75 protein-coding genes and 1 tRNA gene are annotated in these 83870 nt (G+C 66.6%); 42 read left to right on the plus strand and 34 right to left on the minus strand.

The window, feature by feature from the left end:
- The first annotated feature begins 159 nt into the window (after positions 1-159).
- Both ACFWVD_RS25545 and ACFWVD_RS25550 read left to right on the plus strand, forming a co-directional pair.
- Positions 160-1599, plus strand: a complete 1440-nt coding sequence (locus ACFWVD_RS25545; RefSeq protein WP_379247053.1) for an FAD-binding oxidoreductase — start codon at positions 160-162, stop codon at positions 1597-1599.
- The gene (locus tag ACFWVD_RS25550) at positions 1596-2921 is read left to right on the plus strand and encodes a class I SAM-dependent methyltransferase (protein WP_379246925.1); all 1326 of its coding nucleotides are present in this window, start codon (positions 1596-1598) and stop codon (positions 2919-2921) included. Before ACFWVD_RS25545 ends, ACFWVD_RS25550 begins: the two co-directional genes overlap by 4 nt.
- 35 nt (positions 2922-2956) lie before the next feature.
- On the opposite strand, the gene ACFWVD_RS25555 is transcribed toward ACFWVD_RS25550, so the two are convergent.
- The gene (locus tag ACFWVD_RS25555; protein ID WP_379246927.1) at positions 2957-6496 is read right to left on the minus strand and encodes a protein kinase; all 3540 of its coding nucleotides are present in this window, start codon (positions 6494-6496) and stop codon (positions 2957-2959) included.
- A 359-nt stretch (positions 6497-6855) separates the two neighbouring features.
- Between ACFWVD_RS25555 and ACFWVD_RS25560 the strand changes: the two genes are divergently transcribed.
- Both ACFWVD_RS25560 and recR read left to right on the plus strand, forming a co-directional pair.
- On the plus strand, positions 6856-7173 hold the full coding sequence (locus ACFWVD_RS25560) for a YbaB/EbfC family nucleoid-associated protein (RefSeq protein ID WP_379247055.1): 318 nt from the start codon (positions 6856-6858) through the stop codon (positions 7171-7173).
- On the plus strand, positions 7173-7781 hold the full coding sequence (gene recR / locus ACFWVD_RS25565; RefSeq protein WP_379246929.1) for a recombination mediator RecR: 609 nt from the start codon (positions 7173-7175) through the stop codon (positions 7779-7781). The genes ACFWVD_RS25560 and recR overlap by 1 nt, the downstream gene beginning before the upstream one ends.
- A gap of 3 nt (positions 7782-7784) precedes the next feature.
- Here the strand turns inward: recR and ACFWVD_RS25570 are convergent, their stop codons facing one another.
- The gene (locus tag ACFWVD_RS25570; protein WP_379246931.1) at positions 7785-8426 is read right to left on the minus strand and encodes a hypothetical protein; all 642 of its coding nucleotides are present in this window, start codon (positions 8424-8426) and stop codon (positions 7785-7787) included.
- A gap of 150 nt (positions 8427-8576) precedes the next feature.
- Here ACFWVD_RS25570 and ACFWVD_RS25575 point away from each other — a divergent pair, with 150 nt between their 5' ends.
- From ACFWVD_RS25575 to ACFWVD_RS25595, 5 genes are all read left to right on the plus strand, one after another.
- A complete protein-coding gene (locus tag ACFWVD_RS25575) occupies positions 8577-12920 on the plus strand; it encodes a transglutaminase family protein (protein WP_379246933.1) in 4344 nt (1447 codons plus the stop codon).
- Positions 12921-13004: 84 nt separating this feature from the next.
- A complete protein-coding gene (locus tag ACFWVD_RS25580; protein ID WP_379246935.1) occupies positions 13005-16214 on the plus strand; it encodes a circularly permuted type 2 ATP-grasp protein in 3210 nt (1069 codons plus the stop codon).
- Positions 16211-17107 carry a transglutaminase N-terminal domain-containing protein gene (locus ACFWVD_RS25585; RefSeq protein ID WP_379246937.1) on the plus strand — a complete coding sequence of 299 codons (897 nt, stop codon included), beginning with the start codon at positions 16211-16213 and terminating at the stop codon, positions 17105-17107. Before ACFWVD_RS25580 ends, ACFWVD_RS25585 begins: the two co-directional genes overlap by 4 nt.
- Positions 17108-17110: 3 nt before the next feature.
- Complete coding sequence (locus ACFWVD_RS25590) at positions 17111-18178, plus strand: putative zinc-binding metallopeptidase (RefSeq protein ID WP_379246939.1); 1068 nt, start codon at positions 17111-17113, stop codon at positions 18176-18178.
- A 132-nt stretch (positions 18179-18310) separates the two neighbouring features.
- A complete protein-coding gene (locus ACFWVD_RS25595) occupies positions 18311-19186 on the plus strand; it encodes a bile acid:sodium symporter family protein (protein WP_379246941.1) in 876 nt (291 codons plus the stop codon).
- Here ACFWVD_RS25595 and ACFWVD_RS25600 read toward each other — a convergent pair whose 3' ends face one another.
- From ACFWVD_RS25600 to ACFWVD_RS25630, 7 genes are all read right to left on the minus strand, one after another.
- A complete protein-coding gene (locus tag ACFWVD_RS25600) occupies positions 19187-19915 on the minus strand; it encodes an ABC transporter ATP-binding protein (RefSeq protein ID WP_379246943.1) in 729 nt (242 codons plus the stop codon).
- Between the two features lie 38 nt (positions 19916-19953).
- Entirely contained in the window at positions 19954-21012 is a 1059-nt protein-coding gene (locus tag ACFWVD_RS25605; RefSeq protein WP_379246945.1) for a glycine betaine ABC transporter substrate-binding protein, read from the minus strand.
- Positions 21009-21881 (minus strand): ABC transporter permease, encoded by an 873-nt coding sequence (locus ACFWVD_RS25610; protein WP_379246946.1) that lies wholly within the window; start codon positions 21879-21881, stop codon positions 21009-21011. Before ACFWVD_RS25610 ends, ACFWVD_RS25605 begins: the two co-directional genes overlap by 4 nt.
- 101 nt (positions 21882-21982) lie before the next feature.
- Entirely contained in the window at positions 21983-22699 is a 717-nt protein-coding gene (locus ACFWVD_RS25615; protein ID WP_379246948.1) for a type 1 glutamine amidotransferase, read from the minus strand.
- Positions 22696-23931 carry a MurT ligase domain-containing protein gene (locus ACFWVD_RS25620; protein ID WP_379246950.1) on the minus strand — a complete coding sequence of 412 codons (1236 nt, stop codon included), beginning with the start codon at positions 23929-23931 and terminating at the stop codon, positions 22696-22698. Before ACFWVD_RS25620 ends, ACFWVD_RS25615 begins: the two co-directional genes overlap by 4 nt.
- Before the next feature lie 153 nt (positions 23932-24084).
- A complete protein-coding gene (locus ACFWVD_RS25625; protein WP_379246952.1) occupies positions 24085-25830 on the minus strand; it encodes an FAD-dependent oxidoreductase in 1746 nt (581 codons plus the stop codon).
- Between the two features lie 173 nt (positions 25831-26003).
- On the minus strand, positions 26004-26951 hold the full coding sequence (locus ACFWVD_RS25630) for an EamA family transporter (RefSeq protein ID WP_379246954.1): 948 nt from the start codon (positions 26949-26951) through the stop codon (positions 26004-26006).
- A 72-nt stretch (positions 26952-27023) separates the two neighbouring features.
- Between ACFWVD_RS25630 and ACFWVD_RS25635 the strand changes: the two genes are divergently transcribed.
- Positions 27024-27923, plus strand: a complete 900-nt coding sequence (locus ACFWVD_RS25635) for a LysR family transcriptional regulator (RefSeq protein ID WP_379246956.1) — start codon at positions 27024-27026, stop codon at positions 27921-27923.
- A gap of 93 nt (positions 27924-28016) precedes the next feature.
- Here ACFWVD_RS25635 and ACFWVD_RS25640 read toward each other — a convergent pair whose 3' ends face one another.
- Positions 28017-29510 carry an AAA family ATPase gene (locus ACFWVD_RS25640; protein WP_379247057.1) on the minus strand — a complete coding sequence of 498 codons (1494 nt, stop codon included), beginning with the start codon at positions 29508-29510 and terminating at the stop codon, positions 28017-28019.
- A gap of 640 nt (positions 29511-30150) precedes the next feature.
- Positions 30151-31947: a 2-isopropylmalate synthase gene (gene leuA / locus ACFWVD_RS25645; RefSeq protein WP_379246958.1), complete on the minus strand. Its 1797-nt coding sequence runs from the start codon at positions 31945-31947 to the stop codon at positions 30151-30153.
- A 285-nt stretch (positions 31948-32232) separates the two neighbouring features.
- Between leuA and ACFWVD_RS25650 the strand changes: the two genes are divergently transcribed.
- The 3 genes from ACFWVD_RS25650 to ACFWVD_RS25660 all read left to right on the plus strand — a co-directional run bounded on the left by ACFWVD_RS25650 (position 32233) and on the right by ACFWVD_RS25660 (position 35719).
- Positions 32233-33000, plus strand: a complete 768-nt coding sequence (locus tag ACFWVD_RS25650) for a sulfite exporter TauE/SafE family protein (RefSeq protein ID WP_379246960.1) — start codon at positions 32233-32235, stop codon at positions 32998-33000.
- 119 nt (positions 33001-33119) lie between these two features.
- Positions 33120-34730: a GMC oxidoreductase gene (locus ACFWVD_RS25655; RefSeq protein WP_379246962.1), complete on the plus strand. Its 1611-nt coding sequence runs from the start codon at positions 33120-33122 to the stop codon at positions 34728-34730.
- Positions 34731-34885: 155 nt separating this feature from the next.
- On the plus strand, positions 34886-35719 hold the full coding sequence (locus ACFWVD_RS25660) for an ion transporter (RefSeq protein ID WP_379246964.1): 834 nt from the start codon (positions 34886-34888) through the stop codon (positions 35717-35719).
- Here ACFWVD_RS25660 and ACFWVD_RS25665 read toward each other — a convergent pair.
- From ACFWVD_RS25665 to ACFWVD_RS25675, 3 genes are all read right to left on the minus strand, one after another.
- Positions 35706-36908 (minus strand): low temperature requirement protein A, encoded by a 1203-nt coding sequence (locus ACFWVD_RS25665; protein WP_379246966.1) that lies wholly within the window; start codon positions 36906-36908, stop codon positions 35706-35708. The genes ACFWVD_RS25660 and ACFWVD_RS25665 overlap by 14 nt on opposite strands.
- Before the next feature lie 66 nt (positions 36909-36974).
- The gene (locus ACFWVD_RS25670) at positions 36975-37433 is read right to left on the minus strand and encodes an SRPBCC family protein (protein WP_379246968.1); all 459 of its coding nucleotides are present in this window, start codon (positions 37431-37433) and stop codon (positions 36975-36977) included.
- A gap of 97 nt (positions 37434-37530) precedes the next feature.
- Entirely contained in the window at positions 37531-38103 is a 573-nt protein-coding gene (locus ACFWVD_RS25675; protein WP_379246970.1) for a TetR/AcrR family transcriptional regulator, read from the minus strand.
- 73 nt (positions 38104-38176) lie between these two features.
- Here ACFWVD_RS25675 and ACFWVD_RS25680 point away from each other — a divergent pair, with 73 nt between their 5' ends.
- The 3 genes from ACFWVD_RS25680 (at position 38177) to ACFWVD_RS25690 (ending at position 41184) form a co-directional block, all read left to right on the plus strand.
- Positions 38177-38746, plus strand: a complete 570-nt coding sequence (locus ACFWVD_RS25680; RefSeq protein ID WP_379246972.1) for a dihydrofolate reductase family protein — start codon at positions 38177-38179, stop codon at positions 38744-38746.
- 134 nt (positions 38747-38880) lie between these two features.
- Complete coding sequence (locus tag ACFWVD_RS25685; protein ID WP_378609935.1) at positions 38881-40146, plus strand: aspartate kinase; 1266 nt, start codon at positions 38881-38883, stop codon at positions 40144-40146.
- 3 nt (positions 40147-40149) lie between these two features.
- A complete protein-coding gene (locus ACFWVD_RS25690) occupies positions 40150-41184 on the plus strand; it encodes an aspartate-semialdehyde dehydrogenase (RefSeq protein WP_379246974.1) in 1035 nt (344 codons plus the stop codon).
- 53 nt (positions 41185-41237) lie between these two features.
- Here ACFWVD_RS25690 and ACFWVD_RS25695 read toward each other — a convergent pair whose 3' ends face one another.
- From ACFWVD_RS25695 to ACFWVD_RS25710, 4 genes are all read right to left on the minus strand, one after another.
- Positions 41238-42590, minus strand: coding sequence for a serine hydrolase domain-containing protein (locus ACFWVD_RS25695; protein WP_379246976.1), 1353 nt, complete (start codon positions 42588-42590; stop codon positions 41238-41240).
- A gap of 59 nt (positions 42591-42649) precedes the next feature.
- Complete coding sequence (locus tag ACFWVD_RS25700; RefSeq protein ID WP_379246978.1) at positions 42650-43894, minus strand: APC family permease; 1245 nt, start codon at positions 43892-43894, stop codon at positions 42650-42652.
- A gap of 280 nt (positions 43895-44174) precedes the next feature.
- The gene (locus ACFWVD_RS25705; RefSeq protein ID WP_379246980.1) at positions 44175-44441 is read right to left on the minus strand and encodes a hypothetical protein; all 267 of its coding nucleotides are present in this window, start codon (positions 44439-44441) and stop codon (positions 44175-44177) included.
- On the minus strand, positions 44441-44791 hold the full coding sequence (locus ACFWVD_RS25710) for a hypothetical protein (RefSeq protein ID WP_379246982.1): 351 nt from the start codon (positions 44789-44791) through the stop codon (positions 44441-44443). Before ACFWVD_RS25710 ends, ACFWVD_RS25705 begins: the two co-directional genes overlap by 1 nt.
- A 214-nt stretch (positions 44792-45005) precedes the next feature.
- Between ACFWVD_RS25710 and ACFWVD_RS25715 the strand changes: the two genes are divergently transcribed.
- Positions 45006-47867: a tetratricopeptide repeat protein gene (locus ACFWVD_RS25715; protein WP_379246984.1), complete on the plus strand. Its 2862-nt coding sequence runs from the start codon at positions 45006-45008 to the stop codon at positions 47865-47867.
- On the opposite strand, the gene ACFWVD_RS25720 is transcribed toward ACFWVD_RS25715, so the two are convergent.
- The gene (locus ACFWVD_RS25720) at positions 47864-49090 is read right to left on the minus strand and encodes a M20 family metallopeptidase (RefSeq protein WP_379246986.1); all 1227 of its coding nucleotides are present in this window, start codon (positions 49088-49090) and stop codon (positions 47864-47866) included. The two genes, ACFWVD_RS25715 and ACFWVD_RS25720, sit on opposite strands and share 4 nt — an antisense overlap.
- A complete protein-coding gene (locus ACFWVD_RS25725; protein ID WP_379246988.1) occupies positions 49087-49971 on the minus strand; it encodes a 2OG-Fe dioxygenase family protein in 885 nt (294 codons plus the stop codon). Before ACFWVD_RS25725 ends, ACFWVD_RS25720 begins: the two co-directional genes overlap by 4 nt.
- Positions 49972-50433: 462 nt before the next feature.
- Here ACFWVD_RS25725 and ACFWVD_RS25730 point away from each other — a divergent pair, with 462 nt between their 5' ends.
- Positions 50434-51093, plus strand: a complete 660-nt coding sequence (locus ACFWVD_RS25730) for an arsenate reductase ArsC (RefSeq protein WP_379246990.1) — start codon at positions 50434-50436, stop codon at positions 51091-51093.
- On the opposite strand, the gene atzF is transcribed toward ACFWVD_RS25730, so the two are convergent.
- Together atzF and ACFWVD_RS25740 are read right to left on the minus strand one after the other, a co-directional pair.
- Entirely contained in the window at positions 51059-52759 is a 1701-nt protein-coding gene (gene atzF, locus ACFWVD_RS25735; protein ID WP_379246992.1) for an allophanate hydrolase, read from the minus strand. The genes ACFWVD_RS25730 and atzF overlap by 35 nt on opposite strands.
- A gap of 11 nt (positions 52760-52770) precedes the next feature.
- Complete coding sequence (locus tag ACFWVD_RS25740; protein WP_379246994.1) at positions 52771-53475, minus strand: GntR family transcriptional regulator; 705 nt, start codon at positions 53473-53475, stop codon at positions 52771-52773.
- 226 nt (positions 53476-53701) lie between these two features.
- On the opposite strand from ACFWVD_RS25740, the gene ACFWVD_RS25745 reads away from it, so the two are divergent.
- The 3 genes from ACFWVD_RS25745 to ACFWVD_RS25755 all read left to right on the plus strand — a co-directional run bounded on the left by ACFWVD_RS25745 (position 53702) and on the right by ACFWVD_RS25755 (position 56665).
- Positions 53702-53893 carry a hypothetical protein gene (locus ACFWVD_RS25745; RefSeq protein WP_379246996.1) on the plus strand — a complete coding sequence of 64 codons (192 nt, stop codon included), beginning with the start codon at positions 53702-53704 and terminating at the stop codon, positions 53891-53893.
- Positions 53894-53998: 105 nt separating this feature from the next.
- Entirely contained in the window at positions 53999-54703 is a 705-nt protein-coding gene (locus tag ACFWVD_RS25750; protein ID WP_379246998.1) for a DUF3800 domain-containing protein, read from the plus strand.
- 1131 nt (positions 54704-55834) lie between these two features.
- Positions 55835-56665, plus strand: a complete 831-nt coding sequence (locus tag ACFWVD_RS25755; RefSeq protein ID WP_379247000.1) for a hypothetical protein — start codon at positions 55835-55837, stop codon at positions 56663-56665.
- Between the two features lie 66 nt (positions 56666-56731).
- Here ACFWVD_RS25755 and ACFWVD_RS25760 read toward each other — a convergent pair whose 3' ends face one another.
- Complete coding sequence (locus ACFWVD_RS25760; protein WP_379247002.1) at positions 56732-57430, minus strand: GntR family transcriptional regulator; 699 nt, start codon at positions 57428-57430, stop codon at positions 56732-56734.
- Positions 57431-57656: 226 nt separating this feature from the next.
- Here ACFWVD_RS25760 and ACFWVD_RS25765 point away from each other — a divergent pair, with 226 nt between their 5' ends.
- Genes ACFWVD_RS25765 through ACFWVD_RS25820 form a run of 12 tightly spaced genes read left to right on the plus strand, consistent with a single transcriptional unit; the run spans position 57657 to position 65075 of the window.
- A complete protein-coding gene (locus ACFWVD_RS25765) occupies positions 57657-58106 on the plus strand; it encodes a hypothetical protein (protein ID WP_379247004.1) in 450 nt (149 codons plus the stop codon).
- A gap of 44 nt (positions 58107-58150) precedes the next feature.
- Entirely contained in the window at positions 58151-58390 is a 240-nt protein-coding gene (locus ACFWVD_RS25770) for a hypothetical protein (RefSeq protein WP_379247006.1), read from the plus strand.
- Between the two features lie 2 nt (positions 58391-58392).
- Positions 58393-58986: a DUF2637 domain-containing protein gene (locus tag ACFWVD_RS25775; RefSeq protein ID WP_379247008.1), complete on the plus strand. Its 594-nt coding sequence runs from the start codon at positions 58393-58395 to the stop codon at positions 58984-58986.
- Between the two features lies 1 nt (position 58987).
- Positions 58988-59212 (plus strand): hypothetical protein, encoded by a 225-nt coding sequence (locus ACFWVD_RS25780; RefSeq protein WP_379247010.1) that lies wholly within the window; start codon positions 58988-58990, stop codon positions 59210-59212.
- Positions 59212-60516 carry an FtsK/SpoIIIE domain-containing protein gene (locus ACFWVD_RS25785; RefSeq protein WP_379247012.1) on the plus strand — a complete coding sequence of 435 codons (1305 nt, stop codon included), beginning with the start codon at positions 59212-59214 and terminating at the stop codon, positions 60514-60516. The genes ACFWVD_RS25780 and ACFWVD_RS25785 overlap by 1 nt, the downstream gene beginning before the upstream one ends.
- Positions 60513-60833, plus strand: coding sequence for a hypothetical protein (locus tag ACFWVD_RS25790; protein WP_379247014.1), 321 nt, complete (start codon positions 60513-60515; stop codon positions 60831-60833). Before ACFWVD_RS25785 ends, ACFWVD_RS25790 begins: the two co-directional genes overlap by 4 nt.
- 2 nt (positions 60834-60835) lie before the next feature.
- On the plus strand, positions 60836-61018 hold the full coding sequence (locus ACFWVD_RS25795) for a hypothetical protein (protein WP_379247016.1): 183 nt from the start codon (positions 60836-60838) through the stop codon (positions 61016-61018).
- Complete coding sequence (locus ACFWVD_RS25800; protein ID WP_379247018.1) at positions 61015-61239, plus strand: hypothetical protein; 225 nt, start codon at positions 61015-61017, stop codon at positions 61237-61239. The genes ACFWVD_RS25795 and ACFWVD_RS25800 overlap by 4 nt, the downstream gene beginning before the upstream one ends.
- The gene (locus ACFWVD_RS25805; protein WP_379247020.1) at positions 61236-61883 is read left to right on the plus strand and encodes a hypothetical protein; all 648 of its coding nucleotides are present in this window, start codon (positions 61236-61238) and stop codon (positions 61881-61883) included. The genes ACFWVD_RS25800 and ACFWVD_RS25805 overlap by 4 nt, the downstream gene beginning before the upstream one ends.
- A 38-nt stretch (positions 61884-61921) precedes the next feature.
- Positions 61922-63652, plus strand: a complete 1731-nt coding sequence (locus ACFWVD_RS25810; RefSeq protein ID WP_379247022.1) for a replication initiator — start codon at positions 61922-61924, stop codon at positions 63650-63652.
- A 12-nt stretch (positions 63653-63664) separates the two neighbouring features.
- Positions 63665-63877, plus strand: coding sequence for a helix-turn-helix domain-containing protein (locus ACFWVD_RS25815; RefSeq protein WP_379247024.1), 213 nt, complete (start codon positions 63665-63667; stop codon positions 63875-63877).
- A 4-nt stretch (positions 63878-63881) separates the two neighbouring features.
- Positions 63882-65075 (plus strand): tyrosine-type recombinase/integrase, encoded by a 1194-nt coding sequence (locus ACFWVD_RS25820; protein WP_379247026.1) that lies wholly within the window; start codon positions 63882-63884, stop codon positions 65073-65075.
- A 121-nt stretch (positions 65076-65196) separates the two neighbouring features.
- On the opposite strand, the gene ACFWVD_RS25825 is transcribed toward ACFWVD_RS25820, so the two are convergent.
- Both ACFWVD_RS25825 and ACFWVD_RS25830 read right to left on the minus strand, forming a co-directional pair.
- Positions 65197-65270: transfer RNA gene (locus ACFWVD_RS25825), tRNA-Pro, on the minus strand.
- 64 nt (positions 65271-65334) lie between these two features.
- Positions 65335-66297 (minus strand): metallophosphoesterase, encoded by a 963-nt coding sequence (locus tag ACFWVD_RS25830; RefSeq protein WP_379247027.1) that lies wholly within the window; start codon positions 66295-66297, stop codon positions 65335-65337.
- Between the two features lie 122 nt (positions 66298-66419).
- On the opposite strand from ACFWVD_RS25830, the gene ACFWVD_RS25835 reads away from it, so the two are divergent.
- Entirely contained in the window at positions 66420-66884 is a 465-nt protein-coding gene (locus ACFWVD_RS25835; RefSeq protein ID WP_379247028.1) for a GatB/YqeY domain-containing protein, read from the plus strand.
- 70 nt (positions 66885-66954) lie between these two features.
- Here the strand turns inward: ACFWVD_RS25835 and ACFWVD_RS25840 are convergent, their stop codons facing one another.
- A complete protein-coding gene (locus tag ACFWVD_RS25840; protein WP_379247029.1) occupies positions 66955-69324 on the minus strand; it encodes a penicillin-binding protein in 2370 nt (789 codons plus the stop codon).
- Positions 69325-69696: 372 nt separating this feature from the next.
- On the opposite strand from ACFWVD_RS25840, the gene ACFWVD_RS25845 reads away from it, so the two are divergent.
- On the plus strand, positions 69697-70020 hold the full coding sequence (locus ACFWVD_RS25845) for a WhiB family transcriptional regulator (RefSeq protein WP_379238653.1): 324 nt from the start codon (positions 69697-69699) through the stop codon (positions 70018-70020).
- A 134-nt stretch (positions 70021-70154) separates the two neighbouring features.
- Here ACFWVD_RS25845 and ACFWVD_RS25850 read toward each other — a convergent pair whose 3' ends face one another.
- Positions 70155-71288, minus strand: coding sequence for an ArsA family ATPase (locus tag ACFWVD_RS25850; RefSeq protein ID WP_379247030.1), 1134 nt, complete (start codon positions 71286-71288; stop codon positions 70155-70157).
- The gene (locus tag ACFWVD_RS25855) at positions 71285-72322 is read right to left on the minus strand and encodes an ArsA family ATPase (RefSeq protein WP_379247031.1); all 1038 of its coding nucleotides are present in this window, start codon (positions 72320-72322) and stop codon (positions 71285-71287) included. The genes ACFWVD_RS25850 and ACFWVD_RS25855 overlap by 4 nt, the downstream gene beginning before the upstream one ends.
- 59 nt (positions 72323-72381) lie before the next feature.
- Between ACFWVD_RS25855 and ACFWVD_RS25860 the strand changes: the two genes are divergently transcribed.
- The 3 genes from ACFWVD_RS25860 to ACFWVD_RS25870 are packed head-to-tail and all read left to right on the plus strand — an operon-like array spanning position 72382 to position 73811.
- A complete protein-coding gene (locus tag ACFWVD_RS25860; RefSeq protein WP_101464811.1) occupies positions 72382-72543 on the plus strand; it encodes a DUF4177 domain-containing protein in 162 nt (53 codons plus the stop codon).
- Positions 72544-72545: 2 nt separating this feature from the next.
- The gene (locus ACFWVD_RS25865; RefSeq protein WP_379247033.1) at positions 72546-73007 is read left to right on the plus strand and encodes a RidA family protein; all 462 of its coding nucleotides are present in this window, start codon (positions 72546-72548) and stop codon (positions 73005-73007) included.
- A gap of 9 nt (positions 73008-73016) precedes the next feature.
- On the plus strand, positions 73017-73811 hold the full coding sequence (locus ACFWVD_RS25870; RefSeq protein ID WP_379247035.1) for an MBL fold metallo-hydrolase: 795 nt from the start codon (positions 73017-73019) through the stop codon (positions 73809-73811).
- A 159-nt stretch (positions 73812-73970) separates the two neighbouring features.
- Here ACFWVD_RS25870 and ACFWVD_RS25875 read toward each other — a convergent pair whose 3' ends face one another.
- Together ACFWVD_RS25875 and ACFWVD_RS25880 are read right to left on the minus strand one after the other, a co-directional pair.
- A complete protein-coding gene (locus ACFWVD_RS25875) occupies positions 73971-74645 on the minus strand; it encodes a Crp/Fnr family transcriptional regulator (protein ID WP_040703546.1) in 675 nt (224 codons plus the stop codon).
- Positions 74646-74790: 145 nt separating this feature from the next.
- A complete protein-coding gene (locus ACFWVD_RS25880; RefSeq protein WP_379247037.1) occupies positions 74791-75033 on the minus strand; it encodes a hypothetical protein in 243 nt (80 codons plus the stop codon).
- Positions 75034-75188: 155 nt separating this feature from the next.
- On the opposite strand from ACFWVD_RS25880, the gene nth reads away from it, so the two are divergent.
- The 4 genes from nth to ACFWVD_RS25900 are packed head-to-tail and all read left to right on the plus strand — an operon-like array spanning position 75189 to position 78622.
- The gene (nth, locus tag ACFWVD_RS25885; protein WP_379247059.1) at positions 75189-75947 is read left to right on the plus strand and encodes an endonuclease III; all 759 of its coding nucleotides are present in this window, start codon (positions 75189-75191) and stop codon (positions 75945-75947) included.
- Entirely contained in the window at positions 75944-76663 is a 720-nt protein-coding gene (locus ACFWVD_RS25890) for a TlpA family protein disulfide reductase (protein WP_379247039.1), read from the plus strand. Before nth ends, ACFWVD_RS25890 begins: the two co-directional genes overlap by 4 nt.
- Positions 76664-76703: 40 nt before the next feature.
- A complete protein-coding gene (locus tag ACFWVD_RS25895; RefSeq protein WP_379247041.1) occupies positions 76704-77432 on the plus strand; it encodes an NUDIX hydrolase in 729 nt (242 codons plus the stop codon).
- On the plus strand, positions 77429-78622 hold the full coding sequence (locus tag ACFWVD_RS25900; protein ID WP_379247043.1) for a MarP family serine protease: 1194 nt from the start codon (positions 77429-77431) through the stop codon (positions 78620-78622). The genes ACFWVD_RS25895 and ACFWVD_RS25900 overlap by 4 nt, the downstream gene beginning before the upstream one ends.
- A gap of 164 nt (positions 78623-78786) precedes the next feature.
- Here ACFWVD_RS25900 and ACFWVD_RS25905 read toward each other — a convergent pair whose 3' ends face one another.
- From ACFWVD_RS25905 to acs, 4 genes are all read right to left on the minus strand, one after another.
- The gene (locus ACFWVD_RS25905) at positions 78787-79764 is read right to left on the minus strand and encodes an alpha/beta fold hydrolase (RefSeq protein ID WP_379247045.1); all 978 of its coding nucleotides are present in this window, start codon (positions 79762-79764) and stop codon (positions 78787-78789) included.
- A gap of 55 nt (positions 79765-79819) precedes the next feature.
- On the minus strand, positions 79820-80320 hold the full coding sequence (locus ACFWVD_RS25910) for a phage holin family protein (RefSeq protein WP_379247047.1): 501 nt from the start codon (positions 80318-80320) through the stop codon (positions 79820-79822).
- A complete protein-coding gene (gene nhaA, locus ACFWVD_RS25915; protein WP_379247049.1) occupies positions 80317-81546 on the minus strand; it encodes a Na+/H+ antiporter NhaA in 1230 nt (409 codons plus the stop codon). Before nhaA ends, ACFWVD_RS25910 begins: the two co-directional genes overlap by 4 nt.
- A 153-nt stretch (positions 81547-81699) precedes the next feature.
- Entirely contained in the window at positions 81700-83643 is a 1944-nt protein-coding gene (acs, locus tag ACFWVD_RS25920; protein ID WP_379247051.1) for an acetate--CoA ligase, read from the minus strand.
- Positions 83644-83870 lie beyond the last annotated feature (227 nt).

Consider the following 83870-nt stretch of genomic DNA (forward strand, 5'->3'; position numbering starts at 1 on the left):
GGACGATATATCTCGACCGGGTTACATCCTGCCCTGTGCCAGTGCGGATCACCCGGCCAGGTTGCGGCGGCGGAGAAACATGTGCGTGACATTTTGTCGCGGCGCGCAAGTAACCGGTGGCCCAGCGGTCAGGCTCGTACTAGCGTCGAGGGGGTGGCAGTGAGTCTTTTGGGTAGGGCTGGTCACGAACCGGCCGCGCGCGAGTCCGGATATGCCGCGCATCGAGCGGGGGTGAAGCGACTGCTGGACAGCTATCGCGCCATCCCTTCCGGTGCCGTCGTCCGACTGGCGAAGAAGACGTCGAACTTGTTCCGAGCCAGGGCGGCATCCACCGCGCCCGGGCTGGACGTGTCGGGCCTGGGGCAGGTGATCGCGGTAGACCCCGAAGCGCGCACGGCCGATGTGGCGGGCATGACCACCTATGAGGACCTGGTGGCGGCCACCCTCCCGTACGGGTTGGCGCCGCTGGTGGTGCCCCAGCTCAAAACCATCACCCTGGGCGGCGCGGTGACCGGCCTCGGCATCGAATCGACCTCGTTCCGCAACGGTCTACCCCACGAATCCGTGCTGGAAATGGACATTCTGACCGGCGCGGGCGAGATCATCACCGCGACCCCGACCGGCGAGAACGCCGACCTGTTCCACGGGTTCCCCAACTCCTACGGAACCCTCGGCTATGCCGTCCGCCTGAAGATCGAGCTCGAACCGGTCTTGCCGTTCGTCGAACTGCGGCACGTGCGTTTCCACAACCTGCGCGACATGGAAGCCGCGCTCGCCCGCATCGTCGAGGAACGTCGGTACGACAACGAGGATGTCGACTACCTCGACGGCGTGGTGTTCAGCGCCGGCGAAAGCTACCTGACGCTGGGTCGCAAGACCGACGAACCGGGCCCGGTCTCCGACTACACCGGCATGGACATCTTCTACCGCTCTCTGCAGCACGCCGACGGCGTGAAACGCGACCGACTGACCATCGCCGACTACCTGTGGCGCTGGGACACCGACTGGTTCTGGTGTTCGCGCGCCTTCGGGGCGCAGAACCCGAAGATCCGTAGGCTCTGGCCGAAGTCGCACCGTCGCAGCAGTTTCTACTGGAAATTGGTCGCGCTGGACCGCAAGCACCACATCGGCGACCGCCTGGAGGCCCGCAAAGGCAACCCCCCGCAGGAACGCGTCGTGCAGGACATCGAGGTCCCTGTGCAACACACCGCCGACTTCGTCGAGTGGTTCCTGCGGGAAATACCGATCGAGCCGATCTGGTTGTGCCCATTGCGGTTACGTGCCGTCGATGACCCCGCTACGGAGAACGTGCGTCCGTGGCCGCTGTACCCGCTCGAACCGCAACGCACGTACGTCAATGTCGGATTCTGGTCGGCGGTGCCGACCAAGCGAGGTCAACCGGAAGGGGCGGCCAACCGCGCGATCGAGAAGATCGTGTCCGCGTTCGACGGACACAAGTCGCTGTACTCGGACTCCTACTACGACGAGGCCGAGTTCGCCCAGCTGTACGGCGGCGACACCTACACCGAACTCAAGAACCGTTACGACCCGGACCAACGACTGCTGAATCTGTATTCGAAGGCGGTGCAACGCAAGTGACGACATTCAAGGACCGAACTGACAAGGCCGTCGGCCTATCCGAACTGGGGACCCGGCTCACGATCGCGGAGGTATTCGAAACCCTCGTGAACGGCGATGTCCCGGTCCGCCTGACCGCCTACGACGGCAGCGCGACCGGACCGCAGGACGCGCCCTACACCCTCGAGATCAAAACCCCGCGCGGCATCAACTACCTGGCGGGTGCCCCCGGCGACCTCGGCATGGCGCGCGCCTACATCGCCGGCGACATGGTCGCCGACGGCGTGCACCCCGGCGACCCGTATGACCTGCTGAAAGCCATGCAGGGCATGAAGTTCCATCGCCCGTCGGCCCTGTCATTGGTGACGATCGCGCGCTCGCTGGGCTGGGAACGGCTCAAACCGATCGCGCCGCCGCCGCAGGAGACGCTGCCGCGCTGGCGCCGGATCGCGCTGGAAGGCTTACGCCACTCCAAGACTCGCGATGCCGAGGCGATCCACCACCACTACGACGTGTCCAACAAGTTCTACGAGTACGTGCTCGGCCCGTCGATGACCTACACCTGCGCGGTCTACGGCGACGAGAACTGGACGCTCGAGCAGGCACAGGAGAACAAGTACCGGCTGATCTTCGACAAGCTGCGCCTGAAAGAAGGCGACCGACTGCTCGACATCGGCTGCGGCTGGGGCGGCATGGTCCGGTACGCGGCACGACGCGGCGTGCACGTGATCGGGGCGACACTGTCGGCCGAGCAGGCCGCGTGGGCGCAGCAGAAAATCGCTGAGGAAGGCCTGAGCGAGCTGGCGCAGGTCCGGCACAGCGACTACCGCGACCTCCCCGAGGGTGAATTCGACGCGGTGTCCTCGATCGGCCTCACCGAGCACATCGGCGTGCACAACTACCCGTACTACTTCGGCTTCATCAAGGACAAGCTGCGCGACGGCGGCCTGTTCCTGAACCACTGCATCACCCGCCACGACAACACCCGCACCACCAAAGCCGGCGACTTCATCGACCGCTACGTCTTCCCCGACGGCGAACTGATCGGCTCCGGCCGCATCGTCTCCGAGGCCCAGAACATCGGCCTCGAGGTACTGCACGAGGAGAACCTGCGCGAGCACTACGCCCTCACGCTGCACGAATGGTGCAAGAACCTGGTCGAAAACTGGGACGCCTGCGTCGACGAGGTCGGTGAGGGCACCGCGAAGGTGTGGGGCCTGTACATGGCGGGCTGCCGACTGGGCTTCCAACGCAACGTGGTGCAGCTGCATCACGTGCTCGGCGTGAAGTTGGGTCCGGACGGAACCTGGGATGTGCCGTTGCGACCTTGGTGGACGCCTTAGCTTGTTGCCGAGAACCGCGGCGCCAGCCGCAAAAATTACAGCAGTTGGTCGAGGAAGTGACCGGGTAAGGCCTGCAGGATCGGGTGGTCCTGCCCGTCATGGGATTGCGTGCGCAACACGTGGAGCAGGCCCACGACCCCCGGGCCCGCGTCCAACAGCGGTCTGGTCCAGCCGAGTTCGGCGCAGGTGCGCAGGACCGGCAGCACCAGCCCGGTGGCTTCCCCGACCCATCCCGCCGACGCCAGGCACTCGGCCAGCAGCAGGGTCGCGTCCAATTCCGCACGGGGGCGGTTCTGTTCGAGTGTCTGCGCGTAGATCACCCTGGCGTGCCGGGCCGCGCGATCGTCGGCGCGTAGGCGCTGCTCGGACAGCAGTACCCGGATGTCGGCGATGGCGCGCGCCTCGGTGATCAGCGCGGGGGCGCCCTTCTTGCTACGACGCACGCCATTGCCGGACGTGTCCGGTGCGAAGTTGTCGGGACCGGTGGGCAGCCCGAGTCGGGACCGCTCGGCGCGGACATGGGCGTCCAGGCGGGCCAGGTTGTTCTCCGCGGCCACCCGCGCGCCTTCGTCGAGCCGGGCCGAGGCCGTGTACTGGTCGCCGAGCGCGGCCTTCACCCTGGCCCCGATCACGAACGTCGCGATCAGGAAGTCGACCGGCCCGACCCTGGTCACCAGCTCGTGACTCTCATCGAGTAGTCGATCAGCCGCCGCCAGATCACCGCGGCGATAGGCCAACTCGCCCAGTAGAGCGGCTGCGACACGGGCGGCGTCCGAATGCGGGCCGGCTCGCTGCCGCGCGGTTTCGTAGGCCTGCTCGAAACAGTCGGTGGCAGTAGCGATATCGAGCTGCTCGTAGGCAGAATCGCCCAGCGCGCAGAGGCCGAACACCGGACCGAGCGGGTCCTTCGACTGTGCGTGATAGTCCGCCGCCCAGTCCTGCAACTGCGTCACCGCGGCGAAATCGAACTCGCACAGTCGAACGAACGACATCAAGTTCGCGGCAGTGGAAACCGTCCAGACGGGCAGGTCGTTCGGCTGCGCCACCAGGGAGGCGAGCCGGTCGGCCACCTCGGCGGTGTCATCATGCGCCACCCGATCCGCCGCATCCAACACCGTTGCCGCAGACCGCTGTTCGGACGCCTCCGGCCCGTCTGGCGAGCTGCGCGCCAGCAGGTTCGACAACCGACCCAGCGCACTGCGCGCCGACCCCGTTTGCTGCATGTTCATATTCGCCCGAGCCACCGCCATCAACAGCTTCGACCGCGAAGTCACCTGTTGCACAGGCAGTTTCGACACGCTGCTGAGCAGGGTAGCCAGCCGCGACCCATCGATCAGATCCATGCCACCGCTTTCGAGCAGATCGGCGGCCAGCTTGAGATCGGTCGCCGCCAGCGCGTGATCCACCGACTTCCGCAACGACTGATGCTCGGCATACCAACGAGCCGCCCTGCGGTGCAACACTTTCGAACGCCCCGGATGCTCGCGTTCCAGCCGCGCACGCAGATGCTCGGCGAACAACGGCTGCATCCGATACCACTCCGGATCATGCTGAACCCGATGCAGAAATAGCTCCCGTTGCTCGGACTGTTCCAGCATCGCCGCGCCGTCGGGCACATCGGCGAGCAGCCCGGCCAGCGAACCGTTCACCCGCTCGACCACCGAGATCGCCATCAGGAACTCCAACTGCTGCGGCGCCAACGCGTCGAGCACGTTCTCCGCCAGATACTCCCGCATCCCGTGCCCGCCTTCGGCCAGCGAACTGAGCAGCTGCGCCGGGTCGGCCTTTCCGCGCAGCGTCAGGCTCACCAGTTGGATCGCGGCGGGCCAGCCGTCGGTGGCGGTGTGGATCTGCTCGATCTGCTCGTCGGTGAGCGCGAAACCGTTGCGCTCCACCAGGATCTGCCGGGTTTCCGATTCGGTGAGGCGCAACGCGGCGGCATCCAACTCGACCAGTTCGTCGCGCACCCGCAACCGGCTGATCGGCAGACCGGCCTGATCACGGCTCGTGATGACGAAACGCACATGGTGACAACCGTTGTCGAGCAACGCCGCCATCGCCCGATGCACGCCGGGGTCGCGCACGCGATGCCAGTCGTCCACCACGATCACCACCGGTTCGCCGCTGGCGTGGATCTCGTCGATCAGTTTCGCGATCACGTAGGCGACCGCGTCGGCGGGACGTTCCTCCAGCACCTGCTCGAGGCCCGCGCCGACATCGGGGCGCACGCGGCGGATGGCTTCGATGAGGTGCGCCAGGAACCAGATCTCGCTGTCGTCGTCCTGGTCGACACCGAGCCAGGCGACCGGAATGTCGCGAGTGGACAGGTCAGCGCGCCATTGGGTGGCGACGGTGCTCTTACCGAATCCGGCGGGGGCGTGGATCAGGGCGAGGCGGCGCTGACCTCCGTCGCGCAGGACGTCGAGCAGGCGTTGCCGGGGGAACGGTTCACGGGCAGGGGTCGGCGGGCGGAATTTGGTGGCGGCCGTGGGCGGCAGGGTGCCGGTGGTGGTGCTGGGCATGGGCACCGAGGCGCCCGCCGGTTGCAGCGTCAACGGCCAACTGCGATGGCCGGTCACCGATTTCAGCGCGTGAGGCACCTCGTCGGTGGTGTCCGTGGAGTCCAGCAGTGCCATTTCGTCGGGCATCTGCCCGTGCGCGCGCTGGACCTCGCGCAACAGTTCGCCGAATTCGTAGGCCGAGGCGGGACGGTCCGCCGGATCAGGGGACATGGCCCGTTCGATCACCGCGGCCACGTCGCCGGGGATGTCCTGGGCGCGTAAGTCGGGGACGTGCTGGGTGGTGATGCGCAGGAACTGGGCGACCACCTTCTCGCCGGTGTGGCGTTCGAACGCGGCGTGGCCGGTGAGCAGGGCGAACAGGGTCGCGCCCAGCCCGTAGACATCAGACCGCACGGTCGGTTCATAACCTTTGAGAACCTCCGGCGCGGTGAACGCGGGCGACCCGGTGATCAGACTGCTCGACGTCTGGAACCCGCCGGGAATCCGTGCGATGCCGAAGTCGGTGAGCTGCGGTTCGCCGTAACCGCTGATCAGCACGTTCGCCGGTTTCACATCCCGGTGCAGGATCCCCGCGCGATGCGCCGACTCGATCGCCGCGGCCAACTTCACCCCCGCGCGCAGGGTATCCGCCCAGGTCAGCGGTCCGCGATCGTGGATGAGCCGTTCCAGCGAGCCGCGCGAGCAGTACGGCATCACGATCAGCGGCAGCCCCGTCTCGGTCACGTCGACCTGCAGGATGTCGACGATATTCGGGTGCCCCGACAGCCTGCCCATCGCCTGTTCCTCGCGCAGAAACCGCTCCCGGCTCTCCACATCGATCTCCGAGGACAGCACCTTCACCGCGACGGCCCGATCCAGCGCCGGTTGTAAAGCCCGGTACACAACCCCGAACCCGCCCCGCCCGATCTCCTTGGCCCCCGTCAACCCCATGACGTCGAGTTCCGCGATCACCGCCTCGTCCGGCTCCCCCGGAGCCACCGTCCGCTGCGTGTTCAATCCCCCGGCCGCCGCCTCGGAGTGCCCGCGCTGCAACCGCGTCGGCTCCGGATCCATGTGACCACCTCTCGACAATCGGTGTCACCGGCGTTTCAGTCGGTATGCGGCGGCCGAAACCGACCATGCCGCACATATCCAAGCTAGCGCGATCGAGCATCTATCGGGTGGAGATTCGACGCTGTGGCGGCAACGGTTATCCCAACCGCCGCACCCGACGCCTACGACTAAACTGACAACACAACGCGCCCATCCCCGTTCCCACGGTTTTCGGCCGCCTCGCACCCGAGGGGCGAGACGGAACGTCGAAGGCGCAGTATCGTCCCTCGGGTGTGAGGCCCTCAGGGCCGAAAACCCCCGCGGCCCCGGCCGCCAGATAACACAGGAGTGTTGTGCAACCCGGTGATGGTCAGTTCGATATGCAGGCACTGCTGGCTCAGGCTCAGCAGATGCAGCAGGCAGTGATGCAGGCGCAGGCCGAGCTCTCCGAGACCTCGGTGTCGGGTCAGGCCGGTGGCGGTCTGGTGCAGGCCACGATCAAGGTCAGTGGCGAGGTGACCGCGCTGACGATCGATCCGAAGGTGGTCGATCCCGCCGATGTCGACGGTCTGCAGGACCTGGTCATCGGGGCGATCAACGATGCGATGGCCAATGCGCAGCAGCTCGCGGCCGAGCGTCTCGGTCCGCTGTCGCAGGGACTCGGTGGCGGTTCGATGCCCGGTCTGCCCGACTTCTGATGTATGAGGGGCCGGTACAGGATCTGATCGACGAGCTGGGCAAGCTGCCCGGCGTCGGTCCGAAGAGCGCACAGCGCATCGCTTTTCATCTGCTGCAGGTGGAGCCGCCGGAGATCGACCGGTTGCAGGCCGCCTTGCAGAAGGTGCGCGACGGCGTGCAGTTCTGCGCGTCGTGCGGGACGGTCGCCGACGGTGAGCTGTGCCGGATCTGTGCCGACCCGCGCCGCGACCGCACGATGATCTGTGTGGTCGAGGAGCCAAAGGATGTGCAGGCGATCGAGCGCACCCGCGAGTTCCGTGGTCGGTACCACGTGCTCGGCGGTGCGCTCGATCCGCTCAGCGGTGTCGGGCCCGACCAGTTGCGGATTCGGGAGTTGTTGACCCGCATCGGCAATCAGGAGGACGGCATCGATGTGAGCGAGGTGATCATCGCGACCGACCCCAATACCGAGGGCGAGGCCACCGCCACCTACCTGGTGCGGATGTTGCGCGATTTCCCCGGACTCACCGTGACGCGGTTGGCGTCGGGTCTGCCGATGGGTGGCGATCTGGAATTCGCCGACGAACTGACATTGGGTCGCGCGCTGTCGGGTCGACGGACGCTGTAGGGACTAGATCTCCACGCGCGACCAGGTCACGTCGCTGCCCATGTCGGGTTTGCCGTTGGCCCAGTCCCAGATGATGCTCGCGACCTGCGCCGGATCGTCCAGGGTGGTGCCGAAATGCCGGTCGGGGGCGCCGTCGCGGTATTCCAGGGTGTACGGGCCGCTGGGGTCGCGGTAGGTCTGGATGTAGCGCTGCTCGCCCTGCTCGACGATCAGGTACGGGTTGGGGGCGGCCAGGCCCGCGACCCAGCGGTGCGCCAATTCCTCGGTGAGATAGGGGAATTCGCCCGCGCCGCCGTGCGTGACGTTGATCGGGATGTGTCCGGCCGGGTCGATCAGCCAGGTCAGCTGCGGGTCGTAGACGGCGTATCCGAGGGGCGTGGCCAGGTCGAACAGCAGGTTGCGTACGAAGCCGATGGCGTCGTACGGCGAGGGGACGTAGAGCGTGTCGCCGCTGGGGCCGCCCACCGTCGCGATGCTGAGGAACGAGTCCTCCTCGGGCAGTTCGGCATTGCGCGCGTTCAGTTCGGCGGCGATCCGCGCGATCGGCTCGGACTCGGGTAGGCCCTCCTGGGCGGCCAGGTACGCGTCGATTTCGTCGACGGAGCTGGCGACGCCGGACGGCAGCAGGATGTGGTCGTAGCTCACCTGCTTCACCCTACGGGCAGCGGGTTCGCCCGCCATCTATGCGGGTCCGCGGCTCGCGCTATTACCAGCGTGTTTCGAAACGGGTGCCCGTCGGGAAACTCAGGTTTCGTCAGCCCGCGCCGTGTCGGTGGTGTGTGGTCCACTGGGTGAATGGGCATCAAGGTGTCACTCGAGCACCGCACGGCATACTCGTTCGATCGTCTCGTCGAGGTGCATCCGCATGAAGTGCGGTTGCGTCCTGCGCCGCATTCGCGGACACCGATCGAGGCGTATTCGTTAGAGGTGTCGCCTGCGGACCACTTCGTCAACTGGCAGCAGGACGCGTTCGGCAATTTCGTTGCGCGGCTGGTGTTTCCGACGCCGACCAAGGAGTTGTCGATCACCGTCGGGTTGATCGCGGACCTCGAGGTGGTGAACCCGTTCGACTTCTTCATCGAGGATTACGCGGAGTTCATCCCGTTCGAGTACGACGCGGCCCTGGCCGAGGATCTCGCGCCCTATCTGCGGCGTGTCGACGAGGACGGGCCGGGCAGTGGGCCGGGGGAGTTGCTGCAGGACTGGGCGCGGGTGCACCGGCCGCAGGGGCGTATCCGGGCCATCGACTATCTGGTCGAACTGAACTACGCGCTGCGCAACAGCGTGGATTACACCGTGCGCATGGAAGCCGGTGTGCAGACGCCGGATCACACGTTGCGCACCGCGCTGGGGTCGTGCCGTGATTCGGCGTGGTTGCTGGTGGGGGTGTTGCGCGAGCTGGGGTTGGCGGCGCGGTTCGTTTCCGGGTATCTGGTGCAGTTGACGTCGGATGTGCCGTCGCTGGACGGGCCTTCGGGGCCGACCGCGGACTTCACCGATCTGCACGCTTGGACCGAGGTGTATCTGCCCGGTGCGGGGTGGGTCGGGATGGATCCCACGTCCGGTCTGTTCGCGGGTGAGGGGCATATTCCGCTCGCGGCGACCCCGCATCCCGGCGCCGCTGCTCCGATTACGGGCGCGACCGGGATCACCGAGGCGACACTGGATTTCAGTAATGTGGTGCGGCGGATTCATGAGGACCCGCGAGTCACGTTGCCGTACACCGAGTCTCAATGGGAACGGATCGTCGCCTCCGGTGCCGCGATCGATGCGCGGATGGCCGCGGCCGATGTGGGGCTGACGATGGGTGGCGAGCCGACGTTCGTGTCCGTCGACGACCAGGTCAGCGCGCAGTGGACCACCGATGCCGACGGTGCGCACAAGCGTGAGCGTGCGGTCGACCTCAGCGACCGGTTGCGGTCGATCTACGCGCCGACCGGGATCGTGCAGTATCGCCAGGGCAAGTGGTATCCGGGAGAACCGTTGCCGCGCTGGGAGATCGCGATCGCGTGGCGCGCCGATGGGGAGCCGATCTGGACGCGGCAGGATTTGCTCGCTGATCCGTGGACGCCGGTTGCGCGCAGCGTGGCGCGTTCGAACGGGTACGCGCCTGCGGGGGCCGAGGTCGCGTCGGCTGTTGTCGCGTTGGGGTTGGCTGATGACGGCGATGATTCCGTCGATGAGCAGCGGTGGGCGTCGGATTCGGTGTCGGTGCTCGATGCGCCTCGTACGGCCGTGGCCGACAGGGTTTCCGCCGGTCCGGTCGATATGGTCGCGGTGTTCGATGCGCGGCGTCGCGTCGGTGGGGGTGAGGTCGCTGCCGCGGTCGTCGCGTTGGGGCTTGCCGATGATGGGGAGACACAGGGGGTCGGTGGCGATGTGCTCGAGATGGTCGATCCGGGCGGAGTGGGTGATGTCGCCGGGGCGGTGATCGCGCTCGGTCTCGCGGGTGGGGCGGATGCGCCGGGTGAGATGTTCGGGACGGTCGCGCCGACGCCGCCGGATCGGGGTGCGGTGGCTGCCGCGGTGGTCACGATGGGCTTGGCCGATGAGGCGGACTCCGATGCGCGTGACCGCGATGCGAGTGACCGCGATGCGCGTGACCGCGATGCGCATGACCGCGATGCGGGCGACCAACCTGCGAGCGGGCTTACTGCCGACCTCGGCGATCGCCTAGCTGCCGATGTCGGCGATCACGCGGTCGCGGCGGAGTCGGCGGTCGAGGCGGGTTACATCCCCGATTCGGACGTCCAGTCGGTGGAGTTCGAGGACGGGCCGGTGTTGATCGACGAGCCTGTCGGTCTGGTCGAGGCCGAACATCGTCGGCCGACGGAGGCGCAGCAGGCGTGTGCTGATGCCGGTGGTTCTGTTCGCCCGGCGAAGAAGGCCAAGGTGTCGGAGAAGGCCGACAAGAAGGCCAAGTCCGCCGCACGGAAGGGGCTAGGGAAGAAGAAGTTGCGGGGGAAGAAGGCGAAGGCCGCGGCGAAAGAGGCTGCGGCGAAGGGGATTCGCGCTACGGAGTCGCCGCAGCAGAACTCGGCTGCGGGGGTGATTCCGGATCGGGCGCCTGCCGCAGATATCGATGCGGCCAGGGCGCTGATCGCGGAGATCGCCGGCACGCTCGGGCTGCCGGAGGGGCAGGTGCGGCCCGCCTTCGAGGATCCGTTGGCGCGGTTGGCGGCGACGGTGAGTGCGCCTTATGGGGATCCGCCTGTTGCCGATATCGATCCCACGGAGGACTCGCCCGAGGTTCGGCGGGTGTTGCTCGAGACGTTGGAGGAGTCGGTGGACCGGCCTTCGGCGTATGTGTTGCCGATTCACCGGCGCGCCGACGGGGCGGGTTGGGCCAGTGCTGATTGGCAGTTGCGGCGTGGGCGCAGTGAGGACGGGACGGGGCGGATTGTCCTCGCGGATGGGGATTCGCCTGCGGGACTGCGGCTTCCGATCGGGTCGGTATCGTGGCACGCGCCGCCGGTGCTGCCCGACAGCGATCCGTTGTATCAGAAACCGTTGTCCGGCAAGCGGTCCGAGCCGCCTGCCGCGGTGGAGCCGGCTGATTTCACGCCGACGACCGCGCTGGTGGCCGAGGTCAGGCAGGGGCGGTTGCATGTGTTCCTGCCGCCGGTTACCGAGCTGGACGATTTCCTCGATCTGATCGCCAAGGTCGAGGCTGCGGCGGTGGCGATCGGGCAGCCGGTGGTGTTGGAAGGATACGCACCGCCCAGTGACGCACGGCTGCACACCTTTTCGGTGACGCCGGACCCTGGCGTGATCGAGGTGAACATCATGCCGACCAGCTCGTTCGCCGAGCAGGCGCAGGTGTTGAACACCCTGTACGAGCAGGCCAGGCTGGCGCGGTTGAGCACCGAGTCGTTCGATGTGGACGGCACGCACGGCGGCACCGGCGGCGGTAACCACATCACCCTGGGTGGGGTCACGCCCGCGCGTTCGCCGATGTTGCGTCGTCCGGATCTGCTGGTGTCGATGCTCACCTATTGGCAGCGACACCCCGCGCTGTCGTACCTGTTCTCCGGGCGTTTCATCGGACCGACCTCGCAGGCACCCCGCGCCGACGAGGGTCGCGAAGACGCGCTGTACGAACTCGAGATCGCCTTCGCCGAGGTCGCGCGATTGTCCGCCGAGCAGTCCGACGGTTCAACGCCCTCGGAAATCCGTTCGGCGCCTTGGCATATCGACCGGGCGCTGCGGCATCTGCTCACCGACCTCACCGGCAACACCCACCGTGCCGAGTTCTGCATCGACAAGCTGTACAGCCCCGATTCCGCGCGGGGCCGGCTCGGGCTGCTGGAACTGCGCGGTTTCGAGATGCCGCCGCATTTCCAGATGGCGATGGTGCAGTCGTTGCTGGTGCGTGGTCTGGTCGCCATGTTCTGGGACAAGCCGTTGCGCGCGCCGCTGATCCGGCACGGTGCCAACCTGCACGGGCGCTATCTGCTGCCGCACTTCCTGATGAACGACATCGCGGAAGTGGCCGCCGACCTGCGCGCGGCAGGCGTGGACTTCGATACCGCGTGGCTGGACCCGTTCACCGAGTTCCGGTTCCCGCGCATCGGCACCGCGATGATCGGCGAGGCGGAACTGGAACTGCGCGGCGCGATCGAGCCGTGGCTGACGCTGGGTGAACAGACCACCGGACAGGGCACCGCCCGGTACGTCGACTCGTCGGTGGAACGCCTGCAGGTGCGACTGGTCGGCGCCGATCGCGGCCGGTACGTGCTGACCTGCAACGGCATGCCCGTCCCGCTGCTGGCCACCGACAAATCCGACGTCCAGGTGGCGGGCGTGCGGTACCGCGCCTGGCAGCCGCCGAACTCGCTGCACCCGACGATCACCGTCGACGCGCCGCTGGTATTCGACCTGGTAGACGTGGCAACGGGCATCTCCCGCGGCGGCGCCACCTATCACGTCGTGCACCCCGGCGGCCGCGCCTACGACGACGCTCCCGTCAACGCCGTGGCCGCGCAGTCGCGCCGCAACCGCCGGTTCGAGGCGGCCGGACATACGGTGAATCCGATGGATCCCGCCGAACTCCGTGCGAAGATCGCGGCGCAGTCGACCGATGTCGGCGCACCAGGCATCCTGGACCTACGCCGCGCGCGAACCGTGTGGGGCCGCTAGGCGAGAGATTTCGGGTGAGTGCGCGGGCCCTCCACGGGTAGGCGGTCTTTGTCGGGTTGGCCGCGAAAATTACAGGAGGCTCGGGTGGTGCGCGACGAAGCGCTGGGGGACGGGTCGACGACGGGCGTGCGCGCAGCGGTGGCTGAGCAGTTCGCGCGGTATCGGGCCGAGAGCAAGACGCAGGCCCGGTTCGACGAGTGCGGGCGGCCGACCACGGGCTACTACGACGAGTTGGTCGACGGTCGTGGCCGGGTGCGGTCGATGTGGTCGGAGCTGTCGGCGGACTTCGTCGACCAGGGAATCGGCGGCATCGACCGGATCGACCATCGGGTGCGCAGGCAGATCGAGGACGACGGTGTCACCTACACCGAGGTCGGTCTCGGTGGCGACGACGACACCGCCATCCCGCAGCCGTGGCGCCTGGACCCGATTCCGTTGCTGGTGTCCGCGGAGGACTGGACCCGCCTGGAAACCGGGCTCGTCCAGCGTTCGCGGGTGCTCGACGAGGTGCTCACCGATGTGTACGGCCCGCGCAGGCTGCTGAATTCCGGTCTGCTGCCGCCGGAGGTGGTGTTCGGCAGTACCGGGTACGTGCGGGCCGCGCACGGCATCACCATTCCCGGCAACCATCAGCTGTTCCTGCACGCCTGCGACATCAGCCGCTGGAGCGACGGGCAGTTCCGGGTGCTGGCCGACTGGGCGCAGGCGCCGTCGGGGGCCGGGTATGCCCTGGCCGATCGGCGGGTGGTGGCCGCGGCCATTCCCGAAGCGTTCGAGCACGCGGGTCCGCGTCCGCTGACGCCGTTCGCGCGGGCGATGCGGTTGATGCTCGAGGAGGCGGCGCCGGAACTGGCCGACGGGGAAGAGCCCGTCGTGGTCGTGCTCAGCCCCGGCTCGCACTCCGAAACCGCGTTCGACCAGGCCTATCTCGCGCAGATGCTCGGTTTCCCGCTGGTCGAGAGCGCTGATCTGGTGGTGCGCGACGGCGCGCTGTGGATGCGGTCGCTGGGCAGTTTGGAGCGGGTCGATGTGGTGTTGCGGCGCGTGGACGCCGAGTTCTCCGACCCGCTAGATCTGCGGCCGGATTCCCGGCTCGGGGTGGTCGGGCTGGTGGAAGTGCTGCGCCGCGGTGCGGTGACCGTGGTCAATACGCTGGGTAGTGGGCTGTTGGAGTCGCCCGCGCTGAGCCCGTTCCTGCCGCGCATCGCCCGCTCGGTACTGGGGGAGGAGCTGCTGCTCGAAGCCACCCCGAGCTACTGGGGCGGCGACGACACCGAACGTTCGCATCTGGTCTCGCACGTCGGTGACCTGGTGATCCGCTCCGCGGTGGACGGTTCGACGATCTTCGGGCCGAGTCTGTCCGCGGCGGAACGTACCGATCTCGCCGCGCGGATCGAGGTCGAGAAGTGGAAGTGGATCGGGCAGGAACCCGCCGAGTTCTCGGTCGCGCCCGCGGTCGACGGTCCGGCCGGGTTGGCGCCCGCGCCGGTGGGGATGCGGTTGTTCTCACTGGCCAGGCGTGGTGGTTACACGGCGATGTCGGGCGGGCTCGGCCAGCAGCGGATGCGGTTGGAACCCACCCGCAGCGTGATCAAGGTGGCCGCCAAGGATGTGTGGGTGCGCGCGGCCCCGGCCACGGTGCCTGCTGTGAGTTCCGAAGCGCCGCACGAGGAACGGTTGCGCAGGGCGGTGCCGGTCGTCGAGGCGATCAGTTCGCCGCGTGTGCTGAACGACCTGTTCTGGATGGGGCGGTACAGCGAACGGGCTGAGTCGGTGGTTCGCCTGCTGGCGGCTACGCACGACGTCTATCAGGATTACCGCTATCGGCCGTGGCTGGATGGTGCGGAGGCGTTGCCGATTCTCATGCGGGCGTTGTCGATCACGACCGGGACGGTCGCGCCGCAGTCGGTGCTGCCGAACGGAATCGGCAATGTCGGGCTAGCCCCGGTGCGCTCATCCTCTGACGATGTCGACTTGTTCGAGGCCGATGAGGTCGCATCCGAAGATGAAGTCGAACAACACGATTCGACGCTGGTGGCTGATTCGAGCGGGTCGTCCTCACGGCAAACTTCGTCGGCACACGCCGATGCTGAACCTGATGCCGTGCGACAGGAGTCGCCAGCGGCCCCGCCGCCGCTGCAGTCCGCTGGACAAAGTCAATCCACAGGGCAAGGTCAGTCCGCGGGGCAGAGCCAGTCCGCGGGGCAGAGCCAGTCCGCAGGGCAGAGCCAGTCCGCGGGGCAGAGCCAGTCCGCGTCGAGGTCCGAGCGGGACGCCGGAGAGGATGAGGCCGAGGCGCCGTGGGAGCGGGCGGGGACGAGTGCGCTCGCGCGTGCCCTGCGCACCACAGGTGTCACTGCTGAGCGGGGCGTCGAGCCGGAACCGGAGCCAGTCGTCACTCGGTCGCGGCAGACGCAGGGTCAATTCACCCATCGCGCAATGGATTCCAGCGGTCAGGACGGTGTGGCCGCGCGCAGGGCCGTCGCGGGTGCTTCCGCGGAAGGTTTCCAGTACCTTGCCTCGCTGACCGGCAACCGCGAACTACCAGGGTCGCTGTCATACGCGGTCGATCACTACGGGTCCGCCGCGCGTGCGGTCCGTGATCAGCTGTCAGGTGACACCTGGATGATCGTCGGCGCGGTCGACCGTGCGCTGGCTGAATTCCGCAGCGCCAGTACGGAACAGGAGACCGCGCTGTCGGCCGTGCATTCACTGACACTGGCCGCACTACTGTCCCTGTCCGGCATCGGCGCCGAGTCGCTGGTGCGCGACACCGGCTGGTACGTCATGGATATCGGCAAGCGCATCGAACGCGGCCTGGCCGTGACAGCGCTGATCAATGCCACGCTCGGCCGGGAGAGTTCGCCCGAGGCGCAGGGTGTGGTCGCGGAAGCCGTACTCACCGCGACCGAATCGGCGGTGAGTTACCGTCGCCGCCACCGTGGTTCGGCACACGTGGCCGCGCTGGCTGGCCTGCTGCTGTTCGACGCGGGCAACCCTCGTTCGCTGATCTACCAGCTCGACCGTCTCGAAGCCGACTTCCAAGCTCTCCCAGGCGGTTCCGGCGCATCCCGCTCACACCGACTGCTCGCCGACGCCCAGCGGATGTTGCGTCGCGTGGACCCGGCCGACCTGGAACACACCGACGACGGCGGCGTCCGGACCGAACTGGTGGAACTCCTAGAAGGTGTGCACTTGCGACTACGCAAGCTGGCCGAATCGTTCGAGACCACCAAACTGGCTGTGCCACTGGGTATTCAACCGCTGTGGGGTAACACCAGGATGGTCGGATGACCCGCCGATACATGGTGGTGCACCGCACCACCTACAGCTACTCCGACGAGGTGACCAGTTCCTACGGCCGCGCCTATCTCACCCCGCGTGAATACCCCGGCCAGCGCCTGCTCGAACACGAGATCTACATCGACCCGGTGCCTTCGGACCGCTCGATCGGCACCGACGTCTACGGCAACACCACCACGTATTTCCATGTGACATCGGAACATCGGAACCTCGAGGTCACGGGCGAATCCCTGGTCGATGTCGACGGCGAACATCCGTCGAACATGCCAGGTGCCGATATGCCTTGGGAGGCAGCACGACCCACTATCGCCACCGGCCCACTCGCCATCGAGTTCACTCTCGATCTTCTCCCGCCCGAGATCACTCCTGACGTAATTGCCTACGCCGCAGAGAGTTTCCCGCCGGGCAGACCGCTGCTGGAAGCCGTCACCGAGCTGAACACGCGCATCCACCACGACTTCCAGTACCGCTCGGGCTCGACAACGGTGAGCACCAGCGTCGCCGACGTGTTCGCCGCCCGCGAAGGCGTCTGCCAGGACTTCGCCCGCATCGGCGCCGCCTGTCTGCGCTCGCTGGGTCTGGCCGCCCGCTACGTCTCCGGCTACCTCGCCACCGACCCGCCGCCGGGCAAGGAACGCATGGTGGGCGTGGATGCCACGCACGCCTGGGCGGCGGTGTGGTTGCCCGGCCTCGACGAGACCGACCGCACCGGTCGCTGGATCGCCTTCGACCCCACCAACGACCAATTCGCCGACGAGCGCTACGTGACCGTGGCCTGGGGGCGCGATTACCAAGATGTTCCGCCGCTGCGTGGCATCATCTACACCGACGCTAAGCAGTCCACGATCAAGGTCTCAGTCGATGTAGCCCCGGTGGAGGTGTAGTCCGTGCGTGATTTCGTCTGCCCGAATTGCGGTCAGCAGTTGGCCTTCGAGAACTCTGTGTGCCTATCGTGCCGCAGCGCACTAGGTTTCAGCGTGAGCGAGCGGGCGCTGGTGGTGATCGGCGACCCGCCCGGCGACGACGCGATCGATCACGCGGCGGGTGTCGTGGATGCCGACCGATTCCGGTTGTGCGACAACTTGCATGTAGCGCAATGCAATTGGCTCGTCGATGGTCACGTCGATGGCCCGGCACTGTGCCTGTCGTGCAGGCTCACCAGAACCAGACCCAACGATTCCGACAAAGAAGGACTGGTCGCCTTCGCCGAAGCGGAAACGGCCAAGCGGCGGTTGATCTTCGAACTGGTCGAACTCGGACTGCCGATCGTGGGCCGCGACGAAGATCCCCAGCACGGACTGGCGTTCGATCTGCTGTCCAGCCGCACCGACGGCGTGCTCACCGGGCACGTCGACGGCGTGGTCACCCTGGACCTGGCCGAGGCCGACGACCCGCATCGCGAGCAGTTGCGCATCGAGATGGCCGAGCCGTACCGCACCCTGCTCGGTCACTTCCGGCACGAGACCGGGCACTACTACTTCCCGGTGCTCGTCTCCGATGACACTGCGCTGCAACGCTTCCGCGATCTGTTCGGCGACCCTTTCGCCGACTATCAGGCGGCGCTGGACCGCCACTACTCCCAGGGTGCGCCCGCGGGCTGGAAACGCAACTACGTCTCCTCCTACGCGACCATGCACGCCGCCGAGGACTGGGCCGAGACCTTCGCCCACTACCTGCACATCCGCGACACCCTCGACACCGCCGCCGCCTTCGGTCTCGCCCCGGCGGGTGCGACGCTGGATCGCCCGCAGGTCGGCCGGGCGGGCTTCGACAAGATCATCGAACTGTGGCTGCCGCTGGCCTGGCAGCTGAACATGGTGAACCGTTCGATGGGCCGCGACGACCTGTATCCGTTCGTGCTGCCCGAGCCGGTGCTCGAGAAGATGCGCTTCGTGCACGACCTGTGCACCGGCAGTCATGCGCCCGCGCCGGAGGTCGTCGCCTCCGCGCAGTAACACATCGTCGGGCAGTAATGCGTCGCTGATTTTCCTGCGACCGGGCTCACAGTCAGCTACCCTCCGATATTGAGACCATCGCGTCTCAATTCGGGTCGGCTCCTCGGCTCGGACTGCTCGACGAGGATGGCTATGAACTCTCCCCTGGTATCGGTCGGTCTACCGTTGGCGCTGGCGGTGATCATGTTCGGGCTCGGCCTGTCGCTGACCACCGCCGACTTCACCCGCATCGCGAAAACCCCGCGCATCGTCGCCATCGCGCTGGTCTGTCAGCTACTCGTGCTGCCGGTGGTCGCCTTCGGCCTGGTGCTGCTGTTCGATCTGACGCCGATTCTGGCCGTGGGCATGATGCTGCTGGCGGCCTCGCCCGGCGGCACCACCGCCAACCTGTTCAGTCACCTGTTCCGCGGTGACGTGGCACTGAACGTGTCGCTGACCGCGGTCAACTCCATCATCGCCGTGGTCACGGTGCCCGTGGTGACCAACTTCGCCATCGGCTACTTCCAGCCCGCGGGCGAGGACGGCTCGGTCGGCCTGCAGCTGACCAAGGTGATCCAGGTGTTCGCCATCGTGCTGGTGCCGGTAGGCCTTGGCATGCTGGTGCGGCGCTGGTCGGCGGCGTTCGCGGACCGGATGGACAAGCCGGTACGCATCGGTTCGGCGATCACGCTGCTGCTGGTGATCCTGGGCACCATCGCCAGCGAGCGCGAGGCGCTGGCCAACGACATCGCCGAGGTCGGCGGCATCACCGTGGTGTTCTGCCTGCTCAGCCTGACCGCCGGGTACTACCTGCCGCGCCTGCTCGGAGTGGCCGACCGTCAGTCGATCGCTTGCTCGTTCGAGGTCGGCATCCACAACAGCACGATCGCCATCACCATCGCGATCAGCGTGCTCGGCAGCACCGAAATGGCCGTTCCAGCAGCGATTTACGGTGTGTTGATGTTCCCGATTGCAGCTGTGTTCGGCTATGTCATCTCGCGCAAAAAGGAACCCGTTGCGGCCCAGTAGTTATCGATGCGCCGCGTAGATGTGACGAGCCAATTCGTCACGTAGCGCACTGAATTCGGGATGGGCGCGCAGTGCCGCGAATTCCGCCCCGGCTTTGAAGGTGGGCGTCACGTCGTGCACGATGCGTCCCGGCTCGGTACCCATCACCAGAATGCGGGTACCGAGCAGGATCGCTTCGTCGATGCCGTGCGTGACGAACAGGACGGTGTTGCGGCGTTCGCGCCACAGGGCGACCAGTTCGCGCTGCAGGCGTTCCCTGGTCAGCGCGTCGAGGGCGCCGAAGGGCTCGTCCATGAGGACGATGCTCGGGTCGTTGATCAACACGCGAGCGATCTGGGCACGCTGCTGCTGGCCGCCGGACAGTTCATAGGGTTTACGGTCGCCGAGCTGGTCCAGACCGACCAGCTCGAGCAACCGCTGCGCTTCGGTGCGACGCGTATTCTTCGGTACCCCAAGAACTTTGGGCCCGAACTCGACATTGCCGCGAACGGATAGCCACGGGTAGAGGTTCGCCTGCTGGAACACCACCCCGCGATCGTGGTCGGGCCCGTCGATCACCCGATCGCCGATGCGCACCTCGCCCGAAGTCGGTGGCAGGAATCCGGCGAGGATATTCAGCAGGGTGGACTTGCCGCAGCCGGAAGGGCCGATGACACAGACGAATTCGCCGGGTTGGATGATCAGATCGGTCGGCGCGAGCACCTCGATCTCGCCATAGCTCTTGCTCACCCCACTCAGTGTCACCCGTTCGGTCACCGGCCCGGCGGTCACGAGCTCGCGCCTGCGGCGGGCGTGGCGGTGATGCCGTCGCGGTACTGCTGCTCGGTGCCCACGGCGGCAATTCCGCCCTGGCTCAACAGGAATCGCGCGGTGCCGGTGAGGTCCGCGCTGAAACCGCCACCTAGGTATTTCGGTCCGGCCTGCTCGGCGGCGGGCAGGTACTGGTAACCCGCCAGCTGTAGGACCACCTTATCGGGGGCGATGCCCAGCTGCGCGCCGATCGACACCGCGGCTGCCGCCTGGTCTGTCTTCAACTGGCCGACCGCGTAGTCCTGCACCTTGGCCCATGTCTTGGCGAAGGCGGCGTTGTCGGCGAGGAACTTCTTGTCGGCGATCGCCAGGTCATAGGTGGGGGCGCCGGCCGCGGCGGTGTCGGCACTGCTGGTGAGCACCGTGCCGCCGACCTCGGTGAGCTTGGACAACGTCGGGTCCCAGACCCACGCGGCATCGATCTGATTGCCTTGCCACGCACCGGGGATCGCGTCCGGCTGCAGGTTGATCAGGTCCACCTTGCCGGTGAGTCCGGCTTTGTCCAGTGCGGCCAGCAGGCTGTAGTGCGAGGTGGAACCGAACGGCGTGGCCACCTTCTTCCCGACCAACCCGGTCAGCGCCGTGATCGACTTGTCCCGCACCACAAGCGATTCCGACGTACCGATCACATCGTGGATCCACACCACCTGCACGGGCAGGTTCAACGGCGCCGACAGTGCCTTGGTCGCCGGGCTCGAGCCCAATGTGCCGATGTCGAGACTGCCCGCGCCGAACGCCTGCACCACATCGCCGCCGGAGGCGAACTGACTCCAGGTGATCTTCGCGTTGGGCAGGCACGCCTGCAGCAGGTTGCGGTCCTTCACCAGCAGGTCACCGTTGGGAATGGCCTGGAAGCCGAGGCGCACGGTGCTGGTGACACTGGGGTCCGCGGCGAACGGGCAGCTCGCGGCGGCGCCGGTGTCCTCGCGTCCCGATTCCACGCAACCGGCGGTGACCGCGAGCACGGCGGACAGGGCGGCCGAGGTCGCGACGACCTTGCGCAGGGCGATATTCATGATTTGCCTTTCCACGGAACAGCTTTGGTGCCCACGAACGCGATGGCCGCGTCCAGCAGCATGGCCGCCACGCCGATCACGATGATGCAGGCGATGGTCAGCGGGGTATTCAGTTGCGTGCCTGCGATATACGCCAGGCCGCCGATGCCGGGGATGCCGTTGTTGAGTTCGGCCGCCACGACCGTTGTCCAGGCGAAAGCCGTCGCGATCCGAATGCCGTTGATGACATTCGGGAGGGTCGCGGGCAGCACGACCAGCGAAATGACCTGTGCGCGACTGGCTCCCAGCGAGCGGGCGGCATTCAGATAGTCCTGTTTGACGCTGGTGACGCCGTCGAGCGTCGCGATGACGATCGGCGGGAACGCGGCAAGGAACAGCAGCCAGATCTTGGAGGTGTCGCCGATGCCGAACCACACGATCAGCAGGCCGATATAGCCCAGTGGCGGCAGGGCGCGCAGAAAGTTCAGGATCGGTTCGGTCAGCCAGCGCACCGGCGCGACCATCCCCATCACGAACCCCACCGGCGGCCCGAGCAACACCGCCGCGCCCACGCCGATCGCGATCCGCTGCAGGCTCGCCAGCAGGTGTTCCCACAGGTAATAGTTCTGCTCGCCGACCACGAAGCGGTCCACGCCGTCGGCGATGCGATGGGTGGAGTTGGCGCGCACGAACGCGTCCCACACCGCGCGCGGCGACGGCAGATACAGCGGATCGACCAGCCCGACCGCGGTCACCACGGTCCAGCCCAGCAGCACCAGGGCCAGCGCGGCCAACCCGGCCACGACCGGCCCGCCGCGCCGCGGTGACTTCGCCGCCGCGGGCTTCGAACGGGTCGCGTCAGCGGCGGTGGCCGATACCACTGCGGTCACCCCAGCACTCCTCACCTAGCAGTGCCACGGCGGCACTGTGAGGCGAACGCTATCGGCGCAGGTAGTAGTCGCGGGAGGGTAAAAGTCGGCTTGAGCCGAACTCAGGCGCGCAGACGTTCCTTGCGCAGCTGGGTCACCTCGGGCAGGTCGAGGGGGGCCAGGTCGGTGGCGGGGATGCCCAGCGCCATGGCGATGAGCAGGTCGGCCAGTTCCGGGTTGCGGGCCAGGGCCGGGCCGTGCAGGTAGGTGCCGAAGACCGAGCCCTGGACTACGCCTTCTGTGCCGTCGCCTACGCCGTTGCCCACACCACGGGTGACTCGGGCTAGCGGAGCGGCATCGGGTCCGAGAGTGGTTCCGCCACGGTGGTTTTCGAAACCGGTCAGTGGTGCGGTGAGGCCGGCGACCAAGGGCGTGGTGGTGACTTCGCCGATGGAGCGGACCTTCTGAGGTGCGGTGGTGACGTCGAAAAGACTGACGCCGTCGACCTTTTCGCCCGCCGAAGTCTCGTACCAGTTGCCCAGCACCTGGATGGCGGCGCAAATGGCAAGCACGGGTGCACCTTTGGCGGCTGCCTGCTGGAGGCCGGGGTACTTCTGCAGGTGGCGGGTGGCCAGCCGTTGCGCGGAGTCCTCGGCGCCACCGAGGGTGTAGATGTCGAAGGAATCGGGCACCGGGTCGGCCAGGGTGATGTCGATGATCTCGGCGTCGTAGCCGCGCATCCGCAGCCGTTGCCGCAGGACCAACGCGTTGCCGCCGTCGCCGTAGGTGCCCATCACGTCGGGCAGCACGAGGCCGATACGAATGGTTGACTCGCTCACCGGCGGGCCTCCAAATCACGATTCAGATCACGGAACGCGGTGTAGTTGGCCAGCACCTCGACGTGGCCGGCGGGACAGGAAGCGATGGCGCGCACCGGATCCGGGATCAACGTGTGCTCCACACCGGCGTAGGTCAGGCGCACGGCCAGATCGGTCGCGCGTTCGCCCGAGGCGACCACCTGCACGCCTTCGAAATGCTCGAACCGCACGTCCCACAGCCAGGACAGATCCTCGCCGTCGGGCACCTGACCGTTCACCGCGATCACCAGACCCGCCGACGACGGCTCGATCATCGACAGTGCTTCCTGCCAGCCGGCCGGATTCTTGGCCAGCAGCAGGCGCGCGTCGTGCTCGCCGACGGTGACGGTGCGGTACCGGCCCGCGATCTCGCGCACGGTGCCGGTGGCATCGGTGGCCTTCGCGGGCTCGGCGCCCATCGCCACCGCCGCGGCCACGGCCTGCGCCGCATTGCCGCGGTTCGCCCGACCCGGCAGGGCCAGGTGCAGCGGCGACCGGAAACCGTCAGGGCCGCACAGGTCTTCGCCGTCGAGCCACCAAACAGGTTGCGGGCGATGGAAATCCGCGCCGGTCGAGCGCCAGTTCTCGCCCTCCCAGACGATCGGCTCGCCACTGCGCGGGCAGCTGGTCGCGTCCACGGCCCAGCCGCTGCCCGCCGACACCCACACCACATTCGGGTGGTCGTAGGCGATCGAGGCGACCAGCACGTCGTCACAGTTGGCGATCACGACCGTGTCGGGATGCCGGGCCAGGCCCGCACGCAGCTTGCGTTCGATCATGTTGATCTCGCCGACGCGGTCGAGCTGATCGCGGCTCAGGTTCAACAGCACCACGGCTTCGGGGTTCAGCGCGTCGGCCACGTGCGGCAGATGCAGCTCGTCGACCTCGATCGCGGCCAGCTTCACCCCCTGGTGCAGGCTCAGCGCGGCCACGATGCCCGCGTCCATGTTGGCGCCGTCGGCCTGGGTGGCGACCTCGCCGAGCGTGCCCAGCGCCGCGGTCGTCATCCGGGTGGTCGTCGATTTGCCGTTGGTGCCGGTGATCAGCACCGTTCGCCGTTCGCGACCGAGCTGCGTCATGATCGACGGGTCGATCTGCAACGCGATCAGGCCGCCGATCATCGAACCCTTGCCGCGTCCCGCCTTCTGCGAAGCCCACGACGCTGCCGCCGCCGCTCGCAGGGCCAAGCGCCCACGCACCGAGATGTCTGCCACGCCGCGAGTCTATGTGCGTCGCGCGCGGCGGTGCGGGCGGGAGCGGTTCGGCGTGCGTGAGGACCGTGTTAATTCCTCCGGGCGACCAGGTGCGGACCACGTCGGAGGTGACCGTGGGCACATTCCTGCGCACCCGTTCGGTATCGACCGGTGTCAGGTCGGGGTGTCGAAAAGGTTCGGCAGACCCTGGGCGTAACGGCCGGCGTCGACCGCGCGTAGCGGCTCCAACTCGGGAGTGCGGCGCAGTTTGAAACCGGTGCAGCGCTGGGCATTCGAACCGGACACGTCCAGTAGCGCGTTCACCGCGGCACGCGCGGACTCGTTGGCACCCTCCATGGTCGCCAAGTCGACGTCGGTGCGCACGTAATCGCCTGCCAGGAAAAGGTTTTCGATCGATCCGTGCGCGTTCGGTCGCGCGTCCCACGAGCCCGCCGTATTGATGAGCAGCGGGTCGGCATTCGCGTTCTGTGCGCCCTGCCAGGTGATTCCCGGATCGAGAAACCAGGAATGCACGTCGGCGGGGCGCAGCAGTTGGTCGCGGTCGTTGAGATGGCTGCTCAACTGGGCCCAGACTTCGCGGAAGATTTCCTCGTGCGTGCACTCGGTGGCGGGCTTGCCGTAGAGCATGCCCACCGAATGCCAATCGGAGATGTCGACCGAGAGGCAGTCGGCCACCGAACCGTCGCCGAAAGACGGGAGCTTGTGGGTCCACAACTGATTCTGGCTGATCGACGTCAGTGACCACGGTGTATCGACATAGGCCGTGTGGCCGCGTGAAATACGCAGTGGCACACGGAAATAGATCTGTATTCCGTTCATCCAATCGACGAAGAGACGATCCATCGCCGACAGTTCGGGAGCAACGGCCAACACTTCTGACGACCACAGTTTCCTGGCCTGCTCCACCGGCAGCGCGACCACGAAATAGTCGGCGTCGACAGTGCGTGCGTCGGCGAGGCGAGCGGACTGGATTCGCTTGTCGCGCACCACGAGTTCGGACACGCGTGCGTCGAGTTCGAACCGCACGCCCAGGGTGCGCAGGTGCTGGACCCACGGGTCGATCCAGGCGGTGTTGGTGGTGTTGTTCAGCACGCGGTCCAGGCCGCCGTCGTTGCCGTGGCCCAGCGGGTTGCCCAGGAACTGTTCGCCCATGCTGCCGATGGTGCGGGTGCTGGCCAGATTCTCCTTGGCGGCGACCATGATCGACGTCAGCGACCGGGAGATGAGCGCGCGGAACTCGTGCGAGCGCTGGTTCCCGCGCACGAAATCGTGCCAGGACGTGTACTCCCACTGGCCGAAGCGACGCGCCTCGCAGCTGGTGTTGAACACCATCAGCCGGTTGGCGAAATACGCGCCCTCCGCGGGCGGCATCTTGGTCGCGGTGGTGATGGTGGCGGCCAGAGATTCTCGGATCGAGTCCGGGGTGACCTGGATCGCGGTGAGGCTGTCGGGCAGGGCCAGCAGGATGTCGTCCCCGTCGCGGCGGGAGAACCTGGCCTCGGGGACGGCGAGCAGATTGCTCCACACGCCATCGACATTGCCCGGCACCGGAATTCGACGCATCGTGTCGGGCAGGTTCTGATAGAAGCCGGGGAAGAAACGAAACCCGTGCTCACCGGGCAGATCGGGCCTACCGCCACGCCCGGTGCCCGCCACGCCCACACTGCGCGCCTTCCCGCCCAACGCCCGCGCCTCGTACACCGTCACCTCGAAGCCGCGCTCGGCCAGCTCGTGCGCCGCGGTCAGCCCCGCGACACCGCCGCCGAGCACCGCGACCCGACGCCCCGGTGGCGCCGCGAAACCTGGCGCACCCGCTACGGCCCCCGCCGATATCGCCCCCGCTGCGACCGTGCCGCGAAGGAAGGTTCTTCGCGAAACGGACCACCGCTGTTCCGCCATACGCTGTTCAGCTGCCTTGCTCGAGTATTGCCTGGGATTTGCTACCACTCTAGAGCGCGGCGAAGACCTGGCTATATCGACCTGTGCGTCGTTCGCCCGAGTTGAGAACGGTCACATGCTAGCCATACCCCAGGCAACCGTGGGGCCGAATCAGCCCAACAGCCCTCGGTTGATCAAGCCGGTGCCGGCTCACGAACCGGTACCAGCTCACGAACCGGCTCCACAGCCTCCTTGACCTTCTTGACTCCACCGCCGGTCGTAGCCGCGAACGCTCCCGCGATCACCACCGCTCCACCCAGCAGCGCGAACATCGACGGCTGTTCGTCCAGTACTGCCCACGCCGCGGCGATGCCAACAACCGGAACCAGCAGCGACAACGGTGCCACGGTGCCCGCCGGATACCGGCTCATCAGGTAGGTCCACAGGCCTGAACCGCATACCGTCGCCAGGATCGCGATGTAGGCGACGGCGCCCAGTGCGGGCAGGCCCTCGGCCGAGAACGCCGCCCCCAGCGCACGGAAACCGGTACCGGGCCCCTCGACGGCCATCGACAGTGCCAGCATCGGCAGCACCGGCACGACCGACATCCACAACGTCAGGTGCAGCGGGTTGAAGCCGGGGGAGTCTGCGCCGGCCTGGCGGGCACCGATATTGCCGAACGCCCAACCCAAGCCACCCGCCAACGTCAGCAGGACCGGCAGCAGGGTCGCTGTCGCCATTCGATCGGCGCCGATGATGACCATGCCCAACACCGCCACCGCCAGACCGGCCATCTGCACCGGCCGCAGCCGCTCGCGCAGCAGCACCGCGCCCAGCACCACGGTGAACGGGGCCGAGGACTGCAGCACCAGCGACGCGAGGCCGGTCGGCATGCCGGTGCGCATGGCCGTGAACAGGAAGGCGAACTGCAGGATGCCGAAGCCGGTGCCGTAGAGCAGCAGCCACCGGGTTTTGACCGCGGGGCGCGGGATGAAGATCAGCACGGGGATCGCGATCACCGCGAAACGCAGCGCGACGAAGAAGAAGGGCGGGAAGTGGTCGAGGCCGATGCGAATGGCCAGGAAGTTCAGGCCCCAGAGCACAACGACGGTCAGTCCGAGCATGCGGTCACGAGTGGTCACGGGTTTAATGGTGCGGCCCGCTAAAGATCAGCACAATCGAATAAATGTGGATCAATAACGTAGATTTACTTCATGTTCTCCATCGAGCGGTTGCGGATTCTGCGCGAGCTGGCCGACCGGGGCACCGTCGCCGCGGTGGCCGAGGTGCTGTCGATGACGCCGTCGGCGGTGTCGCAGCAGCTGAAAGTGCTGGCGCGGGAGGCCGGGGTGGCGCTGCTCGAGCCGGACGGGCGGCGGGTGCGGCTCACCGATGCTGGGCAGGCGCTGGTGTTGCGGGCCGACGATGTGCTCGTGGCGATGGAACGGGCCATCGCCGAGATGGCGCACTATCGGGGCTCGCCGCGCGGTCAGGTGCGGGTGGCTTCGTTTCCGTCGGGGGCGGCGTTGCTGTTGCCGCCGGTGCTGGCCGCGTTGGCGTCCAGTGGCGTCGAGTTGGTTGCGGGGGATGAGGATCTGCCGCCCAGTGAGGTGTCGAAGTTGTTGGCGGACTACGACATCGTGCTCACACATCGCGACGAGCGGGCGCCGTCGGTGTCCGGGCCGCGGCTGGCGGCGCGCGTGTTGATGCGTGAACCCATCGATGTTGTTGTGGCGCCTGATCATCCGCTGTCGGGTCGGACTTCGGTGCGGCCCGAGGAGCTCGCCGAGGAAACGTGGGTGAGTGTGCGCGGTGGGTTTCCCGTTGATGACGTGCTCGAATCCATCGCCACTGTCACCGGGGTGCGGCCGCGTATTGCTCAGCGGCTGAATGAGTTTCGTGTGATCGAAACGCTGGTTGTCTCCGGCTACGGTGTGGCGCTGATGCCGCGCTATGCCGTGGCCCACCCCGACCTGTCTGTGCTGCGGTTGGACGGCGTGCGAGCGGCGCGAGTGTACGAGATCGTCACCCGTCCACAAGCCCACCGCAGCCCGGCCATCGCGACCGTGCTGGATGCGTTCGACAGTGCGGCACGGGCGATCATCGCGCGATGAACGGATCGACCCTCGTCACCGGATGACGCTGCGGCGACGGCGACGGGGTCGTCGGCCTGAGGCCCCGACCCGCGTCGACCGTCGTTGTCTACGTCAGACTTGGCCCGGATACTGCTGGCCCGGGAACTGCTGACCCTGGTACGGCTGGCCCGGGTAAGGCTGGCCGGGCTGGTAGGGGTGCTGCTGGAACTGTTGCTGCTGACCGTGGTAGCCGAAATCGTCGGCGACCATGGCGGCCAGTTCGAGCAGGGCGCGCCTGGTCGGCTTGCTCACCAGTTCGAGGTCGATCTCGGCGCCCTCGGCCAGGTGATCGTCGAAGGGGACGATCTGCACGGCGCGGGTGCGGTCGAGGAACAGCTTGCGCAGCTGATCCAGGTCGACCGTGGAAGCGCCACGGCGCGAAGCGTTCACGACCACGACCGTGCGTTCGACCAGCTTGCTGTAGCCGTGGTGGTCCAGCCAGTCCAGCGTCGCCGAGGCGCTGCGCGCACCGTCGATCGCGGGGGAGGTGACCAGCACCAGCGAGCTCGCCATGTCCAGCACGCCCGACATCGCCGAGTGCATCAGACCGGTGCCGCAGTCGGTGAGGATGATGTTGTAGAACGACTGCAGGATGCCGATCGCCTTGCGGTAATCGGCCTCGCTGAAGGCCTCCGACACGGCCGGATCCTGTTCGGAGGCAAGCACTTCCAAGCGGCTGGGAGCCTGCGAGGTGTGTGCGCGTACGTCCGAGTAGCGGGTGATCTGCTGATCTTCGAGCAGGTTGCGCACCGTGGAACGGGTCTGGCGAGGCACCCGGTGGGCCAGGGTGCCGAGGTCGGGGTTGGCGTCGATGGCGATCACGCGGTCACCACGCTGGGACGCGAAGGTGGAGCCGAGACCGACCGTGGTGGTGGTCTTGCCGACGCCGCCCTTGAGCGACAGGATCGCGATCCGGTAGTCGCCACGCACGGGCTGGTTGACGCGCTCGCCCAGATCGCGGAACACCACGTCGGCCGCGGACTCGCCGGGGTTGATCGCGCCGCCGGACACCTTGTGCACGGCCTTGCGCCACCCGCTGCGGGGCGATTTGCGCGCGCGCTTGAGCAGGTTCAGGTCGTTGACCGAATGGCCGGGCTGACCGGGCTGCTGCATGTGCTGCGGCTGGAACGGTTGCTGCTGCGGCGGGGCGCCCCACTGCTGGCCGGACGGCGGACCCGCAGGGCCAGGCTGGCCGGGGAACTGGCTCGGCTGATCGGGCTGCTGGCCCGGGAACTGGCCGAACTGTTCGGGCTGCTGACCAGGGAACTGCCCCGGCTGACCGGGGAACTGGCCGGGCATCTCAGGCTGACCCGGCGCCATTCCGCCCTGCATGGGCGGTGCGAACATCGGCGGCGGCGGCGCCCAGCTGTAGATGGGCTCGGACTGCTGCCCCTGTTCCGAGAACTGCTGCTGCTGTTCAGGACCGGGGTAGGGCTGCCCCTCAGCACCCGGATACTGCGGCGCACCCTCGGCGCCGGGGTACTGCGGCGGCACGCCCGGATACGGCTGCTCACCGGTCGCGTGCGGACCGGGGTACGGCTGCTCGGCACCCGGCTGACCCGGCATCCACGGCTCGCCCTGCGGCTGACCCGGCCACGGCTGCTCGCCCGGCTGACCCGGCCACGGCTGCTGCTCCGGCCCGTTCGCCACATTGCCCTGATACGGATCGGGCATCGAATACGGCGCGCCCTGCGCGAACTGAGCGGGCGGCGCGAAACCGCCGGGCTGATACACGGTCTGGTCGGCGAGACCGGGCTCGGCGATGGGCTGCTCGCCGGTCGACGGATCGCTGACCTCGCCGGACGGCTCGGCCGCGGTCTCGGCGGGCTCGAGCTCGTCGTCGACGGTCGCGGTCTGCACTCCGGAGGGACCGGACGCAGCGTCGGACTCGTCAGCCGACGGACTCTGCAGCCACGGCGGCGAGGTCGGATTATGGTCGTTGTTGGTCACAGTGTCCCCCACTTGCTCGCTGAACGAGCAGGAAAGCTCGGCGCTGAATGTGCGTTAAAACGCTAACACGGAGGCAATTTTCGTGCGTCGGGGGCAGGGCGTCGCGCGCATCGAAGCGATGTCGAATGCGCCCAGCTCAACCGGCATATCCGACGCGAAGTCGACCAGCCGGACCTGACTTATCCACAGGCTCTGGAATCTATCCACAGGGACGAAAGCGGCCGGGACCACCAGGTCCCGGCCGCCATAGAGCGAACTACTGGGCCGCGCGGTTCACTGCGGAGACGACTGCGCGGAGGGAGGCGGTGGTGATCGAGGTGGCTATGCCTACGCCCCAGACGATCTTGTCGCCGATGGCTACCTCGACGTAGGCGGCGGCTTGGGCGTCGTCGCCTGCGGACATGGCGTGTTCGCTGTAGTCCAGGACTCGTACGTCGAAGCCGACGGTGGCGATCGCGTCGACGAACGCGGCCAGCGGGCCGTTGCCGGAACCGGTGATCTCCTGCTCGACGCCTTCGACCTTCACGGTCGCGGTGATCGAGTCCACGCCGCCGTCGGTTTCGGCGGCGGTGACCTTCTGCTTGATCCGCTCGAGCGGCAGGATCGGGTTCAGGTACTCGTCGGCGAAGACGTCCCACATCTCCTTGGGCGTCACCTCGCCGCCCTCGCCGTCGGTGATCGCCTGGATGGCCTGCGAGAACTCGATCTGCAGGCGGCGCGGCAGCACCAGGCCGTGATCGGTCTTCATGATGTAGGCGACGCCGCCCTTGCCGGACTGCGAGTTCACCCGGATCACGGCCTCGTAGGTACGGCCGACGTCCTTGGGGTCGATCGGCAGGTACGGGACCTCCCAGACGATGTCGGCCACATCGGCGCCCTGCGCGTCGGCGGCGGCCTTCATCGCGTCCAAGCCCTTGTTGATGGCGTCCTGGTGGCTGCCGGAGAACGCGGTGTAGACCAGGTCGCCGCCGTAGGGGTGACGTTCCGCGACGGCCAGCTGGTTGCAGTACTCGACGGTGCGACGGACCTCGTCGATGTCGGAGAAGTTGATCTGCGGGTCGATGCCGCGCGAGAACATGTTCATGCCCAGGGTGACCAGGCAGACGTTGCCGGTGCGCTCGCCGTTGCCGAACAGGCAGCCCTCGATGCGGTCGGCGCCTGCCTGGTAGCCCAGTTCGGCGGCCGCGACGGCGGTGCCACGGTCGTTGTGCGGGTGCAGCGACAGCACGATCGAATCGCGACGGGCCAGGTTGCGGTGCATCCACTCGATGGAGTCGGCGTACACGTTCGGCGTGGCCATCTCGACCGTGGCCGGCAGGTTGATGATCAGCGGCTTCGCGGGCGTGGGCGCGATGATCTCGGAGACCGCGTCGCACACCTCACGGGCGTAATCCAGCTCGGTGCCGGTGTAGGACTCCGGGCTGTACTCGTAGCGCCACTCGGTGTCGGGGTAGCGCTTCTCGATCTCCAGGCACAGCTTGGCCGCGTCGGTGGCGATCTTCTTCACCGCGTCGCGCTCGGCGCGGAAGACCACGCGGCGCTGCAGGATCGAGGTGGAGTTGTAGAAGTGCACGATCACGTTCGGTGCGCCGTTGCAGGCCTCGAACGTGCGCTCGATCAGCTCGGGGCGGCACTGGGTGAGCACCTGGATGGTGACGTCGGCGGGCACGGCGCCGTCTTCGATGATCTCGCGGACGAAGTCGAAGTCGGTCTGGCTCGCGGCCGGGAACCCGACCTCGATCTCCTTGTAGCCCATGCGGACCAGCAGGTCGAACATGCGGCGCTTGCGCGCGGGGCTCATCGGGTCGATCAGCGCCTGGTTGCCGTCGCGCAGGTCGACGGCGCACCACGCGGGGGCGCGATCGATGATCTTGTCCGGCCAGGTGCGGTCGGCCACGGCGATCGGCTCGACCTCTTCGGCGAAGGGGCGATACCGGAACGAGGGCATCGAGGAGTTCTTCTGGGTGTTCCACGCGGGCTGGTCGGCCGGGGCCGGTTTGCCGGGGGCCGCGATGGTGCGCGAAGCGGATACGAATGCGTCAGCCGAGGACATGCAAGTTTCTCCGTGAGTGTGAAGGATTCCCTGATGGGAGCGGGTCGACCGGCGCGTTGGAACCCCGCGACGGGAGCCGGTCCTTGTCAGAACCCGTCGCGGCGGCCGAGAAGAAGTGCCCGCTGCAGCATGATCCTTCGAGCTTACCGCGCGCGCACCCCCGCCCGTAAGCGGCCCGGTGAATCAACCTCCCCGAATCAGCTGTCCGGTTGACCAGTACGGTTTCCCCCATAACGCACGCTTGTACGGACCACGCGTCCGACGAGACGTACCAAAGGAATTCGCATGACTTGGTTGCAGCAGGTGGCCATCCTCGCGGCGGGTATCGCGGCGGGTGGCATCAATACGATCGTCGGATCGGGCACGCTGATCACCTTTCCCACGCTGCTGGCGTTCGGGTTGCCGCCGGTGACGGCGAATGTGTCGAACACGATCGGGCTGGTGCCTGGCTCGATCAGCGGGGTGATCGGGTATCGGCGTGAGCTCGCCGGGCAGCAGAAGCGGCTGGTGCAGCTGGGCAGTGCGTCGCTGCTGGGCAGCATCGTGGGCGCGATCGTGCTGATGACGATGCCCGAGTCGGCGTTCAAGGCGATCGTGCCGGTGTTGATCATCGTGGCGCTGATCCTGGTGGTGGTGCAGCCGCGGCTGGCCGCCTGGGTGAAAAAGCGTCGCGAGGGCGGTGAATCGGCCGCGCCCGAACACGGCGGGCCGATCCTGCTGGTCGCGGTGTTCGCCACGGGTATCTACGGCGGGTATTTCGGGGCGGCGCAGGGCGTGCTGCTGCTGGGCCTGCTCGGGGTGTTCGTGCACGAGGACATCCAGCGGCTCAACGGTGTGAAGAACGTGCTGGCGTTGATCGTGAACGCGGTGTCGGCGGCGATCTTCATCGTGATCGCCGACGTGGACTGGCGGGTGGTGGCGTTGATCGCGGTGGGCTCGATCATCGGCGGGCAACTGGGCGCGAAAGTGGGTCGGAAGTTGTCGCCGAACGTGCTGCGCGCGGTGATCGTGGTGGTGGGCACGATCGCGGTGATCCGCCTGCTCACCAGCTGAGTTCTCGCCCGCGCCACCCACCGGTCGTGACTTGCGACAAATGTGGGTACTAGCGGGCGGTTTCCGCTTGTTGCGGGGTATTCTTCGCGTCGGCCATGCGTGATGAGGGAGGTGGCCTGGTGCACAGACGTGCCTTTTTCAAGGCGACGGGACTGGCGGCTGTTGCTGGTGCCGTGGGAACGACGCTGAGCAACGCGCCCGCTTCGGCGGATCCGCGCGCCGCGATGTTCCAGTCCTGGGTGCCGGAGATCTTCGCCCCGATCCCGGACGCGCCCGCGCATTCGCCCGCGATCGTGATCGGATCCGGCTTCGGAGCGGCGGTAACCGCGTTGCGGCTGGCCGAGGCCGGCATCGCCAACACCGTGCTCGAACGCGGTTCGCTGTGGCCCAACGACCCGTGGCGGGAGATCTTCACCGGCGACGACCTGCCCGACGGTCGCGGGTTCTGGCATCGCACCAGCTTCACCGGCGTCACCAAGGTGCCGATGAGCTTCAGCGCCTTCGGCGGCGTGCTGGATGTGACCCAGTATTCCGGGATCGACGTGTGGCGTGCGGCCGCGGTCGGCGGCGGTTCGGTGATCTTCACCGGCGCGATGGTGGCCCCCGAACGCAAGCTGTTCGACCAGGTCTTCGGCGGCGTCGTCGACTTCGGTGAGCTGGAACGCGTGTACTACCCGCGCGTGCGGCAGATGCTGCGCCTGGACGCGATGCCCGCCGACATCTACAACTCCTCGCCGTTCGCGCACTCGCGCGCCTGGGACGCGCAGGTCCGCGCGGCCGGCTACCAGCCGCTGGCCAACGACTCGATCTTCAACTGGGACGTGCTGCGCAGCGAACTGGCGGGCACCTCGCGCGCCTCGGCCACCACCGCGCGCTCCAACCTGGGCAACTCCAACGGTGCCAAGTTCGACCTCAACCAGAACTACCTGCGCTACGCCCGCGAGACCGGCAAGTCGCAGGTCTTCGCAGGTCATCGCGTCGACGCCATCGCGCAGGAGGCCGGCGGCAAGTTCGTGGTCGCGGTGACGAAACTGTCCCCGACCGGCCAGGTGCTGAGCACCCGAAACTTGACCTGCGACAAGCTGTTCCTCGGCGCCGGATCCGTGGGAACTTCGGAACTGCTGGTTCGCGCCCAGGCCACCGGCACCCTGCCCAACCTCAACGAGCACATCGGCGACGGCTTCGGCACCAACGGTGACGTGGTCCTGGCCCGTGGCGCGAGCCAGGTCGCGGGCCACGGCCAGGGCGTGCCCAGCGCCAGCCGCATCTACGACGAATCCAGCGTCCCGCTGACCCTGGAGAACTGGTACATCCCCGGTATCCCGTTCGAAACCGGCGCGCTGGCTTCGCTGGGCATGGTCCTGGACCCGACCCGCGCGCGGTTCGGCTATCAGGCGGCCACGGGCGGCGTCGGCCTGAACTGGTCGACGGCCACTCAGCACGCCGTGGCCGGTGCCGCGCGCGCGGTCGATCACCGGATCGCCGAACGTGCCGGTGCGGTCGCCGAATACGGCGTGCTGGGCTATGACGCCAACGCCCAGTTCACCGCGCACCCGCTGGGTGGCGCGGTGCTGGGCAAAGCCACCGACGGCTACGGTCGCGTGCACGGCCACCCCGGCCTGTACGTGATGGACGGCGCGGCGATTCCCGGCAGCACCGCCACGGTCAACCCGTCGCTGACCATCACCGCACTGGCCGAACGCAATATCGAGGCCGTGCTGCGCGGCTGAACACGCGCCCGACCGGCGTTCGCAAGTCCGCTCGCGGCGCCGGTCGACCAATTAGCGTGGCAAGCGAAGTCGAGGCCGACAGTCGACCTCGAACAGGCCGTTCGGGTCACGGGCTCGAACACGCGGTGTCAGCCGCCGACAGCACAGGAGCATCAGTGGCTTCACCGGGGATCGAACGGGTCGAGGCACTGCCGGACGTGCGCGCCAAAACGCCCACGCTGCGCACCGACCTGTTCATGCTCGCCCTGGCGATCGTGTCGGTGGTGCTGGTCGTGTGGATCACGTTCTTCCACGTCAGCGGGCCGACCTATCACGCGATCGTCATCGTCGACACGTCGATCTGCGCGATCTTCGCCGTGGAATTCCTGTGGCGCTGGCGGCGCGCGGGCTGGCCGTGGACGTTCCCGTTCGTCTACTGGTACGAAGTGCTCGGCATGATCCCGGTGACCAGCCCGCTGTTCCGCGGGTTCCGGCTGTTCCGGATCGTGGTGATCTTGATCCGGCTCGGCCGGGTCGCTGATCGCGCGCTGGGGGAGCGGGTCACCGCCACGATCGTGAACCGGTTCGTCGGCACGATCGTGGACATCATCAAACGTCCGATGACGGTCGCGGTGCTGGACGAGGTCTCCAATGTGCTGCGCGCCGGGCACTACACCCAGAACATCGCCAACGCGCTCGAAGAGAATCACGCCGAGATCGACAACCTGATCATGGACCTGATCAAGAACGATCCGCAGACCGGCAAGCTGCGCTACCTCCCGTTCCACGACGACATCATCCGGCTGGTCGCCGACACGGTCTACCGCATGCTGCGGCAACTGCTGGACGACCCGCGCACCGACGAACTCGTGGCCGACATGCTGCGCGAGAACCTCGATCAGATCAACGACGCCGTGCGCAAAGGGGTGAAGGTGCCACCGTCCAAGTTCGGCGCGTCACATCCCGAACATGGTGTGCGGCACCAGCTTTCTCAGGTCAAGCGTGCCTGATCCGGTCGCGCGGCTGAGCGAAACGGACCGTCTCCGCGACCACCAGTGCGGCCAGTAGCGCGCACAACAGCGTCAGCGAGGCCAGCGCGGGCAGGTGCGCGGCGACCGGGATCAGCGCGAACAGCAATACCGCCACCACCACGCGTTCGATCGAAACAGATTGTGTCGCATAGTATTTCGCGAACGCGATGCCGAGCAGGAACAGCGCAGGGCCACCGTAGAGCGCCCCGAGCGGAATCCCGTACAGCGGATCGGTGAGCGTGTGATGCGAGGAATCGCCGACGTAGTACAGCACCTTCTTCAAGCCCAACGACAACCCGATCACGCCCACGATCATCGGGAAATGCCCGTACATGTAACTGTTCTGGGCGATCTTGATCTGCCGCGCGTCCTTGGCATGGGCGAAGGCGTGCTCGATCGAGATTGCCGCCACGTCGAAGTACAGCCACCACAGCAGACCCGACACCGCAAGCCCCAGCATCGAACCGACTGCGATCGGCCACGAGATCGGCAGTCCGGCCACGCCGACCCCGATCGACACGATGGATTCGCCCAGCGCCACGATCACGATCAGGCCGTAGCGTTCGGCGTAGTGCTTGGCCGAGTTCAGCCGCCAGTCGGTGCCCGCTGCCCACGTCCACACCATGTCGCCGACGATCGCGGCCAGCCACAGCAGGATCTGCACCGCGCCGGTGGTCATCGCGGCCACCACCAACAGTGTGGTGCCCAGGGTGATCGAGCCCAGCGCCCAGCGCAGCAGCTGCCTGCGCAACTGGGCATCGCCCGCGCTGACCATCCAGAACACCGACACGTGCACCAATCGCACGATCAGATAGGCGATGGCGAACACCAGCGGACCGAACCAGCCGCCGGGCATATCCGTGAACGCCTCGGGGATCGTGAGCGCGGCCAGGAACGCACCGCCCATCGCGACGAACATCGCCACCCGCGTGAGGCCCTCGTCGGCGCGCACCACATTGCCCAGCCACGAATACGCGATCCACAGCCACCACATCAGGGCCAGCACCAGCGTGGCCCGCAGCATGTTCACCGCGGTGGTCTCGTCCGCGGCGAGCGCGGTGACCATGGTGAACGCGAAGACGATCACCAGGTCGAAGAACAGCTCGAGCTGGGTCACCGTCTCGCCGTCGCGCACCGGCTGGAACCGGACCCGTCGTTTTCCGCTCATGCCGACAATGGTCGCACTGTCGGCGGCGATCCGCGCGCACGGAAACCGGTTTCGCGGATGGCGGAACTAGCCCGCCGCGTACCCGCTGATCTCCGGGAAGCGCTCGGCGAAATCGATGAAGTTCGAGACCGCCTCGTCGTGCAGCTTGCGCAGCGAGCGGTTGAACAGGATGCCCGGAATGGGCAGTGGCAGTGACAGTTCCACGTGGTAGTCGACCTCGGTGCCCTCGCGACCCTCGGTCAGGTCGATCCAGCCGCCGCCCTTGGAACCGCGACTGCTGTCCACCACCGTCCACGACACTCGGTTGCGTTCCCATGCGTACTCGAGCACTTGGGCGTCGGAGTTGCCCATGAAATGGGCCGTGACGAACACGCGACGGGGTCGGCCGTCGTTGTCGCGCGGGCCCACCCGGACGTCGCTGTAGGAGGTGGACCACTCCGCTGTCATGTCGACCGCCAGTAGCGCGTCCATGACTTGGTCGACCTCAGCGTCCACGGTGAATCGGATGTCGATCTTCGAGCGCATCTTTGTCTATCCTCCGAAACCGCAGTCGTTCGCGCCCGATTGTGCACAGGTGAGTCAGTGATCGTCAACACGTCTATGGTCTGGACATATGACCGGGTCAGCTGCTTATCACACGCTCGACGGCGGTTTCGATCAGCCTCATGCTCTGTTCCTCGGTGAAGATTCCGGGCAGTGTGAGGTGTTCCACGATGAGCCAGTTCAGGGCCAGATACAGCAGTAGGACCGACTCCGCGTCGCCGGGCAGACCGGATGCCAGATGGTTGCGGACGTTGAAATCGATGTCGGCGCGCACCCGTTCGGTGAGCACTTGGCGTAGCTCCGGGCGTCGGGTGGCTTCCAGGCGCAGTTCCAGCAGCGCGAGGTAGGCCTTGCGGTGCGATTCCAGGCGGCCGACCACTTCTTTCATCAGCGCGGTGATGTTGTCGATGTTCTTGGGGCCGTCGCTGACCAGGGCCATGGTCTCCTCGCTGGGCTGGACCACTTCGTAGAAGCGGACGCCTGCCTGGGTGAGCAGTTCGTCGCGATTGGCGAAGTAGTTCGAGGCGGTTCCGGCGGGGACGCCTGCCTGTTTGTCGACGGCGCGGAAGGTCAGGCCGCGCGCGCCTTCGTCGGCGAGGACGTCGATGGCCGCGTCGAGCAGGGCTTGTCGTCGTTCGGGGTTAGTTCGCACTTGACACCACTCCATTCGTAGTACTACGTTGAAACCACTACATATACAGTACAACAACTTAGGCGGTAACCCCATGCGAAAGCTTGTCTACTACATCGGCGTCTCCCTCGACGGTTACATCGCAGGTCCCGACGGCGAGGTCGACTTCTATCCGATCCCGCCGGACTACGTGGCGTGGTTGTCGACGGAATTCCCCGACACCATGCCCACGCACATCCGGCCGCACCTCGGCCTCGACCCCGAGCTCCCTGCCCAGCGCTTCGACACCGTGCTGATGGGCCGCGGCACCTACATCCTCCCGGGCGAGCATGTGGAGAACCCGTTCCAGCACCTACGGCAGTACGTCGTGTCCGGCTCGCTCGCGGCGAGCGATCACCCCGCCGTCGAGATCGTCGACGACCCGGTGGAACTGGTCCGCGAACTCAAGCGGCAAGACGGACTCGACATCTGGCTGTGCGGTGGCGGAAACCTCGCGGGTCAGCTCATCGACGAGATCGACCAGCTGATCGTCAAGAGCTACCCGGTCATCGCGGGCGCGGGCATCCCGGCCTTCACCGGCGTCTTCAAACCGACACTTTTCACCCCGACCCGACGCCACGAATTGGCCAGTGGCACGCAGGTCACCTGGTTCGATCGGAGCTGAAACCGGAGGGTAGCCACAGGTGACAAGCCTGTGTCGTTTCCGCAGGCAGGGTAGGTAGCAGCAAATCCGGTGGCCCGAGCCCGGTACTCTTGGTCGCTGATACCAACCTGACACTCGATCGTGAAGGACCTGCTGTGGCTCTCGTAGTTCAGAAGTACGGAGGATCCTCGGTGGCCACCGCCGAGCGGATCCGGCGCGTCGCTGAACGGATCGTGGAGACGAAGAAGCAGGGGCACGACGTAGTAGTCGTGTGCTCGGCCATGGGTGACACGACCGATGAGCTCCTCGATCTCGCCGAGCAGGTGGCCCCCGCGCCGCCCGCTCGCGAGATGGACATGCTGCTCACTTCGGGCGAGCGCATCTCGAATGCGTTGGTGGCCATGGCCATTCACACCCTCGGTGCCGAGGCTCGCTCGTTCACCGGTTCGCAAGCCGGCGTGATCACCACCGGCGCGCACGGCAACGCCAAGATCATCGACGTGACCCCCGGCCGCCTGCAGGAGGCACTGGCCGAAGGTCAGATCGTGTTGGTCGCGGGCTTCCAGGGCGTGAGCCAGGACAGCAAGGACGTCACCACGCTGGGCCGCGGCGGCTCCGACACCACCGCCGTCGCGCTGGCCGCGGCGCTGAAAGCCGACGTCTGCGAGATCTACACCGACGTCGACGGCATCTTCTCCGCCGACCCGCGCATCGTCCCCGACGCCCAGAAACTCGACAACATCTCCTACGAGGAAATGCTCGAGATGGCGGCCTGCGGGTCGAAGGTGCTCATGCTGCGCTGCGTCGAATACGCGCGCCGCTACAACGTTCCCGTTCATGTTCGGTCGTCCTACACCGACAAGATCGGCACCACTGTTTTCGGATCGATGGAGGACATTCCCGTGGAGCAGGCAATCCTGACCGGCGTCGCACACGACCGCAGCGAAGCCAAGGTGACCGTCGTGGCGCTGCCCGACGAGCCCGGCTACGCGGCCAAGGTGTTCCGCGCGGTCGCCGACGCCGAGATCAACATCGACATGGTGCTGCAGAACATCTCCAAGGTCGACACGGGCAAGACCGACATCACCTTCACCTGCCCCAAGACCGACCTGGTCCGCGCGGTGCAGAAGCTCACCGAACGCCAGGCCGAGATCGGCTTCGCCGAGATCCTGTCCGACGACCACATCGGCAAGGTCTCGCTGGTCGGCGCGGGCATGAAGTCGCACCCCGGCGTCACCGCCACCTTCTGTGAGGCACTGGCCAACGCGGGCGTCAACATCGACCTGATCTCCACCTCGGAGATCCGGATCTCGGTGCTGGTGCGCGATACGGAACTGGATGAGGCCGTGCAGGTGTTGCACAAGGCATTCGATCTCGGCGGCGACGAGGCTGCTGTCGTCCACGGCGGAACGGGGCGTTAAGCAATGGGTGTACGTGTAGGTGTTGTCGGTGCGACCGGTCAGGTCGGCACCGTCATGCGCAAGCTGCTCGAAGAGCGCAACTTCCCGGCCGACGAGGTGCGATTCTTCGCGTCGGCTCGCTCCGCCGGTAAGACCCTGCCCTGGCGTGGCGGCGAGATCGTCGTCGAGGACACCGAGACCGCCGACCCCACGGGTCTGGACATCGCGCTGTTCTCCGCCGGTGCCACCATGTCTCGCGTGCAGGCCCCGCGTTTCGCCGCCGCCGGTGTGACCGTGATCGACAACTCCTCGGCTTGGCGCAAGGATCCCGATGTGCCGCTGGTCGTCTCGGAGGTCAACCCCGAGGCCACCCGCCACCTGCCCAAGGGCATCATCGCGAACCCGAACTGCACCACCATGGCCGCGATGCCGGTGCTCAAGCCGCTGCACGACGTGGCCGGGCTGCAGCGTCTGATCGTGTCGTCGTACCAGGCTGTTTCGGGTTCTGGACTGGCCGGTGTCGAGGAGCTCGCCTCGCAGATCCGCGCGGTGGCACCCGACGGGGAGAAGCTGGTGCACGACGGGTCGGCCGCGGAATTCCCCGCGCCGAACAACTACGTCGCGCCGATCGCGTTCAATGTGATCCCGCTGGCCGGTGCGCTGGTCGACGACGGCTCGTTCGAGACCGACGAGGATCAGAAGCTGCGCAACGAGAGCCGCAAGATCCTCGGCCTGCCCGACCTGCTGGTGAGCGGCACGTGCGTGCGCGTTCCGGTGTTCACCGGGCACTCGCTGTCGATCAATGCCGAGTTCGCCGAGCCGCTGTCGGTGGCGCGGGCGCAGGAACTGCTGGCCAAGGCGCCGGGTGTGCGGTTGGTCGATGTGCCGACTCCGCTGGCTGCCGCCGGTCAGGATGATTCGCTGGTCGGGCGGATTCGTCAGGATCCGGGTGTGCCGAGTGGGCGTGGGTTGGCGCTGTTCATCTCGGGTGACAACCTGCGAAAAGGTGCTGCTCTCAATACGATTCAGATCGCGGAAGTTCTGCTCGAGAACCGCTGAGACATCACTGAAGCGGCCCGGGTCACCTGATGGGTGACCCGGGCCGCTGTGTTTCAACGGATCGCGCGGATGCCTGGGGTGCGGGGGTCGTTGCCTACGCAGGCGAGGATGGCGCAGCCTGGGGGGATGCTGGCGAAGGGGGCGGCCAGGGGTTGGTTGAGGCAGTCGAAGACTGTGCAGCCGGGGTAGGCGCCGGGGCCGATACCGAAGACGGCCAGGAGGATGTTGGCGTCGATGAGTTTGCCTGCGTCGAATTCGAGTGGGGGTTCTACGTAGGGGTCGGCGATCGGGACCTTGGTGTCGGTGATGGCGGTGAACAGGCGGCGGAAGAATTCGTGGGGGAGTTCTTCGGCGTGGGCGAGGATGCCGCTGGGGCCGTAGGCGGTTTGGTTGCCGAAGGGGCCGGTCCACATCACCGTGAGGTCCAGGCTCGGTAGGAAGAACACATTCTGCAGGCCCAGGCCGGACATGAAAAACGTGTCGTCGGGCAGGAATTCGGGAGCTTCACCGCAATCGGCGCCCAACCAGAACAGGTAGCCGTAGCAGGGGTTGGCCTTCGACGGTGTACGGGCCGCGCGCAGATACTCCGATGACAGCACCCGGTGCGCGCCCCATCGGCCGTCGTTGGCCACGAGCAGGCCGATCTTGGCCAGGTCGTTGGGCGGCAGCATGAGGTGCGCGTACCCGTAGGTGTGGCCGGAACGGTCGCTGGCCCAGTAGTAGTCGCCGCGCGGAATGCCGAGCGGGTCGAACAGTTCTCGTTGCGCGAACTGTTGGAGGGGTTCGCGCACGGCCAGTTCGATCACATACGACAGCAGGTCGACATTGCGCTGGCTGTAGCTGAAGGTGGTGCCGGGCGGGTTGGTCAACTCCACCGACAGCGCCTGCACGGCAGAGTGCGGGTCGATCGGGATCACCGCGGTGATGCCCTCCGACAACACCCCCACCTTCATCCCCGAGGTCTCGGTGAGCAGGTTCTCCACGGTGATCGACCGGTGCACCGCATCGCCCAGACCCGGCGGCAGATAGCGGTCGATCGGGGCGGAAATGTCGAGTTTGCCTTCGTCGGAAGCGATTCCGGCCAGCATCGACACCACCGATTTGGTGACGCTCCAGATATTCCACGGCGTATTGCCGGTCTCGCCGTTGCGCAGCCCTTCACCGACGAGGCAGTTGTGCCGGAAGATCTGGACATTGAGCCGATTGCGGGTGGCGGCGAACTGCAGTGCCGCTTCGAGTTTCGCCGAATCCATCCCGACCTGTTCGGGTTGCGCACGTTCGAGGTCGCGATCGGAAGTCACCTCGCAGGTCGCACTCGGCGCGGCCCCGGCCGGGACGGCGATCAAGCTCGCCGAGGCCAGCACAGCAGCGATCGTGGATGCGAAAACGCCCGTGATGTGCCGCATGTGGGGCAGCGTAGACCCGTTTCCGCACCGTAACCCGTATAGCGGGGCCGCCGCATCCCCTATTCGCCGGTATGTTCACGTCCCCGTAATGCGTACACCGCCGCACCCACCGCGAGCACACCAAGACCCGTCAACACCGACCCGATCGGCAACGAAAACCCGACCACCACACACCCCACCGCACCCAGCACCGGAACCCACCTCGCCGGCCTGCCCTCCGCCACGGTCAACGTGGCCGCGGACAGATTCGCGACAAGGTAATACGCGAGCACCGCGAACGACGAGAACCCGATCGCCGCCCGCAGATCCACCGTCGCCGCCAGCACCGCGACCACCACACCCACCGCCAACTCGGCCCGATGCGGCACCGCGTACTTCGGATGAATCGCCGCCAACGACCTCGGCAGATGACCATCCCGCGCCATCGCCAACGACGTCCGCGACACCCCCAGGATCAACGCCATCAGCGACCCCGCCGCCGCCAACACCGCACCCACCCGCACCACCGGCGCCAACCACGACGCCCCCGCCGCCTGCACCACCTGCGCCAACGGATCACGCGCCGCCGCAAGCCCACCCGACCCCAACGTCACCAACGCGGCCACCGCCACCAGCGCGTACACCGCCAACGCCACCGCCAACGCGAGCATGATCGCGCGCGGAATAGTCCTTTGCGGATCCCGCACCTCCTCGCCGAGCGTGGCGATCCGCGCGTACCCCGCGAACGCGAAGAACAACAACCCCGCCGCCTGCAACACCCCATACGGGCCGACCGCAGCATCGAGAACTGTTGCCTCAGAACGACTTCCACCCAACCCCACCACCACAACCGCGGCCAACACCGCCAACACCAACACCACGATCACCCGCGAAGCCAACGCCGACTTCTGCACCCCCACATAGTTGACCCCCGTCACCACCACCACAGCCCCCACCGCCACCGCATTCGCCTGCCCCGGCCACGCATAACTCCCCACCGTCAACGCCATCGCCGCACACGACGCCGTCTTCCCGACCACAAACCCCCACCCCGCCAAATACCCCCAAAACGCACCCAACCGCTCCCGCCCATACACATAAGTCCCCCCCGACACCGGATACAACGCAGCCAACCGAGCCGACGACATCGCATTGCAATAAGCCACAACCGCCGCCACCCCCAACGCCACCAACAACCAAGACCCACCCACCCCCGCCGCAGGCCCCAACGCCGCAAAAACCCCAGCCCCCACCATGGCCCCCAACCCCACCACCACCGAATCCCCCAACCCCAACTCGCGCCGCAACTGCCCGTTCGAAGTCATGCGTCCATCCTCGAGCATGCGAGCCCGCCGCGCGACTCGGCCCCGGATACAGCAAACGCCGCCAGGTCGATGAGGGTGACCTGGCGGCGTTCGAGTCGATGGGCCGCCTCGAGGACGGCCCGTCAGGGTGTCGGCGCCCCACAAGCGCCTCTCGGCGGGTGGTCGCTCGTAGCGACAAAGGGGTGAGGCCCGGGGCTGTTCGGACGCCGACGAATAGTTCCAACACGCACACCCCCGATCCCATTCCGAACCGGGCGTGTGACGGTCGTGACAGCTCTGCTCAGCCGTTGCAGAACATGTAGCAGGGGACCGGCGGATCGGCCAGCTCGGTGGTGGTGACCACCGGCGGACCGGCCATCGCCGGCGGACCGGGCGCCATGATGACGTCGGACTGGCCATAACATGGCTGATCCATCCCGGTGACGTCGATTCCGGCCATCACGGCGATGGCGAGACTGATCATCACCCCCAGCCCGTACGCGAAGTGCGCGAGGTTGTACCGACGCCCACGAGGCAGCGCCCACAGCAGCAGATACGGATCGATCATCACCGTGCCCCGTCCTGGTCGGCAGCCGCACCGAGCGCGACAGACAGCGAATCCGTCGGAGCGCGCGCGGCCAGCAACATCATCACCGAGGTCAGCGTCAGCCCCAGTTCGGCCGCCATGATCTCGGCCAGCTCGAGGTCCAGACCCGCGGTCGCGAAGTCGGTATCGAGGATGATCATCTCCGCCAGCACCAGGCCCGAGACGGCTTGTTCCTTGGTCAGGGACCAGTACTCTGGCAGGTAGGACAGTTTCCACCTGCGCTGGGACGGGCCCGGCAGGTCGAATCGGTAAGCAGCCTCGTGTGCCACATCGCTGGTGATGAACCACTCCGCGTTGTTGACGATTGCCATGCGGTGGTCCCCTTTCGATCGTCGAGCTTGTCGCTCGGTGTGATAGATCAATGATCTTCTGGGGGTACGGCGTGTTGGCAGGGGCGCGCAGCTGGCAAATTTTCCGATAACAACATCGCCTTGACCTGGGCGAATGTGCCTGGTACTCAGGAAATATCGCGATGGCGGCCGCAGATTCTCCGGCGCGGTTCACGCGGACTCACCAGGGGCGGGGATGACCGACAACAACGGCGGGGATTTCGGCGCGGATGCGCAAGGGCGGCGACGGCTGCGTCAGGTATTTCGCGGAATCGGGCTGTCGGATCGCGAACTGGTCGCGCCGATGGCGGTGGAAATCCTGCGGCAAGGCCACCATCGACCCCGGCAGGCGTGGCGGTTGGCCAACTTCCTGACCCAGGAGGCGGTGGCCGATCGGTTCAACCAGCGGGCGGTCGATCTAGAGGCGCCGATGATCAACTCGCGTATCGCGGCGATCGAGGCGTGGCCGAACGGGCGTCGCCCTTCGCGTCCCACGGTGCGAATCCTCAAGATCCTGGCCGAGATCTATGGAACGACATGGGATCAGCTGGTCGATGCCACCGATATCGCGCACCTGCCCCTGTACGTGACCGCCGAGCTGGCCGAAGCCATCGCGGCGCGGACAGGATCGGGATTCCAGACGGGTCGGGCATCGGGCCGCGAACTGCCGACCGACCTGTTCGGTTTCGTCGGGCGTTCCGGCCAGTTGGACGAGATCAACCGTCGGGTCATCGAGCATCTGCACGACCGTGGCCCGTCCGTGCACGTGATCGCCGGGCCCATGGGCGTGGGCAAGACGGCGCTGGCGCGGCACGCCAGAACAGCGTTCGCGCGTCGTTATGCGGACAACAGTCTCTGGGAAGATCTGCACGGACACACCCCGGGCACGAATCCGCGCGACCCCGCCGACGTGCTGGAGCAGCTGCTGCTGCAGGTCGGCGTCACGCCGGAGGCGATCGCGAGCGACCTGGCGGGCCGCGCGAACCAATGGCACGAAGTGATGCGCGACAAGCGTTGCTTCATCGTGTTCGACAACGCGCTGGACAGTAAACAGGTCCGCTACCTGCAACCCCAGTCCAGCGGGTGCTTCGTGTTGATCACCAGTCGCGGGAGGTTGACCGGGCTGGCCGGTGCCGCGCCACTGTCGTTGGAAGTGATGACCGACGACGAAGCCAGGGAGCTGTTGGTGCGGCTCGCGTGCCTTGGCCCCGATCACGATGTCGAGGCAGTGACGCAGATCCTGCGGACCGCAGGCCGGTTACCGCTGGCGATCAAACTCATCGCCGGCCAGATCGCGCAGTACGGTCCGGAGATGCTGGCCGAGTGCGCCCGCGAATTCGTCCAGCAGACAGCGGCTTTGAAGTCCGCCCCGCCCGACGACCCGGGTGGCGAGTCCGCCGCCGAGCACATTCTCGGCTGGTTCACCGCGGAGGATCAGTCGCTGCTCGCGGCGTTCGAGCTGTCCTACGACCGACTGGGCGATCCGTTGCAGCGGCGCGTGCTGCGCCTGATCGGGTGGTTCCCCGGCCGTGAGATCACCGCGGAGGCGGTCGCGCTGATGGCGCAGATCAGCCTCGCGGCGGCGAAGTCGGTGTTGCGCAGTCTTTCCGAGGCTGGATTCATCGACAGATCAGTCCGCGCCGGACACTGCTACCGGGCCCACGATGTGGTGCGGCTGTGTGCGCGCATGCGGGCCGAGCAGGAGAACCCGCCGGGTGACCATGCCGCGACGATCGCCCGGCTGATCGACGGCTACCTCGAGAAGGCTCGCGAACAGGTGGTCCCCAGCACCCGGCGACCCGACCAGATCCGCCGGTACAGCCGGCTACCCGAGGTGTTCGAAGCGGCGGAACTCGACCCGGAAGCCGCCCAGGAATGGTTGACGGTCGAGCGCGCGAATCTGCTCGCCTGCATCGCCGCCGCGCGCCCGACCTCGCAGACCGCCGAGCTCGCCAAGCTGCTGGCCCAGCCCCTGTGGAACCTGGGGTGCTGGACCGATGCCCGACGCCTCTACGACACGCTGCGCGACATCGCGGTGACGGTGAAAGATCGACCGGCCGAGGCGAAAGCGCTACTGCAGCTGGGGCGCATCGATCAGATCGGCGGCTACTACGACGATTCCGAATCGAGCTTGCAGCACGCGTCGGTGATCGCGAGAGAAATCGACGATCCACACCTGCGGGCCGACATCCTGTGCGAACGCGGGCAAACAGCCTGGCTCGACGGCGCGCACGCGGAATCCGAGGAGTTCTACACCGAGGCGCTCGTCCTGGCTCGCGACATCGACTACCCGCCGGCGGTCTCCGACGCGCACCAGGGCATCGGACACGTGCGCAGGCTCGAATGTCGTTACGGAGAGGCGACTTCGCACTTCGTGACCGCGGGCGAGATCGCGGAATCGATCGACGACCCGTGGCGCTGCGCCTCGGTCCGGTGGGGCCACGGCGAGGTGGCGCGGCGCCTCGGCGACAACGCCACCGCGATGGACGACTACACCGCCGCACTGCGGATGGCCCGAAAAATCGGCAACGAGATCACCGTGGGCGACGCCCTGCGCGGACTCGGGCACCTGGGCCGACTCGCCCGCGATCCGATCGCGAGCGCGTATTTCGCTGAGTCACTGGAGATTTCGAACAGGCTGTACGACCGATACGGCAAAACCTGGTCACTGTGGGGGCAGGGCAATCTGGATCGTGACGCGGGCCGATGGGAATCGTCGCGTCGGTGCTATACGGAAGGGCTCGAAATCGCCGAGGCGATCAAGTTGTCGCTGGCCAGGGTCGACCATCATCGCGGACTCGGGCACATCGAACGTGAATACGGCGACTACGCGGCCGCGATCGCCCACTACGAGGCGTCGCTACGGATCGCCGAGGACGTGAACGACCCCAACGGGCAAGGTGATGCGTTACGGGCTCTCGGCAGCGTGATGCACCTGCAGGGCAGACAGGCAGAGGCGGGAGAACTGCTGCGTGCCGCGCTGCGATGCTACGACGCGATCGGCGTCCCCGCGTCGGAGCGAACCCGAGAACTGTTGCGCGAGTACGGATGTGACTAGGCGCAGCGCAGCACCACCAGCGCCGCCAAAGTGCGTGCGCAGGCTCGCATTTCGCTGATGAGCACGTGGTGTTCGGTATCGGGTCCATCGCCTCGGGGGCCGAACAGACAGCAGTCGATACCGGCTCTGCTCAGGTGGGTCGTGTCGTTCCCGCAGTACGAAAAGGGCAGTGCCAGGCCTGTTTCGGTGACGGCGTAGTCGCTCACCTGCGGCAAGAGGGTGGCGATATCGGTGACGATGGGCGATTCCGGCGACACGTCCATCGGCGGCATGGCGCTACCGCCGACCCGGAACGCAGGCTCGGGCGGGCAGTCGACCGTGATCTGCGCATTCGGGAACCGGTGTCGCGCAACGTCTACCGCTGATTCGATGGCGGCGGCAACGTCCGTGGGCTCGAACGGCGGCGGGTAGCGGATGTCGATCAACGCCGTCGCCTTGTCGGCGAGGTAACTGATTCCGGACAGCTCATGCGCCTCGCCGCGCCCCGCGATGATCCCGCCCACCTGCAGGCGGGGCAGCGGCGGGAAATCGGGATTGTGCAGTCGCAGATCGGTGGAATCGAGGTGGTCGAGGACCTGTCGCAGCACCGCCACCGCATCGACACCCTCGTCGTGACGGCTGGTGTGCGCGGTGCGGCCACGCACGACCAGCCCGAACTTGTGCACGCCCGCGGTCCGGGTGATCACTCGGCGCACCGAGTACGGCTCGGGAACAACCGCCGCGTCGGCGGTGAGTCCGGACTGCAACGCGAATCGGGTACCCACACCGCCCTGCAGCTCGCCGGCGACGAACTCCAGCAGCAGCGGTCTGCGCAATTCGATACCGCTGCGCCGCACCGCCAGCGCCGCGCCGAGGATCGCGGCGACACCGCTTTTCATGTTGTGCAGGCCCGCGCCATAGAGCTTGTCGCCTTCTCGGCGGGTGGTGAACGGGTCGCTCGGGTGATCGCGTCCGAGCGGGTCCATGTCCAGGTGCCCGTTCAGCAGCAGTGCCGCCTGCCCTTCGGGGCCGAGCGTGCCGATCGTTTGTCGTCGGCCGGGCTGGACTTCCTGGGTGTACGAGCGGATTCCGTTGCTCCGCAACCAGTCTCGAATGTGGTCGGCGAGTTCGGACTCCTCGCCGGTGAACGACGGGATGGCGGTGAGGTCGGCCGCGATGCGGATCAGTTCGTCGTCGGGAAGTAGATCGTCGAGGTCGGCGACGAACCGATCCAGCGTCGTCACTGCGTGCGGAAACCGATCAGCAGTGCATCGCGAAAGCCTGGGGCGGTGGGGTTTTCGCGCTCGATATCACGGGTGAAGTGACGTACCCGGCTGTCGTGGAAGACGAACGAGTCCATCGGGTCGGTCAGCCGGCCGCTGTGCAACGGATTCTCGCTGTCGACGTTGTCGTACAGCTCCGAGATGTCTCCGGTGATGTTGTTGCGGCGCAACAGGTGTGCGGATCCGGCAAGGAGGCCATCGCGGTGCATCCCCTCCGGGCACGGCTTCCCCGGCGCAGTGATCCTGATGTAGTGCACGTCCACGAGACACCGGGGATGCCGCTCGGTATCGAGCACGTCCGCACCGAGCAGCACGCGCGCCACCGACATCGCGACACGTGCCGCGATCGCCGTCGCCGGATGATCGACGGGAATCACCGCGAACCGGCGCTCGATCCCGCCCGCGACCCGATTCACCGCCATCGACTGCCGATACGGCGCGGGCTCGGCGATCGGGGTCCACGACAGACCGGCCACCTCGAGATCGAAACACTGATAGGCGCGCTCCCGATACCGCTGCCCCTCGGGTAGCCAATTGTCGGGTTCTAGTTCTCGATCGTAGAGGTTCGATAGCACATCGAGATCGGCCTGGGTGAGGTCGAAATCGTCCCGATTCATGAGCGCGAACGCCTTGTCACGCAGGCTTTCCTGCGGGTTCGCGCTGGTCAGGGTGCTGTCATGGCCGTGAATGGTGAACTCCTTCCTGATGGAATGCAGAACACAGATTGGCCCACAGTACTGCTGGTCCGAGGCCCTCGTCGGGTGGGTTGGTTTGAGGCCTCTGTGAGGTGGGTAACGGCGGGCCCTCCGAACGCGCGAAGGCAGCTGCGCCGGACGGCGCAACTGCCTTCGGGTAGTGGCCGAGATCGGGTGGCGCGGTGGTCGGGCCGCCCGGGGGATCAGGCTTCAGAAGTTGCTGAACCAGTACAAAATGCTTGCCAGCAACCAGACGATCGCAGTCTCCATCGTCGCTCTCCTTTGTCGGTTCTTCCATCATCGCGCAAGACCCGCTGGTGCCGACAAGTTGTTCTTAAGAAGCTCTAGAGACCGACACCGCATTGTTGTTTGGGACACCGGAACATCCGGGTCCGATCGGTGGCGAGGGGTGATCGGTCGGACCCGGCGGTGCAGACCAGTGGGCGGCTCTTCCAGACGCTGAAGCCGCACTGCCGACGGTAACCGCACTGACGGGCTGGGCCGAGCAAGTTCCATGACGTGTCGTGCAGTAGTGGGCCGGGCCGGTCGCAGTGTTGGTGATCGGCCCGGCCGTTTGCGTATGTCACGGTTTCGGGTAAGGGTTGGGGGGTGGTCGATATTGCGGAGCACTCCGACGCGCTCGACCGTGCTGAGGTACGGCTGCGCGAAGAGTTCGCGACGATGTTCGAGCTGGAGACGATCCATCGTTTCCTGCACTCCTCCTACCAAGACTTCGCCGCCAGGGCGTCGGTGACCCTGTACTTACCGTTGCTGGCCGAACGATTCGGGCGTCAGCGGTTGCACGCGCTGGCCAAGATCGAAGGCAAGGTGGCCAAGCCGCGTCCGACGGTGCTGTTCCTGTGCACGCACAACGCGGGCCGATCGCAGATGGCGTTGGGCTTCTTCGAACAGTTGGCGCTGGATCGCGCGGTGGCCTGGTCGGGTGGGTCGGTGCCCGGCGGGCAGCTCAATCCGTCCGCGGTGGCGGTGATGAGCGAAGTGGGCGTTGACATTTCGCGTGAATACCCGAAACCGTGGACCGACGAGATCATCCGCGCCGCCGACGTGATCGTCACCATGGGCTGCGGCGACACCTGCCCGCTGGTGCCGGGGGTGCGGTACGAGGAGTGGATCATCGAGGACCCGGCCGGGCTGGAAGTCGAGCAGGTGCGGCCCATCTGCGACGACATCGGTGCGCGCGTGATGGGCCTGCTCGCCGAGTTGGGAATCGACGTCACCGAGCCTGTAGGTACGCCACCCAGCCTCTGAAATCGGTGATATCGGTGGCGGCAACGGCGGCGTCGTAGGTGCAGGCGAAGCCGACTACGCGGCGTCCGTCGGACAGATCGATGCTGGTCAGGGCCATGGGCGGCGGTAGTTCGGCGAGGAATCGGCCCAGTCCCGCGGGGGAGATCAGGAACAGTTCGCCTCGGATCGGGGCGCCCTGGCCGTCGCCGTGGCGGACCAGTCCTGGTTTGGGTGGGGTGGTGTCCAGGGCGGTGAGGCGGTAGGCGTCGGTGGTGGTGATCTCGTCGGCGAAGCGGGCACCCAGTTGTTCGAGTTGCCAGTGCAGGGGTTGATTTCGCAGGTGTGCGCCGAAAACTGCAAGGGGTACACCGGTTTCGACGAATAGTGGGGGTGGGGTTCCGGTGATGCGAGCGGCTAGGTCGACGGCGATTTGGTCGGCGAAGGCGGGGACTACGACTGTCACGCCGAATGGAAGTCCTTGTGCCGTGGGCTTTCCGGGGACGGCTACGGCCGCGAGGTCGAGCAGGTTGCAGAAGTTTGTGTAGGTGCCCAGACGGCGGTTGATGGCGAGTGGGTCGGCTTCGACTTCGGCGATCGAAGGGTGTTCGGTGGTTGTCGGGAGGAGTAGTCCGTCGAAGTCGGCGAGCAGTGCAGTCGCGGTGGTGCGTGCTGTGGCCAGGTAGTCCAGGTCTTGCGCATAAGCGGGTGCGCTGAGTTCTTTTGCCGCGCTGATGATTGCGGCGACGGTGGGGTCCAGCCCCGGCACACCCTTGTCGACGAACTCGCCGACGGCCGCATAGCGTTGCGCGACTATCGCTCCGTCGTAGAGCAGCCGGGCGGCATCCAACAGTGGTGAGATATCGACTTCGGTGATGCGCAAGCCTTGATCACGCAGGGCTGCAACGGTTTCGGTGAAGGCGGCACGATACGGGGCGCTCAGTGGTTCGAGATCCTCGGAGCGGGGGATCGCGAGAGAGGGTTCGGTGGATGGGGCGAGGCGGACATCGGCAGGCCAGTCCCTGCTGCGTGGGTCGCGAGAGTCCGTGTCCGTCATCACTTTTGCGGCAGTGACCGCAAGCTCCAAGTCGGTGGCGAAAACGGTGACCGCGTCATAGTCGGCGCAGGCCGGCACCACCCCGTGGGTGGGGATCACGCCCAGAGTCGCCTTGATGCCGACGATGCCGTGCAACGCGGCGGGCACGCGACCCGAACCGGCGGTGTCGGTGCCGATGGCCAGGTCGACGATGCCCAGCGCGACAGCCACCGCGGAGCCGGAACTCGAACCGCCCGAGATCAATTCGGGGTAGAAGGCGTTGCGCACCGCGCCGTACGGGCTTCGAGTGCCGACCAGTCCGGTCGCGAACTGGTCGAGGTTGGTCTTGCCCAGTACCAGTGCACCCGCCGTGACCAGGCGCTGCACCGCCGCGGCGGTTTCGGTTGCCTCATAAGCGAATTCGGGACACGCGGCCGTAGTGGGCATCCCCGCGACGTCGACGTTGTCCTTCACGGCCACCAGCAGACCCGCCAACGGCAGATCCGCACCCGCGGCGACCCGACGTTCCAGCTCGACAGCCTCGGCGGCCAGCGCATCCTGCGCACGCAGCGTGATCCACACCTCGGGCCGATCCACCTCGGCGATCCGGGCGTAGGCGGCGGTGACCCGCGCGGTCGGGGTGATTGCGGACATCGACGCTCCTGTTATTCGCTGCTCGACATGGCGGCGACCGCCCGCGAGATCCGTTCGAGCACCACATCCAGCGAATCGCCGATGTGGGTGTGCAGCAGGCGCTGCGCCAGCACGAGATCGCCCGAGAGCACGGCGTCGAGAATGCCGAGATGCTCGCTGATCGTGGTCTCGATGCGGTTGTTGATCATGAAGTCGTACATGCGCACATGCCGGATCCGGGAGTTCACCGCGACCAGCGCGCGCACCATCTCGGCATTGCCCGCCGCGGTCAGCAGCGCGACGTGGAACTCCTCGTCGACCACCACGAACCCCGGCTCCTGGGCGGGCGGATCGGCCTGCAAAGCCAGCCACTTGCGCTGCTCGGCTCGCAACAGCGCGGCGTCGTGGGTGATCCGCGGATCCACCCGCACCCGCGTCATCCCACCCAATTCCAGGGTCAGCCGCAGTTCGTACAGATCGCGAATCCGCGCCACACTGGGCCGCACCGGACTGAACCCGAACTCCTCCCGCTGCAGCAGCCCGTCCGAGCACAGCATCGTGAGCGCCTCCCGCACCGGCGTGCGCGAAATCCCGAACCGAGTCGACAACTTCGGCTCGGTGAGCCGCTGCCCGAACCGAATATCCCCGTTCATCAACTCCCCCCGCAACGTCGAATACACGACGTCCCGCAGCGGCCTGCCAGCCCCCTCGCCCGCTGCATCCACCCTTGTCGACATGGGTGTATACGCTATCGACCACTAATTTCTATCAAGTGACAGAAAGTAAGCGCCACGTTATCCCTTGCTCACACACACGACCCTCACCATTCCCATCCCGACGCGGGGAGATCTTCTCAACCAACCCCGAACACCCAGGCAACCCCACCCGACACCGGAGCCGCCCACACTGACACCACGAGCCCACCGCCGCGCTCCCCACTCCGCTAACCCGGAAGGGCAACCCATGAACCCCGCCATCCTGGCCCTCATCCTCGGCCTGCTCACCACCACGGCCCTCACCATCTACTGGCCGAACCCCCTCGACCGCAACCCCTCACCCGACCTTCGCGAATTGTCCGTTCATCGCCGACGGCGCGCATGGCGCGTGGTCGCGATCGACCGGCGAGTGCGCTCGGCCCAGACGCGAAGGTCCTGAGTACGCCGATGACGCGGGATGGCGCTGTTCGGACTGAGCCGTGTCTCTCGAGCCCTGATCGCGGGTGGGTGCCGAAAGGTTGCCGGGTGGTGGAATACTCGCCGGGTGCTGCTGGCCTTCCTGGACGAGTCATATGACAAAGGTGAGTACTGGATCGCTGCTGTCATCTGCCCGTCGAGCGAAATCCTAGGCCTGGCAAGGCGACTGGACGCCGTAGTGATGAAGGCGTCCAGGGGGTGGGGGATCGACGAGCGCGCCGAACTACACGGCAACGATCTGGTTCAGGGAAAGTGCGATTGGGCGCCGATCGCCCGGGAGGTTCGTGCGCGGATCGGTGTCTATCGGGATGCATTCAGAGCGGTCGCCGAGACCGGTGGCCTCGCTGTCATGCTCCAAGGAGTCGACCGCCAGGCGCTGGAGGCGCGGTACGAGGTTCCATGGCACCCGCACCGAGTAGTCCTGGAGCGTCTGCTCGAGCAACTGAACGACGAGGCCTCCCGACAGGATCTTCCCATCCTGGTTATCGCGGATGAAGTCGACGGCCATGACGGTCATCGCAAGAGCCTGTGGGAGTACCAGCACACCGGAACCGGCGGGAAAGACGGCAAGATGTTGACCAACGTGGCCGACACGATCCACTTCGCACCATCTTGCGACAGTCGACTGCTGCAGGCCGCCGACCTGGTCTCTTACATGCACTACCGAATGCGTCGAACCCAAGTGGCCGACGAGCGCGCCAAGAAGGCCAACGAGATGCTGTGGGCGGCGATCGAGCCGAAGGTGCGCTCCGTACAGATCTGGAAGCCCTGAGACGCACGACGACCCCGCCGCGCAGGCAGGGTCGAAGGCTAATCGGAGTCCGTAGGACGTCCTAGCGCAAGAGTACCAACTTCGAACTGGTGCAGACAACTGATGGAGCCTCACCCAGATCCCCATTGTGAAACCATCGCGGCTCTGGAAGGTTGGCGCGACAGCCGTGTTGTATGCGGCCGGGCGCGGACAAAGGAGCGGTGATGCCGCCTTTTCGCTGCCTCGACGGGCCTTCGGGCCGTGGACCTCGGACAAGCGAAAAGCCCCCGACCGAAGTCAGGGGCTTTTCTGTGTCTCAACCAACACGTCGGGGTGACAGGATTTGAACCTGCGACCTCTTCGTCCCGAACGTTGCTCCGGCGTATTGGGTGGTCGCACCTTGTGCCATTGAGCTGGCAATTCGTACCGTCTTGTACGGTCTCGTTCCGGGCTGTATCGGGGCTCTCGCTGTATTTCTGCTGCATCGCCGCGCCGGTGACTTCCCTTCCCCTGCTTCCTCATACTGGCCATCTCTGCGCTGAGGGAAGGGCTAGTCAAGGGGGCCGATAGGCATCACGGAGTGACGCGAAGCGCCCTTTACTCGTCCGCACCGAAGTCAGATCATCGGGCCATGAGGAGGCTGGGAAACCCTGTTGCTCCCGCGGTCGTTGTCGTTGGCGTTGTCGGTCGGGACCACAGCCAGTCGACCGGGCAGAGTGGCGGCGGATTCGTCATCGACTGCGGGAGGCCGATCGGGTACGGCACCCGTCGCGCCCTGCCCTGCTCGGTTGTTGCAAGAAGCAGCCAGATAGGCGAAATGGGCGTGCTGCCACTCGCCAAAGCGGTGCCGACGCGCCCAACGTGCCCGCCTGCCGTAGCGAAGCGGAGGCCGGCGGTTGCACGGTGCCGCGCGGCGGCGCCGCTGGGCGGCGCCAGCCGCCCCTTGACTCTATATAGCGGAATTCGGCAACCACTTCGTGAAGTGACGGGCGCTCAACAACTCGGGGTGCCGTGAATCCGGCCCTGACCTGCACCAGATCGGTTGTCGTACATGCCTTTCCACCATGTTCGCTCGACAGGTGAGGCAGAGGTCATGGCAGCGATTTTCGCGTCACAGGACCACGGGGCGTCAGGACGACCGAGAATCGAAGCATGAGCGGGCTGGTACTGACGACAGAGCGACGGATAGAACTGGCAGAGCTACTCAAGGACGAAGCGAGGTTGAACGCAGCGTTCCCCCACGTCGCGGACTATCTGGATACCGTGATGCGCCTGCCGGGTTCGGGGGATCGGGAGCAAGATGCATCGTTCGATCTCAGGATGGTGCATTTTCTGACGGGAGGGGCGACTGCATCCGGCAACCCGTACTGGGACGTCGTGGCACCAGTCGTCTCCCGAGACAGCGAAGGCCGCCGTGGCATCCATGGCCATTCGGGTAAGGCGCGACTGGCGTACGCGGAGACAGTCCTACAGGCCGCCTACGCGTATGCGATTCCGTCGCCTGAGACGCTGGCATGGGTCGGGGACTTCACCGCTGGCCGCACGCTGCTGGAACTGGGAGCGGGTCGCGGGTATTGGGCTGGCCAGCTCGCGGATAGGGGATGTCGGGTAAGGGCGTTCGACTCCGAACCGCCGAACGAGACAGTGAATCCGTCATTCCCCGTCGTGAGCGGGCAGAAGGCGATATGGCACCAAGTAGAGGGCCTGGAAGCGTATGCCACCGCGGACAAGGCCGATGCCGTGTTGCTCCTGTGCTGGCCGCCTGGGTGGGGGGATTCGATGGCGTCCGACGCGCTGGCCGGGTTCGAGCAGGACGGCGGTACCCGGCTCGTCTTCGTCGGTGAGCCCCAGGGCGGAAAGACGGGCGATGATGCGTTTTTCGCCAGGCTGGCGGAGCGGTGGGAGCTCGTCGCGGAGGATGCCGATTACGTGGCGTGGTTCCGTAACTGCGACGTCGCACAGGGATGGGTCTTGCGGCAGTAGCGGCACACAGAACAGCCCGGCCACGTCATCGGTGATGGTGTGACCGGGCTGGTGCTCTGACCTGCTTTAGCCGTTCGTGGCGTCCGCGGGGTTCAGCGACATGCGAAAGACGAACGCCTCGTAACGATCTCGCGGGTAGGAGACGTACGAGATCATCACGACCTGGTCGCCTGGAGCGATGAAGCGCTGGTAAACCGACTTCACCAGGCCACCAGGCGAAGCCCTCAGCCATTCCGCGTGAGTAGCCGTCGGGAGACTGTCCGAAATCGTCTCCTCGAGGAACGTTGCACCGGCGATGCCCTCGACGCCGATCGGCTGGTAGGTGTCCGAGATCGAAATAGGCCGGCCATCTTCGCTTGCGCGCGTGATGGTGTGGGTGACCCGAGTTCCTGGCTTCAGCCCGAGCGCTGCGGCCACCTCGTCGCTGGCGCTGACCTCCTGGACGTGGCGGTCGACTACGACCTTCTGCTCGGACTCGTCGTCTGACTCGCTGCGGAACGTGTCTTCGGGATCCTCGAGCTGCCGTTCCGGAGACACCCGCACCAGATTCGGCCGGTCGGCGACGAACGTCCCTCGCCGCGGCACCGTCCTCACAAGCCCCTGACTGATCAGCAGGTCGACTGCCGCGCGGATGACGATGGCCGAGACGTTGTGCTTCGTCGTGAGTTCCGCGTAGCTCGGTAGCTGAGTGCCGGGCATCAGCTTCCCGCTGCGGATGTCGCGGGCGAACTTACCGGCGATGGCTACGTACTGCGGCTCGGACATGAATTTCATCCCTCTCGCGTTGGGCGTGTGTCTTCTTTTTCAGTATACGCAACTGGTCATACACACAGGTCAATGCCCACATACGCCCCGGTTGGCAAACGTCCAGCACTTACGACTTCCATGCAACTCCTTGTGTGCATACACAACTGCGCATACACTAGAGTCACGGCCGGAGGACGAACCGGCCAGAGACTCGAAATGTCAACCGACACAAGGAGATACGGCAATGGCCATCACACGCGGATTCCGCTTCCAGGTACCGAACTTCCGTGAGGTCTTCCCGAAGGACCTGATCCTGATGGGCGAAATCGAGCCCCTGATCAAGTACAACCCCGACCGCAACGCGATGCCCGAGCAGCGTCGCGACTTCGACCCGAAGACCGGTACCGGTACGGGCTTGCTGATGTGGAAGGCCAACGTCACCGACCCGACCGAGTTGAAGGCCAACCGGGCGTCGTTCGCGCTGTGGTTCATCGCGGAGGTTGTGCCGATCCCGCAGGCGGAGGAGAGCTTGCCGGGGATGCGTCGGCTCGTGGTCGAGGGCCTGATGGCGGAACCGAAGATCGCTGGTCAGGGTGACTTCAAGTACCAGAGCTACCAGTTCTACGCCACCGGCATCGCGGGCGATAACTCCGGCGCAAAGGGCAACCGTCCCGTAGCGGACAAGGCCGCGTGATCGCCATGTCGCACATCCACATGTCAGGCAACCTCTGCGATTCGATGACGGTCGAGTACCACGGTCCTCGCACTGACCCCGACTTCGGGTTCACGCACCCGGCGAAGGTGTGGGTTCAGCTGGAAAGCACGGCGGGGCATTCGACGGTGTTCCTCACCATGGACCATGTTCGCCAGCTCGCCGAGCAGCTGCCGGGCTTGCTGATGGTCCATGACGCCGCCGAGCACGTCCGTACCGAGCAGATAGCCGCTGTGGCGGCCGCGACTGAGCCCAAGGCGGCGTGACCGTGAGTACGGCGGATCAGCAACCCCAGGGTGTTCGGTGGGCGCGCTGGTCCGCCGTTCTCGTTGTCTCGGTTATCGGCCTGGCTGCGTTCGTGCTGTCGTTCGCGGCCCTGCGTGACCTCGCGGTCATGGCCCACACACCTACTCATCTGGCGTGGCTGTTCCCGGTCATCGTGGACGGCACCATCATTCAAGCCACCATCGCGGTCCTGGCCCTGGCCGACAGCCCCGAACGATCGTTCTTCACCCGTGTGCTGATTGCCGGGGCGACGGTCTCGATCGGCGGGAACATCGCTCACGCGCTGGCCTCGGGGCACGGTGCTGGTGCGGCGATCCTCGCGATTATCGCCCCGGCTGCTCTGCTGCTCGATACTCACGGCCTGGCGGTGCTGCTCCGCGCCCGAAGTGCCCCTACCTCCGAACCTGCAACTGTGCCCGAACCGGTTGTCCCAGAACCGATTTCGACGACTGCGCCGACTCGTTTACCGAATTCGCTGGCGTCCGTCCAGCCGATCACCGTGCCGCCGGTGCGGGCGGTCCAACCCTTCCAACCTCCGCGCCCCACCCCGGTCGCGGCTCCTACCGGGAGTTACTGACATGGCAAACACTGATCCCTTCGTCCCGATCTACCACGACAACGCCACCGACGTGGTGCCCGTGACCGGCGACCTCAACGCGGGCTACCTGCACCACCTGGGCCTGGTCGCGGTCTCCATCGACGGTGGTGCACTGTTTCTGGAACCCACGCAGGCCGCGATCCTGGTCGACCTGCTCACCGCGGCCCTGAACGACTACACCTTCACGCTGCGGGCGGTGGCGTGATGGGTACCACCGTTGTCGCCCTGTCCACCGTGATCGCGGCCGGTGTGCTGCTGTGGTGGCGTCACCTCGACGGCGTTGTCTACCTCGGTCGCCAGGTCGATCCCCTCGACGCAGTGCCGGCGGAATTGCGCACCGCCGCAGTGATCCTGACCAACGAACGCCAGCTCGCTCTCATGTGGTCCGCGCTGGGCCTGGGTGCTCCCGGTTGCTGGCCGACCATCATCGGTGGCGTCGACCGAACCCCTACCGGCGCCGTGCTGGAAGTGCAGATCGTGGGCGGACAAAAGCTCACGGACTGGACCAACGACGACACCGCCGACGCCCTGGCTCAGTACCTCGGTGTCCCGAAAGTGCTTATCTCCCAAGCCGGTCCGGGATTCGTTCGCCTGGAACTGTGGTGCTTCGACACCCTCGCCGAACCCGTCGAACCCGTTGTCTCGGTGCAGGACGCGACCGGGGTAGACCTGGAAGCGATCCCGGTCGGTGTGCACGAAGACGGCCGGTTGTGGCTGCTGCGGATCTTGGGTGCTCACATCCTGCTCGCTGGTGCCACCGGATCGGGTAAGGGCTCGGTGTTGTGGTCGATCGTGGCCGGATTGGCTCCCGCGGTGAAAGCCGGTTACGTCGATGTGTGGGTCGCAGATCCCAAGGGCGGCATGGAGTTCAGCCGCGGGGAAGACCTGTTCACCCGGTTCGAGTGGGACTCGGCAGGCATTTTGGCCATGCTCGGCGAGGCTGTGGCGCAGATGCGCGAACGCACGTCCAAGCTCAAGGCTGCCAAGGTCCGTAAGTTCGTGCCTTCCCCGGCTGATCCGCTGGTGCTGATCATTGTCGATGAGGCTGCTGCCCTGTCGTCGTATGCCACCCGTGAGGAGCAAGAAGAGTTCCGCCAGCTCACCGGCTTGTTGCAAACCCAGGGCCGTGCGGTCGGGTATTCGGTGGTCTCGGCGGTGCAGGACCCGTCCAAAGAGACCATGCCCAACCGGCAGCTGTTCACCGTCCGGATCGGTTTGCGTCTGGACGAGCCGACCCAGATCAAGATGGTCCACGGCGAATCGGCCAAAGACCGTGGTGCCCGCTGTGATGAAATCCCCACTGCTACACCGGGTGTGGGTTATGTCGCCGAAGACGGTCGGGCGGGATTTTCTCGGGTGCGCGCGTTCTGGGTGTCCAACGACGATATCGACACCCTCGTTGCTACGTACGCCCCTGATCGGCCTGACTACACCCCGCAGGGTGACTACACCGATTTCGATCCGGACTTCATCCCTGGTGAAGACGACGACCTCGGGCGGGCGGCATGAAACGCGGCCTGGTTACCGAGTCTCACGTGGTCATCTACTGCGACACCTGCGGTGATGTCCTCACCGACGCCGATGGGGAATCGATCTGCTTCGACACCACCAGCCAAGCGGTTTCGTTCCTGAGCGTGAAGATCGGCGGCTGGGTCTACGACGGGGACCGCATCACCTGCGACGCCTGTACCGCCACCGCTGAATGCGAAGCGAACGGGCATCGCTGGCCGCCGACCTGGCAACAGGCGATCTGGGCCAACTCGTCCGTCGAAGCCGACTGCCACACCTGCGGCATCACCAAATCCGAACTACCACAGGAGAACTGATCATGGCACGTAAAGGCACCCGCACCGGTCTCGCGGACGTCATCGACTTCCAAGCCCGTTCCCGCTGCCGCTCCGAAGCCCGCGGCCTGGACCCGATCACCGTCGCGGTGAACCTCCTGGCCGATACCGGCTCGATCCCGGCCGCCTGGGACTACGACCCCGACCCCTACGGCACTGCGGCATGAAGCCCCCAGGCAAAGACCGCGCCCGGTTCTGGGGCCTGCTGGTCGCCGGGCGGGTGTACTCGCTGCGCAAGGCCAGAACGGTCGCAGACGCCTATATCGCCGCGTGCGCCAAACGCCATTCCATCGTGGTCTACCGGATCGCCGAACACGACACCTGGCGCACCTACTCCGACGACATACCCGTCACCACACAGCTCGAATTCGATTGGAAGACACGATGACTCGCACAACCACCACAACCACGAACGTCACGGAGTTCGGTGACGTGATCATGGATCTGCTCGGCCGTGCACTGATCGGCATCGTGGTCGCGGCATTCCACCTGGCTCGATGGGCGATCCTGTTCCCGATGGTTTCCGTGCCCGCCGGCCTTTCCATCGCGGCCGGATGGTTCTACGGCTGGGCGTTCGGGATCGCGGTGGCGGTGCTGGCTGTCGCGGGGATGGTGCTGTGGCGAGTGTGGAGCCCGCAGACCTTCGAGCGCTGGCTCACCGGTCGCATTCGGTCCCGGTTCCTGGCCTGGTTTCGCTACCGCCGGGTCTGGGTCAAGATGATCACCGCTACCGGCCTGGCTACCCGTGACGGTGACCGGGTGTTCATCCCGCGGCTGGTCTCGGTGCACATCGGGCAATCCCTCGACACCGTCCGGGCTCGCATGTTGGCCGGTCACTGCCCCGACTACTGGACCAACCGCGCCGACCACTTCGCTCACGGATTCGGTGCTCAACAAGCCAAAGTCGGGCTCATCGGCCCCGGCCTGGTCGAAATCACCTTCCGCCGTTCCGATTCGCTGGCTGAACCGATCGTCGTGGACTTCGGCTCCCGCACCGATTCGACGGTCCTGCCACTGCGCAAGGCCGCATGACCACCACCGACAACCACCCAGCTGAGGGAGGCCACACCATGGACAACGCCACCAACACCGTCGAATCCACCCCCGCGGCCTCCCTCGGCCGTACCACCGCCGCCCAGCGTCGCGCACTGCCCAACCTGCGCGACATCGCCGAATCCGCCGCCGAGAAAGAAGGCGTGTGCGCGCGGGTGCTGCCGATGCGTGCCGTGGATGACCGCACCGGCACCATCAGTTACGTCGGCGCACCCTGCAAGTCCCGCAACGAAGCAGTCTGCCCGGCCTGCGCCAAAGCCTTCCGCCACCTGCGCATGGACCAGTGCCGCGAAGGCTGGTGCCTGGCAGCCGAACCCGTCGACACCCCCGTGGAACCCACCCAGGCGCAACGTGAATTGTTGACCGCACGCGCTGAGCTGTTCACCCAGTACCACGACGCTCGCCGCGACGACGATCACGAACTCGCCGAATCCATCGCCGCCCTGGTGGCCGACCTCGACGCCGAGCTGCGTGAACTCGGCGTGCGTGGCCGGTTCCCGACCCTGCACGACAAGCCCCGCCGCAAAGCCAAGTCCACCCGCCGCCGCCAGGACGTGCCCAACCTGCCCCGCCGCAAGGTCGAAAAGCGCACGGTCGGAGCGGTCTACAACGGCTACCAGCCCTCGACCTTCCTCACCCTGACCCTGGACGGGTACGGCGCGATCAACTACGTCTACGACCCGAAAGCGCAGAAGTCGGTCTCGGATGGTTCCCCGGTCGATCCCGACAGCTATGACTACACCCGCGCCGCTCGCGACATCGTGCACTTCGCGGCCCTGTTCGATCGGTGGGCGCAAAACCTGCGTCGCGCGGTGGGCTGGGAGGTGCAGTACTTCGCCACGGTCGAACCTCAGAAGCGCGGTGCCCCGCACCTGCACATCGCGATCCGCGGATCGGTGTCGAACAAGCTGCTCAAGGCCGTCACCGCGGCGACCTACCGTCAGATCTGGTGGCCGCATTTCGACCGACCCGTCTACGAGACCGGGCACATGCCGGTATGGGACTACGAGGCCGGCCTTTTCTGCGACCCCGACACCGGCGAACCACTACCGACTTGGGATGAAGCCCTGGACGTGATGGATTCCGTCGATGATCTCGAACCCGCGCACGTGGTCCGCTTCGGCCAACAGTCCAAACCGATCCAGGTCATCGGCGGCACCGACAAGGCAGAACACCGAGTGCGCTACCTGACCAAGTACCTCACCAAGGACGTCGCCAGCCTGCTCGAACCGGGCTCACGCCGCGTAGCCGAGCACTACGACCGCCTCCACGCGGAACTGTGCGTGACCCCGTGCTCCCCGCGGTGCGGCGTCTGGCTGCGCTACGGGATCGTTCCCAAGGGCGCGACCGAGAAGACCCAACCCGGCCGGTGCAGGGGCAAGGCGCACCGTCGCGACACCCTCGGCCTGCCCGGTCGGCGGGTGCTGGTGTCGAACAAGTGGACCGGCAAGACCCTGCCCGACCACAAAGCCGAACGCGCGGAATTTGTTCGGCAACAGCTCGCCGCCGTCGGGATCGTCAAGCCGGACACCTCCCACCTGCGGGTGTATCCGGTCCCGCCAGGCGATCCGGACGCACCACCGCGCGAACACCTCGTCATCGCGCTGGTAGCGGCTCGGTCGAAATGGCGAAACGAGTACAACGCCGCCCGTCTCGCGCTGGCAGAAGATCCGCCGGGTGACCTGGGAGTTTCACGTGAAACCGTTGTGCCACAACAGATTTCAACTATTCAGCAATCCGCAGCGTAAGGAGTAGAGGTAATGCAACTGGTCAAGGATGGGCGTCGGGCAGAACCGGCGACTTACACCGTCGATGAGGTCGCGGTGATGCTCGGTATCTCGCGAGGTGTGGCATATCAGTCTGTCCATGACGGGGAGATCCCGGCCAAGCGCATCGGTCGTCGCTGGGTGATCTCGCGTGCAGCGTTCTCGGCGTGGCTCGATGCGTCGGACAATCTTCCAAAGGCGGTGTAAGGCAATGGGATACGTCAATCAGGCAAGTCCGGGAACATGGATCGCGTTCTGGCGTGAGGCTTCCGGAAAGCAGCGGTCGAAGTCGTTCCGGACGAAGAAGGCCGCGACTACCTTCCTCGCGCAGGTCGAGCTGTCGAAGTCGAGCGGTACCTACGTCTCGCCGCACGCTGGTCGGGCGTTGTTCGGCACCCACGCTACGGAGTGGATGAAGTCGTGGAACACCGAGCGGACTACTCGCGCACGTGATGAGTCGATCATGCGTACCCATGTGCTGCCGAAATGGTCTACCTGGCAGCTGGGCAAGATCGATCACCTGTCGGTGCAGACATGGCTGGGGGAGATCGGCGAGGGGCGTTCGCGGGCAACGGTCGCCGAGGCGAAGCGGCTGATGGCTGGGGTGATGCAGTCCGCGATGAAGAACAAGCTCATCGGGTCAGATCCGACTGCGGGTGTCCGCATTCCGAAACGGCGCGAGCGAGACACCGATGAGCGGCTGTTGACGCGGGATGAGGTTCGGCAACAGCTCCTCCCGATGATTCAACCGCAGCGATATCGGGCACTCGTGGCGTCTGGCGCGTTCGCCGGTCTGCGCTGGGGTGAGGCAGCTGGCTTGAGTGTGGATGCGGTCGATGTCGACGCTGGCGTAATCAACGTGATTCGCACCGTGACCGAGGTGGCTGGACATGTCGAGTTCAAGGCGTTCCCGAAGTCGCGTGCAGGTCGGCGCAGCATCCCGATTCCGGGGTGGCTGGTGAATGACCTGGTCTGCCATATGGAGGATCACGAGCAGGGGCAGAACGGGCTGATCTTCACCAACGAAGTCGGCGGGCCGTTGCGTCGAACGCTGTTCCGGTCTCGGGTGTGGCGTCCGGCGCTCGTTCGGGCTGGGTTGCTCGGTGAGGTGTCCGCGGTCGGCAGCAAGTTCGAGGCGGTGTGGAAGAACGCGGCGGGTGAGGTGGAATCGGAAGTGTTCGGCAAGTACGACCAGGCCGTCCGGATGGTGGCTCGGTCGGAATCCGGGGGAGTCCGGTTCCATGACCTGCGCGATATGTACGGAACGTGGCTCGCTGATGACGGGGTGCCGCCGCACAAAATCGCCGTCGTGATGGGGCATGAGAACGTCGCGACCACGTACCAGCACTACATCCGCAAGACCGACGATCACGACGCCGTGCGCCGGTCGATGGGCGACGAATGAAAGCTGCCGCTGTATTTTTGCTGTATTTTCGGGCCTGCTCGGGGTGAAGACCTCCGGACATGCAAAAAGCCTCTGACCTAGAAAACCAGGTCAGAGGCTTTTTGGTGTCTCAACCAACACGTCGGGGTGACAGGATTTGAACCTGCGACCTCTTCGTCCCGAACGAAGCGCGCTACCAAGCTGCGCCACACCCCGTGAGGCGAACCTGAAGTAGCTTACAACGTGGGGTCGGTAATCGTTAAATTGGCTGGTCAGCAGCCTAGCGGGCGACGGCTTCCGAGGTGGAGATGCCGTAGCCGGTGTCGGCGGAGTCGCGCTTGGGTTGGGCGCCGACCAGGGTGAGCAGGGTGGCTTCGGGGCGGCAGCAGAAGCGGTAGGGGGCCCAGGGGGAGGTGCCGATGCCTGCGGAGACGTGCAGTTGGGTGTGTTCGCCCCACTGGGAGGCGCCCTTCACGCGGGAGCGGTCGATGCCGCAGTTGGTGACCAGTGCGCCGTAACCGGGCATCACGAGTTGACCGCCGTGGGTGTGGCCTGCCAGCACCAGGTCGTAGCCGTCTTCGGCGAAGCGGTCGAGCACGCGTGGCTCGGGGGAGTGGGTGACGCCGATGCTCAGCTGGGCGAGCTGGTTGGGTGCGCCGGCGACGGTTTCGTAGCGGTCGCGCTGGATGTGCGGGTCGTCCACGCCGGCGGTGGCGATGCGGATGCCCGCCACTTCGAGGTCGCGGCGGGTGTGGGTCAGGTCCAGCCAGCCGCGTTCGGTGAAGGCGGCGCGCAGGTCCTTCCACGGCAGCGGGTCACCGTAGACGCGGCGGTGATCTTTCTTGAAATACTTCAGCGGATTCTTCGGTACCGGTGCGAAATAGTCATTCGAACCGAACACGAACAGACCGGGCCGCGCGAGCAACGCACCCAGCGATTGCACGACGGCGGGCACTGCCTTGGGGTGCGAAAGATTGTCGCCGGTATTGACGACCAGGTCGGGTTCGAGGCGATCGAGTTCGCGCAGCCACTGCTGTTTGAGCTGCTGGCCCGGCATCATGTGCAGGTCGCTGATGTGCAGAATGCGCAACGTCGGCGAACCCGGTGCCAGCACCGGCATCGTGGCTTCGCGCAGGACGAACGCGTTCCGTTCGATCAGCGTGGCGTAGCCGATGCCTGCGACGGCGGCCCCAGCGGCTCCCAACGCGGTTCGGCGGACAGCGGACGTCGAGATAACGGGCATTTGCCCAGCATAGGCGACCCCATCCCGGATCGGCGTATGTGTTTCCGCACAAACGGTCCGGATTTTCTGCAGCGGTCGAAATGTAATGGGCACTCGCGGGGCGAACGACTACGGTAAACCGCATGTCGGAACTGAAAGCCAAGCTGCGCGCGGATATGACCACCGCGATGAAAGCCAAGGACAAACTGCGTCTCGCGACCCTGCGGATGCTGCTCGCCGCGATCCAGAACTCCGAGGTCTCGGGAACCGCGGCGCACGAGCTCTCCGATAACGATGTCGTGGCGCTGCTGCAGAAGGAAGCGAAGAAGCGCAACGAGGCCGCGGTGATCTACGAGCAGAACGGTCGCGGGGAACTGGCCGCGAACGAGCGCGCCGAGGAACAGATCATCGAGGAATACCTGCCGACTCAGCTCGACGACGCCGAGGTGGCGCAGGTCGCCGATACCGCGATCGCGCAGGTCGCCGAGCAGCTCGGGGAGCGTCCGGGGATGAAGCAGATGGGTCAGGTCATGAAGGCCGCCACCGTGCTGGCCGACGGTAAGGCCGACGGGTCGCGGATCTCGGCCGCGGTCAAGGCTCGACTGTAGGAACCAGCGCTGTAGCACCCAACGCAAAGGGGCCGTCATCCAGTTCGGATGACGGCCCCTTGTGCTGTGACTAGCGCGGCACCGGGATCGGGATCGGTGGCAGGCGCGGAATCTGCGGCAGTCCCGGAATCACCGGCGCGGGCGCGGCGGGCGGGGGATTGGTCGGCGCGGGCACGCGGACGGTGCCGTCACTGATGTAGATCGTGACGACCGAGCCGGGGATGGCCGAGCCGTTGGGCGAACTGCCCATCACCGTGCCCTTGGGCTGCGAACCGGCCCCGGTCACCGCGGAGACCTGGAAACCCGCGCCGGACAGGATCGAGGTGGCCTCGCCCTGCGACTTGCCCGCGACGTCGGGGACCTGCGAGTTGTTGGCGCCGCGCACGTACTTGTCGTCCACGGGCGGCAGTCCGGGCGGCGGGAACCGGACGAGCATCGGTTTGATGGCGTTGAACCAGGTGCGGGCGGGCTCGTTACCGCCGTAGAGGTCACCGCTGCCGCAGTTGCGCAGCGGGGACGAGCAGATCTCGCCGGGGGTGGGGCTGTCGCCGTAGACGTAGACCGACGAGGCCAGCGCGTTGGTGAAGCCCAGGAACGCCGAGGAGCGGTGGCTTTCGGTGGTGCCGGTCTTGCCCGACATCGGCGCGGCCCAGCCCGACGCGCGTGCGGCGCCCGCGGCGGTACCGCTGATGTCGTCCTTGCTCATCGCGTTGGCCAGGGTGTTGGCCAGGCCGGGGTCGACCACCTGCTCGCAGGCCTGCTGGGTGAGCGGGACGGTCTTGCCGCTGCGGTCGACGACTTCCTTGATCGGCGACGGCGGGCACCACTTGCCCGCCGAGCTCAGCGTGGCGGCCACGTTGGTGAGCTCGAGCGGGTTGATCGCGAACGGGCCCAGCGTGAACGAACCCATGTTGTTGTTCTTGATGTGGTCGGCCAGGCTGGCGTTGCCGCGCCCGGAGGTGCCGGGATCGGTGTAGGACCGCATGCCCAGACGCACAGCCATGTCCACCGCGGCTTCCACGCCGACGTCCTGGATCATTTTCACGAACGTGGTGTTGGGCGAGGTGGCCAGCGCGTCGGTCACCGACATCGAGCCGGGGTAGGCGCCGGCGTTCTTCACACACCACGCGTCGGCGGGGCAGCCAGGGGAGTTGGAGTAACCCATGCCGCGCGCGGCGTAGGTGCCGGGCACGTCGACCTGGGCGGCGATGCCGAGGCCCTTCTCCATGGCGGCGGCGGTGGTGAACAGCTTGAAGATCGAGCCCGCGCCGTCACCGGCCATCGAGTACGGCTGGCCCAGCAGTGTCTCGTTGGCGTCGCGGTTGAGGCCGTAGGTGCGGCTGGAGGCCATCGCGAGCACGGGGTGTGAGTCCTGGCCGGGGCCGACCACGGACATGACCGAGGCGATGTCGTCGAGGTTCGGGTCGGCCTGCTCGTTGACCGAGCGTTTCACCGATTCCTGCAGCACCGGGTCCAGGGTGGTCTTGATCAGGTAGCCGCCCTTGTCGATCTGTTCGCGGCTGATCCCGGCCTCGGCCAGGTACTGCAGCGCGTAATCGCAGAAGAAGCCCTTGTCGTTGGCGGAGATGCAACCGCGCGGCAGGCCCTTGGGCTCGGCCAGCACGCCCAGCGGCTCGGCCTTGGCCTTGCTGAACTCCGCGGCGCGGTGCGGGATGTTCTGCATCAGCGTGTCGAGCACCGTGTTGCGGCGGTCGGTCACGCCCTGCACGTTGGTGTACGGGTTCAGCTTGGAGCTGGACTGCACCATGCCCGCCAGCATCGCCGACTGGGTGATGTTGAGCTGGGAGGCATCGATGCCGAAGTAGGTCTGCGCGGCGTCCTGGATGCCGTAGGAGCCGTTGCCGAAGGGCACCAGGTTCAGGTAGCGGGTGAGGATCTCGTCCTTGCTCAGCTCGCGGTCCAGCGTGAGCGCCATCCGGATCTCGCGCAGCTTGCGCGCCGGTGTCGTCTCGATCGCGGCGCGGCGTTCGGCGTCGGTCTTGGCGACCACGAGCAGGTTGAAGTTCTTCACGTACTGCTGGTCGAGGGTCGACGCGCCCTGCTGCACCGCACCGGAGGAGGTGTTGGTGAGGAACGCGCGCAGCGTGCCCTGCCAGTCCACGCCCTTGTGGTCGGCGAAGCGTTTGTCCTCGATGGACACGATCGCCAACTTCATGTTGTTGGAGATCTTTTCGCTGGGCACTTCGAAGCGGCGTTGCTCGTACAACCACGCCAGCGGCGACCCGTTCGCGTCGACCATGGTCGACACGGCGGGGACCGTGCCTTCCACCAGTTCGGCGGACACGTTGTCGACGGCATCGGCGGCGCGGTTGGAGATGAACCCGAATCCACCGGCCAAGGGGAACAACAGCCCAGCGACAAGCACGGCGGCCAGCGCGCAGCTGCCGGCCAGCCTCGCGAGCGTTTGAGTGATCGGCACGATCCCAGACTAGAGGGTGGGGTCGACAGGTTCATGGGTGTGCTGCTCGAGGTCGCATGTCCGGCCGATGCCGAGGGGGTTGCTCGGGCGTGTCAACAAAATGATCACATCGGCGTGTCGCGACCGGCCACGCCGGTGATCAGCACTACTGCGCGGTTCTGGCCCGATTTGAAGGGACGGTCGTACCAAAAAATCGGGGGGCGGTCTTGCGCAATCGCCATACCTTTACCTAGATTGAGTACCCAGTGTGATAGAGCTAACACTCAAAGTGGAATGTGGTGCGGACCGCAGCGGTAGTTGGGTTGCTGTGATCCGCGCTCGCGATTCTGGAGCGCCGCACAACGGTGTTCGGACTGCAAAGGGGCACATCAAATGCACATCACAACCCCCATCGCCCGACTGGATGTAGAGCAGGCCGAGGCAAGGATCGCTTGGGTTGCCCAGGCGCGATGCAAGGAAGTGGACCCTGATCAGCTGTTCGTTCGCGGTGCGGCACAGCGCAAGGCGGCAACCATCTGCCGTCATTGCCCGGTGCTGATGCAGTGTGGTGCCGACGCTCTCGACAACCGGGTCGAGTTCGGCGTGTGGGGCGGGATGACCGAGCGGCAGCGGCGTGCGCTGCTGAAACAACATCCGGACGTGACGTCCTGGTCTGAATTCTTCAACGCCCAGCGCCAGCATCAGGTAGCGATCTAGCAGGTCGATACCGGACTGTTATCACAACGGCGCCGAGACCGCGTGGTTTGCGGAATCGGCGCCGTTGGCCGGTGTTGCTTCGAGTGCGAGCTATAGCCGAATTGTCTGAATCGATCGGGCTGTGGCCGCAGCGATCAGGCCGAGGCCGGGGTACCGGTCAGCTGATCGCCGACCGCGCGCAGTGCTTCCAGGTCCGAGACCTCGAAGGGCAGCGCGGTCACCGAGACGATCTTCACCCGAGGATGCGCGCCGGTGAACCGATGCAGCAGGTGCCGCTCGCGCGTGGCGGTCGCGACCCGGTCGGCGTGGATGCGCAGCACCGCGGCGGTCAGCGGGTCGGCATCGGCCAGCTGGTCCGCGGCGGTCTGCGCGTGATCACCGGACAGCCCCGACAGCGCGGGGTGCGTGCGGTTGAGCACCAGACCGGCCAGCGGCATGTTCTCCGTCGACAGCCGGTCCACGAAGAACGACGCCTCGCGCAGCGCGTCCGGTTCCGGCGCGGCGACCACCAGGAAGTGCGTGCCCGGCGTGGACAGCATCGCGAACGTGCGCTGCGCGCGGTCCTGGAACCCACCGAACAGCGATTCCAGCGACTGCAGGAACGTCGAGGCGTCCTTGAGCATCTGCCCACCGACGATGGTCGACACTCCGCGCATCGCCAGGCTCATCGCCCCGGTGACGATCCGGCCAACGCCACGACCGGGCGCCATGATCAGCCGGATCATCTTGCCGTTGAGAAACGTGCCGAGGCGCTTGGGCGCGTCGAGGAAGTCCAGCGCGTTGCGCGAGGGCGGCGTGTCGACCACGATCAGGTCCCACTCCTTGCGCGCGGCCAGCTGCCCCAGCTTCTCCATCGCCATGTATTCCTGCGTGCCACCGAACGACGACGCCACCGTCTGATAGATCGGATTGGCGAAGATCTGCTCGGCCTTGTCGGCGCTGGTGTGCTCGAGCACCATGTCGTCGAAGGTGCGGCGCATGTTCAGCATCATCGCGTGCAGCTCACCGGGCACCTCGGGGCCCAGATCCACGCGCTGCGGGGTGTTGTCCAGTTCGGCAACGCCCAGCGACTGCGCCAGCCTGCGCGCGGGGTCGATGGTCAGCACCACGACCTTGCGGCCCGATTCCGCCGCGCGCAACGCGATCGAGGCGGCGGTGGTGGTTTTGCCGACGCCGCCCGACCCGCAGCACACGATCACCTTCGCGGTGGGATCGGCGATGATCTGCGCGACGTCCAGCAGCGGCGGGGTGGACACGTGCTCGCTCATCGGACTCCCTGCGCGGATAGCTGTTCGGCCAGTTCGTAGAGGCCACCCAGGTCCATGCCCTCGCCCAACGCGGGCAGCGACAACTGGGGGACATCGATGCCGGCCAGTTCGACGGCACTGGCGTTCTGTGCGGTCAGGACGATCGCGTGGTCGACCGTTTCGGCGATCAGGCCGTCGAAATCCGATTCCGACACGGTGATTCCGGCCTTGGTCAGGCCGGCGGCGATGGCGGTGGTGTCCAGCTCGCCTGCCACGGCCGCGTCGCGCTGCGACGGGGTGAGTTCGGCGGTGGCCGCCCGGTTGACGATCACCGTGCCGACCCGCAGGTCGTTCGCGGTCAGTTCGGTGATCGCGTCGGCGGTCTCCTGCACCGGCAGCGCCTCGAGCAGCGTGACCAGGTGGATCATCGTCTGATCCGAGTGCAGCAGCTTGGACACGCCCTCGGCCTGCGAGGCGATCGGTCCGCCCTTGGCGATCTCGGCCATGGCCGAGGTCACGTCGAGGAAGCTGGCGATCCGGCCGGTCGGTGGGGCGTCCACGACGATGTCGTCATAGGTGGGCTTGCCGTCCTTGCCGGTGCGGACCACGCATTCTTTGATCTTGCCCGTGAGGATCACGTCGCGCAGACCGGGAGCGATGGTGGTGACGAACTCGATCGCGCCCATGCGGCGCATCGCGCGACCCGCGAACCCCAGGTTGTAGAACATGTCGAGGTACTCGAGGAACGCGTATTCGATGTCCAACGCGAGCGCGGTGACCTCACCGCCGCCGTCGGCGCTGGCGATATGGGTCTCGGTGGGCGGCAACGGCGGCCGGTCGAACAGTTGCGCGATGGACTGGCGGCTTTCGACTTCGACCAGCAAGACCTTGCGTCCCCCGGCGGCCAGCGCCAGCGCGAGTGCGGCCGAAACGGTCGACTTGCCGGTGCCTCCCTTGCCGGTCACGTAATGCAAGCGTGCCTTGGCCGCGCGTTGAGGCCATCCGGTCGACGGTTCGGGAACCGACGAAACCGGCTCTGCTGTTGGTGCTCCCACGTCGCCGAGCCTATAACCCGTTTCGCCGTGACGTTCGGGGTGAGCCCTAAACTCACACCATGAGTGAAGTCACCCTGTGGGAGTACGCGACCGTGCCGCTGTTGACGCACGCGACAAAGCAGATCCTCGATCAGTGGGGGTCCGACGGCTGGGAACTGGTTTCGGTGCTGCCCGGCCCGACCGGCGAACAGCACGTCGCCTACCTGAAGCGGCAGAAGTAGCCGTGGCCACCGCGTGGAAGGACGCGTTGGACCGGCTCGGTGTCACGCTGCCGCCGGTCGCCGCGCCTGTGGCGGCCTACGTCCCGGCGGTGCGCACCGGTTCGCTGGTGTACACGTCGGGCCAGCTGCCTTTCGTCGACGGTGAACTGGCGTCGGTGGGCAAGGTCGGCGCCGAGGTGGATGTCGAGCAGGCCAAGGAGGCGGCTCGGCTGTGTGCGCTGAACGCGTTGGCGGCGGTGCACGATCTGGTCGGCCTGGATCAGGTGGTTCGGATCGTGAAGGTCGTCGGATTCGTCGCCTCGGCACCGGGATTCAACGATCAGCCGATCGTGATCAACGGTGCGTCGGAGTTCCTCGGTGAGGTGTTCGGCGAGGCGGGCGTGCACGCGCGCTCGGCCGTCGGCGTCTCCGAACTGCCGAAGAACACGCCCGTAGAGGTGGAATTGATCGTCGAGGTCGGTTAGGCAGCCGCTATGGCACTGGAACATCCCGCGTACAGCCAGGTTCGTCAGGTCACCCCGACGGCGTCCGTTCTGCTGGCCGACAACCCCGGTCAGATGACGCTCGACGGCACCAACACCTGGCTGCTACGCGGCCCCGACAGCGACTCCTACGTGGTCGTGGATCCGGGACCGAAGGACAAGAAACACACCGCCGACATCGTCGAAGCCACCGGCGGTCGGATCGCGTTGACCCTGATCACCCATCACCATCCCGATCACACCGGCGGTATCGATCACCTGGTGAAAGCCACCGGGACGCCGGTGCGTTCGGCCGATCCTAAGTACCTACGCGGTGACGTCGTGCCGTTGGTCGACGGCGAGATCATCGACGCCGCAGGCCTGCGAATCACCGTGCTGGGCACGCCCGGTCACACGTCCGATTCGGTGAGCCTGCTGCTGGACGACGCGGTGCTCACCGGTGACACGGTTCTCGGGCAGGGCACCACGGTGCTCGAATCCGCGCCGGGTGCGCTGGCCGGGTTCTTCGCGTCGCTGGAAAAGCTGCGTGACGTGGGCGCGGGCAAGGCGTTGCTGCCCGCGCACGGACCCGACCATCCCGATGCCGCGCCGGTCGTGCAGTACTACCTCGATCACCGGCGTGAGCGACTGGATCAGGTCAGGGCCGCGCTGGTCGAATTAGGGCCCGACGCAGGCGCTTTCGCGGTGGTCCGCAAGGTGTATGCCGATGTGGACAAGCGGTTGTGGCCGATCGCGCGAAGTTCGGTGCAGGCGCAGCTGGAATACCTTCGGGCCGAACAACACTGACAACTGCTCGATCGCCGACGTGACTCGTCGGCGATCGAGTTGTGCGTGAAACGCAGACGTCCCGGCACGACGAAACCGCGACGGTGTGGACGAGGCCCTCTCCTCGTGAGCCCACACGCATGCGCGGTCCCGTTGTACCGGGACGGCAGTAGTTCTACGTCAGCGGGCGCGACGTGCCAGACGCTCGGAATCCGAGATCAGCACGCTCTTGCCCTCGAGGCGCAGCCATCCGCGATGTGCGAAGTCGGCCAGCGCCTTGTTGACGGTTTCCCGGGAAGCACCGACCAGCTGGGCGATCTCCTCCTGGGTCAGGTCGTGGGTCACGCGCAGCGCGCCCGCTTCCTGGGTGCCGAACCGCTGCGCGAGCTGCAGCAGTGCCTTCGCGACGCGACCGGGCACGTCGGTGAAGATCAGGTCGGCGAGGTTGTTGTTGGTGCGGCGAAGGCGTCGTGCCAGCACGCGCAGCAGTTGCTCAGCGATCTCGGGGCGCTGATCGATCCACGACTTGAGTGCGTCGCGATCCATCGTCACGGCGCGGACCTCGGTGACCGTGGTGGCGGTCGAGGTACGCGGGCCCGGGTCGAAGATCGACAGTTCACCGAACATGTCGGACGGACCCATGATGGTCAGCAGGTTCTCCCTGCCGTCCGGGGACCGTCGGCCGATCTTCACCTTGCCCGTCGTGATGATGTACAGCCGATCGCCGGGTTCGCCCTCGTTGAAGATGACGTGCCCGCGCGGAAAATCCACCGGCTGCAACTGCTTGGCGAGCGCGGCCACCGCGGTGGGCTCGACGCCTTGGAAGATGCCTGCTCTGGCGAGGGCCTCGTCCACGAATGTGCTCCTTATGGGATATGGCTTGCGAACCTGGTCGAGCGAATCGACCAACCGCGCAGTCTACGCGGGATTCCGGCACCACAGTGACAGACACCACGTAAAGAGTGGATTGCGCGATGTGCGCACAGTGTGAATCGGCTGGTCAGCTCGCCTTTGCTACATCCAGATCCGGGTTTTGGGTACGGCGCTTGCGCACGCGCGCCACAGCGGCGGGCAGGCCGAGCTTCGTCAGCTCTTTCACTTCGGCGTTGCTGGCGCTGTCCAGGTACTTTTGAACCTCTTCGTCGGGTTCGAGAAGCTTTCTGAGCCGATTCTCGACCCGCTCCATCCCCAGCGCGAACAGCATCAACAGCACTGGGAAGAGCACCACAGCGAGTCCTTGCATGTCTGGCAGTAAACACGGTCCAGGTCTCAGATGGAACACAGCGGGCAATCTGGCGAGGCAATGTTGTCGGAGTGGTTCCGTATGGTGAAGCGGTGCCTGTTTCCCCTGCCCCCGCCGCCGCAGGCGATGCCGATTCGACCGCGGTTCCCACCGGGATCACCGCCGCCCGCAAGCGGAAGAATCGTGCGATAGCTGGGGAAACGCGGATCGGTCTGGTCCGGCGCGCCCGCCGGATGAACCGCACCCTGGCCGAGGCGTTCCCCGGTGCGCACTGCGAGCTCGACTTCACCACTCCGCTGGAACTGGCCGTGGCCACGATCCTGTCCGCCCAGTGCACCGATGTGCGGGTGAACCTCACCACTCCGGCCCTGTTCGCCAAGTACCGCGGCGCGCACGACTACGCGCAGGCCAACCGGGTGGAGCTGGAGGAATACATCAGGGCCACCGGCTTCTACCGGAACAAGACCAGCTCCCTGATCGGCCTGGGTCAGGCCCTGGTCGAAAAATATGACGGTGAATTGCCTCACACCCTGGACGAATTGGTGAAATTGCCCGGGATCGGGCGCAAGACGGCCAACGTCATCCTCGGCAACGCCTTCGACGTTCCCGGCATCACCGTCGACACCCATTTCGGCCGCTTGGTGCGCCGCTGGAAGTGGACCGACGAGGAAGATCCGGTCAAGGTCGAGCACGCGGTAGGGGAGCTGTTCGAGCGCAAGGACTGGACGATGCTCTCGCACCGGGTGATCTTCCAGGGCCGCCGCGTGTGCCATGCCCGCAAGCCGGCCTGCGGTGCGTGCGCGCTGGCCGACGACTGCCCGTCGTTCGGGCTCGGACCCACCGATCCGGCGGTGGCCGCGGAGTTGGTGAAGGGGCCCGAGCGCGAACATCTGCTGAAGATGGTCGGCTTGTGAGCGAACTTCTGCGAAGGCCCGCGGTGCGGTGGGTGCTGGCCGCGGTGATCGTGGTGTTGGCGGCGACGGCGGCGCTCTGGCCGCGGGAGGGGGCGGGGAACACGGGGGTGGTTTCGCAGACTTCGCGACAGCCGTCGGGCGTGTCGGCCGAGGAGCGTGCGGCGGTCGGGTTGTCGGCGTGTCCAGGACCGGCGGCGTCCGAGCCGGGAACGGGAGCGGCTGGATCCGCACCGCAGGCGACCGAGCCTGGACCGCAGGCGAACGAATCCGGACCGCGGGCGACCGAGACGGTGCCGCTGGCTGGAATCCAGCTGACCTGCCTGGCTGATGGCAAGCCGGTGGACCTCGCGGCGGCGCTGGCCGGAAAGCCCGCGCTGCTGAACCTGTGGGCCTACTGGTGTGGGCCCTGCGCCGTGGAACTTCCGCATCTGCAGGAATTCGCCCAGCGGGCGGGCTCGGCGCTGACCGTCATGACCGTGCACAGCGATCCCGACGAGGCGAAGGCGTTGTCGCGGTTGAGCGGTCTCGGCATCACCCTGCCCGGCGTCGAAGACGCGCAAGCCGCGGTGCGCAGCGCGGTCGGTGCGCCCGCCGTGCTGCCCATTTCGGTGCTCGTGCGGGCCGACGGCAGCATCGCGAGTGTGGAAGTGCGAACTTTCGCCGACGTGGCCGACATCGCGGATACGGTAGCCGCGAAGCTCGGGGTCACGGTATGACAGAGGACGTGATGGTGGCGTGCGGATCGAAGGCGATGGCGTGAACGAGGTAGGCAAGCTCGACGATTCCGGCATTCCGCCCTGGTTGCGCACCGCGATCCGGGCAGGCGGCCCCGACGCCGACGACACGCTCGCCAAGTCCCGCGCCCTGCGCCGGGCCATGTCGCTGACGGGCAAACCACGCCAGGCCGCGGTGCTCGTGCTGTTCGGCGGCTCGCCCGACCCCGACGAGTCCGCGCCGGGCGGCCTGCCCGCCGATGCCGATGTGCTGCTCACCCAACGTGCTTCGACCATGCGTCAACACGGCGGCCAGATCGCGTTCCCCGGTGGCGCCGCGGATCCCGGCGACGGCGGTCCGATCGGCACCGCCCTGCGCGAGGCCGCCGAGGAGACGGGTCTGGACCCCGCCGGTGTCGCACCGTTTGCCGTGCTGCCGAAACTGTTCGTTCCGCCGTCGAAATTCGATGTCACCCCGGTGCTCGGCTACTGGCGGGCACCCACCGCGGTGCGCGTGGTCGATCAGGGCGAAACCGAGCGTGTCGTGCGTGTTCCGCTGGCCGAATTGCTCGATCCGGCACACAGATTCATGGTCCGTGGCAGTCTCGGCTACCAGAGCCCCGCGTTCCAAGTCGATGGGATGCTGGTCTGGGGCCTCACCGGCGGTATTCTCGCCGGCATCATCAAATCAGCTGGGTGGGAACAAGATTGGGATCGGGGCGACGTGCGTGACCTGGAGAGCTCGCTGGCTGCGGTCGGAATGACGCTGTGACCCCGTCGGTGTGGCTGGACATCGCGGTGGTGCTGATCGCACTGGTCGCGGCGTCCACCGGCTGGCGGCAGGGTGCGGTGGCGTCGGCGCTGGCGTTCTTCGGTGTCGCGCTGGGCGCGGTCGCGGGCATTCTGATCGCACCGCACATCCTCAAACACCTCAGCGAGGGCCGCAGCCGAGTGCTGGGCGGCATCCTGCTGATCGTGCTGCTGGTGATCATCGGCGAGGTCGCGGGCATGGTGCTGGGCCGAGCCGCGCGCACAGGCATCCGCCAGCCGGTCGCGCGCAGTGTCGACAGTGTCGTGGGCGCCGTGCTGCAGGCGGTGACCGTCCTGGTCGCGGCCTGGCTGCTCGCGCTACCGCTGGCCACCGCGTCCCAACCGGCCGTGGCCGCCGCGATCAACGGGTCGAAGGTGCTCGCCGACGTTAACTCGGTGGCACCCGACTGGCTACGCAAGGTCCCCAACGAGTTCTCCCGACTGCTGGACACGTCCGGACTCCCGGATGTGATCGGCCCGTTCGGTCGCGCGCCGATCGCCGCGGTCGAACCCCCTGACCCCAGCGTGCTGGCCAGCCCCGTCGCCGCCTCGCTGCAACCCAGCGTGCTGCGCATTCGCGGCACCGCCCCCAGTTGCCAGCGCGCGCTGGAAGGTTCGGGTTTCGTCGTGGCCCCCGAACGCGTGATGACCAACGCCCACGTCGTGGCAGGCACCAACGCGGTAGCGGTCGATACCGCCCGCGGCGCCCTCAATGCCACCGTCGTGCTGTTCGACCCCTCCAAGGACATCGCGATCCTGAGCGTGCCCGGCCTGACCGCCCCCGTCCTACCCCAGGCCCCCGAGCCCGCCAGCTCCGGCGAGAGCGCGATCGTGCTCGGCTACCCCGGCGGCGGCCCCTACACCGCCAGCGCAGCCCGAGTCCGCGAAACCCTTGACCTCACCGGCCCCACCATCCACCGCGACGGCACCGTGGAGCGCGAGGTCTACACCGTCCGAGGCCAAGTCCGCGCAGGCAACTCCGGCGGCCCCCTGGTAGACACCGAAGGCCAACTCCTGGGCGTAGTCTTCGGCGCCGCAGTAACCGACGACGACACCGGCTACGTCCTGACCCTCAACGAGGTGTCCTCCGAACTGGCCGCAGCCACCCCCAGCACCACCCCCGTAGACACCGGAGCCTGCGTCCTGAGCTGAGTTTTTGGAGCGCTGGCGCGCTCGAGCGGGCCCCAAGGGGCCCTGATCTTCCCTCCCTCCGGGTGCTCCTTCGTCGCACCCTCCGGTCAGTCCAGATCAGGGCGGGGCCCTTTGGTAGAGACTTCCTGGTGACTACCCGCACCGAAAAGGTGGTGGGCAAACCCTCAGGGCGAAACCAAATCATCGTGCGGCGACCCGTTCTGCTCCCGCCACCGCGTAGTCAACACCTCATTGACCCTGCTCGGATTCTCCTGATGCGCATAATGCCCAGCCCGCGGAATCGACACCAACGTCCGATTGGGCGACAACGCCTCCCCCCGCTGAAACGTCGCATCGAGCAGATAATCATCCTGCTCCCCCCGCAACATCACCACCGGTATATCGATCGGCGTCCGCATAGTCGCCATGAACCGCTTACCATCAGGCCGCCACTGACTCCGGAACGCCCACCGCTGATACTCCAACGCACTGTGCGCGGCCCCCGGAATCCGGATGGCATCCCGCATCCGCGAGGCAGTCTCGACGAATTCCGCACTGCCCGACCATGATTCACCGACCCGATCGTGCAACAACCGCTCCACTTCGGCCCCACCACGCCGCGTGAGCAGGTTCTCGGGGTACCGCGGCAGCTGGTACCGCAGGAACTCGGGCAACCAGGCCGCCCGCTGCGCCGGATCCCGCAGCACAGCACTTTTCAAAGCGGCCGGATGCGGCGAACTAACCAGCGCGATCGAACGAACCAGTCGCGGGTGCAATACTGCGGTAGCCCAGCAGACCAGCCCACCTTCGGCGTGACCGACGACAGTGGCCTGCGTGTGGCCCAGCGCGCGGATCAGCCCGGCGATGTCACCCGCGAGGGTCCACCCGTCGTAGCCGCGCGGTGGTTTGTCGGTATCGCCGTATCCCCGCAGGTCGACCGCGACGGTGCGATATCCGTGGTCGGCCAGGGCGGTCAGCTGATGCCGCCACGACCACCAGAAGTCGGCGAAGCCGTGCAGCAGCAGCACCAGGGGGGCGTGGGCGCGGTCGGGACCGTCGGCTTCGACGATGTGGAAGCGGATTCCGTTGGCGTGCACGTCCCGGTGGGTCCACGGTCCGTCGAAGCGGACGCTGGAGGGATCCGGGAATGAGTTGGACGACACGCCGATCGAGCCTAGTGGGCGGGTCCGGCTGTCGCGACCGGGCCCGCCGGGCGCGTCAACGGTTACTGGACTTCTCCAACGATGCGTGGGGTGTGTGCGCGCTGTCGCGGTGTGCGAACGCCGCGGGCAGCACCTCGGCGGTCTGCTTGAGCGAGCCGATCGTCTTCTCCGGCGCGCGCACCTTGCGTACCTTGAGCCAGCCCAGCAGCGCCAGGCCCACGGTGGCGAGCACCATCAGCACGAACACGATCAGGAACGCGGCCCAGCGGGCCAGCCATACGTCGAGCAGTTCGGCGATGAAGAAGAAGAAGAAGAACGAGCTGAACAGCAGCACCACCAGCGCGAGGATGAAGAAGACGCTGCCGGTGAGCCCCTTCTTGATCTCGCCGGTGACTTCGGCCTTGGCCAGTGCCACTTCGGCGCGCACCAGCGTCGACATCTGTTCGGTGGCGTCGCGCACGAGGCTGCCGATGCTGGCCGATCCGGGCGGATTGGCGTCGGTCAACGGGATCGAAGTGACCGTCCGACCGTCATTTCCGCCTTGGGTGTAACTCACTTCGTCGACCCTTCTCCCTGTGGTAACTGGTCTGCATCACGGCGCGCGGAGTGCACACGTCCTCGGCGCAACAGTAGCGCCGATCCGATCAGCGATGCTGCCATCGAGGTCACCAGAACGGCGGCCTTCGCAAGATCGATGGCCTCGGTGCCCACATCGGCGAGCGCGAGTTCCGCCACGAGCAGGCTAACGGTGAACCCGATCGCGCCCAGTACCGACAGGGCGAACATGTCGCGATACTCCAGTCCCACTGGGCGTTTCGCCACGCCGAGCCGGATCGCGACCCAGCTCACGCCGAAGATTCCGATGGTTTTGCCCAGCAGCAGGCCGAGGATGATCGCCAGTGCCAGCCGGTCGGTGAACAGCGAGCCGAACACGTCGCTGTTGAGCGGCACTCCCGAGGCGAACAGCGCGAACACCGGCACGCAGAATCCGGCCGAGATCGGTTGCACCACATGCTCGAGGTGGGTGGCGGGCGCGGTTTTCTCGCCCGGATCCTTGCGCACGCGGGTGAGCAGGCCGAGGGCGACGCCGGCCAGCGTGGGGTGGATGCCGGCCTCGTGCAGCGCGTACCAGCAGATCAGCGCGACCGGAATGTAGAACAGCGGGGTGTGCAGCCGGAACTTCTGTGCCAGCGCCCATGCCGCGCAGCAGGCGATGGCGGCGGCCAGCCACAGCAGTGACAGCGAGGCGGTGAACAGCACCGCGATGAGCACGATGGCCAGCAGGTCGTCGACCACGGCCAGGCTGAGCAGGAACACCCGCGCGCTGGTGGGGATGCGGGAGCCGGTCATCGCGAGGATGGCCAGGGCGAACGCGATGTCGGTGGCGACCGGGATGGCCCAGCCGTTCTCCATGCCGGGCACGCCGTGGCCGACCACCAGCGCGATCGCGGCGGGGGTGACCACGCCACCGACCGCGGCGATGATCGGCAGCGCGGCGCGTTTCGGGTCGGCCAGCTCGCCCACCGCGAACTCGCGTTTGAGCTCGAGCCCGGCGACGAAGAAGAAGATCGCGAGCAACCCGTCCTTGGACCAGTCGGCAAGCGTGAGGTCCAGGTGCAGCGGGGGGATGGCGAGGCGGGTGTCGATCAGCGTTTGATAGCTGGCACCCCATGGCGAGTTCACCCAGATCAGGGCCACGGCGGCGGCCACGAGCAGCAGCGCACCGCCGACGGTCTCGGTGCGGAGATAGCGGGTGAGCTCGGAGCGGACGCGCGTGATCAAGGGCAAGCCTTTCGGCAGAGGTCGACGGGGTCGCGGCCGCTGTCCGGCTTCCCGGATTCACGACCGCACGCCGACCAGACTTCCCGGCACACCTGAAGTCATGAGCCTAACGGACCCGGACGGCGACAGCGCGTTGTCACCGTCCGGGGTTGGTCAGTTGTTACCCGCGCGAATGGCCTCGAATACGCCCGGATCGACCAGTGTGGAGGTGTCGCCGAGCTCGCGTCCCTCGGCGATATCGCGCAACAGCCTGCGCATGATCTTGCCGCTGCGCGTCTTGGGCAGCTCGGGCACGATATGGATCTCGCGGGGCCGCGCGATCGGGCTGATCTCCTTGGACACCGCCGCCTTCAGCTCACCGACCAGGTCGTCGCCGCGCACGGCCGCCCCGGTGAGGATGACGAACGCGACGATCCCCTGCCCGGTCGTGTCGTCGCTGGCGCCCACGACCGCGGCTTCGGCCACGGCCGGATGCCCGACCAGCGCGGACTCCACCTCGGCGGTGGAGATCCGGTGACCCGACACGTTCATCACGTCGTCGACCCGCCCGAGCACCCACAGGTCGCCGTCGGCGTCGAGTTTGGCGCCGTCGCCCGCGAAGTACCACCCCTGTTCGGCGTAGCGCTCCCAGTAGGTGGACCGGTAGCGGTCCATATCGCCCCAGATGCCGCGCAGCATCGACGGCCACGGCTTGTCGAGCACGAGGTACCCGTTGGCCTCGGTCTCGCCCAGCTGTACCGGGTTGCCCTCTTCGTCGACGACGGTGGCGGAGATGCCGGGCAGCGGTCCCATGGCGGCGCCGGGTTTGGTGGCGGTGACGCCGGGCAGCGGCGAGATCATGATGGCGCCGGTCTCGGTCTGCCACCAGGTGTCCACGATGGGAGTGGCGTTGGCACCGAACACTTCTCGGTACCAGCGCCATGCTTCGGGGTTGATCGGTTCGCCGACCGAGCCCAGCAGTCGCAAGGTGCTCAGATCGTGCGCGTCGGGGATCTCGCGCCCCCACTTCATGAAGGTGCGGATCAAGGTCGGTGCGGTGTAATAGATTGTGACGCCGTACTTTTCGATGATCTCGAAGTGGCGATGTTCGTTGGGGGAGTTGGGCGTTCCCTCGTACACGACCTGCGTGGCCCGGTTGGCCAGCGGTCCGTACACGATGTAGCTGTGCCCGGTGACCCAGCCGATATCGGCGGTGCACCAGTAAACATCTTGTCCTGCTTGATGATCGAAGACGTTGTGGTGCGTGTACGCGACCTGGGTGAGGTACCCGCCGGTGGTGTGCAAGATCCCCTTGGGCTTCCCGGTGGTCCCGGAGGTGTAGAGGATGAACAGCGGATGCTCGGCCGGAAACGGCTGTGCCTCATGCGAAGGTGAAGCGGCAGACACGGTTTCGTGCCACCACAGGTCGCGACCTTCGGTCCACGGCACCTCGGTCCCGACCCGGCGCACCACCAGCACATGCTCCACCGAGGACGGATCCGAGCCCAGCGCCTCGTCGACGGCGTCCTTCAACGGCGCGGGCTTGCCGCGCCGCCACTGCCCGTCGGTGGTGATGATCAACCGCGCCTCGGCGTCGTCGACCCGCTGGCGCAGCGCGCTGGGCGAGAACCCGGCGAACACCACCGAGTGCGTCAGGCCCAGCCGCGCGCACGCCAGCATCGACACGATCGCCTCGGGCACCATCGGCATGTAGATGGCGACGCGATCGCCTGCTTCCAGCCCGAGTTCGGTCAGGTAGTTGGCGGCCTGGGAGACCTCGGCGAGCAGTTCGCGGTAGGTGATGTCGCGGGAGTCGCCCGGTTCGCCTTCCCAGTGGATGGCGACCTGTTCGCCGTGCCCGTCGATGACGTGGCGGTCCACGCAGTTGTAGGCCACGTTGAGCTCGCCGTCGGCGAACCAGCGCGCGACCGGAGCGTCGGTCCAGTCCAGCACCTGGGTGAAGGGTGTGTGCCAGTGCAGCCGGTTGGCTTGCTCGGCCCAGAAGCCGTCGCGGTCGGTCTCGGCACGCGCGTAGAGGGCGGCATCGGCATTGGCGGCGGCGGTGAACTCCGCGCTGGGCGGATACGAGTCCTGGTGGCCTGCAGCGGTTTCGGTCATGTTGATTCTGCCTCACATGCCTGGTGCGGTCGGGTCGGTCGCCGGGTGTGGCCCAGCGGTATCGACAGTAGTCAACACGGGCGGGCGGGGTCGCGCAGTTGTATCGGCCAGGTTTCCCGCGCGGTCAATAGGGCTAGTGCCGCGTCAAGCAACGTTGGGTAGGTAATCCGGGCGCCGGATCTTCGAGCCGACCGCGAAGTCCCGGATAGGTCCGGCATGCTGGTTAC

The sequence above is a fragment of the Nocardia sp. NPDC058666 genome (assembly GCF_042714895.1).
Taxonomy (GTDB): Bacteria; Actinomycetota; Actinomycetes; order Mycobacteriales; family Mycobacteriaceae; genus Nocardia.

What these genes read in the sequence shown, in the direction of transcription:
- ACFWVD_RS25810 (WP_379247022.1), top strand. Translation starts at nt 61,922, where the DNA reads ATGGACAACGCCACCAACACCGTCGAATCCACCCCCGCGGCCTCCCTC.
- ACFWVD_RS25715 (WP_379246984.1), top strand. Translation starts at nt 45,006, where the DNA reads ATGACCGACAACAACGGCGGGGATTTCGGCGCGGATGCGCAAGGGCGG.
- ACFWVD_RS25650 (WP_379246960.1), top strand. Translation starts at nt 32,233, where the DNA reads ATGACTTGGTTGCAGCAGGTGGCCATCCTCGCGGCGGGTATCGCGGCG.
- ACFWVD_RS25665 (WP_379246966.1), bottom strand. Translation starts at nt 36,908, where the DNA reads ATGAGCGGAAAACGACGGGTCCGGTTCCAGCCGGTGCGCGACGGCGAG.
- ACFWVD_RS25595 (WP_379246941.1), top strand. Translation starts at nt 18,311, where the DNA reads ATGAACTCTCCCCTGGTATCGGTCGGTCTACCGTTGGCGCTGGCGGTG.
- ACFWVD_RS25845 (WP_379238653.1), top strand. Translation starts at nt 69,697, where the DNA reads ATGCACATCACAACCCCCATCGCCCGACTGGATGTAGAGCAGGCCGAG.
- ACFWVD_RS25870 (WP_379247035.1), top strand. Translation starts at nt 73,017, where the DNA reads ATGGCACTGGAACATCCCGCGTACAGCCAGGTTCGTCAGGTCACCCCG.
- acs (WP_379247051.1), bottom strand. Translation starts at nt 83,643, where the DNA reads ATGACCGAAACCGCTGCAGGCCACCAGGACTCGTATCCGCCCAGCGCG.
- ACFWVD_RS25765 (WP_379247004.1), top strand. Translation starts at nt 57,657, where the DNA reads ATGGCCATCACACGCGGATTCCGCTTCCAGGTACCGAACTTCCGTGAG.
- ACFWVD_RS25880 (WP_379247037.1), bottom strand. Translation starts at nt 75,033, where the DNA reads ATGCAAGGACTCGCTGTGGTGCTCTTCCCAGTGCTGTTGATGCTGTTC.
- ACFWVD_RS25670 (WP_379246968.1), bottom strand. Translation starts at nt 37,433, where the DNA reads ATGCGCTCGAAGATCGACATCCGATTCACCGTGGACGCTGAGGTCGAC.
- ACFWVD_RS25785 (WP_379247012.1), top strand. Translation starts at nt 59,212, where the DNA reads ATGGGTACCACCGTTGTCGCCCTGTCCACCGTGATCGCGGCCGGTGTG.
- ACFWVD_RS25770 (WP_379247006.1), top strand. Translation starts at nt 58,151, where the DNA reads ATGACGGTCGAGTACCACGGTCCTCGCACTGACCCCGACTTCGGGTTC.
- ACFWVD_RS25625 (WP_379246952.1), bottom strand. Translation starts at nt 25,830, where the DNA reads ATGGCGGAACAGCGGTGGTCCGTTTCGCGAAGAACCTTCCTTCGCGGC.
- ACFWVD_RS25635 (WP_379246956.1), top strand. Translation starts at nt 27,024, where the DNA reads ATGTTCTCCATCGAGCGGTTGCGGATTCTGCGCGAGCTGGCCGACCGG.
- ACFWVD_RS25710 (WP_379246982.1), bottom strand. Translation starts at nt 44,791, where the DNA reads ATGGCAATCGTCAACAACGCGGAGTGGTTCATCACCAGCGATGTGGCA.
- ACFWVD_RS25575 (WP_379246933.1), top strand. Translation starts at nt 8,577, where the DNA reads ATGGGCATCAAGGTGTCACTCGAGCACCGCACGGCATACTCGTTCGAT.
- ACFWVD_RS25605 (WP_379246945.1), bottom strand. Translation starts at nt 21,012, where the DNA reads ATGAATATCGCCCTGCGCAAGGTCGTCGCGACCTCGGCCGCCCTGTCC.
- ACFWVD_RS25850 (WP_379247030.1), bottom strand. Translation starts at nt 71,288, where the DNA reads ATGAGCGAGCACGTGTCCACCCCGCCGCTGCTGGACGTCGCGCAGATC.
- ACFWVD_RS25680 (WP_379246972.1), top strand. Translation starts at nt 38,177, where the DNA reads ATGCGAAAGCTTGTCTACTACATCGGCGTCTCCCTCGACGGTTACATC.
- ACFWVD_RS25740 (WP_379246994.1), bottom strand. Translation starts at nt 53,475, where the DNA reads ATGTCGACAAGGGTGGATGCAGCGGGCGAGGGGGCTGGCAGGCCGCTG.
- ACFWVD_RS25585 (WP_379246937.1), top strand. Translation starts at nt 16,211, where the DNA reads ATGACCCGCCGATACATGGTGGTGCACCGCACCACCTACAGCTACTCC.
- ACFWVD_RS25830 (WP_379247027.1), bottom strand. Translation starts at nt 66,297, where the DNA reads ATGCCCGTTATCTCGACGTCCGCTGTCCGCCGAACCGCGTTGGGAGCC.
- ACFWVD_RS25860 (WP_101464811.1), top strand. Translation starts at nt 72,382, where the DNA reads ATGAGTGAAGTCACCCTGTGGGAGTACGCGACCGTGCCGCTGTTGACG.
- ACFWVD_RS25745 (WP_379246996.1), top strand. Translation starts at nt 53,702, where the DNA reads ATGAACCCCGCCATCCTGGCCCTCATCCTCGGCCTGCTCACCACCACG.
- ACFWVD_RS25760 (WP_379247002.1), bottom strand. Translation starts at nt 57,430, where the DNA reads ATGTCCGAGCCGCAGTACGTAGCCATCGCCGGTAAGTTCGCCCGCGAC.
- ACFWVD_RS25695 (WP_379246976.1), bottom strand. Translation starts at nt 42,590, where the DNA reads ATGCGGCACATCACGGGCGTTTTCGCATCCACGATCGCTGCTGTGCTG.
- ACFWVD_RS25800 (WP_379247018.1), top strand. Translation starts at nt 61,015, where the DNA reads ATGAAGCCCCCAGGCAAAGACCGCGCCCGGTTCTGGGGCCTGCTGGTC.
- ACFWVD_RS25815 (WP_379247024.1), top strand. Translation starts at nt 63,665, where the DNA reads ATGCAACTGGTCAAGGATGGGCGTCGGGCAGAACCGGCGACTTACACC.
- ACFWVD_RS25705 (WP_379246980.1), bottom strand. Translation starts at nt 44,441, where the DNA reads ATGATCGATCCGTATCTGCTGCTGTGGGCGCTGCCTCGTGGGCGTCGG.
- ACFWVD_RS25755 (WP_379247000.1), top strand. Translation starts at nt 55,835, where the DNA reads ATGAGCGGGCTGGTACTGACGACAGAGCGACGGATAGAACTGGCAGAG.
- ACFWVD_RS25805 (WP_379247020.1), top strand. Translation starts at nt 61,236, where the DNA reads ATGACTCGCACAACCACCACAACCACGAACGTCACGGAGTTCGGTGAC.
- ACFWVD_RS25640 (WP_379247057.1), bottom strand. Translation starts at nt 29,510, where the DNA reads ATGCCGGGTCAGCCGGGTGCCGAGCAGCCGTACCCCGGTCCGCACGCG.
- leuA (WP_379246958.1), bottom strand. Translation starts at nt 31,947, where the DNA reads ATGTCCTCGGCTGACGCATTCGTATCCGCTTCGCGCACCATCGCGGCC.
- ACFWVD_RS25820 (WP_379247026.1), top strand. Translation starts at nt 63,882, where the DNA reads ATGGGATACGTCAATCAGGCAAGTCCGGGAACATGGATCGCGTTCTGG.
- ACFWVD_RS25555 (WP_379246927.1), bottom strand. Translation starts at nt 6,496, where the DNA reads ATGGATCCGGAGCCGACGCGGTTGCAGCGCGGGCACTCCGAGGCGGCG.
- recR (WP_379246929.1), top strand. Translation starts at nt 7,173, where the DNA reads ATGTATGAGGGGCCGGTACAGGATCTGATCGACGAGCTGGGCAAGCTG.
- ACFWVD_RS25560 (WP_379247055.1), top strand. Translation starts at nt 6,856, where the DNA reads ATGCAGGCACTGCTGGCTCAGGCTCAGCAGATGCAGCAGGCAGTGATG.
- ACFWVD_RS25790 (WP_379247014.1), top strand. Translation starts at nt 60,513, where the DNA reads ATGAAACGCGGCCTGGTTACCGAGTCTCACGTGGTCATCTACTGCGAC.
- ACFWVD_RS25795 (WP_379247016.1), top strand. Translation starts at nt 60,836, where the DNA reads ATGGCACGTAAAGGCACCCGCACCGGTCTCGCGGACGTCATCGACTTC.
- ACFWVD_RS25780 (WP_379247010.1), top strand. Translation starts at nt 58,988, where the DNA reads ATGGCAAACACTGATCCCTTCGTCCCGATCTACCACGACAACGCCACC.
- ACFWVD_RS25700 (WP_379246978.1), bottom strand. Translation starts at nt 43,894, where the DNA reads ATGACTTCGAACGGGCAGTTGCGGCGCGAGTTGGGGTTGGGGGATTCG.
- ACFWVD_RS25835 (WP_379247028.1), top strand. Translation starts at nt 66,420, where the DNA reads ATGTCGGAACTGAAAGCCAAGCTGCGCGCGGATATGACCACCGCGATG.
- atzF (WP_379246992.1), bottom strand. Translation starts at nt 52,759, where the DNA reads ATGTCCGCAATCACCCCGACCGCGCGGGTCACCGCCGCCTACGCCCGG.
- ACFWVD_RS25690 (WP_379246974.1), top strand. Translation starts at nt 40,150, where the DNA reads ATGGGTGTACGTGTAGGTGTTGTCGGTGCGACCGGTCAGGTCGGCACC.